The following is a 112,924-nucleotide window of genomic DNA, read 5'->3' as shown; positions in this document are numbered from 1 at the left end:
CGGCCTGATGGACGCTCCTTGGCCGCCGGTCTACCCCAAAATGCCGAACGAGCCGCCCCGGGTGGCTCCGAGCAGGGCGAAGAAGCCCTAGGCCGCAGCGGTGGCCGGGGTGGGCGTGTTTGCCGCTCGCGCGCGTGCGTTGGCGGGCCCCGTGGGCGTGTTGGCCGCCCCTGCGGGCGTGTTGGCTCGTGGCGTCGGTGTGTTGGCTGCCGGGGTGTGTTTGTTGGCTGGTGCGGGGGAACGCGGGCCACGGTCGGCAATGGAGCGGTGGCCGGGGTAGGCCAACATGCCAGCGGTAGGGGCCAATACATGGCCGGGAGGGGCGAACACGCCGCCGGGAGGGGCAAACACGGCGGTGGCCGAGGCGAACATGGTGGCGTGAAGGCCCAAGACGGTGGCGGGGTGGGCGAACACGTCGCCTGGGATGGGCCAGCATGGCGGCTGGAGGGGCCAACACATGGCCGGGAGGCGCCAATATGGCGGCAGCGGGGCTGGGGCGAGTTAATTCCGTTGACACTGGCCCCGTGAGTCGGTGAGACTCGGGGGCATGAACGCGACACGAGCCCGCCACCAGGCGCGACGGCATTCCGCCGTGGCGCGGTGGCAGCGTGCCCGCCGCGACTTCCGCTGATTTCTCAGCGTTTTCCTTTTGCCGTAACACTTTGCCCCGGTAGCTCAGTGGGACAGAGCGCCGCGCTACGAACGCGGAGGTCCGAGGTTCGAGTCCTCGCCGGGGTGCGCCCCGGCCCCCTGCGCGCGCAGGGGGCCGGCTCCAAAGCCCCTGTGGTCCAACGGATACGACACCGGTTTCCGAAGCCGGCGATCCAGGTTCGATTCCTGGCGGGGGCACACGTTCCGAAAAGGCGGCTACCGGCCGCCCACCGGCGAACGACGCCACAGCAGCCAAGCCAGATAGACGCCGCCGATGGCCGCGGTCGCCACCCCGACCGGCAGCGTCGTCGAGCCGGCCGCGCGCTGAGCGAGGTAATCCGCTGTCAGCACAAGCAAACCACCCATCCACGCGGCGGGCAGCTCACCCGCGCCGGGCGCGCCGGTGAGCCGTTTCGCGAGCTGCGGTGAGCGCGACGAACGCGATGGGCCCGGCGGTCGCTGTCGCGATGGCGCACGCGGCCGTGCCGACAACGATCAGGTACAGCTGGCTCGGCTCCACCCGCACGCCAGCGGATTCCGGGGCAGGCTCTGGAAAATCGCCCCGCTCATGCCCAGCGCGGCGCCGACCAGCACGCCAAGTCACGGTTCGTGCCGTGACTGGGCCCATGCGGACCACAACTCCGCGTAACGGCCGCCGCTCGCGACCAGTTCTTCGTGGCTGCCGGATTCGACGATCCGCCCGTCCTCCAGCACGACGACGCGATCGGCGGCCGCGGCCTGCGTCAGCCGGTGCGCGATGACCAACGCGGTCCGCCCGGCCAGCGCCGCGTCGGCCGCCGCTTCCAGCGTTTTCGCCCCCGCGCTGCCGGCCTCGGCCGTGGCCTCGTCCAGGATCGCGACCGCCGGATCGGCCAGCACGAGCCTCGCCAGCGCCAGCTGCTGTGACTGGGCCGCCGTCAGCCGATGCCCGCCGTCTCCGACCACAGTGGACAGTCCGTTCGGCAGTTTCTCCACCCACGGCAGGGCGTTCACCGTGGCCAGCGCGGCGTTGAGTTCCTCGTCGGTGGCTTCGGGCGCGGCCAGCCGGAGGTCGTCGGACAGGCGCCCGGCGAACACGTGGACCTCCTGGCTGACCAGCGCGACCGAGCGCCGATCCAGCTCCGCCAGCGGCAGCCCGCCGACCAGGATCGTGCCCATCGATGGCCGGTGCACCCCGGCGAGCAGCTTCGCCAGCGTGGTCTTCCCGGCACCGCTCGCGCCGACCAGCGCCACCCGCTCGCCGGGCGCGATGCTCAGTTCGATGTCGCGCAGCACGGGAGTGCCGACGACGTAGGCGTGGTGCACCCCGGCGATCTTGATCGACCCGTCCAGTGGCACCGTGCTGCCGCCTTCGGGCGGGCGAAGTTCGGCGACGCCGACAAGGCGGCCGAGGCTCGCCGTCGCCTGCTGCGCGTCGTCGATCAGCGCGAGCGCGCTGTTGATCGGCGTGAACAGGCTGTGGAAGTAGAGCGCCGCGGCCGTCGCCGTGCCCAGCGAGACGCTGCCGTTCCGCACGAGGAGGAAACCGGTGGCCAGCACGGCGGCCAGCCCGATGAACTCGGCGAGGTTCAGCCGGGCGAAGAACCGGGTGATCAGCCGGATCCCGCGCAGGGTAAGGGAAACCGCGGCGAGTGAGCGTTCGGTGACCTGCCGCAGCTGCCGGTCGCCGAGGCCGAATGCCCGCACCGTCCGCGCGCCGCCGATGGTGTCGAGGAGTTGTTGTTGCTGCGCCCCGATCGCGACGCGCTGCTCCGCGTAGACGGGCACAGCGCGCCGCCCGTACCAGCGCACCGTGTACAGCTGGATCGGCACCGCCAGCAGCGTCGCGATGAGGAATCGCCAGTCCAGCACGGCCAGCCCGCCGAAGGTGAGCACGATGGTCAGCGCCGAACCGCCCAGCTCCGGCAGCCCTTCGCGCACTGCCTTGGCGATCACGGAGACGTCGCCGGTGACGCGCGCGGTGAGGTCGCCGGCGCCCGCCTTCTCCACTGTGGACAGTGGAAGACTCATCGCGCGTGAGACGAACCGCTCACGAAGCGTCGCCAGCATGCTTTCGCCGACGCGCGCGACGAGCGCTTGTCCCGCGGCCTGAAACGCCCCGCGCGCTACGGCCACGATCACCAGTAGCACCACGGGCACGGCGACGGAACCGTGCGCCATGACGAGATCGACGATGTGGCCGAGCAGGGGAGCGGTGGCGAGTCCGATGCCCGTCGCGGCCAGCAGCACGGCGAAGGCGCCGCCCGCGAGGAAGCGGTGTGGGCGGACCAGCTCGGCCACAGCGCCGCGCAGCCGCGTTGCCGTCGGGAGGAGTTCGCTCACGAGAGCACCGTCTCGCGGTAGGAGTCGCTGTCCCGCAACAGTTCGGTGTGAGTGGCGGCGGAGCCGGCGAACAGTACGCGGTCGGTCACGGCCAGCAGCGCCGGGCTCGTGGTGACCAGGATCGTGCTCCGGCCGCGCCGGTGCTCGGCGATCCCGGCCGCGATCCGCGCCTCGGTGACCGGGTCGACCGCCGTCGTCGGCTCGTGCAGGACGAGTACCGGCGCCTCCGCCGCGAGGGCCCGTGCCAGCGCGACCCGCTGGCGTTGCCCGCCGGACAGGGACTTGCCGCCCTCTGCCAGCACTTCGTCGGCCGGGACGTCCACCGCGGCGGCGGCCATCGCCCGTTCGACGTCGCCGCCGATGTTCTCCGCCACGGTGCCGGTGAACAGGTCGGCGTCGTGCGGGGCGACGAGCACGTCCGGGCGATGCGCCAGCCCGGCGAGCAGTTCGTCGGCGTCGGTGGCCGCGATCCCGAGCAACTCGCCGGGCACGACGTCCATTGTGGATGGTTCGGCCAGGCTGGCCGAGGGCTCGGAGAGCACGTCGCCGATCCGCGCCGCGGACGCGCGTGCCTGGGCGAGCTGGCTGTTCACCCAGCCGAAGATCTGGAACGGGGTGACGAGGAACTGCGCCAGCCCGACCGCGGCGACCAGCTCGCCGATGGTGAGCTGCCCATCCGCCGCGAGCCCGGCCCCGACCAGCGCCACCACCGCGATGAACGCCCCGGTCAGCGCCAGGATCGCGCCGTCGTGACCGGCTTCCGCGCGCGCCGCGCGCAACGTGGCGGCCAGGCTCGCCTGGCTCGTCCGCCGATACCGCGCCACCGCCGCCGCCTCGGCGCCGAGGCCCTTCAGCACCCGCAACCCGCTGACCAGATCCGCCGCGAGACCGGACGCCTGCGCCGCCCTGTCCTGCTCGACTTCGCTGCGGCGTTCCAGCGGTTTGCCGATCAGGTGCGCGAGCCACAGCAAGGGCGGCGTGCCGAGCAACACCAGCAGCCCCAGGGGAATCGACATCCGCAGCAGGGCCACGGCCGAAACGATCAGCCCGGCCAGTCCGGCGATCCCGAACGGCAACGCGACGTTGAGCGCGCCGACCCGTTGCGCGTCACTGGTCGCGACGTTCACCAGCTCGCCCGGCAGCCGCGGACTGCCGTCGGCGCCGATCGCCCTGCCGGTGATCTTGAGACGCAGATCGTGGGCGGACATCTCCGACGCGCGCTCGGCGATCCGCGCGCCGAAGCGGTAGCAAGTGGACAGGACCGCGAAGAGCACCGCCAGCGCCCCGAGCCACCACAGCAACCGCGCGACCGAACCGGCCGAGACCGCCTGATCGATCACGACGCCGATGACGACCGGGACGAGCGCTTCGCCGCCCTGGTGACCGATCGCGAGTAGCGCGGCCAGCGCGATCTTCCGGCGCTGGACGGCTTCGCGCAGTACGCGTTCCGCCACGGCGCCCGTCCTCTTTCCTTGCCACTGGAGTGTTTCCGGTCATGGGGCCCGCGTGCGCGGCACCTAGGTAAGGCTAGTCTAAGTCCGTGACCGTGCGGACCCGGCAGCCAGCAGCGCGACGCTCGTCACGGGCGTTGGGCCTGGTCGTCGCCCTGGGCGCGCTCGTGTTCATGTGCCTGCTCAGCCTGTGGGTCGGCGCCAAGGGTATCCCGTTCACGGCGACCTGGGACCTGCTCTGGCACAACGACGGCTCGAGCGAAGCCGTGATCATCCACGACCTCCGCATCCCGCGCACGTTGCTCGGGGTGCTCGCCGGCGCGGCGCTCGGCGTGGGCGGCGCGCTGATGCAGGCGCTGACCCGCAACCCGCTCGCCGACCCCGGCCTGCTCGGCATCAACATGGGTTCGTCGTCGGCCGTCGTCGTGGCCATCTCGTTCCTCGGCATCCACTCGCTCACCGGCTACCTCTGGTTCGCGCTCGCCGGGGCGGGTATCGCTTCGTTCCTCGTGTACAGCCTCGGCACCGCGGGCCGCGGCAGCGCGACGCCGGAACGACTGGTGCTCGCAGGCGCCGCTGTCACCGCCGTGCTCTACGCCTTCATCCAGGGCGTGCTGCTGCTCAACCCCGACACCTTCGACGAATTCCGGTTCTGGGACGTCGGTTCGCTCGCTTCCCGCCGGATGGACGTGGTCGTCCAGGTCGCGCCGTTCATCGTCCTCGGGCTGCTGCTCGCGCTGTCCCAGGCGCGGGCGCTCAACGCGCTTTCGCTGGGCGACCAAGCCGGGCAGGCGCTCGGCGCGCACGTCGGGCGGACGCGCGCGCTCGTCGCCGTCGCTGTCGCGCTGCTGTGCGGTTCGGCGACCGCGGCCGCTGGGCCGATCGCATTCGTCGGGCTCGCTGTTCCTTATGCGGCACGGATTTTCACCGGTCCAGACCAACGCTGGGTGCTGCCGTATTCGCTCATGCTGGCGCCGATCCTGTTGCTGGCCGCCGACATCCTCGGCCGTGTACTCGGCGGCGTGCAGGAGATCGAGGTCGGGATCGTCACCGCGTTCCTCGGCGCGCCGCTGTTCGTGCTGCTGTGCCGGCGGCGGAAGTTGGCGCGCCTGTGACCGCCGTACTGCGCAGCCCACAGGGCCGGGTCTCGGTGCGCTTCCGGCAGCGCACGCTCTTCGTCGCGCTCGCCGTTCTGGCCGCGATCCTCGTGCTCGGCGTGATCGCGCTGACTACCGGCGACTACCCGCTCTCGGTCGGTGACGTGCTCGCGACGTTCGCCGGGCAAGGCCCGCCCGGCGCCGACTTCATCATCACCGGGCTGCGGCTGCCGCGGGTGCTGACCGCGCTGTTCGTGGGCATGGCGCTCGGGGTGAGCGGCGGGATCCTGCAGAGCGTGTCCGGCAACGCGCTCGGCAGCCCGGACGTCGTCGGGTTCACCCAGGGCTCGGCGGTGGGCGCGTTCTTCGTGATCCTGGTGCTGGACGGCTCGATGTTCGGGGTGTCGGTCGGCGCGCTCGTCGGCGGTATCGGCACGGCGGTGCTGCTTTACCTGTTGTCGTATCGGGGCGGGGTGCAGGGGCTGCGGCTGATCCTGATGGGCATCGGGATCGGCGCGATGCTGATCGCGCTCAACTCGTACCTGATCACCCGCGCCTCGCTGCTGGACGCGCTGACCGCGCAGGCCTGGCGCATCGGCGGGCTCAACGACCGGGAATGGCCGCACGTGGCGGTTTCCGGGATCGCGGTCGCCGTGCTCGTGCCGATCGCCCTGTACCAGTCGCGCCGGCTGGCGCTGCTGGAACTCGGCGACGACAAGGCGCAAGCGCTGGGCGTGCGCACCGAGCGCACCCGGCTGATCCTGCTGGCCGTCAGCGTCGGGTTGTCGTCCTTCGCCACGGCCGTGGCCGGGCCCATTTCGTTCCTCGCCCTGGCGTCCCCGCAGATCGCCCGCCGCCTCACCGGAGCCTCCGCGCCGCCGCTGGTCACGTCCGCGCTGACCGGCGCTTTCCTTTTGCTGGCAAGCGATTTCCTCGTGCAGCGGGTGTTCTCGTCGCAGCTCCCGGTCGGCGTGGTCACGGGCGCTGTCGGCGGGCTGTACCTCGCGTACCTGCTGGCGCGGGAGTGGCGCCGCAAGGTGTCCTGACCCGGACAGCGAAGCGGGGCCCTGTGCGAACACAAGGCCCCGCTCCGGTTTCCGTCAGGCAGCCGTGGCGACCGGCGTGGCCGCCGGCGTCAACGCCAGCTCCAGCACGTCGCGCACGTTGGACACCGGGTGCACGTCCAGCTCGGCCAGCACGTCCGCGGGGACGTCGTCGAGGTCGGGCTCGTTGCGCTGCGGGATGATGATCGTCTTCATCCCGGCCCGGTGCGCGGCCAGCAGCTTCTGCTTGACCCCGCCGATCGGCAGCACCCGCCCGGTCAGCGACACCTCACCGGTCATCGCCACGTCGGACTTCACGACCCGGCCGGACAGCAGCGACGCCAGCGCGGTGGTCATCGTGATCCCGGCCGACGGCCCGTCCTTCGGCACCGCGCCCGCGGGCACGTGCACGTGGATGCCGCGCTGCTTCAGGTCGCCCACCGGCAGCTCCAGCTCCGCGCCGTGCGAACGCAGGTACGACAACGCGATCTGCGCCGACTCCTTCATCACGTCGCCAAGCTGACCGGTCAGGGTGAGCCCGGTGGCACCGGACTCCGCGTCCGCCAGCGAAGCCTCGATGTAGAGGACATCGCCGCCGGCGCCCGTCACCGCCAGCCCGGTCGCCACCCCGGGGATGGCCGTGCGCTGGGTCGAAGCGGGCAACGAGGACTCCGGCAGATGCCGCGGCCGCCCGAGGTAACCCTCGAGATCGCCCGCGTCCACGGTGAGCGGCAGGGCGGTTTCGTCCAGCGCCACCTTGGTCGCGATCTTGCGCAGCACCTTCGCGAGAGTCCGGTTCGCGTTCCGGACACCGGCCTCGTGCGTGTACTCCGCGGCGATCCGGCTCAGCGCCGCATCGGTGAAGGTCACGTCGCCCTCGGCGAGACCGGCCCGCTCCAGCTCACGCGGCAGCAGGTGGTCGCGGCCGATGATCACCTTCTCGTGCTCGGTGTACCCGTCGAGCGTGACCAGCTCCATCCGGTCCAGCAACGGGCCGGGGATGGTCTCCAGCGCGTTCGCCGTCGCCAGGAACACCACGTCGGACAGGTCCAGCTCGACCTCCAGGTAGTGGTCCCGGAAGGTGTGGTTCTGCTCCGGGTCCAGCACCTCGAGCAGCGCCGCCGTCGGGTCGCCGCGGTAGTCGGCGCCCACCTTGTCCACCTCGTCGAGCAGGACGACCGGGTTCATCGAGCCTGCTTCCTTGATGGCGCGGACGATCCGGCCGGGCAGCGCGCCGACGTAGGTGCGCCGGTGCCCGCGGATCTCCGCCTCGTCACGGATACCGCCGAGCGCGACGCGGACGAACTTGCGGCCCATCGCCTTCGCGACCGACTCACCGAGCGACGTCTTGCCGACACCCGGAGGACCGACCAGCGCCAGCACCGCGCCGGAACGCCGCCCGCCGATCTGGCCCAGCCCCGCCTCGGCACGCCGGTTGCGCACCGCCAGGTACTCGATGATCCGTTCCTTCACGTCGTCAAGGCCCGCGTGGTCGGCGTCCAGCACCGCACGCGCACCCGCGATGTCGTGCACGTCCTCGGTGCGGGTCTGCCACGGCAGCTCCAGCACCGTGTCCAGCCAGGTGCGGATCCAGCCGCCCTCGGGGGACTGGTCCGAGGTCCGCTCCAGTTTGTCCACTTCGGACAGTGCGGCCTTGCGGACGTACTCGGGCAGGTCGGCCTTCTCGACGCGGGCGCGGTAGTCGTCCTCGTCCGGGTCGGTGCCGTCCAGCTCGCCCAGCTCCTTGCGGATCGCCTCGAGCTGGCGGCGCAGCAGGAACTCCTTCTGCTGCTTTTCCATGCCCTCGGCCACGTCCTTGCGGATCGTGTCGGTGACCTCCAGCTCGGCCAGGTACTCGCGGCTCCATTCCAGCGCGCGCTCCAGCCGGGCCGAAACGTCGAGCGTACGCAGCAGCTCGAGCTTCTGCTCGGTGTTCAGGTACGGCGCGTTGCCCGCGAGGTCCGCGATCGCGGACGGGTCGTCGAGCTGCTGCACCGCGTCGATCATCTGCCAGCCGCCACGCTGCTGGAGGATCGAGATCACCAGGGTCTTGTATTCACCGGCGAGCGTCTGTGCGCGCTCGTCGGAAACTTCGGGGGCTTCCTCCGCGTGGACCCAGCGCGCCGCGCCCGGGCCTTCGCCCGTCTCGCCGAGGCGCGCCCGGCGCGTGCCGCGAAGCAGGACGGCGGACTTGCCGCCCGGGATCCGGCCGACCCGCTCGACCGTGGCGACCGTGCCCAGCTCGGCGTACTCGCCGTGGACGCGCGGCACGATCAGCACCTCGGCCTTGGCGGCGGGCGTCGAGCGGATGCCCGGGAACGAGCCGGTATTCGGCGCTTTCGCCTGCGCGGACTCCACCGCGGCACGGGTCTCGGCGTCCTCGAGCTCCAGGGGAACGATCATGCCGGGCAGCACGACGTCGTCGTCCAGCGGCAGCAGGGGCAGGAGCCTCGTCTCTGTCATCGGTGTGCTCCTCACTAAGTTGAGTCTGCTCAGCTCAACCTTTTCCGGAGCGAGTTTGTTTCCGCTGCTCGTTCGCTGTGAGCGAGCACCGCCGGGCGCCGATGCCAGTAGGTCCACAGCGGCCGGTAGCCCTGCCCGTACCAGAACGGAGTGGAGGTCGGGTTCGCCAGCGCGTGGTGCAGCAGCACCGCGTCGACGCCCGCCTCGTCGAAGAGCTGGTGCGCGTGCGCCGCCAGCGCGGTGCCGACGCCGGAGGACCGGGCGGCCTCCGCGACGTGCAGAGAAGAGAGGTAGCCGACCCGCTCGGCCGAGACATACGGCGAGATCCAGCCGGTGTCCGCCGGGTGCTGGATCTGCAGCAGGCCGAGCGGCCTGCCGTACAGCTCGGCGATCCACACCGTCGGCTCGTGCTCGTGTTTACCCAGCTCGCGGGCCATGTCCGCGGTGAGCAGCTCGGTCGCGTTCTCGCGCAGCGTGACACTGCCGAATTCGGCGTCGTAGCGCTGCAATTCGGCGTACAGACTCACTGCGGTACGGAGGTCGGACGGCTCGGCCGGGCGGATTCGCACACCCGGCTCGCCGGGCGGGCCCGCGGCGGCGAGCCTGTCGGCCGGGCGCACCGCGAGCACGCGCAGCGGGGCGAAGCCGTGGCGCAGCAGTTCGGCCGATCCCACGGTGTCCCGGCTCGGCCGCGGCACCACGGCAGCGACGTCCCAGTCGCCTGGCGGAGCCGTGTCAGTGAGATATTCGTCCCATTGACTGAGAATTCTCGTCAAACATTCACCGGGGTCTGGCCCCGTGAACTGCAGGGAAAGCCGGTGTTCCACCAGCGCCCGCCACAGAGAGTCACTCGAGGACGGATCGATCTCCGAGCGCAGCGCGAACCCCAGCGCGCCGGAATCCCCGATTATGACGCGAAAGGCCTCCGACGCCCGTTCCGGCTCCGCAAGCGGGTCGAATCGGGGGAGTAAAGGGTCGACGCTGCTCAACCTGGTGGCGTGCTCCGTGGCGATCGCCTCCGTATTCATGCGCGTATTGAAGACCAATCACGGTGACCGGGACATAGAGGGGTCGATTACCGCCAGCGACCAGGCAAAACGCGAAAAGGGCTCTAGTTTCACCCGGTCGCCACGGAAGCTCTCCGTAGTTGGCGCATTGTTAACTATCAGCTGATCCCATGGCACACGGAAAGAGGCCGAAGTACGCCCACCGGGGTACAGTGACACCCCATTCGGCCAGGAGATCAAGGTCACCGGACCGGATGGCAGTTCCGGGCCGCACGCACTGGGGGCGAGTGGGGGAAGGAGGTCGCATGCCGGGCACCAAGGATACGTCGGAAACGCCGGTTCCGGTGGCAGCCGAGCTGGTCGACGACACCTCGAAGCCGTCAGAACGGCGCGGGGACGAACGGCGGTTCCGCCGCTACACCGTCGTGGTGCTCACCTTCGGGCTGCTGACAGCGGCCGCCGTCTCCGCCTGGCTGCCCTTCGAGGGCGACGCCAGCCAGTGGTGGATCGGCCCGGTGCTCGCGCTGTCCTTCCTGCTCGCCGAACAGCTCGGGATCAACGTCGACGTCCGCAGCGGGATCTCCTGGACCATCTCCTTCACCGAGATCCCACTGGTGATCGGCTTCTTCGTCGCCCCGTTCGAAGTCGTGCTCGCCGCACACCTCGTCGCCGGGATCAGCACGCTGGTCGTGCGCCGCGTCTCCGGCCGCGTCCTCTACAACGCCGGCGCTTTCCTGCTGGAGATCACCAGCGCGTTCGCGGTCGCCGGCGCGGTGCAGCGCATCATGGGCGCCACCGAAATGACGTGGCCCGCCGCGCTCGCCGGCACGCTGACGGCGCCGCTGGCCAGCACGCTGCTGGCGCTGGCCGCCGTCCGGGTGCTGCGCCGCCGGATGCGGATCGGCACCGCGTTGCGGCTCACCGTGCGGATCCTGGTCGTCGGTTTCGTGAACGCCTCGGTCGGCCTCAGTGGCTACCTCGTGATCGCGGGCAGCACGCACGCCTGGCCGCTCGTGGTCGCCGTCTTCCTCGGACTTTCCGCGCTGTACTGGGCTTATTCCGATCTGCTCCGCGAGCAGCGGGACATGGAAGCGCTTTCCGACGTGAGCCTGATGGTCGCCCGCTCCGGGCAGCAGGCCGCCGCCCGCCCGGCCAGCCGCGTCGACGATCTCGTCGGCGGCGTCGACGTGAGCGAATGGGCCACCATCGCCGAACGCATCAAGGACCAGCTGGCCGCCGCCAGGGTCGTGCTGCGCCTGCGCCTGGAGGCCACGGCGCCGATGCGCACGGTCGTCGCGGGCGAGCCGCTGCCGGGCGTCGACCGCAACGGGGACGACGCGCTGGTCCGCCTGCCCGGCGCGCACGTCCGGCACTTCCGCATCACCGAGGCGAACCCCGACGTGGCCGCCGCGCTGCTCGACAGGGGAGTGCAGGAAGCGCTCGTCGTCCCGCTGCGCAGCGCCAACCAGCTGCTCGGCGTCGTCGAAGCGCACGACAGGCTGTCCCGCTGGCGCGGTTTCGGCAAGTACGACGTCCAGCTGCTCGGCACGATGGCCAGCCACCTCGCCACTTCGCTGGACAACCGCCGTCTGCTCGCCACGCTCCGCCACGACGCGTACCACGACCCGCTGACCGGCCTGCTCAACCGGCCCGGCTTCCGGCAGGTGGCCCGCGAACCGCTGAGCAACCGGATGGACGCCGCGGTGGTCCGGGTGGATCTCGACGTGTTCTCCACGGTCAGCGACGCACTCGGCTACACGTGGGCGGACCGCATGGTGATCGCCGCCGGCCGCCGCATCCGGGACGCGCTCGGCCCCGACGTCCCGCTGGCCCGGCTCGAAGGCGCGTCCTTCGCGGCCTTGGTCGTCGGCTGCCAGGAGACCGAGATCCACGACGTCGCCGAGCGCCTCCGCGCCCAGCTTTCCGCGCCGTACCCGGTCGACAGGCTGACGGTCGAGGCGAACGCGATGGTCGGCTACGCCACCCCGGCCGCCGAAGGTGGCGGCGAGGAACTGGACGTCGACGGGCTGCTGCAGCGAGCCGACGTGGCCGTACGCGCCACGCGCGGCGGTGAAGAGGTCCGCGGCTACGTGCCCAGCATGGGGCAGATCTTCCTGCGCCGGTTCCAGATGGTCACCCAGTTCCGGCAGGCGCTGGAAGAGGGCCAGATCAGCGTGCACTACCAGCCCAAGGTCTCGCTGCCGAGCAAACAGGTGCTCGGCGTGGAGGCGCTGGTCCGCTGGCAGCACCCGGAGTTCGGCAGGCTCGACCCGGACGAGTTCGTGCCCGCCGTCGAGGCGGCCGGGCTGATCGGCGTGCTCACCGGGTTCGTGCTCGAGCAGTCGCTGATCCGGGTCCGCAAGTGGATGGACGAGGGGCTGCGCATCGCCGCGGCGGTGAACCTGTCCGTCCGGAACCTCGCCGACACCGACTTCCCCGCGAAGGTGGTCGAGGCGCTGCGCAAGTTCGACGTCCCGCCCGAGCTGCTCACCTTCGAGCTCACCGAGTCCGGGGTGATGGCGGATCCGCAGAAGGCACTGCCCATCCTGCGTGAGCTGCACGCGCTGGGCATCGTGCTCGCGGTCGACGACTTCGGCACCGGGTACTCCTCGCTGGCGTACCTGCGCCAGCTGCCGGTGGACGAGGTGAAGATCGACAAGAGCTTCGTCCTCGGCATGGGCACCGATCTCGGCGACCTCGCCGTGGTCCGCTCCATCGTCGAGCTGGGCCATTCGCTCGGCCTGACGGTGGTCGCCGAGGGCGTGGAGGAGGACATCGCGCGGGACCAGCTGGAAGCGATGGGCTGCGACGTGGCCCAGGGCTACCTCATCTCCCGTCCGCTGCCGGAAGATCGACTGGAGGCCTGGCTGCAGGCCCGTACGGCGAGGTCGGTGAGCCGGCAGACCGAGGCAGTGCTGACATTGCTGACGTAACCGACCCCCGTGCACAGACCCGAGCGGTCATTGTGTAATCTCTTCGAGGCTTCAACGTTGAGGCGTTGACCCGCCCCTTTAGCTCAGTCGGCAGAGCGTCTCCATGGTAAGGAGAAGGTCTACGGTTCGATTCCGTAAAGGGGCTCGCGAGTAGGTGCAGTCTGCCCGCAGCCAAGCTGCGAGGCTGACTCGCTTCGCAGGTGTCCTCTGGGGGCCAAGCCCCCAGGCCCCCGCCAGGGGGCGAGCCCCCTGGACCCCCAACGGTGGTCCGGTAGGATCAGGGCGTACAGGGCGGTGTAGCTCAGTTGGCAGAGCAAGCGGCTCATAATCGCTGTGTCGCCGGTTCAAGTCCGGCCACCGCTACCGGGATTCGAGTTTTGTAGAGAAAGGCGTAGCCGTGGCTGCCACCGACGTGCGACCGAAGATCACGCTGGCGTGCGAGGAGTGCAAGCACCGCAACTACATCACCAGGAAGAACCGGCGCAACGACCCGGACCGCCTGGAGATGAAGAAGTTCTGCCCGAACTGCGGTACGCACCGGACGCACAAGGAAACCCGCTAAGCCACACAGCTTTGCGCGAACCGCCCCGGGGTCGCCCCGGGGCGGTTCCTCATGTGTGCACCTGAATCCTCAGGCTCCGGAACCCTCGCACGGTGTGGTTCAGGTGCCGCTCGCTCTCCAGCACTTCGACCGCCTGCACCCGAGTCACGAAGGCCCGGAGCACGGCCTCGATCTCCAGCTGTGCCAAGGGCGCCCCGGTGCACCTGTGCAGGCCGTAGCCGAAGCTCAGCATGTCCCGCGCATTGCGCCGGATGTCGAACCGGTCCGGGGCCGGGAAGCGCCGCTCGTCCCGGTTCGCCGCGCCGAACAGGAGCGCGACGCGCGAGTCGGCGGGCACGACCGAATCACCGAAGGCGAAGTCCTTGCGGCAGTACCGGCCCCAGATCTGGATCGGTGCGTCGTAGCGCAGTCCTTCGTCCACCGCGGCGGGCACCAGCGACGGGTTTTCGTGCAGCAGCGCCAGTTGTCCCGGATTGTCCGCCAGCGCCCTGATCAGGTTGCTGATCGCGTGGATCGTGGTGTCGAACGCCGGGCCGGCGTAGTTCCACAGCAGCTTCACCACGTGGTCCGGCGGGATCTCCCCGCGCGCGGCCGCCTCGTAGAGATCCGCGCCCATACTGCCCGGCACGAGATCGTCCGCGGACAGCCCGGCGATCGTCTCGAGCACTTCGCCCACGATCGACAGGCCCCGCCGCGTCAGGTCGTTCATCGGCCCCATCGCGGCGAACACCGCGTCGCTGCCGACCACGAACTTCTCGGTCATCTCCGGCTTCAACCCGATCAGCTCGCCGACCACCGAAGCCGGGAACGGCCGGGACAGTTCGGTCGCGACGTCGAAACTGCCGAGCTGCACCAGCGGATCGACGAACTCGTCCGCGCGCTCCTGTACCCAGTCACCGAGCTCGCGCACCGTACTGAGGCGGAGCCGGTCCATCAGCGCCGCTCGCAGCGCGCCGTGTTCCGGCGGTTCGGCGGTGAGGATCACGCCCTGGACGTTCTCGTTCATCGCCGGGTTGAACGCGGTGCCTTCGGCGGAACCGAAGGTGTGCCAGTCTTTCAGCGCCGCACGGACATCTTCGTAGCGGCTGAGTGCGTAGGCGTCCAGGTTTTCCAGGTATACGACCGGACCGGCGTCGCGAAGCTTTCGGTAGTACCCGTAAGGCTCCTCGGCCACCTCCGGTGAAAATAGGTCCATTGCGGACCGCGCGGTGCTGTGCATGGTTCAATATTGACCGAGTTGCAGTCTGTGGTACAGGCGTTTCATTCACATGGCCCTGAACCTTCCGGTGGGTAGGAAACCCCGATCACGCGCGGTGGCCGGCCTCCCACGGTCAGCCCAGTCGCGTCACCCGTCCACCAGCGGCGCCCGGGCTGCTGGGTAGTCTCGACGCGTGGCACTTGACCAGTCGTTCATCGGGCGGACGTACCCGCCCACCAGCACGTACGAAGTCGGGCGCGAGAAGATCAGGGAGTTCGCCGACGCGATCGGCGACGAGAACCCGGTCTACCGGGATCCGGAAGCGGCCCGCGCGGCCGGTCATCCCGACGTGATCGCGCCGCCCACGTTCCTCACGGTGATCAACCTGGCGGCGATCAACACGATCGTCGCCGACCCGGAGCTGGGCCTTGACTATTCGCGGATGGTGCACGGCGACCAGAGCTTCCGCCACACGCGCGCGGTCCGCGCCGGCGACAGGCTGCGGCTGACCACTCAGGTCGAGGACATCATGACCCGTGCGGGCAACGACTTCCTGACCGTCCGCGCCGACATCGCCGACGAGAACGGTGAGCCGGTGTGCACCACGCGCGCGCAGCTCGTGGTCCGAGGGGAAGGTGCCTGATGAGCTACACGACCGGCACGGAGCTGCCGCCGCTGAGCGTCCACGTCACCCGGGACAGGCTGGTCCGGTACGCGGGCGCGTCTTTGGACTTCAACCCGATCCACTGGAACGAGCGCTTCGCCAAGGAGGTCGGCCTGCCCGACGTGATCGCGCACGGGATGCTGACGATGGCGTTGGGCGGCAGGCTGATCACCGACTGGCTCGGCGACCCGAGCAAGCTCGTCGAATACGGCGTTCGGTTCACGCGGCCCGTCGTGGTGCCGGACAACGAAGAAGGCGCGCTCGTCGAGTTCACCGGCAAGGTCGGTGAGGTGCGCGAAGACGGCCTCGCGCGCGTCGACATCACGGCGAAGTTCGACGGGAAAACGGTGCTGGGCAAGGCAACCGCGCTCGTCCGTTAGCGGTCACGGGTGCAAAACGATCCCGCTCGGCGCCCGGATAGCGTACTTACGCTCGGTGTATGCGCGGGGTTGTTTCAGTAGTCGTCGTTCTGGTGTGCCTGCTGCTTCCCGTCCCGGCCCGCGCTGATCCGGATGAGCTCCAGGTGGTGTCGCAACGGCAGGTGAACGCGCGGCTGCTGGAGCTGACCGCCACCACGCCCGCGATCGACGGCGAAACCGGCTTCCGCGTCCTCCTGCCGGACGGTTACGACGAGCATCCCCAGCAGCGGTACCGCGTGCTGTATCTGTTGCACGGCGGCACTTCCGACTATCGGTGGTGGACGGACGAAGGCGACGCGCAGGCGATCACCGCAGGCGTGCCGGTGATCGTGGTGATGCCCGACGGCGGGCAGGGCGGCTGGTACTCGGACTGGCTCAACTTCGGTTTCGGCGGCCCGCCGGAGTGGGAGACCTACCATCTCGATCAGCTCGTCCCGTGGGTGGACGGGCACTTCCGGACCGACTCGGTGCGGGTGATCGCGGGCCTGTCGATGGGCGGTTTCGGCGCGATGAGCTACGCGGCAAGGCATCCCGGGCTCTTCGCGGCGGCCGCGAGCTTCTCCGGCGCGGTCGATCTCGACAGCATCCCGGCCACGTTCACCGTCGAGGTCTCGCCGCTCGCCGATCTTCGCGTGCCGACGGCGGTCTGGGGGCTGCGGCTGCTGGACAACCGGCTCTGGGAGGCCCACAACCCTTGGGCCATCGCGGAAAACCTGCGCGGCCTGCACCTGGCCGTCTACACCGGGAACGGGCAGCCGGGCCCCTATGACGGAGCCGCGCTGCCGGATCTGACGGAGTACTGGATCCACGCGGCGTCGGTGTCCTTCGACGAGCGGCTGACCGCTCTCGGCATCCCCCACACCTTCGACGACTACGGTCCCGGCACGCACACCGCGCCCTACTGGCAACGCGACCTACGCGAGGAACTGCCAGCCCTGATGGCCGCCTAGCTTGCCGCGCTGGTGACGGCGTCGGCCATGGCGCGTTCGCCGTTTGCGTTGGGGTGCAGGGAAAGCGCGGGGGAGGACGGCACCAGGTCCTCGACCCATTTGGTCGCCGCCTTCTGGCACATGTCGTGCCCCTTGCTGGGCGTCGCCGTGTCCGCGTAGTGCGCGCCGTGCGCTTTCGCTTGCGCGGCAAGCATGTCGTTGAACTTCGCGGCCGCGTCGCGCAGGTACGCGACGTCGGCCGTGCCCAGCGGCAGGAACGGCCAGCAGCCGCCGCCGTCGGGCAGCGCGGACGGGTAGCCGACGACCACGATCTTCGCTTTCGGTGCCCGCTCGTGGATTTCGGTCAGCACCCGGTCGATCTTGGGCGTGGTCGCGGTGATCCGGGCGGCCAGCTCGTCGCGCCCGCCGGAGGCCATTTTGGCCTTGCACGGCGAAACCGCGGGGTCCTGGGTCAGGCAGTCGTGCGCCAGCCCGATGAAGCCGACGTCGTTGCCGCCGATGCCGAGCGTCACGAGCGTGGTGGCGTCGTCGAGCGAGTCGAGCTGCGGCTGGTTCGTGCCGTTCGCGGTCTGCTGCGTGCCGGTGATGTTCGCGGTGGTGGCGCCGCTGCAGCTGACGTCGGTGAACTCGGCGACCCGGAGCTGGGCGGCCACCAGCCGCGGGTAGTTGTTGTCCGAACGGTCGCAGCCCGGTGGCGTGCCGACGAGGGCGCCGGTGCGCGGAGAAGAGGTGTACGAATCGCCCAGCGCCACGTACTTCCCGCTCGCCGGCGGCAAGGCGACCGGCGACGGCGCGGGGGACGCCGAATCCTGTTGCGCGCGGTACACGCCGAACCCGATCCCCCCGGCGACGAGCACCAGGAGGACCAGGCCGGCGAAAACCTTCCGGATCGCTACTTGGCCTCGGCGAGGAGGTTCGCGACCCGGTTCACGCCCTCGACGAGGTCGGACTCGGCCAGCGCGTAGGAGAACCGGAAGTAGCCCGGGGTCCCGAACGCTTCACCCGGCACCGCGGCGACCTCGGCCTCACGCAGCAGCAGGTCGGCCAGCTCGAGGGTGTCCTGCGGCTTCTCGCCGCGGATCTCCTTGCCCAGCACGCCCTTGAAGGACGGGTACGCGTAGAACGCGCCCTTCGGCGTCGGGCACTCGACACCGGGGATGGCCGACAGCAGCTCGACGATCTTCTTGCGGCGCACGTCGAACGCGGCGCGCATCTCGGCCACGATGTCGAGCGGGCCGGCGACCGCGGCGAGCGCGGCACGCTGCGCGACGTTCGAGACGTTGCCGCACAGGTGGGTCTGGTAGCTCGAGGCCGCCTTGATCACGTCCTGCGGGCCGAGGATCCAGCCGACCCGCCAGCCCGTCATCGAGTACGTCTTGGCCACGCCGTTGAGCACCAGCGTCTGGTCGGCCATCTCGGGCACCACGACCGGCAGCGAGTGGTTCACGGCCTCGTCGTAGACAAGGTGCTCGTAGATCTCGTCGGTGACGACCCAGACGCCGTGCTCGTGCGCCCACTTGCCGATCGCTTCGATCTCGTCGCGGGTGTACACCGCGCCGGTCGGGTTCGACGGGGAGTTGAACAGCAGCACCTTGGTGCGTCCGGTGCGGGCGGCCTCGAGCTGGTCGACGGTCACCTTGTAACCGGTGGACTCGTCCGCGGTGACCTGCACCGGGACGCCGCCGGCGAGCTTGATCGACTCCGGGTACGTGGTCCAGTACGGGGCCAGCAGCAGCACCTCGTCGCCCGGGTCGAGCAGCGTGGCGAAGGCGGAGTAGACGGCCTGCTTGCCACCGTTGGTCACGAGCACCTGGGACGACTGCACCTCGAAGCCGGAGTCGCGCTTCGTCTTCTCCACGAGTGCTTCGCGCAGTTCCGGCAGGCCGGCCGCGGCGGTGTAACCGTGGTTGGCCCTGTCGCGCACGGCGGCGGCCGCGGCTTCGACGACGTAGTCGGGGGTCGGGAAGTCGGGCTGTCCCGCGCCGAAGCCGATCACCGGACGGCCCTCGGCCTTGAGCGCCTTGACCTTCGCGTCCACCGCGAGAGTCGCGGACGGCGTGATGCCGGCGATGCGGGCGGAGATGCGCGGACGGGTCACGGTTGCGGGTGAGGTCATGGCTTCCATGGTGGCACGCGCGGCTGGTGATCAAGCATGCAGGGGAGGGCTCGGTTGCGGGCCCCGAGAGGCCTTGCCGTAGAGTGTCGAACTTGGAACGTCCGGAACCCCGCCCCGCACCCGGCACGGGGTTGGTGAAGGATGTCCGGTGAGCGGTAGGTGTGCTCAAAGGGGTGTAGCTCAAATGGCAGAGCAGCGGTCTCCAAAACCGCAGGTTGCAGGTTCAAGTCCTGTCACCCCTGCGTCGACATAGGTGGTCCAACCCGAGGAGTGGTCGTGAGCGACAGCGACGCCGGCGGCGAACAGGAACAGGAGTCCAAGCGGGCTTCTCGTCCGGTCACCGCCGCGGCTCGGCGCGAGCGCCGCGCCTCCGCGCGCCCGGCCGGGAAGGCCACGGCCAAGGAGTCCGACAAGGACAAGGCCCGGCCGGCCACCAAAGCCGGTTCCGCCACGGAATCGGGTAAGGCGGCCGAGACCAAGAAGGGCCGGGCGACCCCCAAGCGGGATCGCAAGCAGAAGAAGCCCTCGCTCTTCGCGAGGCTGGTGCGGTTCATCCGCGAGGTGTGGGCCGAGCTGCGCAAGGTCATCTGGCCCACGCGCAAGCAGATGATCACCTACACCACCGTGGTGCTGGTCTTCGTGGCTTTCATGGTCGCGTTGGTCTATGTGCTGGACTTCGCGTTCCGCAAGGGCGTGTTCTGGCTGTTCGGCTGAGCGCCACGAGCGCGGGCCCACCGGGACACGATTAGCGATCAAGTGAGAGGACGGAACGTGACCTCCGAGAACGGCGTTGCCGCTGGCGACGAGTTTGACGAGTCGGTCGAGCCGGTGAGCGAGGCAGCCGAGGACACCGCCGAGGCGGAGGCCGACCTCGAACCGACCGCTGACGACGATAGCGAGCCCGCGGCCGGAGAAGCCGACGAGGCCGTGGCCGAAGATGCGGAAGAGGAAGACCCGGTCGAGAAGCTGCGCGCGGAGCTGAAATCGCTCCCCGGCGACTGGTACGTGGTGCACTCCTACGCCGGCTACGAGAACAAGGTGAAGAACAACCTCGAGACCCGGACGACCACCCTGGACGTCGAGGACTACATCTTCCAGATCGAGGTGCCGACCGAAGAGGTCACCCAGATCAAGAACGGCCAGCGCAAGGTCGTGCAGCAGAAGGTGCTGCCCGGCTACATCCTGGTCCGGATGGAGCTGAACGACGCCTCGTGGAGCGCGGTGCGCAACACCCCGGGTGTCACCGGCTTCGTCGGCGCGACGTCCAAGCCGTCCCCGCTGACCATCGACGACGTGCTGAAGTTCCTGGCGCCGAAGGTGGAGAAGCCCGCACCGGCGAAGGCCAAGGGCGAGGCGGCATCGGCCGAGACCTCACTGGGCGCCGCCCCGGTCGAGGTGGACTTCGAGGTGGGCGAGTCGGTCACCGTCATGGACGGCCCGTTCGCCACGCTCCCGGCGACGATCAGCGAGGTCAACGCCGACAACCAGAAGCTGAAGGTGCTGGTGTCGATCTTCGGCCGCGAGACGCCGGTCGAACTTTCGTTCAACCAGGTCTCCAAGATCTGACGATCCGTACACTGGATCGTTGGCCCCTGTGTGCAGGCAGGCGCACGGGGGAGCCAGTAGTGAATAGGAACAGGTAATGCCACCCAAGAAGAAGAAGCTTGCAGCGATCATCAAGCTGCAGATTCAGGCGGGTGCCGCGAACCCGGCTCCGCCGGTCGGCCCCGCGCTGGGTCAGCACGGTGTCAACATCATGGAGTTCTGCAAGGCCTACAACGCCGCGACCGAGTCGCAGCGTGGCAATGTGGTGCCGGTCGAGATCTCCGTGTACGAAGACCGCTCGTTCGACTTCAAGCTCAAGACCCCGCCGGCGGCGAAGCTGCTGCTGAAGGCCGCCGGTGTCGAAAAGGGCTCCGGCGAGCCGCACAAGACCAAGGTCGCCAAGGTGACCTGGGACCAGGTGCGGGAGATCGCCGAGACGAAGAAGAGCGACCTGAACGCGCACGACATCGACCAGGCCGCCAAGATCATCGCCGGCACGGCGCGGTCGATGGGCATCACGGTCGAATAGTCGGCGCCGAGTCCACGGCGGCCGCTCGATGGGCGTCGTGGTCGCGCGAGAGCGCCACACGTGGGAGGGCCAGGCGCTGGCCCGGGACCACACTGATCCACTTTTCGAAGTAGTTAAGGACAGAGCATGACCAAGCGCAGCAAGGCCTACCGTCAGGCCGCCGAGCTGATCGACCGCGAGCGGCTCTACGCCCCGCTCGACGCGGCGAAGCTCGCGAAAGAGACCTCCAAGGTGAAGATGGACGCCACGGTCGAGGTGGCCGTGCGTCTCGGGGTCGACCCCCGCAAGGCCGACCAGATGGTCCGCGGCACCGTGAACCTGCCGCACGGTACCGGCAAGACGGCCCGCGTCATCGTGTTCGCGGTCGGCGACAAGGCCGCCGAGGCCGAGAGCGCCGGCGCGGACGCGGTCGGCAGCGACGAGCTGATCGAGCGGATCCAGGGTGGCTGGCTCGACTTCGACGCCGCCATCGCGACCCCGGACCAGATGGCCAAGGTCGGGCGCATCGCCCGGATCCTCGGCCCGCGTGGCCTGATGCCGAACCCGAAGACGGGCACCGTGACCCCCGCGGTCGCGAAGGCCGTCGCCGACATCAAGGGCGGCAAGATCTCCTTCCGGGTGGACAAGCAGGCCAACCTGCACCTGGTGATCGGCAAGGCGTCGTTCGAGCCGGAGAAGCTCGTGGAGAACTACGCCGCCGCGCTGGACGAGATCCTGCGTGCGAAGCCGTCCGCCGCGAAGGGGCGTTACCTGCAGAAGGTCACCTTCTCCACCACGATGGGCCCGGGTATCCCGGTCGACCCGGCGCGCACCCGCAACCTGCTCGCCGCGGACGCCTGAGTCCTTCGAGCACACCGATGGCCGGTCTCCCTCCGGGGAGGCCGGCCATCGGCTTTTTCTAGCTCGTCGGCGTCGCCGCGGAGGTGGCCGGGGCGCAGGTCTTCGGGCCGGGCTCGTGCCCGGTGATGAGCCACTGGCCCTTCTCGACCTTGGTCACTGTGAACACGCCCAGCGCGGGCCCACCAGAAATCGTGAACCGGCACGAGTCGACTACGACGGTGTCGCCGTAGTTCTCGGTTACATGGCTCGGAATCGACTCCAGGTAGTCGTTGACGTTCGTGACCTGGGCGTGGATGGCGAGGACGGCTTGCCTGCAGTCCGCGTAACCGAGGTCCTGCCCGAACTTCTGCTGGATGTCTTCGCGGAACCGGCCGCAGGCCCGGACGGCCATGTCCTCCGGATTCGGGTCCTTCTGCGCGATGGCGTCGTAGACCGACCGGACGGCCTCGTACGGCTGCGTCGAGAGGATCTTGTTCGTGTGGTAGGTCCCGCCGCCGGTTTCGGACGCCGGCCGATCGTCGTCCTGGCTGGGGAAGAAGTAGTTGTACGCGAACTTGCCCGCGATCAGCAGTACCAGCAGGAACAGCAACGCTGAAAGGACTTTCCCGGCGAGGCGCTTCGCCCAGCGAGGGGCGCGGATCTTGGGGCGCGGGCGTTCCGGGGGAGGACTGACCTGGATCTGACCGCCGTACGGTGGCGGGGGTACCGGCGGGACGCCCTGCTGGGTCTGAGCCACTTGACCGGGCTGTGCCGGCGGCTGCACCAGCTGACCGCCTTGCCCTGCCTGACGCTGCGCCTCGGTGAAGCGCAGGTAGTCCTGAAACTGTTGGAACTGCTGGAATTGACGCAGCTGCTCGGGGTCGAGCTGCGGCGCCGACTGCACTTGCGGCGGCTCCCCCGCGGGCTGCGGCTGCCCGGCCGACCGTTGCGCGGGCAACCCGGTGGGTGGCGTCGGCTCGCCGTCCGCGGGCGTGGGTGGCCCGGCGGTTCCCGAGGTGTTGTCCGGCTCGTGGTGTTCAGGTCGCTCCGCCACCTGCCCATGATGACAGGCCCCACGTGAAGAGCACCGGTGATACCCGGGTATGCTGGCCAACGGTTCTACCGAAGACCGCTGGTTTTCCACGCGTCCCGTGGCGTGTGGAACGAAGGCCCCGCAGTGGCGGGCGGCCCGCGCAGGAGGAACGAAGGATATCCGGGCCGTCTCAGTACGCGCCCGTGACGCCCCGCGTTTCTGTTGCGCAGGGGCGTTTCGTCGTTTCGAGGCCTTCCGGGCTGGCGGTCACCCAGCCAAGAGAGGAGGCGAGGAATGGTGAAGCCCGACAAGGTGGCGGCAGTCGCCGAGATCGCGGACCGGTTCCGCAACAGCTCGGCCACCGTGGTCACCGAGTACACCGGCCTCTCCGTGTCCCAGCTGAGCCAGCTGCGCCGCGCTCTCGGCACCACTGCCAAGTACCGGGTCGCGAAGAACACCCTCGTCAAGCGTGCCGCCGAGGACGCAGGGATCGAGGGTCTCGAGGAGCTTTTCCTCGGCCCGACCGCCATCGCCTTCGTCGAAGGTGAGGCTGTCGACGCCGCGAAGGCTCTGCGTGACTTCGCGAAGGAAAACAACGCGCTTGTCATCAAGGGCGGCTACATGGATGGCCGCGCCCTCACCGTCGAAGAGATCAACCAGCTCGCCGATCTCGACAGCCGTGAGGTCCTGCTGTCCAAGGCCGCGGGTGCGTTCAAGGCGAAGCTTTCCCAGGCCGCCGCGCTGTTCCAGGCGCCGGCGTCCCAGGTTGCCCGTCTTGCCGCCGCGCTCGAGGAAAAGCGCAAGGACGAGGCACCAGCCGAGAGCTGACCGAACCCCCATCACCACCCCCTGAACAGAAAGGACCGCCATCATGGCGAAGCTGAGCACTGACGACCTGCTCGACGCTTTCAAGGAGCTCACCCTGCTCGAGCTCTCGGACTTCGTGAAGAAGTTCGAGGAGACCTTCGACGTCACCGCGGCCGCCCCGGCTGCCGTCGTGGCCGCCGCCCCGGGTGCCGCCGCTGCCCCGGCCGAGGAGGAGAAGGACGAGTTCGACGTCATCCTCGAGGGTGCCGGCGACAAGAAGATCCAGGTCATCAAGGTCGTCCGCGAGGTCGTCTCCGGCCTGGGCCTCAAGGAGGCCAAGGAGCTCGTCGAGGGCGCCCCGAAGCCGCTCCTGGAGAAGGTCGACAAGGAAGCCGCCGACGCCGCCAAGGAGAAGCTCGAGGCTGCCGGCGCCAAGGTCAGCGTGAAGTAACTTCCGTAACCCGGAAGATTCGGGCGGGCACCCCACAGTGGGTGCCCGCCCTTTTTTGCTGTCCACTGTTCACCTGGTTTGTGGATTGCGAAACTCGTGAGTAACCTCCACGGCGCTCAACTCGTTGCACCCAGATGATGCGGGCGTGCTCACCGTGCGCGACCTGTCTAGGGTGTGTGAGCCGTCACCGTAGGAGCTCCGGGAGGTGCGATGGGTGCCGAGGTGGTCATCGAAGGTCTGACGAAGTCGTTCGGCAGGCAGACCATCTGGCGGGACGTGACACTGACACTGCCCCCGGGTGAGGTGTCGGTGATGCTGGGTCCGTCGGGGACCGGGAAATCGGTGTTCCTGAAGTCCATGATCGGTTTGCTGAAGCCGGATCGCGGCAAGTGCATGATCAATGGCGTGGACATCGTCCGGTGCAGTGAGCACAAGCTGTACGAGACGCGGAAGCTGTTCGGGGTGCTGTTCCAGGACGGCGCGCTGTTCGGCTCGATGAACCTCTACGACAACGTGGCGTTTCCGTTGCGGGAGCACACGAAGAAGTCCGAGACCGAGATCCGGCGGATCGTGTTCGAGAAGCTGGAGATGACCGGTCTCGCGGGGGCGGAGAAGAAGCTCCCGGGTGAGATTTCCGGTGGTATGCGTAAGCGTGCGGGGTTGGCTCGTGCGTTGGTGCTGGATCCGGAGATCATCCTGGTGGATGAGCCGGACTCGGGTCTGGACCCGGTCCGCACCACCTACATCAGCCAGCTTTTCCTCGACGTGAACGCCCAGAGTGACGCGACGTTCCTGATCGTCACGCACAACATCAACCTGGCGCGCACGGTGCCGGACAACCTGGGCATGCTCTTCCGCAAGGAGCTGGTGATGTTCGGGCCGCGCGAGGTGCTGCTCACCAGTGAGGAGCCGGTGGTCAAGCAGTTCCTCAACGGCCGGATGGACGGCCCGATCGGCATGTCCGAGGAGAAGGACTCCGCGACCATCGCCGCCGAGCGCGCGATGTTCGAGGCCGGGCACCACGCGGGTGGTGTCGAGGAGGTCACCGGGATTCCGGAGCAGATGCAGCCGGCGCCCGGGATGCCCGAACGCATGGGCGCGCGCCGCCGCAAGGACCGGGTCATGAAGATCCTGCACAACCTGCCGCCCGAGGCGCAGGAAGGGATCATCGACTCGCTCACGCCCGAGGAGCAGGCGCACTACGGGGTCCACCCGCGGCACGCCGCGCCGCCGCGCAACCAGACCGTCCAAACAGGACCGGTCGCGCAGCGCCACCGCGGTCAGCTGCCCAGTGACCAGGTCGCTCAGATCCCCGACGGCAGCTGGCCGAGAACAGAGGGTTCCACCGAGCGCCTGCGCAATCCGGGGCCAGGTGGCGCATGAGCTCGACGGCCTCCTCGGCCAAGATTCCCGGGATGGGGATGCTGCGGGAGACCGGGAAACTGTTCGCCCTCGGGCTGGACATCATTCGCGGGATCTTTCAGCGACCGTTCCAGATGCGGGAATTCATCCAGCAGGCCTGGTTCATCGCCAGTGTGACCATCCTGCCCACCGCGCTGGTCGCGATCCCGTTCGGCGCGGTCATTTCGCTGCAGTTCGGCTCGCTGGCCCGCCAGCTCGGCGCGCAGTCGTACACCGGCGCGGGCAGCGTGCTGGCCACCGTGCAGCAGGCGAGCCCGCTGGTGACCGCGCTGCTGGTGGCCGGCGCCGGTGGTAGCGCGATCTGCGCGGACATCGGCGCGCGGACCATCCGCGAGGAGATCGACGCGATGGAGGTGCTCGGCGTCTCGGCGGTGCAGCGGCTGATCGTGCCGCGCGTGCTCGCCTCGATGCTGGTCGCGTTGCTGCTCAACGGAATGGTCAGCGTCATCGGCGTGCTCGGTGGCTACTTCTTCAACGTGGTTCTCCAGGGCGGCACCCCCGGTGCCTACCTGGCGAGCTTCTCGGCGCTGGCCCAGCTGCCCGACCTGTGGGTGGGCGAGCTGAAAGCGCTGATCTTCGGGTTCATCGCGGCCGTCGTCGCGGCCTACCGGGGGCTGCACCCCTCCGGTGGGCCGAAGGGCGTCGGCGACGCGGTGAACCAGTCGGTGGTCATCACGTTCCTGATGTTGTTCGTGGTGAACTTCGTGATCACTCTGGTCTACCTGCAGATCGTGCCCGGAAAGTTGAGCTAGTCATGACGTTCGGCCAGAGTGCGAAACGCATCGCGAACCGGCCTCTCGAAGTTCTCGACAACTTCGGGGACCAGATGTCGTTCTACGCCAGGGCGCTGGCGTGGACCCCGCGCACGATCCGGCGCTACACCAAGGAAGTGCTGCGGCTGCTGGCCGAGGTGAGCTTCGGTTCCGGCTCGCTGGCGGTGATCGGCGGCACGGTCGGCGTGATGGTCGGGCTGACCCTGTTCACCGGTGTGCTGGTGGGCCTGCAGGGCTATTCGGCGCTGAACTCCATCGGCACCTCGGCGTTCACCGGTTTCCTCACGGCCTTCTTCAACACCCGTGAGATCGCGCCGCTGGTCGCCGGGCTCGCGTTGTCCGCGACGGTCGGCGCCGGGTTCACCGCGCAGCTGGGCGCGATGCGGATCTCCGAGGAGATCGACGCGCTCGAGGTGATGGGCGTGCCGAGCCTGCCGTACCTGGTGACCACACGGATCATCGCCGGGTTCGTCGCGGTCATCCCGCTCTACATCATCGGGCTGCTTTCGTCCTATTTGGCCTCACGACTGGTGGTCATCTATATCTACGGCCAGTCGGCCGGGACCTATGACCATTACTTCGATCTGTTCCTGCCCCCGCAGGACGTTTTCTATTCATTCATCAAAGTCCTGATATTCAGCGTCGTGATCATCCTGACGCACTGCTACTTCGGCTACCGTGCTTCCGGTGGCCCGGCCGGCGTCGGCGTGGCCGTGGGCCGCGCGGTCCGGCTGAGCATCGTGACGGTGGCGATCATCAACTTCTTCATCGGGTTCGCCATCTGGGGCACCACCACGACGGTGAGGATCGCGGGATGAGGACGTTGCGACGCAGGCTGCTGGGCCTGTTGCTCATCGCGATCCTCGTCGGCGGGGTCACGCTGAGCATTGCGATGTACAACCGGGCGTTCACGTCGTTCGTCGACGTGAAGCTGGAAGCCTCCGACATCGGCAACCAGCTGCTCGAGCAGTCCGACGTGAAGGTGCGCGGGCTGATCGTGGGGTCCGTGAAGTCCATTTCGGCCACTTCGGACGGTGCGGAGCTCACGCTGGCGCTGGACCCGGAGTCGGCGAAACTCATTCCCAGCAACGTTTCCGCGCGGTTCCTGCCGAAGACGTTGTTCGGCGAGCGTTACGTCTCACTGGAGATCCCGCCGAACCCGTCGGCGGGCACGCTGCAGAACGGCGACGTGATCCCGGAGGACCGCTCGTCCTCCGCCGTCCAGCTGTCGAAGGCGCTGGACGACCTGCTGCCGGTGCTGCAGGCGGTGCAGCCGCAGAAGCTGTCCACCACGCTCACCGCGATTTCGACCGCGCTGCAGGGCCGCGGCGACGAGCTGGGCCAGACGCTGTCCGAGCTCGGCAACTACCTCGACGGGCTCAACCCGCACCTGGACGAGCTGCAGCACAACCTGAAGTCGCTGGCGAAGTTCTCCGACAACCTCGCAGGCTCCGCGCCGGACCTGGTGCAGACCCTGGACAACCTGTCCACCACCAGTAAGACCATTGTGGACGAACAGCAGAACCTGCAGTCCTTGTACGCCAACGTGACCACCACGTCGCAGACCCTGGAATCCTTCCTGAAGGCCAACGCGAGCAACCTGATCAGCCTGTCCGAGAGCGCCCGGCCCACCGCCGAGCTGCTCGCCAGGTACTCCCCGGAGTACCCGTGCTTCCTCGGCCAGATGTCCCAGCTGGTGCCGTTGATCGACCAGGCGATGGGCAAGGGCACCAGCCAGCCCGGCCTGCACGCGACGATCGAGATCGTCGACAGCCGCGGCGCCTACAAGGCGGGCCAGGACGAGCCGCGCTTCGCGGACGATCGCGGCCCGCGCTGCTACAACATCAAGGACTACCCGGACCCGTTCCCGCAGTACCCGCCGGACGGCCCGATCCAGGACGGCAGCAAGCCGGGCCCCGGCTCCCGTTCGGTCAGCGACGGGCTCGTCCCGGCGAACACCTCGGCGGACGCCGGCGGCTACAACGGCAGCGGCACCACCGCGGGTGACCCGGTGAACTCGGCCGCCGAGACGGACTTCCTCGCGCAGCTGGTCGGCCCGCAGATCGGGGTGGACCCGAGCCAGATGCCGGGCTGGAGCGGGCTGCTCGTCGGGCCGCTGTACCGCGGGGCGGAGGTGACCGTGAAATGAGGGGCATCGCCGCACCGCTGATCAAGCTGATCGTGTTCATCGTGGTGACCGTGCTGTTCACCGCGATACTCGGGATCAGCATCGCGAACATCAACACCAGCAGCACCAACACCTACAGCGCCCGGTTCACCGACGCGACGCTGGTGCTGGCAGGCGACGACGTGCGCATCGCCGGGGTGAAGGTGGGCCAGGTCAAGGACGTCAAGATCGTCGACAGGCGGCAGGCGCAGATCGACTTCGAGGTCGACACCGGCCGCACGCTGCCGTCCAACGTGCAGGCGACGATCAAGTACCGGAACCTGGTCGGCCAGCGCTACCTCGCGCTGACCCAGGGCACGGACGGGAGCACCGCGCCGCTCAAGCCGGGCGCGACGATCCCGCTCGACCACACCACCCCGGCGCTCGATCTCGACGAGCTGTTCAACGGGTTCAAACCGCTGTTCACCGCGCTGAACCCGGACGACGTGAACAAGCTGTCCTACGAGATCATCCAGGTGCTGCAAGGCGAAGGCGGCACGATCGACAGCCTGCTCTCGCACACCGCGTCGCTGACGAGCACGATCGCGCAGAAGGACCAGGTCATCGGCGAGGTGATCGACAACCTCAACAGCGTCCTGGACACCGTCAACGCGCACACCCCGCAGCTGAACACCCTGATCACGAACCTGCAGCAGCTCGTGTCCGGGCTGGCCGCCGACCGCAAGCCGATCGGTGACGCGATCGACGCGCTCGGCGGGCTCGCCGACACCACTTCCGGTCTGCTGCAACAGGTTCGCGATCCGCTGAAGAACGACATCGCGGCGCTGGGCGTGCTGAGCAACAACCTCAACGACAACCAGTCGATCGTGGAGCACTTCATCCAGTACCTGCCGCAGAAGGTGACGACGCTGACCGGTACGGCGGACTACGGCTCTTGGTTCAACTTCTTCCTGTGCTCGGCCAACGGCAGCATCGCGCTCCCGCCGTTGATCAACGAGCCGGTGAACCTGCCGATCGCGCCGGTGACGAGGGATCGGTGCGGATCGTGAAAAGCTTCCAGTCCCGCAACCCCGTGCCCATCGCCGTCGTCGGCCTGGTGCTGATGGTGCTCGGGCTCGTCGTCGCGCTGAACGCCGACGACCTGCCGATCATCGGTGCCGGCACCACGTACTCCGCCGACTTCACCGAGGCCGCCGGGCTCAAGTCCGACGACGAGGTCCGGGTCGCCGGGGTCAAGGTCGGCAAGGTGACCGACGTCGAGCTGGACGGCGCGCAGGTGAAGGTGTCGTTCAAGGTCAAGGACGCCTGGCTCGGCGACCAGACCAGCGCGGCGATCAAGATCAAGACGCTGCTCGGGCAGAAGTACCTGGCGCTGGACCCGGTCGGCACCAAGACGCTCAACCCGGGCACGACGATCCCGAAGGAACGCACGCTGGCGCCGTACGACGTGCTCGACGCGTTCCGGGACCTGTCGAACACCGTGGACCAGGTCAACACCCAGCAGCTGGCGCAGAGTTTCGACACCCTGTCGCAGACGCTGTCGGGCACGCCGACCGAGGTGAAGGGCGCGCTGTCCGGTCTGCAGCAGCTGTCCGACACGATCGCCAAACGCGACGGCCAGCTTTCCCAGCTGCTGGCCAACACCAAGCAGGTCAGCCAGACACTGGCCGACCGCGACCAGGAGCTGACCCAGATCCTCGCCGACGGCAACAAACTGCTCGACGAGATCACCCAGCGGGAGCAGGCGATCTCGACCCTGCTGACCGGGGCGCAAACGCTTTCCCAGCAGCTGCAGGGGCTGGTCAACGACAACGACGCGCAGCTGGGCCCGGTGCTGAACTCGCTGGACCAGCTCACCACGATGCTGCAGAACAACCAGGACGCGCTGGCACAGGGGATCGCGAAGTTCGCGCCCTACATCCGGGTGTTCACCAACACCGTCGGCAACGGGCACTGGTTCGACAACTACATCTGCGGTCTGGTCCTGCCCTCGGTAGGCCCGCTGAACGAAGAGGGGTGTAACCAGAAATGACCAGCACCCGCTTCGGTCAGTCACTCGCCCGCGGCATCGCCGTCGCCTGCGTGCTCGGCCTCCTCGTCGCCGGCGGGCTTTGGTGGGTCCTCAAGGACGCCAACAAGAAGACCGTCACCGCGTACTTCCCGAGCGCGATCGGGTTGTACGTCGGCAACAGCGTGCGCGTGCTCGGCGTCGAGATGGGCACGGTCACCAACGTGCAGCCGATGGGCAACCAGGTCCGCGTCGAGATGGAGTACGACAAGTCGGTGGCGCTGCCGGCCGACGTGCAGGCCGCGATCGTCGCGCCGTCACTGGTTTCCGACCGGTACGTGCAGTTCGCCCCGGCGTACACCGGCGGCAAGGTGATCGACGACGGCGCCTCCATCCCGGTCTCGCGCACCGCGGTGCCCACCGAGGTCGACGACCTGTACTCCAGCCTGGACAAGATCAGCCAGTCGCTCGGCCCGAACGGGGTGAACGCGAACGGCTCGCTGTCGGACCTGCTGACCACGCTGGCGAAGAACATGGACGGCAACGGGCAGTCGCTGCACGACACGATCACCAAGCTGAGCCAGCTCTCGACCACGTTGTCCGGCAACAAGGACGACCTGTTCGCCACCATCCAGAACCTGGCGCAGTTCTCCACCACGCTGGCGCAGAGCGACAGCCAGGTCCGCCAGTTCGAGTCGCAGCTGGCCGACGTCAGCGGCTACCTCGACGGCGAGAAGCAGAACCTCGCCGCGACGGTGCAGCAGCTGGGCACCACGCTCACCATGGTGCAGGACTTCATCAACTCGCACCACGACAAGCTCCGGTCCAATGTGGACAAGCTAGCGAGCGTCACCAAGGTGCTGGTGGACCAGCGCAGCGCGCTGGCCGAGATCCTGGACGTCGCGCCCGTCGGGCTCAGCAACGTCGTCAACGCCTACAACGGTTCCTCGGGCACGCTGGACGCGCGGGCGAACATCAACGAGCTGACCCAGCCGCCGATCGTGCTGGTCTGCTCCCTGCTGAAACAGGCGGGGAAGCTCGGCGAGGTCGGCAACCTGTGCGACTCCGTCGCCGGGATCGTCGACGGGGCGGTGAAGTTGCCTTCGGTGGCGCAGACGGTGAACGCGCTGCAGAACGGCCAGGCGCCGCCGCTGCCACTGCCGCTCGTCGACCTCTACGGGACGGGGGCGTCGCAGTGAAGAAGCTCGCCATCGCCGCTGTCGGTGTCGCGGCCGCGCTGACGCTCAGCAGCTGTGGTTTCGGCGGTATCTACTCGGTTCCGCTGCCCGGCGGTGCCGACCTCGGCGACCACCCGTACACGGTCAAGGCGCAGTTCCAGGACGTGCTCGACCTGGTGCCGAAGTCCGGGGTGAAGGTCAACGAGGTCGCGGTCGGCAGGGTCGAGTCGATCGGGCTCACCCCGGACGGCTGGCACGCCGAGGTCACCATGGAGATCAACGGTGACGTGAAGCTGCCGGCGAACGCGCTGGCGAACATCCGCCAGTCGAGTCTGCTGGGCGAGAAGTACGTCGAGCTCGCTTCGCCGGGACAGGACCTCGCGCAGGGCTCGCTGGCGAACAACGCGGAGATCCCGCTCGCGCGGACGAACCGCAGCGTGGACGTGGAGGAGGTGCTCGGCGCGCTGTCCATGCTCCTCAACGGCGGCGGCGTCGACCAGATCAACACGATCACCAAGGAGCTCAACAACGCCACCTCCGGCCGCGAGCCCGACATCCGCAACCTGCTGGACAGCGCGAACCAGCTGGTGTCCACTTTGGACGCCCAGTCCGCGGACATCACGCGCGCCCTTGACGGGCTGAACCGGTTGTCCAGCACGCTGAACAACCAGAAGGACCAGCTCGCCGGAGCCATCGACAACCTCGGCCCCGGACTGGCGGTGCTGGAACAGCAGCGCGGTCAGTTCGTCCGGATGCTGCAGGCACTGCAGAACCTGTCGGGGGTCACCGTCGACACGATCAACAAGAGCCAGGAGGACCTGGTCGCCGATCTGCGCGCGTTGCAGCCCACGCTGCAGAAGCTGGGTGAGGCGGGCTCGGATCTGCCCAAGTCGCTGGAGTTGTTGCTGACGTACCCCTTCACCGACTCCGCGCTGCAGGGCGCGAAGGGCGACTACTTCAACCTCTACGCGAACATCGACCTGAACCTGAAGGACATCCTGGACAACTTCGGCCGCAGCCGGGACAACCCGCTCGCGGGTGCCCTGCCCGACAGCCTCGCGGGCCTGTCCGGTGGCACGTCGTCGAACGACTCGAACACCACACCGCCGCTGCCGCTGAACTCGGGGCAGAGCTCGCCGAGCACGACCGGCACCGGGCAGTCGCAGCAACAGCAGACCGGCGCCGCCGGCATCTTCGGACTCTTGGCGGGAGGTGCCTGATGCTGGTGCGCAGGACGAAGATCCAGCTGCTCGCGTTCCTGGTGATCTCCGTGGTCGCGATCGTGTACGCGCTGATCCGGTTCGCCGGCCTCGGTCAGGTTTTCGGGCAGGAGGGCTACACGGTGAAGCTGGAGCTGACCCAGTCGGGCGGCATCTTCACCGGGGCCGAGGTGACCTACCGCGGCTACAACATCGGCAAGGTCGGGCAGCTGCGGCTGACCGCGCAGGGCCTCGAAGCCGAGCTGAACATCGACCCGAAGGCCCCGAACGTCCCCGCCGATCTGCAGGCCGTGATCGCGGACCGTTCGGCGGTCGGGGAACAGTTCGTGGACCTGCGGCCCGCGAGCGACAGCGGGCCGTACCTGAAGGCGGGTTCGGTGATCGGCGCCGACAAGGCGAAGACCCCGATCTCCACCGAGCAGGTCGTCAGCGATCTCGACGGGCTGGCGCAGTCGGTGCCCACCGACGCGCTGCGCACCGTCGTCGACGAGTCGTACAACGCCTTCAACGGCACCGGGACCGATCTCCAGGTGCTGATGGACACCGTGCGGGACTTCACCAAGTCCGCGCAGGACAACCTGCCCCAGACCGTGCAGCTGCTCGACGAAGGCGGCAAGGTGCTGGACACGCAGAACGCCGAGGCGTCGAACCTGTCCGAGTTCAGCAAGAACCTGAACTCGCTGTCCGCGACGCTGAAGAACTCGGACGGCGACCTGCGGAGACTGATCGAGGTCACCCCGCAGGCTTCGTCGGTGCTCAACCAGTTGATCACCGACACCGGGCCGGGGCTCGGCGAGCTGGTCGCCAACCTGCTCACCACGTCGAACCTGCTGGTGACGCGGCAGAACAACATCTCGCAGGTGATGGTGAGCTACCCGGTGCTGGCTTCTGGCGCGCGCAGCGTCGTGCCCGGCGACGGCACCGCGCACCTCGGGCTGGTGCTCAACCTGTTCAACCCGCCGGCCTGCACCAAGGGCTACATGAGCTCGGACCAGTACCGCACCGGCACGGACACCTCCGCGCGGGAGCCGGACACCAACGCCTACTGCGCCGAGCCGACGGGCAGTCCGATCGACGTCCGCGGCGCGCAGAACGCGCCGTACAACGGCGTGCCGGTGGAGCCGAGCCAGGAGCAGCTGAACAGCAGCGCGGACCGGCCCCAGCAGGAGCTGGCGGAGATGGCCGCGGGCACTCCTGGCGTCGCGGGTTCGCCCGCGGTGTCGATCAACAGCCTTACTTCGTTGCTGGGCCTGCCCGGCTGACGGAGACGAAACACTGTCTCTCTACTCTGGAGTGTTATGAGTTCGGACGAGGCCTCGGAGAAACCGGCCGAGGAGCCCACGCCGGGCGGAGAGCCCGGGCGTGACGGCGAAGAGACCGTCACCGGGGCGCACGCGGCCGACGAAACCGACGCTGTCGGTGAGGCCGGCACCGCCGACGACGCCGCGGCGGCCGACGCCGACGCCGACGTCGCTGAGGAACAGGGTGGCCCCAAGCGGGACAACAGCCGGTACCTGGTGCTCGGCACGGCCACGCTGGCGCTCGCCGCGCTGATCGTGGCGGCGATCTTCGGGATCCAGTGGTGGTCCGCATCCGGGGACGACAACCTCGCGCTGGCTCAGGCGCGCGACGCGGTGGTCCAACAGGGCACCGTCGCCGTGAAGGCCTACACCGAATTGGACTACACCAATCCGGACGCCTACTTCCAGAAGCAGATCGACGTCTCCACCGCCGATCTGCAGACCCAGCTGAAGAACTCCGAGCAGACCTACCGCCAGGCGATGACCGACGCGAAGACGAAGGTCACCACCACGGTGCAGGACATCGGGGTCGAGGAGCTCGACGACCACCAGGGCAAGGCCAGCTTCCTGGCGGCGATCAGCACGCTGGTGACCAAGGAGGGTCAGCAGCCGGTGGTGAAGCCGTTGCGGCTGGAGGTCCAGATGACCCGGGTCGGAGCGGACTGGAAGGTCTCCTCGATCGGGTCCGTCCCGCTCGTGAGCAGCGGGCAGTAAGCGCGCGTCGTAGCAAAGGGAGTTTCGTCTTGCCATCCAGCTCTCCCCGCCGGCCTCAGCAGCCGGGCCGCCGGCCGAAGGTCGCCGGGCTGCGCCGTCCGTCGCCGAGCCCGCGTCCGAAGCCGGACCAGGAAGCCCCGGCCGACGTCGTCGAGTCCCCGTCCGCGCCCGAGGTCGAAGACACCGCGGCCGCCTCGGAAACCACCGTCGAAGAAACCCCGGCCGAGGCCGTCGAGGCCCCCGAGGTCTCCGAGGACACCGTCGAGGAACTGACCCGCCCGAGCCCTCGGCCGAAGAGCCGTGACACCGGTGCGCCGAAGCCGGACGACTTCTACGAGGCCGAAGCCGCCGTCGCGGAGCCGGATCCCGAGCTTTCAGTGGCGGAGCCCGAAAAGCGCGAGCGCAGCCCGCGCAGCCGGTTCGTACTCGCCGGCGCGCTGTTCGGCGCCGCGCTCGTGCTCGCCGGGTTCGCGGTGTGGTTCAAGATCGAGGGCAACCAGCTCGACGCGGCCACCTCGAACACCGCGCTGCTGGACGTAGCCCGCACCTCGCAGGTGAACCAGGCGGCCACCAACGCCGCCGAGACGCTGTTCTCCTACGACTTCAACAACATCGCCAAGACCCAGAACGCGGCGAAGGACCTGCTGCTCAACGACGAGGTCAAGGCGAAGTACGACAGCCTGATGGGCGAGGTCGAGCGGCTCGCGCCGCAGCAGAAGATCGTCGTCACGGTGAAGGCCAGCCGCAGCGCGGTGGTCCGGCTGGAGGGCGATCTGGCGAGGGTGATGGTGTTCGTCGACCAGACGGCCACCCGCACCGACCAGAACCAGACCTCCAGCGGCAGCGCCCAGCTGTACATGAACATGCAGTACGTGGACGGCAAGTGGAAGGTCTCGAACCTCAACACCTACAGCGCCGAGACCCCGACCTCGACCCCGTCCGCGAGCGGTTCGCCCGCGCCGACGACCAGCGCCCCGCCGGCGTCCCCGAGCCGCTGAGCCGCTTCGGCTCGCATCGATGGGGGACCCGTACCGCGGCGCGGTGAGCTGGGACAGCCGGGGTGAGGACAAGATCGGCGTCTTCCACCCGGGGCACATCGGGCTGCTCCGGGTGCACGTGAACGGCCTGCGCAAGCTCGCGCTCGACAGGCTGGCCGAGTACGACGCCGGTCCGCCGGGCGTGCTGGACAAGCGTCTGGACGCCGTTCTGTGGACGCGCAGGCTCGGCGAGAACACGCCCGCGGCGCCGGAGCTGGACATGCTGATCCCGGTGGCGAACCGGCTCGGCGAGCTGCTGGAGCTGCTGCCGTCGGAGGGTGGGGTCGTGGTGCTGCGCGGCTGGCCCGAGCGCTACCTCATGGGCACCGTCGCGCTGGACGTGAAGGTGGCCATCGAAGCCTGGCTGCGCTCGTGGCGGCTCGGCGAATCCGTGGACGGAATGCCCTGCCCGGACGAGGCTTCCCAGCGCCTCTGGGAGAAGCAGTGCTCGTGGCTGCAACAGCAGATCGTCACACCCCTGCAGCCCGAACCGCAGCCGCTTTAGCACTCCCACCCCCTCGGTGCGAGCTGGGATGATCATCGAAAAGCCCTGTTCAGCGGGGGTGCCTTACGGCCCGTACACCGTCCACGCACATTGCGCCAACCGGCGGGTTTGAGGGCGTGGCATCTTGACTCTGGGCCGCCGGAGGGTCACGCTTACTGGCAACGGCAACGCCCTGCGGGAGGGCGAAGCTGGAGGCATACCTGAAGACGTCGTGATCGAGGTCTGGGCCCCGTCGGGAGCGCCCCCTCGACAGAACGCGTCGTTCGGGCTAGACTGCTTCTTTGCGCTGCCCTCTTTCAGGCTGCCCGGGCACGGCAGTTAGGATAGTGGGCACCACGGCACCCTTGACAGTCGCTTTAGTAGTTGCTAACGCGGCTGCTCACCGCTCATTGTCCCCGGAAGGACGCATCTTGGCAGTCTCTCCCGCGAACCAGGCCACTGCTGCGACCACCTCGGCTGAATCGAACTCCACGGGAATCCCCGGAGCCCCCAAGCGGGTCTCCTTCGCGAAGATCCGCGAACCGCTGACCACCCCGAATCTGCTGGACGTGCAGATCAGGTCCTTCGAATGGTTCACCGGTGACGAGAAGTGGTTCGAGCGCCGCGTCGAAGAAGGAGAAGAGAACCCGACCGGCGGTCTCGAAGAGGTCCTGAACGAGATCTCCCCGATCGAAGACTTTCAGGGCACCATGTCGCTGTCCTTCTCGGACCCGCGCTTCGACGAGGTCAAGGCCTCGGTGGAGGAGTGCAAGGACAAGGACATGACGTACGCGGCCCCGCTGTTCGTCACCGCGGAGTTCGTGAACAACAACACCGGCGAGATCAAGAGCCAGACGGTCTTCATGGGTGACTTCCCCGTGATGACCGACAAGGGCACCTTCATCATCAACGGCACCGAGCGTGTCGTGGTGTCCCAGCTGGTCCGTTCCCCCGGCGTCTACTTCGACCAGGCGATCGACAAGACGACCGACAAGGACGTCTTCAGCGTCAAGATCATCCCGAGCCGCGGCGCGTGGCTCGAGTTCGACGTGGACAAGCGCGACACCGTCGGTGTGCGCATCGACCGCAAGCGCCGCCAGCCGGTCACCGTGCTGCTGAAGGCGCTGGGCTGGACCACCGAGCAGATCCGCGAGCGCTTCTCCTTCTCGGAGACCCTGCTGGCCACGCTCGAGAAGGACCACACCGCCGGCACCGACGAGGCGCTGCTGGACATCTACCGCAAGCTGCGCCCGGGTGAGCCGCCGACGAAGGAGAGCGCGCAGACCCTCCTGGAGAACCTGTTCTTCAAGGACAAGCGCTACGACCTCGCCAAGGTGGGCCGCTACAAGGTCAACAAGAAGCTCGGCCTCGACCTGCCGTACGAGACCGGCACGCTGACCGAGGAAGACATCGTCACCACCATCGAGTACCTGGTCCGGCTGCACGCCGGCGAGGAGAAGATGGGCCCGGAGGACAACCTCATCCCGGTCGAGGTCGACGACATCGACCACTTCGGCAACCGCCGCCTGCGCACCGTCGGCGAGCTGATCCAGAACCAGATCCGGGTCGGCCTGTCCCGGATGGAGCGCGTGGTCAAGGAGCGGATGACCACACAGGACGTCGAGGCGATCACGCCGCAGACCCTGATCAACATCCGCCCCGTCGTGGCCGCGATCAAGGAGTTCTTCGGGACTTCGCAGCTGTCGCAGTTCATGGACCAGAACAACCCGCTGTCCGGTCTGACCCACAAGCGCCGCCTCTCGGCGCTGGGCCCCGGTGGTCTGTCCCGTGAGCGCGCCGGCATGGAGGTCCGCGACGTCCACCCGTCGCACTACGGCCGGATGTGCCCGATCGAGACGCCGGAAGGCCCGAACATCGGCCTGATCGGCTCGCTCTGCTCCTACGCGCGGGTCAACCCGTTCGGCTTCATCGAGACGCCGTACCGGAAGGTCGTCGAGGGCCGGGTCACCGACCAGGTCGACTACCTCACCGCGGACGAGGAGGACCGCTTCGTCAAGGCGCAGGCCAACGCGCCGCTGACGGACGACGGCCACTTCGCCGAGGACCGCGTGCTGGTCCGCCGGAAGGGCGGCGAGGTCGAGCTGATCGACCCGATGGACGTGGACTACATGGACGTGTCGCCGCGCCAGATGGTGTCGGTCGCCACGGCGATGATCCCGTTCCTCGAGCACGACGACGCGAACCGCGCGCTGATGGGCGCCAACATGCAGCGCCAGGCGGTGCCGCTGCTGCGCAACCAGTCGCCGCTGGTCGGCACCGGTGTGGAGCTGCGCGCCGCGGTCGACGCCGGTGACGTGCTGGTCGCCGAGCAGGCCGGTGTGGTGGAGGAGCTCTCCGCCGACCTGGTCACGATCATGCACGACGACGGCACGCGGAAGAGCTACGGACTGTACAAGTTCCGCCGCACCAACCACGGCACCTGCTTCAACCACCGGCCGATCGTGAACGAGGGCGACCGGGTCGAAGCGGGTCAGGTGATCGCGGACGGGCCGTCCACCGAGAACGGCGAGATGGCGCTGGGCAAGAACCTGCTCGTCGCGGTCATGCCGTGGGAGGGCCACAACTACGAGGACGCGATCATCCTCTCCGAGCGTCTCGTGCAGGACGACGTGCTCACCTCGATCCACATCGAGGAGCACGAGATCGACGCGCGGGACACCAAGCTCGGTGCCGAGGAGATCACCAGGGACATCCCGAACGTCTCCGAAGAGGTGCTGGCCGACCTCGACGAGCGCGGCATCATCCGCATCGGCGCCGAGGTCCGTGACGGCGACATCCTGGTCGGCAAGGTCACGCCCAAGGGCGAGACGGAGCTGACCCCGGAGGAGCGCCTGCTCCGCGCGATCTTCGGCGAGAAGGCCCGCGAAGTCCGCGACACCTCGCTGAAGGTGCCGCACGGCGAGACCGGCAAGGTCATCGGCATCCGGGTGTTCTCCCGCGAGGACGACGACGAGCTGCCCCCGGGCGTCAACGAGCTGGTCCGCGTGTACGTGGCCCAGAAGCGGAAGATCCAGCCGGGTGACAAGCTCGCCGGCCGTCACGGCAACAAGGGCGTCATCGGCAAGATCCTGCCCGCCGAGGACATGCCGTTCATGGAGGACGGGCAGCCGGTCGACATCGTGCTGAACACCCACGGTGTGCCGCGACGGATGAACATCGGCCAGATCCTCGAGCTGCACCTCGGCTGGCTCGCGTCGCAGGGCTGGAAGGTGGAGGGCTCGCCCGAGTGGGCGGCCAACCTCCCCGAAGAGCTCTACGACGTCGACCCCGGCACGAACACCGCCACCCCGGTGTTCGACGGTGCGAAGGAGGAGGAGCTCACCGGTCTGCTGGCCTCGACCAAGCCGAACCGTGACGGCGAGCGCCTGGTCCAGCCGGACGGCAAGGCGGTGCTGCTGGACGGTCGTTCCGGCGAGCCGTTCCCGTACCCGGTGGCGGTCGGCTACATGTACATCCTCAAGCTGCACCACCTGGTCGACGACAAGATCCACGCCCGCTCCACCGGCCCGTACTCGATGATCACCCAGCAGCCGCTGGGTGGTAAGGCGCAGTTCGGTGGCCAGCGCTTCGGTGAGATGGAGTGCTGGGCGATGCAGGCCTACGGCGCGGCTTACACGCTGCAGGAGCTGTTGACGATCAAGTCGGACGACGTGGTCGGCCGCGTGAAGGTGTACGAGGCCATCGTCAAGGGCGAGAACATCCCGGACCCGGGTATCCCCGAGTCGTTCAAGGTGCTGTTGAAGGAGCTGCAGTCGCTCTGCCTCAACGTGGAGGTCCTTTCCTCCGACGGTGCGGCGATCGAGATGCGCGACTCCGACGACGAGGACCTCGAACGCGCCGCCGCGAACCTCGGCATCAACCTGTCCCGCAACGAGTCGCCCTCGGTGGACGACGTCGTGCAGTGACCTCGCCGCCTGGCCGGGCCCACACCTCCCGCGTGGGCCCGGCCGGGCAGCCGGCCCCGTTAGCCACCTCTATTTCCAAGGGGATGCAACCGCGTGTTGGACGTCAATTACTTCGATGAGCTCCGGATCGGCCTCGCGACCGCCGACGACATCCGTCAGTGGTCCTTCGGCGAGGTGAAGAAGCCGGAGACCATCAACTACCGCACGCTCAAGCCCGAGAAGGACGGCCTCTTCTGCGAGAAGATCTTCGGCCCCACCCGGGACTGGGAGTGCTACTGCGGTAAGTACAAGCGGGTTCGCTTCAAGGGCATCATCTGCGAGCGCTGTGGTGTCGAGGTGACCCGTGCCAAGGTGCGGCGTGAGCGGATGGGCCACATCGAGCTGGCCGCTCCGGTCACCCACATCTGGTACTTCAAGGGTGTGCCCTCGCGGCTGGGTTACCTGCTGGACCTGGCCCCGAAGGACCTCGAGAAGATCATCTACTTCGCGGCCTACGTGATCACGGGCGTGAACTCCGAGCTGCGGCACAACGACCTGCCGACGCTCGAGAACGAGATCGGCGTCGAGCGCAAGAACATCGAGCTCAAGCGCGACTCCGACATCGAGGCCCGCGCGCAGAAGCTCGAGGCCGACCTGGCCCAGCTGGAGGCCGAGGGCGCCAAGTCCGACGCCCGCCGCAAGGTCAAGGAGGGCGGCGAGCGCGAGATGCGCCAGCTCCGCGACCGGGCCCAGCGTGAGCTGGACCGGCTCGAGGAGATCTGGACCACCTTCACCAAGCTCGACTCCCGGCAGCTGATCGCGGACGAGCAGCTCTACCGCGAGCTGTTCGACCGCTACGGCGAGTACTTCACCGGCGGCATGGGCGCGGAGGCCATCCAGAAGCTGGCCACCGAGTTCGACGTGGCCGCCGAGGCGGAGAACCTGCGCGACACCATCCGCAACGGCAAGGGGCAGAAGAAGCTCCGCGCGCTGAAGCGGCTCAAGGTCGTGGCGGCCTTCCAGGCCACCGGCAACGACCCGCGCGGCATGGTGCTCGACGCCGTCCCGGTCATCCCGCCGGACCTGCGCCCGATGGTGCAGCTCGACGGTGGCCGGTTCGCCACCTCCGACCTGAACGACCTGTACCGCCGGGTCATCAACCGGAACAACCGCCTCAAGCGGCTGATCGACCTCGGCGCGCCCGAGATCATCGTCAACAACGAGAAGCGGATGCTGCAGGAGGCCGTCGACGCGCTGTTCGACAACGGCCGCCGCGGGCGTCCGGTCACCGGCCCGGGCAACCGGCCGCTGAAGTCGCTGTCCGACCTGCTCAAGGGCAAGCAGGGCCGGTTCCGCCAGAACCTGCTCGGCAAGCGCGTCGACTACTCGGGCCGTTCGGTCATCATCGTCGGCCCGCAGCTGAAGCTGCACCAGTGCGGTCTGCCCAAGGACATGGCGCTCGAGCTGTTCAAGCCGTTCGTCATGAAGCGGCTGGTCGACCTGAACCACGCGCAGAACATCAAGTCCGCCAAGCGGATGGTGGAGCGCGCGCGGCCCGCGGTGTGGGACGTGCTGGAAGAGGTCATCACCGGGCACCCGGTGCTGCTCAACCGTGCGCCGACCCTGCACCGCCTCGGCATCCAGGCCTTCGAGCCGCAGCTGGTGGAAGGCAAGGCCATCCAGCTGCACCCGCTGGTCTGCGAGGCGTTCAACGCGGACTTCGACGGTGACCAGATGGCGGTGCACCTGCCGCTGTCGGCCGAGGCACAGGCCGAGGCCCGGATCCTGATGCTCTCGGCGAACAACATCCTGTCGCCGGCGTCGGGCCGTCCGCTCGCCATGCCGCGACTGGACATGGTCACGGGGCTGTTCCACCTGACCCGTCTCGACGAGACCGCGACCGGCGCCGGGCAGGCCTACTCCTCGCCGGCCGAGGCCATCATGGCCTTCGACCGCAAGGCGCTGAGCCTGCACGCCCCGATCAAGATCCGGATCAACGACCGGCAGCCGAGCAAGGCCGACGAGGCCCGCCTCACCGAAGCCGGCTGGGAGCCGGGTCAGACGTGGCTGGCCGAGACCAGCCTCGGCCGGGTGCTGTTCAACGAGCTGCTGCCGCCGGACTACCCGTTCGTGAACGAGCCGATGCCGAAGAAGCGGCAGGCCGCGATCGTGAACGACCTGGCCGAGCGGTACTCGATGACGCAGGTCGCGCAGACCCTGGACCGGCTCAAGGACGCCGGCTTCTACTGGGCCACCCGCTCCGGCGTGACGGTGTCGATCACCGACGTGGTCGTGCCGCCGGAGAAGAAGGAGATCCTGGACCAGTACGAGGCCAAGGCCGACCAGGTCGAGAAGCGCTACCAGCGTGGTCAGCTCTCGCACGCCGAGCGCAACAACGAGCTGGTCAAGGTCTGGAGCCAGGCGACGGACGACGTCGCCAAGGTCATGGAGGACCACTTCCCTGAGACCAACCCGATCTCCGTGATCGTGAAGTCCGGGGCGGCGGGCAACATGACCCAGGTCCGTTCGCTCGCCGGGATGCGTGGGCTGGTGTCGAACCCGAAGGGTGAGTACATCCCGCGCCCGATCAAGGCGAACTTCCGCGAGGGCCTGTCGGTGGCCGAGTACTTCATCGCCACCCACGGTGCCCGGAAGGGTCTGGCCGACACCGCGCTGCGTACCGCCGACTCGGGTTACCTGACCCGTCGTCTGGTGGACGTGTCGCAGGACGTCATCGTCCGCGAGGTCGACTGTGGCACCAGCCGTGGCATCAACATGGTCATCGGTGAGGACCTCGGCGACGGCCGGATCGTGCGCACGCAGCACGTCGAGACCGCCGCGTACGCCCGCACCCTGGCCACCGACGCCACGGACGCGCAGGGCAACGTGGTGCTCAACGCCACGGATGACCTCGGTGACCCGGCGATCGAGAAGCTGATCACCAGCGGGATCCTCAAGGTCAAGGTCCGCAGCGTGCTCACCTGTGAGTCCGCGGTCGGTGTGTGTGCCACTTGCTACGGCCGCTCGATGGCCACCGGCAAGCTGGTGGACGTCGGCGAGGCCGTGGGTATCGTCGCCGCCCAGTCGATCGGTGAGCCCGGTACCCAGCTGACGATGCGTACCTTCCACCAGGGTGGTGTCGCCGGTGACGACATCACCACGGGTCTGCCGCGTGTCACGGAGCTGTTCGAGGCCCGTGTCCCGAAGGGCAAGGCGCCGATCGCCGACGTCGATGGCCGCGTGCGCATCGAGGAGAGCGAGCGGTTCTGGAAGATCACGCTGATCCCGGACGACGGTGGCGAGGAGATCGTCTTCGACAAGCTGTCGAAGCGTCAGCGCCTGGCCAACACCCCGACCGGCCCGCTGGCCGACGGCGACCACGTGTCCGTCGGGCAGCTGCTGCTCGAAGGCACGCCGGACCCGCACGAGGTGCTGCGTGTGATGGGGCCGCGCGAGGCGCAGATGCACCTGGTGGACGAGGTCCAGAAGGTGTACCGGGCGCAGGGTGTGTCGATCCACGACAAGCACATCGAGGTGATCGTCCGGCAGATGCTGCGCCGGGTCACGATCATCGACTCCGGTTCGACCGACTTCCTGCCTGGTGAGCTCCCCGAGCGCACCAAGTTCGAAGCGACGAACCGGGCCTCGGTGGCCGAGGGCGGCGAGCCCGCCTCCGGTCGCCCGGTGCTGATGGGGATCACGAAGGCCTCGCTGACCACGGACTCGTGGCTGTCGGCGGCGTCGTTCCAGGAGACCACGCGTGTCCTGACCGACGCGGCGATCAACGGCCGCAGCGACAAGCTCGTCGGCCTCAAGGAGAACGTGATCATCGGTAAGCTGATCCCGGCCGGCACCGGCATCAACCGGTACCGCAACATCCAGGTGCAGCCGACCGAGGAGGCCAGGGTGGCGGCGTACGCCATCCCGTCCTACGACGACGGCTACTACACCCCGGACGTGTTCGGCACGGGTACCGGCGCCGCCGTTCCGCTCGACGACTACGACTTCGGTCGCGACTTCCGCTGATCTGTTCGTAGTGCCGCAAGGCCCCGGGATGCCTCCCGCATCCCGGGGCCTTCGCTTTTGGGCGGTAGCGTGTCGCGCGGGAGGTTCACGCGTACGCGAGAAAACGAGGAGGGCGTTGTGAACACCGAGGAAGAGAACGAACGCCAGGAGGAGAGTCCGAAGTCCGGCAGGCACGCCGCGCCGGAAGGGGCGCCGCGGCACCCCGCGATCGACCTTTCCCGTGACCCCAACCCGGGTAAACCGGACCACGCGAAGGCCGACGAGGACTAGGCACGCTCCACGAACGGGGCCCGGGCTTTCCCGGGCCCCGTTTCGCGCCGTCAGCCCGCCGTCAGCTCGTCCAGTACGCGCAGCAGCCGCTTGCGGTTCAGATTGCCGCGCCAGCTCACTGAGCGCAGGCCCGAGCCTTCGTTGTGCACGTCGTCTTTCGTCTCGGGCTTGCGGTTGCGGGCCCAGTCCGCGAAATCCTGGTACAGCGCCATCGGGTCCCCGTTGACGGCGACACCGCGGTTCCGGTCGTGAAAACCGTCGAAGGGCCGGTCGGACAGCGCCGTACTCACCACCGAGTAGGTCTTGACGTTGGCCGAGTACTGGTCATGGAGCGCGTCATAGGAAACACCCTTGCGCACGGAGATCTGCACCCCGTGCACCGGCCGTCCCCGGTAGCGACCGAGGAATTCGACGTCGGTTTCCGGGAGCGGAACCTCCCAGCCCTGCCCACCGTCGCCGGGCAGATCGCGGGGAGCGCCTCGCTGCCGTTTCCTCAGCCGCCAGCCGTGTTCTCGTGCCAGTCGCGGTAGCTGGACCCGCCGGAACACGACCGGAGAAGACAAGGACCAGACCAGCCAGACCACGAACGCGAGCACCGCGATCGAGACGAGCACGCTACCGGCGTTGATGCTCATCGCGCCGATTCTCCTTGCCTGGTCAGAAGTTCAGCTCGTCGCTGGTTTCTTCGGGCGTCTCGTCTTCGCCGGTTTGGCCGTAGCCCGCGGCCTTTTCGCCATCGGAGCCGTATTTCGCGGCCTTTCCCGCGGCATCGACGCCCAATTGCGTACGGCCCTTCGCCGTCCCTGGGATTTCGATCTCGCCTTTGCCGTTCACCAGACCGCCGAGGCCGACTGTGCCGAGGCCCGCCTTCTTCGTTTCCTTACCGAAGCTCTTGCCCGCGCCCAGGTATGCCCGCTCGCCGACCATGCCACCCTCAGCGCTCTGCAGCTTTGTTCCCACGCTCGCGCTTCGGCCTGCTTCCTTGGCGCTCTGCGCCTCCAGCTTCGCGAGGCCGCTCTGCATCGCCTTGGTGTCCATGACCTCCTTGAAGTTGCCCTTCCACTTCCCGAAGAAGTCCTTGAGCTTCACCAAGAAGTTCTTGATGGTGTCGAGCAGCTCCTTGAGTTTCTGGACGTACTTGCTGACCTTCGATCCCGTCTGCACGGTGCGCACGCCGGTCGCGGTGCCCGCGGCGGCCGTCGAACCGCCACACGTCGGCACCGCGGCGGCCAGCGCCGGGATCCAGATCATGATCAGCCAGGTGATCAGCTCGGTGAGGATGGCCTTGATGAACTCCTCGATCACCGTCATGACCATGCTGGAGATCTGCAGCAGCTGCGCGATGTCCCCGGACTGCCCGGCGATGCCGTTGATGCCCTGGGAGAACCGCGCCAGCTTCGCCGCGGCGGCGTCGGCCGCGTCGCCGTCCCAGTTGGCGAGCGAAGCCTGCGCCTCCTGAATGAATTTTTGGCTGTACTGCTGCAATCCCGTCGCGATCGAGCCGAAGTTCTCGGCCGCCTTCGACAGCGCGGGGCCGTCGCCGCTGACGAAGTGGATCGCGTCCTGCAGCGGCTGCACCACCGACATCAGGAAGTTCAGCCCCTGCCCGACGAGCCAGCCGATCGGATCCGTCGCGATGCTCGACACGCTCATGCAGGAGCTGACGAAACCCGCCGCGCTGCCGGCGATTCCGGCGACCTCGCCGCCGGTGACCTTGCCGTCGCCCGCCGCGTCTTTGATGCTCTTGAACGTGCTGTAGCCGCTGCTGACGGGGCCGGGCAGCGCCCCGATGAGCGAGTCGGCGTCGGTCTTGATGAACCCGGGGTCGTCCTGCTTCTTGATCTTGATGCCGGTCTGCTGCCCGGTGACCTCGTCCTCGCTCATGGGTCAGTTCCCCTCGGGCGCGGGGCCCATCGTCGGCGTACGGTTCGGGGCCGGTGCCTGCAGCACGTTGAGGATTTCACCGAGCAGCTGCTTGCTGTCGTCCTCGTGCTGCTCGTAGGCGTTCGCGGCCGAGCCGAACTTCTGGCTCGCGGCCTGCAGCCCGGCGCCCATCTCCGTCAGCAGGTCCTTGAGGTCGCCGAGCATGTCCGTGTACTTCTCCTTCACGAACAGGCCGACGACACCCCAGGACTTGTCCCCGACATCGGACTGGTCGACCAGCCCGGAGACCTCCTTGGGCACGGCGACGTCCCCGTCGAGCTTCCCGGAGTACTCGCGCAGCGCCGCCACGACCACGGCGTGTCCCGTACCCATCAGCGGTCCTCCTCGTCGTAGAGATTGAGGAAACGGCTTCCCGAGCTGTCGTTCCCACCGGTGGGAGGTGCGGGACGGCGTTGTGGTTCCTCCCGGTGCAGGAACGTCTGCTCGGACATGTCCTCGTCGCGCACCGGCGGCCGGCTCTCCTCCTCGAGGGAGGCGCGCAGCTGTTCGGGGGAGGTGCCGAACAGCTCGGCCTGCGTCTCCAGGACCTGGTCCAGCAGGTTCATCCCGGTGCCGAGGTGGGCCTCCACCGTCTTCGCCTGTTTGCGCGCGACCTCCGCGACCGCCTGCTGGAGGGTGGACATCACCGAGGCCGACAGCGCCTGCGTCGACTGGCGCAGCGCGTTGTCGGCGAAGCGGATGTCCTGGATCGCGCCGCCGGGCCCGGCCACGACGGTGACCGCGCCGTCCGGCGATTTCGCCGTCGCCGTGAGCCCGGTGATCTCCTGCTGCATCTGGCCAACGTCGGTGAGCTGCTCGTCGACCCGGTGGAGCTTCGACTGGAACTGCTCGAACTGCGCGACAAGCTGGTCGAACTCGGCCGACACGACGCCTCCCGTTGCTTGGCTGCCAGGGCGAGTTCATGATGGCCGACCGGTTCGCGATCCGGGGCAAGTCCGGACAAATCACCTGATTGTGATCACCCGTACGGGTTGGGAATGAACTCCCGGCGCCATCCGTTGCACAGGCCGACGGGGGAACCGCCCGGGGCATGAGAATGCTCCGTTCCGGCCGGAGATTCCGCTAAGCTGGAAAGCCGAGCCACCCGTCCCTGCCCATGTGCGGGCTTTAGCCGACCCCGCTGTCGGAGGGCCCGAAACGGGCGGGTATCTTTGACGACTGTGCCCGGCACGCGCTGGGCCGCTCTGCGTGCCATTCGGCTCGCCGGGTGTTCGAAGACCTAGGTGTCGAGGGCATCCCGGTAGCCGCGGCGGCGAAGCGGAGCTCCGCGGAAATCCGAGGGAACGTTACCGGCCGTGAGGCCCAGACGCGGGCCGACACGCCCGACCTCGGGGGCCGGGGAACCCGAACACGAACAAGCAGTACGCGACAGAAAGCTGGTCCATTGCCCACGATCCAGCAGCTGGTCCGCAAGGGCCGCCAGGACAAGGCTGCCAAGCAGAAGACCGCGGCGCTCAAGGGGAGCCCGCAGCGGCGCGGCGTGTGCACCCGCGTGTACACCACCACGCCCAAGAAGCCGAACTCGGCGCTGCGCAAGGTCGCGCGTGTGAAGCTGACCAGCGGCATCGAGGTCACCGCCTACATCCCGGGCGAGGGCCACAACCTGCAGGAGCACTCGATGGTGCTCGTGCGCGGTGGTCGTGTGAAGGACCTCCCCGGCGTCCGCTACAAGATCATTCGCGGTTCCCTCGACACCCAGGGTGTCAAGAACCGCAAGCAGGCGCGTAGCCGGTACGGCGCGAAGAAGGAGAAGAGCTAATGCCTCGCAAGGGTCCCGCGCCGAAGCGGCCGCTGATCTCGGACCCCGTCTACGCCTCGCCGCTGGTCACCCAGCTGGTGAACAAGGTGCTGAAGGACGGCAAGCGGTCCCTCGCCGAGCGCATCGTCTACGGCGCGCTCGAGGGTGCCAGGGAGAAGACCGGCACCGACCCGGTCGTCACGCTCAAGCGTGCGCTCGACAACGTGAAGCCCGCCATCGAGGTGAAGAGCCGCCGCGTCGGTGGCGCCACCTACCAGGTGCCGATCGAGGTCAAGCCCGGCCGCTCGACCACCCTCGCGCTGCGCTGGCTGGTCTCCTTCTCGCAGGCTCGCCGCGAGAAGACCATGATCGAGCGTCTGCAGAACGAGCTGCTCGACGCGAGCAACGGCCTCGGGGCAAGCGTGAAGCGCCGCGAGGACACGCACAAGATGGCCGAATCGAACAAGGCTTTCGCCCACTACCGTTGGTGATCGCCGCCCGGCTGCCGGATGAAGCCAGGCCGGGCCCCACGCTTCCAGACAGGGGAACATTGCAGTGGCACGCGACGTGCTGACAGACCTCAACAAGGTCCGCAACATCGGCATCATGGCCCACATCGACGCCGGTAAGACCACGACGACCGAGCGGATCCTGTTCTACACCGGGATCAACTACAAGATCGGCGAGGTGCACGACGGCGCCGCGACGATGGACTGGATGGAGGAGGAGCAGAAGCGGGGTATCACCATCACCTCGGCTGCCACCACCACCTTCTGGGGCGACTACCAGATCAACCTGATCGACACGCCGGGTCACGTCGACTTCACCGTCGAGGTGGAGCGCAACCTGCGCGTGCTCGACGGTGCCGTCGCGGTGTTCGACGGCAAGGAAGGTGTCGAACCGCAGTCCGAGCAGGTCTGGCGCCAGGCCGACAAGTACGAAGTCCCGCGCATCTGCTTCGTCAACAAGATGGACAAGCTGGGTGCGGACTTCTACTTCACCCTGAAGACCATCACCGACCGCCTCGGCGTGAAGCCGGTGGCGATCCAGCTGCCGATCGGCGCCGAGAACGAGTTCGAAGGCGTCGTCGACCTGGTCCGCATGAAGGCGCTCGTCTGGCGCGGTGAGGTCAAGAAGGGCGAGGACTACGCCGTCGAGGACATCCCGGCCGACATGGCCGAGCTGGCCGCGGAGTACCGCGAGAAGCTCATCGAGGCCGTCGCCGAGACCGACGACTCGCTGATGGAGAAGTTCCTCGAGGGCGAGGAGCTGACCGAGGACGAGATCAAGTCCGGGATCCGGAAGCTCGTCGTCACCCGCGAGGCGTTCCCCGTGCTGGCCGGTTCCGCGTTCAAGAACAAGGGCGTGCAGCCCATGCTTGACGCGGTCATCGACTACCTGCCGTCGCCGCTGGACGTGCCCGCCGTCGAGGGCTTCCTGCCCGACGGCGAGACCCCGGCTTCGCGCAAGGCGTCCACCGAAGAGCCGTTCTCCGCGCTGGCGTTCAAGATCGCCGCGCACCCGTTCTTCGGCAAGCTGACCTACATCCGGGTCTACTCGGGCAAGGTCGCGGGCGGTGCACAGGTCGTGAACTCGACCAAGGACCGCAAGGAGCGCATCGGGAAGATCTTCCAGATGCACTCCAACAAGGAGAACCCGGTCGACGACGCCCAGGCTGGCCACATCTACGCGGTCATCGGGCTGAAGGACACCACGACCGGTGACACCCTGTGCGACCCGCAGAAGCCCATCGTCCTGGAGTCGATGACCTTCCCGGAGCCCGTCATCCGGGTGGCCATCGAGCCGAAGACGAAGGCGGACCAGGAGAAGCTGTCCACCGCGATCCAGAAGCTGGCCGAGGAGGACCCCACCTTCCAGGTCCAGCTGGACGAGGAGACCGGGCAGACGATCATCGCCGGCATGGGTGAGCTGCACCTCGAGGTGCTGGTGAACCGGATGAAGTCCGACTACAAGGTCGAGGCGAACATCGGCAAGCCCCAGGTCGCCTACCGGGAGACCATCCGCAAGACGGTCGACAAGCTCGACTACGTGCACAAGAAGCAGACCGGTGGCTCCGGTCAGTTCGCCAAGGTGATCATCAAGCTGGAGCCGCTGGCCACCACTGACGGTGCGCTCTACGAGTTCGACAACAAGGTCACCGGTGGCCGCATCCCCCGGGAGTACATCCCCTCGGTGGACGCGGGCGCGCAGGACGCCATGCAGTACGGCGTGCTGGCCGGCTACCCGCTCGTCGGGTTGAAGATGACCCTGTTGGACGGTGCCTACCACGAGGTCGACTCTTCGGAGATGGCGTTCAAGATCGCCGGTTCGATGGCGCTCAAGGAAGCCGCGAAGAAGGCCAGCCCGGCACTGCTGGAGCCGATGATGGCGGTCGAGGTGACCACGCCCGAGGACTACATGGGTGACGTCATCGGTGACCTCAACTCCCGCCGTGGCCAGATCCAGGCCATGGAGGAGCGGGCGGGCACCCGCGTCGTCAAGGCGCTGGTTCCGCTGTCGGAGATGTTCGGGTACGTGGGCGACCTGCGGTCTCGCACCCAGGGTCGTGCGAACTACTCCATGCAGTTCGACTCCTACGCCGAGGTTCCCTCGAACGTCGCGAAGGAGATCATCGCGAAGGCGACGGGGGAGTAATCCCGTAGCACCCAACGCGGGCGCGAAAGGGGCCTCCCCTAAGGTCCGCACAACTGACCAGATCGAGTCGCTGTCCGACTGCCACGTCGGCCGGTGAGCAAGCAACAGTCCAGGAGGACATTCCAGTGGCGAAGGCGAAGTTCGAGCGGAGCAAGCCGCACGTCAACATCGGAACCATCGGTCACGTCGACCACGGGAAGACCACTCTGACCGCGGCGATCACCAAGGTTCTGCACGACAAGTGGCCGGAGCTGAACGAATCCCGGGCGTTCGACCAGATCGACAACGCGCCGGAAGAGAAGCAGCGCGGTATCACGATCAACATCTCGCACGTCGAGTACCAGACCGAGAAGCGTCACTACGCGCACGTCGACGCCCCCGGTCACGCGGACTACATCAAGAACATGATCACCGGTGCCGCCCAGATGGACGGCGCGATCCTGGTGGTCGCCGCGACCGACGGCCCGATGCCGCAGACCCGTGAGCACGTGCTGCTCGCCCGTCAGGTCGGTGTGCCCTACATCGTCGTGGCGCTGAACAAGGCCGACATGGTCGACGACGAGGAGATCCTGGAGCTCGTCGAGCTCGAGGTCCGCGAGCTGCTGTCCTCGCAGGAGTTCCCCGGCGACGACGCCCCGGTGGTCAAGGTCTCGGGCCTCAAGGCTCTCGAGGGCGACGCCAAGTGGGCCGAGTCCGTGCTCGAGCTCATGCAGGCCGTCGACGACAACGTGCCGGACCCGGTGCGTGACCTCGACCGTCCGTTCCTGATGCCGATCGAGGACGTCTTCACCATCACCGGCCGCGGCACCGTCGTGACCGGTCGTGTGGAGCGCGGCCAGATCAACGTCAACGAAGAGGTCGAGATCGTGGGTATCCGCGAGAAGTCGACCAAGACCACCGTCACCGGTGTCGAGATGTTCCGCAAGCTGCTGGACTCCGGCCAGGCCGGTGACAACGTCGGTCTGCTCCTGCGCGGTATCAAGCGTGAGGACGTGGAGCGCGGCCAGGTTGTCGTGAAGCCGGGGACCACCACCCCGCACACCGACTTCGAGGGCTCGGTCTACATCCTTGCCAAGGACGAAGGCGGCCGCCACACGCCGTTCTTCAACAACTACCGCCCGCAGTTCTACTTCCGCACCACGGACGTGACCGGCGTCGTGACCCTCCCCGAGGGCACCGAGATGGTCATGCCGGGCGACAACACCGAGATCTCGGTGGCGCTGATCCAGCCGGTCGCCATGGACGAGGGTCTGCGGTTCGCCATCCGCGAGGGTGGCCGGACCGTCGGCGCGGGCCAGGTAACCAAGATCGTCAAGTGATTTCCACCCAGCCCCGGGGCCTATACCACCCCGGGGCTGGGTTGTGAAAGCACGTATGCGACACTAATTGGGTTGCTCGTTGCGGGGCGGCCGATTCTGATTGCAGATTCGGCCGCCTCGGCACGAGTGGCCTGGGTGCCGGCCCTTCTTTCTCAGATGAGCGGGGCTCCGGCAGTAACAGGACCAACCGGCACGACAATGATCCCCTGCGGATCAGTCTGCGTTTCGCGGCCGACACGCCCGACCGCGTGGACCGGTTAGCAAGACGCTGACGTGCCGAAATAGCGGCACAAGACGGTAAGGACGAGCTGCAACCATGGCGGGACAGAAGATCCGCATCAGGCTCAAGGCCTACGACCACGAGGCGATCGACGCCAGCGCGCGCAAGATCGTGGAGACGGTGACGCGCACCGGAGCCTCGGTCGTCGGACCTGTGCCGCTGCCCACCGAGAAGAACGTTTACTGCGTCATCCGCTCGCCGCACAAGTACAAGGACTCGCGCGAGCACTTCGAGATGCGCACACACAAGCGTCTGATCGACATCCTCGACCCGACGCCGAAGACGGTCGACGCGCTGATGCGCATCGATCTGCCGGCGAGCGTCGACGTCAACATCCAGTAAGCGTTGGGCGAGCGGCGGAGATAAGAGACTCATGTCTGACAGGGAAGTGAAGGGCATCCTGGGCACCAAGCTCGGCATGACCCAGGTCTTCGGCGAGGACAACCGGATCATTCCGGTGACCGTCGTGCAGGCCGGGCCGAATGTCGTCACCCAGGTGCGCACCAAGGACAACGACGGCTACGAGGCCGTCCAGCTGGCGTTCGGCGCCATCGACCCGCGCAAGGTCAACAAGCCGCGCACCGGGCACTTCGACAAGGCCGGCGTCACCCCGCGCCGCCACGTCGTGGAGCTGCGGACCACCGACGCCGGTGGCTACGAGGTCGGCCAGGAGATCACCGCCGAGGTGTTCCCCGCCGGCTCGCGCGTCGACGTCACCGGGCAGAGCAAGGGCAAGGGCTACGCCGGTGTCATGAAGCGGCACGGGTTCAAGGGCCAGGGCGCCAGCCACGGTAACCAGGCCAAGCACCGCGCCCCCGGCTCGATCGGTGGCTGCGCCACCCCGGGCCGCGTCTTCAAGGGCCTGCGGATGGCAGGCCGGATGGGCAACGTCAGGGTCACCACGCAGGGCCTGACCGTGCACGACGTCCGCGCCGAAGACGGCCTGCTGCTGATCAAGGGTGCCGTCCCCGGCCCCACCGGCGGCCTCGTGTTCGTCAAGACCGCCTCGAAGGGTGGTGCGACCGCATGACCAGCGTCGAGCTGAAGACCCCGGCCGGTAGCGCCGAGGGCACCGTCGAGCTCCCCGCGGAGATCTTCGACGTGCAGGCCAACGTGCCGCTGATGCACCAGGTGGTCGTCGCCCAGCAGGCCGCGGCCCGCCAGGGCACGCACGACACCAAGACCCGCGGTGAGGTCTCCGGTGGCGGTAAGAAGCCGTACCGGCAGAAGGGCACCGGCCGCGCCCGCCAGGGTTCGACCCGTGCGCCGCAGTTCGCCGGTGGTGGCACCGTGCACGGCCCCACGCCGCGCGACTACACCCAGCGCGTCCCGAAGAAGATGAAGGCCGCCGCGCTGCGCGGTGCCCTCTCCGACCGGGCGCGTGCGGGCCAGGTGCACGTCGTGACCGAGCTGGTCACCGACGACAAGCCGTCGACGAAGGCCGCCATCAAGACGCTGGCCGCGGTCACCGAGGCCACTCGCGTGCTGCTGGTGCTGCACCGCGGTGACGAGCTGGCCTGGCTGTCGGCGCGCAACCTGCCGAACGTGCACCTGCTCTGGTTCGACCAGCTCAACACGTACGACGTGCTGGTCAACGACGACGTCGTGTTCACGAAGGCGGCGTACGACGCGTTCGTCGAGGGCCCGGCGAAGGGGAAGGCCGTCAAGGCTTCCGCGACGTCGAGCGAGCTGGAAGGGAGTGACCAGTGAGCAGCGTTGCCGTTCCCAACCCGCGTGACATCTTGCTCGCGCCGGTGATCTCCGAGAAGTCCTACGGGCTGCTCGAGGACCACAAGTACACGTTCGTCGTCCGGCCGGACGCCAACAAGACGCAGATCAAGATCGCCGTCGAGCAGGTCTTCGGCGTCAAGGTCGTCAGCGTCAACACGCTGAACCGGCAGGGCAAGCGCAAGCGGACCCGCACGGGCTTTGGCAAGCGCAAGGACACCAAGCGCGCCATCGTGACGCTGTCCGCCGAGAGCAAGCCGATCGAGATCTTCGGCGGACCCGCCGCGTAAGGGACTGAACAGACAATGGGTATTCGCAAGTACAAGCCGACGACGCCGGGCCGTCGTGGCTCGAGCGTTTCGGACTTCGCCGAGATCACCCGGTCGACGCCGGAGAAGTCGCTGCTGCGCCCGCTGAGCAAGAGCGGCGGCCGCAACTCGTCCGGCAAGATCACCACCCGGCACAAGGGTGGCGGCCACAAGCGGGCCTACCGGGTCATCGACTTCCGGCGCAACGACAAGGACGGCATCCCGGCCAAGGTCGCGCACATCGAGTACGACCCGAACCGCTCGGCCCGGATCGCGCTGCTGCACTACGCCGACGGCGAGAAGCGCTACATCATCGCGCCGGCGCGGCTCCAGCAGGGCGACACGGTGGAGAGCGGCCCGCGTGCCGACATCAAGCCGGGTAACAACTTGCCGCTGCGCAACATCCCGGTCGGCACCGTGGTGCACGCGATCGAGCTCCGCCCCGGTGGCGGCGCGAAGATCGCCCGCTCCGCCGGTGCCCGGGTGCAGCTCGTCGCGAAGGACGGCCCGTACGCCCAGCTGCGGATGCCCTCGGGTGAAATCCGCAACGTGGACGTGCGCAACCGCGCCACCGTCGGCGAGGTCGGGAACTCCGAGCACTCGAACATCAACTGGGGCAAGGCGGGCCGCAACCGCTGGCGCGGCAAGCGCCCCACCGTCCGTGGTGTCGTGATGAACCCGGTCGACCACCCGCACGGTGGTGGTGAGGGCAAGACGTCCGGTGGTCGCCACCCCGTCAACCCGAACGGCAAGCCGGAGGGCCGCACCCGCCGTCGCAAGCCGTCCGACCAACTGATCGTCCGCCGCCGGCGTACCGGCAAGAAGCGCTGAGCAGGGAGGTAGAAGAACATGCCGCGCAGTCTGAAAAAAGGCCCGTTCGTGGATGACCACCTGCTCAAGAAGGTGGACGCGCTGAACGAGTCGGGCAAGAAGACGGTGATCAAGACGTGGTCCCGCCGGTCCACGATCACCCCCGACATGCTCGGGCACACGATCGCCGTGCACGACGGCCGCAAGCACGTCCCGGTGTTCGTCACCGAGGCGATGGTGGGTCACAAGCTGGGCGAGTTCGCCCCGACGCGGACCTTCAAGGGCCACATCAAGGACGACCGCAAGTCGCGCCGTCGCTGACGGGCGCACCGAGAAGAGGAACTAACGAATGAGTGCCCAGACAGACGCTAAGGCCGAGGAGCTTCCCACGGCCTACGCGCGGGCTCGCTTCGTCCGGGACTCGCCGATGAAGGTGCGCCGGGTGATCGAGCTGATCAAGGGTCGTAACGCCCAGGAGGCGCTGGCGATCCTGCGGTTCGCGCCGCAGGCCGCCAGCCAGCCGGTCGCGAAGGTGCTCGCCAGCGCCATCGCGAACGCGGAGAACAACCTGGACCTCGACCCCGACTCGCTGTGGGTGAAGAACGCCTACGCCGACGAAGGCCCGACGCTGAAGCGCATCCGGCCGCGCGCCCAGGGGCGTGCGTACCGCATCCGCAAGCGGACGAGCCACATCACGGTCGAGGTGGAATCGCGGCCGGAGAAGAAGAGCGGCAAGAAGAAGGGTGGCCGGTAGTGGGCCAGAAGATCAACCCGCACGGCTTCCGGCTCGGGATCACCACGGACTGGAAGTCCCGCTGGTACGCCGACAAGCAGTACGCGGAGTACGTGGCCGAGGACGTCAAGATCCGCAAGCTGCTCTCCACCGGCATGGAACGCGCCGGTATCTCCAAGGTCGAGATCGAGCGCACCCGTGACCGGGTCCGCGTCGACATCCACACCGCCCGGCCGGGCATCGTCATCGGCCGCCGCGGCGCGGAGGCCGACCGGATCCGCGGCGCGCTGGAGAAGCTGACCAAGAAGCAGGTGCAGCTGAACATCCTCGAGGTGAAGAACCCCGAGGCCGACGCCCAGCTCGTCGCGCAGGGTGTCGCGGAGCAGCTGTCCAACCGCGTGGCGTTCCGTCGCGCGATGCGCAAGGCGATCCAGACCTCGATGCGCTCGCCGCAGGTCAAGGGCATCCGCGTGCAGTGCGGTGGCCGCCTCGGTGGCGCCGAGATGTCGCGGTCGGAGCACTACCGCGACGGCCGGGTCCCGCTGCACACGCTGCGCGCCGACATCGACTACGGCTTCTTCGAGGCCCGCACCACGTTCGGCCGGATCGGCGTGAAGGTGTGGATCTACAAGGGCGACATCGTCGGTGGCCTGAAGGCGAAGAACGAGCGTGACGCCGCCGCGGCCGCCGAGCGCGCGCCGCGTCGCGACCGCCCGTCCCGCCCGCGCCGCTCCGGCTCTTCGGGCACCACGCCGACCTCGACCGAGGCCGGCCGGGCCGCGGCCCAGGAGCGCAGCGGTGGCGCCAAGACTGACAGCGACGTCGCGACCAGCGAGGCTCCCGCGCAGGGCTCGCCGGCCGCGGCCGAGAAGACGGAGGGCTGAGGCGTGCTCGTCCCACGCAAGGTCAAGCACCGCAAGCAGCACCACCCGAAGCGCACCGGCATGGCCAAGGGCGGCACCAAGGTGACCTTCGGTGAGTACGGCATTCAGGCGCTTGAACACGCTTACGTGACCAACCGGCAGATCGAGTCCGCTCGTATCGCCATGACCCGGCACATCAAGCGTGGCGGCAAGATCTGGATCAACATCTTCCCGGATCGCCCACTGACCAAGAAGCCCGCCGAAACCCGCATGGGTTCCGGTAAGGGTTCGCCGGAGTGGTGGATCGCCAACGTCAAGCCGGGCCGCGTGATGTTCGAGATGAGCTTCCCGAACGAGCAGACCGCCCGCGAGGCGCTGCGTCGCGCGATCCACAAGCTGCCCATGAAGTGCCGAATCGTGACCCGCGAAGGTGGTGAGTTCTGATGGCGAAAGCCGGAGTCGCTCCGTCGGAGCTGCGTGAGCTCACCAACGAGGAGCTCGTGCTGCGGCTGAAGGAAGCCAAGGAGGAGCTGTTCAACCTCCGCTTCCAGATGGCCACCGGACAGCTGGACAACAACCGTCGGCTGCGCACCGTGCGCTCCGACATCGCGCGGATCTACACGATCATGCGCGAGCGGGAGCTGGGCCTGTCCGTTTCCCCTGACGGCGAAGATGAAGAAGGTGCTGCCTGATGAGTGAGCAGACCGAAGAGCTCGCGAAGCAGCCGGCGCAGAAGGCCGACTCGGGCCGGGCTTACCGCAAGGTCCGTGAGGGCTACGTGGTTTCGGACAAGATGAACAAGACGATCGTGGTCGAGCTGGAGGACCGCAAGAAGCACCGCCGCTACGGCAAGGTGCTCCGCTCCACCAGCAAGGTGAAGGCCCACGACGAGGAGAACTCCGCAGGCAAGGGTGACCGCGTGGTTCTCATGGAGACCCGCCCGACCTCGGCCACCAAGCGGTGGCGGCTCGTGCGGATCGTGGAGAAGGCCAAGTAAGTAGGGGGTTCGTCCCCTATCCGTTCCGCCAGGCTCGCACTGTGACACTTCGAAAACAGGCGAGAACCGGCGAGACATACAGGAGTTGACGTGATCCAGCAGGAGTCGCGGCTGCGAGTCGCCGACAACACGGGTGCCAAGGAGATTCTCTGCATCCGCGTGCTCGGCGGATCGGGGCGGCGCTACGCGGGAATCGGCGACATCATCGTCGCCACCGTTAAGGACGCCATCCCGGCTGCCGGGGTGAAGAAGGGCGACGTGGTCAAGGCCGTCATCGTCCGCACGGTGAAGGAGCGGCGTCGCCCGGACGGCTCCTACATCCGGTTCGACGAGAACGCCGCGGTGCTCATCAAGAACGACAACGAGCCGCGTGGGACCCGCATCTTCGGGCCGGTCGGCCGTGAACTGCGCGACCGGAAGTTCATGAAGATCATCTCGCTGGCTCCGGAGGTGCTCTGAACATGAAGGTCAAAAAGGGTGACACCGTGGTCGTCATCTCGGGCAAGGACAAGGGCGCCAAGGGCAAGGTCATCCAGGCCTACCCGGAGCGCCAGCGGGTGCTCGTCGAGGGCGTGAACCGGATCAAGAAGCACACCCGGATCACCCAGACGCAGCGCGGCGCGCAGTCCGGCGGCATCGTGACGCAGGAGGCGCCCATCCACGTGTCGAACGTGATGGTCGTGGACTCCGACGGCAAGCCCGCCCGCGTCGGCTACCGCATCGGCGAGGACGGCAAGAAGGTTCGCATCTCGCGCCGGACCGGTAAGGACATCTGATGACGACCGCAGAGAAAATCGTGCCGCGGTTGAAGACCCGGTACCGCGAAGAGATCAAGGGTCAGCTCCAGGAGGAGTTCACCTACGCCAACGTGCACCAGATCCCCGGTGTCGTGAAGGTCGTCGTCAACATGGGTGTCGGCGACGCGGCGCGGGACAGCAAGCTGATCGAGGGCGCGGTGCGCGACCTGTCGACCATCACCGGGCAGAAGCCCGAGGTGCGGCGGGCCCGTAAGTCGATCGCTCAGTTCAAGTTGCGTGAAGGCCAGCCGATCGGTGCGCGGGTGACCCTGCGCGGCGACCGGATGTGGGAGTTCCTTGACCGGCTGCTGACCATCGCGCTGCCGCGTATCCGCGACTTCCGCGGGCTCTCGCCGAAGCAGTTCGACGGGAACGGCAACTACACGTTCGGTCTCAACGAGCAGTCGATGTTCCACGAGATCAACCCGGACTCCATCGACCGCCCGCGCGGCATGGACGTCACGGTCGTCACCACCGCTACCACCGATGACGAGGGTCGCGCGCTGCTTCGCAAGCTCGGCTTCCCGTTCAAGGAGAACTGATGGCCAAGAAGGCTCTGATCGCCAAGGCCGCCCGTAAGCCGAAGTTCAAGGTGCGCGCCTACACCCGTTGCAACCGCTGCGGCCGGCCGCACTCGGTGTTCCGCAAGTTCGGGCTTTGCCGTGTGTGCCTTCGCGAGATGGCGCACGCTGGCGAGCTGCCGGGCGTGTCCAAGTCCAGCTGGTAATCCGAACTTCCAGGCTCCCACTTCGCCACAGGCCCGCGTCGGTTCGCGGGAACCAGGCGAGAAAGGTTGACAGGTCACCATGACGATGACCGACCCGATCGCAGACTTCCTCACGCGTCTGCGCAACGCCAACTCGGCGTACCACGACGAGGTCGTGCTGCCCCACTCGAAGCTCAAGGCGAACATCGCGGACATCCTCAAGCGCGAGGGTTACATCGCGAGCTTCCGCTCCGAGCCGGGTGAGAAGCACAAGAACCTCGTCGTCGAACTGAAGTACGGCCGCAACCGCGAGCGCAGCATCGCCGGTCTGCGCCGGGTGTCCAAGCCCGGCCTGCGGGTGTACGCGAAGTCCACCGAGCTCCCCAGCGTCCTGGGCGGCCTGGGCATCGCGATCATCTCGACGTCCGGCGGTCTGCAGACCGACCGGCAGGCCAAGCGCAACGGAGTGGGCGGGGAAGTCCTCGCCTACGTCTGGTAACGGAAGGGAGTCCAGGCATGTCACGTATCGGAAAGCTGCCGATCGCCGTCCCTTCCGGGGTCGAGGTGAAGATCGACGGCCAGGAGATTTCGGTCAAGGGGCCCAAAGGCACCCTGTCCCACACGATCGCCGAGCCGATCACCGTCGAGCGCGACGAGACCGGCACGCTGCAGGTCAAGCGCCCGGACGACGAGCGCGAGAGCAAGGCGCTGCACGGGCTCACCCGTACCCTGGTGAACAACCTGGTCGTCGGCGTGACCGACGGGTACGAGAAGAAGCTCGAGATCCACGGCGTCGGCTACCGCGTGCAGGCCAAGGGCAGCAACCTCGAGTTCGCCCTCGGCTACAGCCACCCGGTGCTGATCGAGGCCCCGGAGGGCATCACCTTCAAGGTGGAGTCGCCCACCCGGTTCTCGGTGTCCGGTATCGACAAGCAGAAGGTCGGCCAGACGGCAGCGGTGATCCGCAAGCTGCGCCGCCCCGACCCCTACAAGGGCAAGGGACTGCGCTACGAGGGTGAGCGCATCCGTCGCAAGGTCGGAAAGACGGGTAAGTGATCATGAGCGAAGCTGCCACGAAGCGGAAGCCGATCGGCAAGGACGCGTCGACCCGTCGCCGCGTCGCGAAGACGCGCCGTCACTTCCGCCTGCGCAAGAAGATCAACGGCACCGCGCAGCGTCCGCGGCTGTCGGTGAAGCGGTCCTCCCGGCACATCTACGTCCAGGTGATCGACGACCTGACCGGCCACACGCTGGCCGCCGCGTCGACGATGGAAGCCGACGTGCGTGCCGCCGAGGGCGACAAGAAGGCCAAGGCTGCCAAGGTCGGCGAGCTCGTGGCCGCCCGCGCGAAGAACGCGGGGATCTCCGGTGTGGTGTTCGACCACGGTGGCAACGGCTACCACGGTCGCATCGCCGCGCTGGCCGACGCCGCACGCGAGGCGGGGTTGGAGTTCTGACGATGCAGCACACTCTCGAGAACGGAAGGAACGCCTGATGCCGGGACGTACGCGGCAATTCGGCGGCGGTCAGGGTGGTCCGGGCGGCCAGGGCGGCAACGACCGCAACGACCGCCGGGATCGCAGGGACCGTCGCGACGGTGGCCGTGGCGGGGCCGGCCAGGACAAGACCCCGCACCTCGAGCGCGTCGTGGCGATCAACCGCGTCGCCAAGGTGGTCAAGGGTGGCCGCCGGTTCAGCTTCACCGCTCTGGTGGTCGTCGGTGACGGCGACGGCCAGGTCGGCGTCGGCTACGGCAAGGCAAAGGAAGTGCCCGCGGCCATCGCCAAGGGTGTCGAGGAAGCGAAGAAGAACTTCTTCCGCGTGCCTCGCATCGCCGGCACCATCCCGCACCCGATCCAGGGTGAGGACGCCGCCGGTGTGGTCCTGCTCCGTCCGGCCAGCGCCGGTACCGGTGTGATCGCCGGTGGCCCGGTGCGTGCCGTGCTGGAGTGCGCGGGTGTGCACGACGTGCTGTCGAAGTCGCTCGGCTCCGACAACGCGATCAACATCGTGCACGCGACCGTGGCGGCCCTCAAGGGCCTGCAGCGTCCCGAAGAGGTGGCGGCCCGCCGTGGCCTGCCGCTCGAGGACGTGGCCCCGGCCCGCATGCTCCGCCAGCGCGCTGGACAGGGGGTCTGACCATGGCTCAGCTCAAGGTGACCCAGCTCAAGAGCAAGATCGGCACCAAGCAGAACCACCGGGACTCGCTGCGGACCCTCGGTCTGCACAAGATCCGGCAGTCGGTCGTGCGGGAGGACACTCCCGAGGTCCGCGGTCTGATCCACACGGTGCGCCACCTCGTTTCGGTTGAGGAGGTCAAGGCATGACCGCCATCAAGATCCACCACCTGCGGCCTGCCCCCGGCGCCAAGCGCGACAAGATCCGCGTCGGCCGTGGTGAGGGCTCCAAGGGCAAGACCGCCGGTCGCGGTACGAAGGGCACCAAGGCCCGGAAGAACGTGCCCGCCGGCTTCGAGGGTGGGCAGATGCCCATCCACATGCGGCTGCCGAAGCTGCGTGGTTTCAAGAACCGGTTCCGCACCGAGTACCAGCCGGTGAACGTGGGCGACATCGCCCGCGTGTTCGCCGACGGTGGCGACGTGTCCAAGGAAGACCTGGCCGCCCGCGGCCTGGTCCGCAAGGGGCAGCTCGTCAAGGTGCTCGGCAATGGCGACCTCAACGGCGTCAAGCTGAACGTCACCGCCGACAAGTTCTCCGCGTCCGCCAAGGAGAAGCTCGCGGCGGCGGGTGGCACGGCCAACGAGGCCTGACACCGAACGTCCAGTAACGGCCCGCCGGGTTCTCCCGGCGGGCCGTTCCGGCTTTCCGGCCCTTCCCCGTCCGCGTCCCGGCTGCCTAAGGCAACCTGCGGTGCGGGGGCGTTCCGGGTGGCTGTTAGAGTCGGCAACACGCTTCGGGACAACTCTGTCCTGATGCGTTCCTGGCTTGCCGCCAGTGAGGTTGTGTTCCCGCCGGCCACCGTGGCCGGCCAAGCCGATCGTCGGCGAACCCGCCGGCGACGCCGAGGAGGTCCCCCGCGTGCTCAGCGCCTTCCGCTCGGCTCTCGCGACGCCGGACCTGCGCAAGAAGATCCTGTTCACGCTGTTGATCGTGGCCGTGTACCGGATCGGTGCGGTCACGCCGGCGCCCGGGGTCTCGTATCCGAACGTGCAGACGTGCGGATCGCAGGCCGACTCGTCGGGCATCTACTCGCTGCTGAACCTCTTCAGCGGTGGTGCGCTCCTGCAGCTGTCGATCTTCTCGACCGGCATCATGCCGTACATCACGGCCAGCATCATCATCCAGCTGCTCACCGTCGTCATCCCGCGGTTCGAGGAGCTGAAGAAGGAAGGCCAGTCCGGCCAGAACAAGCTGACCCAGTACACCCGGTACCTGACGATCGCGCTGGCGATCCTGCAGGCCACCGGCGTGGTCGCGTTGGCGGACCGTGGCCAGTTGTTCCCGAACTGCACCGCGTCGATCATCCCGGACAACAGCATCTGGTCGCTGGCGATCATCGTCATCTGCATGACGGCCGGTACCGCCGTGATGATGTGGCTGGGTGAGCTCATCACCGAGCGCGGTGTCGGCAACGGCATGTCGGTGCTGATCTTCCTGAACATCGCGGCCCGGATCCCCGCCGAAGGGGTCAACATCCTCAACAGCCAGGGCGGTCTGGTCTTCGCCCTCGTCTGCGTCTTCGGGCTGGTGATCATCGCCAGCGTCATCTTCGTCGAGCAGGGGCAGCGCCGGATCCCGGTGCAGTACGCCAAGCGCATGATCGGCCGCCGGATGTACGGCGGCACCTCGACCTACCTGCCGATCAAGGTGAACCAGGCCGGTGTCATCCCGGTCATCTTCGCGTCTTCGCTGCTGTACCTGCCGGATCTGATCAGCAGGCTGGTCGGCAATCCCACCAGCTCCTCCGGCTGGCAGGTCTGGCTGCAGAACTACGTGGTCAACCAGGGCAACTACGTACACATCCTGCTGTACTTCGCCCTCATCATCTTCTTCACGTACTTCTACATCACGATCACGTTCAACGTGGACGAGCGTGCGGAGGAGATGAAGAAGTTCGGCGGCTTCATCCCCGGCATTCGCCCCGGCCGCCCGACCGCGGAATATCTGAGCTTCGTGCTGGGCCGGATCACGCTTCCCGGGTCCATCTACCTGGGCATCATCGCGATCCTCCCCAACTTCTTCCTGTCCATGACCCAGCAGGGCAACAACCAGAGCTTCCCGTTCGGCGGGACTGCTGTGCTGATCATGGTCGGTGTCGGCCTCGACACGGTGAAGCAGATCGAAAGCCAGCTGATGCAGCGAAACTACGAAGGGTTCTTGCGATGACTCGCCTGGTTCTTGTCGGCCCGCCGGGAGCGGGAAAGGGTACCCAGGCGGTTGCTCTGTCGCAGAAGCTCTCCGTACCCCACATCTCCACCGGTGACCTCTTCCGCGCGCACGTCGCCGAGCGCACGCCGCTCGGCGAGGAGGCGAAGCGCTACCTGGACTCCGGCGAACTGGTGCCGGACACGGTGACCAACGAGATGGTGCGCGAGCGGCTCGCCGAGGACGACACCAAGGTCGGCTTCCTGCTGGACGGTTTCCCCCGCAACACCAAGCAGGCCGAGGTGCTCGGTCACCTGCTCGCGGAGACCGACCAGAAGCTCGACGCGGTGATCCAGCTCGAGGTGCCCGAGGACGTCGTCGTGGGTCGGCTGCTTTCGCGCGGCCGTGACGACGACACCGAAGAGGTCATCCGGCGCCGGCAGCAGGTCTACGTGTCGGACACGGCGCCGCTGCTGGACTACTACCAGGACATCCTGATCACGGTCGACGGTGTCGGCGACGTGGACGAGGTGTCTTCGCGGGTGCTGGACGCGCTCCGCGCCCGCCAGTAGAGCTGAAAGAGTTTCATATTTTGCGGCTCCTGCGACGTCGGAACCCGATCGAGATCAAGACTCCGGGCGAGCTGGACGCGATGCGTGCCGCCGGGCTGGTCGTGGCCAAGACGCTGACACTGCTCAGCGAGGCCGCGAAGCCCGGCGTCAGCACCGCTGACCTGGACGAACTCGCCGAGCAGACGATCCGGGACGCCGACGCGGTGCCCTCCTTCCTCGGCTACCACGGCTTCCCGGCCTCGATCTGCGCGTCGGTGAACGACCAGATCGTGCACGGCATCCCGGCGAAGACCACGGTGCTCGCCGAGGGTGACTTGATCTCGATCGACTGCGGCGCGATCCTCGACGGCTGGCACGGCGATTCCGCCGTCACGCTGGCCGTCGGCGAGATCTCCGAGGCCGACGAGGCGCTGTCCGAGGCGACGAAGGCCGCCATGTGGGCCGGGGTGAAGGCCGCCGTCGCGGGTGCCAAGCTGACCGACATCTCGTTCGCCGTGCAGTCCTCGGCCGACCGTTCTTCGGCGGCCGACGGCGTGGAATACGGCCAGATCGTGGAGTACGGCGGGCACGGCATCGGCCGCGAAATGCACATGGACCCGTTCCTGCCCAACGTCGGCAAGCCCGGCAAGGGCCCGCGGCTCGAGGTCGGCATGGCGCTGGCCATCGAGCCCATGCTCACCGGCGGCTCGAACGAAACCATCGAGCTGGAAGACGGCTGGACCGTGATCACCGCGGACGGCTCGCGCGCCGCGCACTGGGAGCACACCGTCGCCATCACGGCGGACGGCCCGCGCGTGCTCACTCTCGCCGAGAGCTCCTGAATGACGGCCCGGTGGCGGGCCGCGTAGCACATCAACCCCCGCCTCGCAGGGTGCGACACGGAGTGCGTACACTGTCTAGTCGGCGTACTCATCACGCCGGTTCCAGCGCGCTCGTGAACCCTCACGGGATTGGAGTCGGGGTGGCGGCTGCGTCGGCACCACCATGGCAGGCATTTTTTCGGTGCTCAACCAATATCACGAAACGCGGAGGACATGGCTAAGAAAGACGGGGCCATCGAGGTCGAGGGTCGCGTGGTCGAGCCACTCCCCAACGCGATGTTTCGAGTCGAGTTGGAGAACGGCCACAAGGTCCTGGCGCACATCAGCGGCAAGATGCGGCAGCACTACATCCGCATCCTTCCGGAGGACCGGGTCGTCGTGGAGCTTTCGCCCTACGACCTGTCCCGCGGTCGCATCGTCTACCGCTACAAGTGATCACGGTGAGCACGGCATAAGGAAGCAGGAGACGTGAAGGTTCAGCCGAGCGTCAAGAAGATCTGCGACAAGTGCAAGGTGATCCGCCGCCACGGCCGGATCATGGTGATCTGCGAGAACCTGCGTCACAAGCAGCGTCAGGGCTGATCGCGAGCACTCCGCGCAGAGCGGATTGACAGCGAAGACAACCCTCCCCGTACCTGCCGGACCGTCTTGACGGTCCGGAGCACCCCCGGACTCCAGGCCGGGGCCGGGACACCGCCCGCGAAAGCGGTCGGCACGACAGCGAGTCGGTCCCGGGACCGGACGGGGAGCACACCTGGAGAGACGAAACCAAGAAGGAGCATCAGCGCCAATGGCACGACTCGCCGGCGTCGACCTCCCCCGCGAAAAGCGGTTGGAGATCGCGCTGACCTACATCTACGGCATCGGCCGTACCCGCTCCAAGCAGCTCGTCGCTGCCACGGAACTGAACCCGGACACCCGGGTGCGGGACCTGAGCGACGACGACCTCGTCAAGCTGCGGGACTTCATCGAAGAGAACTTCAAGGTCGAGGGTGACCTTCGCCGCGAGGTGAACGCCGACATCCGGCGGAAGATCGAGATCGGCTGCTACGAGGGTCTCCGCTGGCGTCGTGGGCTGCCGGTCCGCGGTCAGCGCACGAAGACCAACGCCCGTACCCGCAAGGGGCCGAAGAAGACGGTCGCCGGCAAGAAGAAGGCCGGCAAGAAGTGAGCGTCCAGGGCAGGAAGAGCGTGCGCGTGGGCGGTCAGCGCCTCACCCGCACGTCGTGCGTATCGCCGAAGGCTCTCTACGCCCGTCCGATGGCCCTGCGCCAGCTGTACACCGACGCCGGTTCCGTGATCCGGCGCGGGCAGCAGGAAGCGCGCATCGCCGCCGCCGAGCAGACCGACAACTCGCGCTAACGAGGAGAATCACCCCCACATGCCACCCAAGTCTCGTACCTCTGGGGCCAAGAAGGTCCGGAGGAAGGAAAAGAAGAACGTGGCCCACGGCCACGCTCACATCAAGAGCACGTTCAACAACACGATCGTGTCGATCACCGACCCCACCGGTGCGGTGATCTCGTGGGCGTCCTCGGGCCACGTCGGCTTCAAGGGCTCGCGTAAGTCCACCCCGTTCGCCGCCCAGATGGCCGCGGAGAACGCCGCCCGCAAGGCCGCGGAGCACGGCATGAAGAAGGTCGACGTCTTCGTGAAGGGCCCGGGCTCGGGCCGCGAGACGGCGATCCGCTCGCTGCAGGCCGCCGGCCTCGAGGTCGGCACGATCCAGGACGTGACCCCGCAGCCGCACAACGGTTGCCGCCCGCCCAAGCGGCGCCGGGTCTGAGGAACGGGGAGGAGTAACAGAAAATGGCTCGCTACACCGGCCCCGCGACTCGTATCTCGCGGCGTCTCAAGGTTGACCTCATCGGCGGCGACCAGGCGTTCGAACGTCGCCCCTACCCGCCCGGCCAGCACGGCCGCGGCCGGGTCAAGGAGTCCGAGTACCTGCTGCAGCTGCAGGAGAAGCAGAAGGCCCGCCACACCTACGGCATCCTGGAGCGGCAGTTCAGCCGCTACTACAAGGAAGCCGCGCGGCGTCAGGGCAAGACGGGTGAGAACCTGCTGCAGATCCTGGAGTCCCGGCTGGACAACGTGATCTACCGCGCCGGCATCGCCCGCACCCGCAGGCAGGCCCGGCAGCTGGTCAGCCACGGCCACTTCACGGTCAACGGCGTCAACGTGAACATCCCCAGCTACCAGGTCGAGAAGTGGGACATCATCGACGTGCGGCCCAAGTCGCTGCAGATGCTGCCCTTCGTCGCCGCCAAGGAAGCCTTCGGCGAGCGGCCGATCCCGGCCTGGCTGCAGGTCGTGCCCTCGAACCTCCGCGTGCTGGTGCACCAGCTCCCCGAGCGTGCCCAGATCGAGGTTCCGGTGCAGGAACAGCTGATCGTCGAGTTCTACTCGAAGTGATCGACAGCGGAGGCGCGCATCGGGCGCGTCTCCGCTTCGCCATCCCTTTCGGCGTCATATGGCGGGCGCCGGCAGGAAAGGAAACAGGAAAGTGCTGATTTCACAGCGACCGGCCCTCGGCGAGGAGCCGATCAACGAGACGCGGTCCCGGTTCACCATCGAACCGCTGGAGCCCGGCTTCGGTTACACCCTCGGCAACTCGCTGCGGCGCACGCTGCTGTCGTCCATTCCGGGCGCGGCGGTCACCAGCATCCGCATCGACGGGGTGCTGCACGAGTTCACCACCGTCCCGGGGGTGAAGGAGGATGTCACCGACATCATCCTGAACCTCAAGGAGCTGGTCGTCTCCTCCGAGGAGGACGAGCCGGTCACCATGTACCTGCGCAAGCAGGGCCCGGGCGAGGTCACCGCGGCGGACATCGTGCCGCCTGCCGGTGTCACCGTGCACAACCCGGATCTGCACATCGCCTCGCTGAACGGCAAGGGCAAGCTGGAGATCGAGCTGGTCGTCGAGCGCGGCCGCGGCTACGTGCCCGCCCTGCAGAACAAGCAGGCCGGCGCGGAGATCGGCCGGATCCCGGTCGACTCGATCTACTCGCCGGTGCTCAAGGTGACCTACAAGGTCGAGGCCACCCGTGTCGAGCAGCGCACCGACTTCGACAAACTGATCCTGGACGTCGAGACCAAGCCGTCGATCACGCCGCGGGACGCGGTCGCGTCGGCCGGTAAGACGCTGGTGGAGCTGTTCGGTCTCGCCCGCGAGCTGAACGTCGACGCCGAGGGCATCGAGATCGGCCCGTCGCCGCAGGAGGCGGACACCATCGCCGCCTACGCGATGCCGATCGAGGACCTGGACCTCACCGTCCGGTCGTACAACTGCCTCAAGCGCGAGGGCATCCACACGGTGGGCGAACTGGTTTCGCGCAGCGAGGCGGACCTGCTCGACATCCGCAACTTCGGTGCCAAGTCGATCGACGAGGTCAAGCTGAAGCTGGTCGGTCTCGGTCTGTCGCTCAAGGACAGCCCGCCCGGATTCGACCCCACGGCCGCCGCCGCCAGCTACGACGGCGAGGGCTGGTCCGAGGGTGTCGAAGGTATTTCCGACGCTGGCCACGACGACGGCCAGGACTACGCAGAGACGGAGCAGCTGTAGGCCGCTGACAGCCTGCCCGCCGCGGACGCACGCGGTGGGCGGGCACGGCCTCCAGCCGCAAAGCTGAACGAGGAGAAGTAATGCCCACCCCCACGAAGGGCCCCCGTCTCGGCGGATCGCCGGCCCACGAGCGGCTGATCCTGGCCAACCTGGCCTCGTCGCTGTTCGAGCACGGCAAGATCACGACCACCGAGGCCAAGGCCCGCCGCGTGCGCCCGCTCGCCGAGAAGCTGATCACCAAGGCCAAGCGCGGTGACCTGCACAACCGGCGGCAGATCCAGCGTGTCATCCGCGACAAGGACGTGGTGCACAAGCTGATCGCCGAGATCGGTCCGTTCTTCGAGGACCGTCAGGGCGGCTACATCCGGATCACCAAGACGATGCCGCGCAAGGGCGACAACGCCCCGATGGCGGTCATCGAGCTGGTGTCCACCAAGACGGTCGCGGGCAGCGTCGACCGTGCGCGCAAGAACACCGCCGCCAAGGCGGAGGCCCCTGCCGAGGCTCCCGCCGAGGAGACCAAGGCTGAGGACACGGCGACCGAGGAGGCCTCCGCCGAGGAGACCACCGAGGCTGCTGAGGCCACCGAGGCCGACGCCGAGGCCGAGGCCACCGACGAGGCCGCCGCGGACGAGTCCAAGAAGGACGAGTCCTGACGGCTGCGCCCGAGTCGCACGACGAGCCCGCTTCTCCCGCCAGGGAGGGCGGGCTCGTTCGTCTGCGCCTGGACGTCAGCTACGACGGCACGGATTTCTCCGGTTGGGCGCGGCAGCCCGGCCGCCGCACGGTGCAGGGCCTGCTGGAGGACGCGCTCGCGAAGCAGCCTCCGGGCGCCTCAGTTCCCCGCTCCGTCGTGGTCGCGGGCCGGACGGATGCCGGAGTGCACGCGACGGGCCAGGTCGTCCACGTGGACGTGGTGCCGCTGGAAGCGGGCGCGGCCGGGCGGCTGGCCGTGGACGAGCACGGCGTGCCTGACCTGGAGCGGATGACGCACCGGTGGAACAGGTACCTGCCGGGCGATGTCCGGGTGCTCGGCGCGCGCGTGGCGCCGCCGGGGTTCGACGCCCGGTTTTCCGCCGTGCGCAGGCATTACCGCTATCGGGTGGCGGACGCGCCCTGGGGCGCGGACCCGCTTCGCCGCCACGACACGCTGCCGTGGGGGCGGCCCCTGTCCGTGCCGGCGATGAACGAAGCGGCCGCGGAACTGTTGGGGCTCAAGGATTTCGCGGCCTTCTGCAAACAGCGCGCCGGCAGCACGACGATTCGTGAACTGCAGCGCTTCACCTGGCACCGCCTGGACGAAAACCTTGTGGAGGCCCGGGTTTCCGCCGACGCGTTCTGTCATTCGATGGTGCGCAGCCTCGTCGGCGCCCTGCTGATGGTGGGGGACGGCCGGCGTGCCGTCGGCTGGCCCGCGGAGGTGCTCCGCAGCCGCAAGCGGGACAGCGCTGTGGCGCCGCCACACGGGCTCACGCTGATCGGGGTGGACTACCCGCCGGACGACGAGCTGGCGGCGCGCGCCGAGCAGACTCGCAACGTCCGGCAGGAGTCGGAAACCCGTTAGAGGGAAAGAAAACCGCCGGGCGGACGCGAGCCCACCCGGCGGGGAGTTCAGTCGCCCCGGCGGACCGGGCCGAGCAGCTGTTGTTCCTTCTGCGTGGTGACCAGGCGCATCGGCCGCCACAGGTTCGCGCCCAGCGCCACCACCTGGTCGTCCTTGAGGGTGGTGAGCTGGCGCATCATCTGCGGCGGCAGCCGCCAGATCCGCGCGGCCAGTTCGGACTGGCCGACCGGAAGCCGTTGCATCAGCACGACATCCGCCGCGTTCGCGATCGTGGTGGCCTGCGGGTGCAGGTACGGCAGCACGTAAACCGTTGTCTGCCAAGGGGATCGCGGGGGGAAGAGGTCCTGCGGGGTCGGCCCGCCGTCGGTGACCACCAGCAGCGGGGCGTCCTCGGACGGCCGCGGCAGCTCCACGGGGGAGAGCCGGCGGATCTGCACGAGCGGGGACGGCCTGCCGTTCGGCCCGTTCCCGGCGGCCTTCGGCAGCATCTGCCACGCCGCCGGGCGTCCGGTCGCGATGACCACCCACGCGCCCACCGCCATCGCCCGCAGCGCCACCTGGCGAGCCAGGTAGAGGCCGCCGACAAGGACGATCCTGGTCGGGGTGGACCGCAGCGCCGAGATGGTCAGCGGTTCGCCCTTGAGCCCCGATCCGACGACGATCCCGCCGCGGTCCCCGGAGGGGCTGATCGCGTCGAGCAGCACCGGGTCCACAGTGAACTCCGGCGCCACCCCGTTGTTCCGGCCCGGATCCCGTAGCCGCAGGCTCATGCGGTGCCTCCCATCGGCAACGTGGCCGCGAAGCCGTCGACTTGCAGGCCCCGCAACGGGGTCAGCGAAACGCCCACCTTGCCGGCGAGGTTGGACAGCCTGTCATCCGCCTGATCGAGCTCGCGCGGGTTGCGCGCGCTCATCCGCACCACGCCGCGAAGGCCGACCTGGCCCTCGTCGTCGGCGGGGGAGATGGCGAGCGCGACCGTCGACGACAGCGTCCGCACACTCGTGAGGGCGTTGAGGGTGTTCGTGATCTTGCCCTTGGGCCAGCTGGTGATCGCGTAGCTGGCGTGCCCGATCCCGGCCGCCGTCACGCTCGTCCAGTGTTCCCGCATGTTCACCCGCGCCTCGGAGCCCGACACCGCGGTGAGCTCGGAGGCCGAAATCCCGGCCCGCAGCAGCTCGTCCGGGTCCAGCGGGCGAGTGGGGATTCCCTTCGACTCCAACGCGTTCCGCACGCGGGAGAGCGCACCGATCAGCGCCCGGTGCGCGCCGACGACGCCGCCGCCGCGTTCCCGCACCGCCGCCGGGCAGCGCCGCGGGTCGAGCCGGACCGCCACCCAGGTGGTGCGGCGCGCCGCCGCGGGCAGCGGGCCGAGCACCTCCAGGTACGAGTTGAGCGCCGGGGAATCCGAAGGCAGCGCGGCCGAACCGGGGTAGCAGTGCCAGATGATCTGGATGGAGTCCAGCACCACGCCGCGGTCTTCGAGGCACGGCGCCAGCGCCGACAGCGGCAGGCTCGGCGCTCCACCGGCCTGGGTGATCAGCGCCGGGGTGGGCTCGACGAGCAGCACCGCCGTCCACGTGCCGTCGTGCCAGGCCAGGCCGACCTGCTCGCGTTCGTGGTCGATTCCGTGCGCCACAACGAGATCCGGCACCACGAGGCGCAGCAGGGAGACCCGCGCGTCCTCCGGCCCGGTGACCGACTCGTCCTTCGCCGGCTCACCGGTGGGCGGCGGCGGGGTGGCGACCCGGTCGTGGCTGCGGAACCGGTAGCGCATCGTGAGGCCGAACCACTGGGTGAACCACTTGCCGCGCCAGCGGATGATCGCGATGAGGAACGTCACCGCCAGCACACCGGCGCCGATGTACAACAGGGACTTGTTGATGGCGACCAGGATCAGCCCGATCGCGAGGCCGATCTCGAGCACCACCAGGTTCACTACCGGCAGCGGGCCGAGGCTCGCGCCGAGCGTGCGACGCCGCGCGGGAGGCGCGATCGGAGCCGGGCTGCCTCCCGCAGGTGGCTGGGACGGACCGGGACCGCCGGGGCCTCCCGGACCGCCAGGACCACCCCCGCCGGGCCCTCCGCCACCGGGACCGCCAGGACCCCCAGGGCCTCCCGGACCACCAGGGCCTCCCGGGCCGCCGGGACCCGGCCGGCGTGGCGGCGGACCGCCGGGGCCGCCCGGCCCGCCTTGGCGTGGTGGCGGACCCGCCGGGCGCCTTGGCGGCGGCGAGCCAGGCGGCCCGCCCGGTCGTGGAGGCGTGGTGACGGACATCCGCGCTTTCTTCCCCTCGTAGTGCTGCCTTGCCGAAAGCCGGCTCCGAGTACCCGGCACTGGGCTGAGTTCGGCGAAACCCACACCAGTACGGTTCTCGTACGGTTATCCTGCGGAACCGTACCGCGACTCGGGGAGCTGTAGGTCGAGAATGCCATCAACACCGACAACTAAGTCTCAGGTTCAGGCGTACCGGTTCGTACTGCGCCGGATGCAGTCGGCGCTGGTCCGCCGCGATTCGGTGATGTTGCACGACCCCATGCGCACCCATGGCAGGGCCACGATGGTGGGGGTCATCATCGCCGCGCTCGGCCTTGTGGGATTCGTCATCTTCGGGCTGATCAGCCCTTCGCCGAGCGTCCCTTCGGCTCCCGGGATCGTGATCGGCAAGCAGTCCGGCACCATCTACGTCGTCTCGGGCAATCCGGTTTCGCTCACCCCGACCTTCAACCTCGCCTCGGCCAGGCTGCTGCTGATGTCGCAGTCGCAGGGCGGCGCGTCGGCCCCCGCGGACGCGGAGGTGGTCCCGGACGACTCGCTCAAGGACATCCCGCACAACCGGCGCACGGGCATCGTGGACGGGCCGCAGCTCCTGCCATCGGCGGATCAGCGGATCGACGACAACTGGGCGGTCTGCGACCAGGTGATCGTCAACAAGAACCTGCCCCAGTCGATCCAGCTCCAACAGTCCACTTCGGAGACCACGGTCCTCGCCGGAGTTTCCGGTCTGGGTACGGCTTTGTCGGAGGACCAGGCGATCCTGGCCGCGGCGGACAACGGCAAGTACTACCTGATCTACAAGACCGCGGCGAGCGACGATCCGAACAACCCGACGCCGAACACGGTGCGGGCGGAAGTGGACCCGACCCAGCAGGCGGTGGTCTCGACCTTCCACCTGAACGGTGCGCCGAGGCGGCACATCTCCACCGGGCTGCTCAACGCGATCCCCCAGGTGAGTCCGCTCGTGCCGCCGACGATCCCGGACATCGGTGGTACCAGCGGATTCGCCCAACTGCAGGCCGAGGGACTCAAGAACGGCAACGTCTTCGCGGTGAACAGCGTCAGCGGTTCGCGTGACGTGTACGTACTGCTGCCCACCGGGATCCAGAAGGTGTCGGACGCGGTCGGTGACCTGATCCGCGCCGCGCAGTCGGGGTCGACGAACATCCCGCAGGTCAGCCCGAACGAGATCAACAACGTCCGGATCATCCAGCCGAACGACGCGGACGCGCTTCCGGTGGGGTCCATGCCGGCGCAGGTGCCCACCATCCTCGACCCGACGGTGTCCACGTCGGCCTGCCTCGGCTGGACGGTCCAGGACAACAAGCCGCAGACCACTGTGTACGTCGGTTCGGCGACGCCGGTCCCGTCGGGTGTGAAGCCGGTCGACGTGAACCAGCCGGGGCCGAACGGGCTGAAGGTCGACAAGTTCTACATGCCGCCGGGGCGCGGCGCGGTCGTGCAGTCGGCCACTTCGGCGGACACGTTCGGCAAGGGGCCGATGAGCCTCGTCACCGACAACGGGCTGCGCTATGGAATCCCGGACGCGAACACGCTCAAGGGGCTAGGGCTGGACAACCCGGCGCCGCGGCCGGCACCGGAGTCGATCATTTCGCTGTTGCCGACCGGCACATCGCTGAACACCGTCGACGCCGCGAAGAGCTACGACGACATCCCGGTGGCCGCGAACGCCGGGACGTACCCGTCGGTGCAGCCGAGCCAGTCGTCTTCAGCGGGAACAACCGGATCCTCGGGTAACTGACGGTCCACTTCGGACAGCACGGTAACGGGAAGGCCTGGCAGGCGATCGGCTGCCAGGCCTTCTTCGTGCGCGGAGCGACACGGGTCCGCTCAGATCCCTTCTCCCGCAAGCAAAAGGTCCGGCAGCCCTTCTTCGGGGGGCTACCGGACCATTTCGGTGTCCGTACGGCTCGCTCAGGTGGTGCGGTTGCGGCGGATGGTGTGCATCACGAACAGTGTGATCAGCAGGACCAGCAACCCGCCACCGGTGCCGGCGAGCGCGACGATGATCGGCGTCCAGTTCTTGTTCGCCGCGGGCGGCAGGCCCAAGGCCGGCTGCTTTGCCTGCGCCACAGGGATTCCGTCCTCCTGCGGTACGACCGAGGTCAGCGCCGCCACCGGGTTCACGACGCCGTAGCCGATGTAGTTGTCGTGCCCGCCGGGCGCGCCAGGGTGCTGGGCCGTGGCCTCGATCCGCTGCATCACCTGACGCGCGTCGAGCGTCGGGAACTGCGCGCGCACCAGTGCGACGAGCCCGGCGACGTACGGCGCCGCGAAGCTGGTGCCCTGGATGTCCTGCTGCTTGTCGTTTTCCACGACCTGGTTGGCCAGCTGGTCGGTGCCCTTCGACGGGTCCAGCGACGTGATCTTCGTGCCCGGCGCGGCCACGCTCACCCACGGGCCGTTCATGCTGAAGCTCGCGACGCTCCCGGTGTCGTCGATCGCCGCGACCGAGAGCACGTCGTCGGAGAACCACGGCGGGCTGACGATCGACTGTGGCTTGTTCGGGTCCGGCTGGTTGTTCTGCTTGCAGGTGTCGGAGGTGTTGCCCGCCGCGGCGACGACCACGACGTTCTGCGATACGGCGTAGTGGATCGCCGCCTGCAGTTCCCGCTCGCCGCTGTTGATCGTGCCGTCGGCGGTGCGGCAGTTGTCCACCGACATGTTGATCACGCCGACGTGCAGGTTCGCCGCGCGGACGACCGCTTGCGCGAGCGTATGCGTGTTGCCCGCGCCCTGGCCCTGCTCGCGACTTCCCGTGTCGTCCCCGGTCTGCTGGCCGGAGGTTTCGCCGCCGCCACCGGCGGGCGGGTTCGCCGAAGACGACGCCGGCGGCGCCTGCGCGCTGGAAGTCTGGCTCTTGAGCTCGTAGTTCTGGCTCGACTGCCGGATGGACACGATCTGCGCATCCGGGGCGACGCCCTTGAAGCCGATCGAGGCCGGGGTGTTCGCCGCGATGATCCCGGCGACCTCGGTGCCGTGCCCGTCGCAGTCGAGGAGTCCGCCGTCCGCGGGATCCACGTAGTCGCCGCCGGACACGATGGGGTACTTGAAATACGGATGCTGCGTCACGCCGGTGTCGATGACCGCGACCTTCTGGCCGCCACCCGCGCTGCCGGTCTTGGCGATGGCGAGCTGCTGTGCCTCTTCGATCTGCAGGTACTGCTGGCCCCAGGGCTTCTCGCGCAACACGATGTTGTTGTTGAGATCCCGGCTGACGCAGTCTTTCGTCTTCGTGTACGGGATGCCGGAATGCCCGCCGCCGTCATCGGGCTGGGCGCCCTGGACCGCGGGCGGCGGCGTGGCCCAGTACCCGCCGTCCGACGAGGTCTGGGCCAGTGCCGGGACGAGCGGGACCAGGACCCCGATGGTCCCGGCCAGCAGGACGGCGGCCGACCGGCCGGGCACCCCCAGCGTGCGCACGCGCTTTTCCCCTCTCCTGTCGGTGGTGGGCCGGCCTCAGCCGAACGAGTGCCGCAGCGTCGTGTACAGGTCCATCACGGCCAGCGCGAGCGGCAGCACGGTGGCGATGCAGATCGCTTCGAAGATCTCCACCGAACGGCGCAGCGGCGGCGAGAAACGGTGGTTCGGGAAGATCACGCCGACCACGAGCGAGCCCGCGGCCACGATCACCAGCGCGCCGAAGACCCACAGCAGCCTGCCGAGTGTGTTCTGGGAGAACAGCCAGCTGATCAGGATGCCCGCCGCGGCGACCATGCCGGTGGTCAGCAGCGCCACGGCCTGCGAGCCGTTCGCGTAGGACCGGGCGCGCAGCAGCAGCACGAGGGTGGCGACGACAGCGGTGATGATCCCGAACACGCCGGGCGCGCTCGCGGTGATGATCGCCGCGATGGCGGTGGCGCTCCCGCAGCCGATCAGCAGGCCGGTCATGTAGTTGTGCGCCACGGAGGTGCGGCGCTCGATCGCCGTGTAGTCCGGGTACGCGTCGTCTTCCTTGAGCTCCTCGGCGGTGCCGGGCACGTGCGGCAGCGGCAGCTTCGCGAGCCAGATCGTCGCCCGCGGCAGCATCGAGATGGCGGCGAGGGAGACCGCGGCGGTGCCGGCCGCGATACCTGCCGCCGGGTGCGCGACGAGCGTGGCCACGGTGAACGCGATCACGCCGATCACGCCGGCCGTGGCGGCCGCGATGAACGTGGTGATGCCGGCGCCCATGATCACGATCGAGACCGCGGCGACGATCACCACGAGCCCGCTGCCGAGCAGCAGGCTCGGCCGGACCGCGAGCCCGGGCACGGCGCAGAACCCGGCGACGAAGGCGAACGGCAGCCCGCCCGCGGCGGCGATCACGACGCCGGTGGCCTCGGCCTGGTACCCCTTCGACAGCGTGGCGCCCACGGCGACGCAGGCGATCGCGCCGACGCCGGCGGCCAGCGCCGCGGCGAGGCCGTTGCCGCCGAACAGCGGGCCGGACATGAACAGCGCGAAGGCGGCGACGAACAGCCCCAGTCCGCCCGCGATGTGGCCGATCCGGTTCGCGGTCTCCTTGGTCCACGGCCGGAAGCTGTCCGGGTCCGCGTCGGCGATCGCGTCCACGACGTCGTCGTACAGCGGCGGCGGCGGGTTTTCGTTGCGGCGGCGCAGTTGCAGCAGCTCACCGTCGATCACGCCCAGCGACGCGAGCGTGCGGCTCGGGTCCAACGGGGAGTCCCCGAGCTTGGCCAGCGACCAGCCGCCGTGGCGGGCGCCGCCGTCCGGCGAGGTCTCTCTGGCCATCTCGAGCAGCATCGGCAGCAGATCCGCGACCGCAACGTCGGCCGGCAGCGCGACGTCGATCCGGGTGCGCGGCGCGACCACCGTGACCCTGCTGAATACCGTCGTGCCCGTTGCCACCTTGCTGCCCCCTAAAGACGAAAACGCTGCGGGCTACTTATACCCGGCGAGCACCTCCGTGGCGTCGCCCGGCCGTACCTCGCCCGTACCTCTGGTGCCCACGACCTGCCCGGAAACGCCCCGGACTGTCGGTGGGCCGTCCTAGTATTAACGAACCTGGGGTCGACTTGGGGTGGTTTCGCCGAGAACGCTCCCGCTTCGACGGTCTTGCCCCGCGCGGGCGGTGTGGTTCGCTACCGTGTGGGTCGTCCCTGGCCAGGCAGTCCGGGCGTCGAGTTGAAGAGGGGTCCTTCGGTGAGCACGCTGCAGTTCAAGAAAACGCCACGCCTGGCGGCACCGCGCCCGCCCGGCGGTGAGGTGCATCTCGAACCGCCGCCCGAGGTCCCGAGGACCATCCCCGGCAACGTCGTGCAGAAGCTCATGCCGGTCGTGATGGTCGTCGCCACGCTCGGCATGGTCGTGGTCCTGTTCACCTCCGGCGGGTCCGCCGCGAAGAGCCCCACCACGCTGATCTTCCCGCTGATGATGCTCATGTCGATGGGCGGGATGATGGCGGGCGGCGGCAAAGGCGGCGGGGCCAAGAAGGCCGAGATGAACGAGGACCGCAAGGACTACCTGCGTTACCTCGGCCAGATGCGGGAGCGCGCCAGGGAGGCGATGGCCGAACAACGGGCCGCGCTGGAGTGGGTGCACCCGGATCCGCAGGCGCTGTGGTCGCTGGCCGCGAGCCGCCGGATGTGGGAGCGCCGGCAGAACGACCAGGACTTCCTCCACCTGCGCGTCGGCCGCAGTTCGCACCGGCTCGCCACCCGGCTCGTGCCGCCGCAGACCGGCCCGGTCGACGAGCTGGAGCCGATCGCCACGCTGGCGCTGCGCCGGTTCGTGCGCGCGCATTCGATCGTGCCGGACCTGCCGACCCAGATCACGCTGCGCGGGTTCGCCGCGGTGAGCCTGCAGGGCGAGCGGGAGCTCACCCGTGGCCTCACTCGCGCGATGCTGGCCCAGCTGGTCACGTTCCACAGCTGTGACGACGTGCTGATCGCGGTGGCCACCGCGGGCCGGGCGAAGGCCGAGTGGGAGTGGGCGAAGTGGCTGCCGCACGCGCAGCACCCGGAGCTCGCCGACGGCATCGGCCAGCTGCGCATGATGGCCGGCTCGCTGGCGCAGATCGAGCAGTGGCTCGACGTCGAGCTGCGTGAGCGGCCGCGGTTCTCGCGCAACGCCACGCCGAACGGGGACCAGCCGCACATCGTGATCGTCATCGACGACGCCGAGGTCACCCGCGAGGAGCAGATCATCCTCGAGGAGGGGCTCGTCGGGGTCACCCTGATCGACCTGTCCGACTCGCTCGGCAACCTGGCCGCCCGCCGCGGCCTGCGCCTGGTGGTCGAGGAGACGCGGGTCGGCGCGCGCAGCGCGGGCGGGATCGAGTGGTTCGGCAAGCCGGACTTCCTGAGCGCCATCGAGGCGGAAGCGTTGTCCCGCAAGCTTTCCCCGTATCGGGTCGGCAGCGCGGCGGAGGAGGCCACCTCCGACGAACCGCTGCTGTCCAACCCCACGCTGCTGGAGCTGCTCGGCATCCCGGGCGACCCGATGACGTTCGACGTGCAGCAGGCCTGGCGCCCGCGCCCGATCCGGGACCGCTACCGGGTTCCCTTCGGTGTCGGCGAGTACGGGCAGCCGGTGGAGCTGGACATCAAGGAGGCGGCGGCCGAGGGCATGGGCCCGCACGGGCTGTGCATCGGGGCGACCGGTTCCGGTAAGTCGGAGTTCCTGCGCACGCTGGTGCTGGGGCTGCTGGCCACGCACTCGTCCACCGCGCTGAACATGATCCTGGTGGACTTCAAGGGTGGTGCGACGTTCCTCGGCCTGGACAAGGCCCCGCACGTCGCGGCCACGATCACCAACCTCGCGGGTGACCTGACCCTGGTCGACCGGATGAAGGACGCCATCGCCGGTGAGGTCGCCCGCCGCCAGGAGGTCTTGGCGAAGGGCAACTACAAGAACGTCTGGGACTACGAGAAGGCGCGCGAGAACGGCGCCGACCTCGACCCGCTGCCCGCGTTGTTCATCTGCATCGACGAGTTCTCCGAGATGCTGACGGCGAAGCCGGACTTCATCGACATCTTCCTCCAGATCGGCCGTGTCGGCCGGTCGCTGCAGATGCACATGCTGCTCGCCTCGCAGCGGCTGGAGGAGGGCAAGCTGCGTGGTCTGGACACGTTCCTGTCGTACCGGATCGGCCTGAAGACCTTCTCCGCGGCGGAGTCCCGCGCGGCGATCGGCGTGCCCGACGCGTTCGAGCTGCCGTCCATCCCGGGTTCGGGCTACCTCAAGTACGACACGTCGACGATGGTGCGGTTCAAGGCTTCCTACGTCTCCGGCCCGTACCGCCCGGCGGGCATCAAGGCGGCGGGCCCGGTGTCCAATGTGGTCCGCGCGGACAAGCGGCCGCAGCTGTTCGTGCCCGACTTCGTGGAGCTGCCACCTGAACCGGAGCCGGAGCCCGAGCCCGTCGAAGAGGTGAAGAAGGCCGAGTCCGACGAAGCCACCGAGCCCACCGAGCTCGAGGTGATCGTGGACAGGCTGATCGGCCAGGGCCCGCCGGCGCACGAGGTCTGGCTGCCGCCCTTGGACGAGCCGAACTCGCTGGACACCCTGCTGCCCAACCTGAACCCGACCGAGGACCGCGGTCTTTCGCCGGTGGGCTTCTTCGGCAACGGCAAACTGCAGGTGCCGCTCGGCATCGTGGACCGCCCGTTCGAGCAGCGGCGTGACCCGCTGTGGGCGGACTTCTCCGGCGCGGCAGGGCACGGCGTGGTGGTCGGCGGACCGCAGTCGGGCAAGTCCACTTTGCTCCGCACCCTGATGATGTCGATGGCGTTGTCGAACACCCCCGAGGAGTTCCAGTTCTACGCCGTCGACCTCGGTGGTGGCACCCTGGCCGGGCTCGCCGGCCTGCCGCACTGCGGCGGGGTCGCGGTGGCCCGGCGCGAGCCGGACAAGGCCCGCCGGATCATCGCCGAGCTGAACACGCTCGCGAACGAGCGGGAAGGCCGGTTCGGCGCGCTGGGCATCGACTCGATGGGCGACTTCCGCAACCGCAAGCGCCGTGGCGAGATCAGCGCGGAGCAGGACCCGTTCGGTGACGCGTTCCTCGTCGTCGACGGCTGGCGCGCGATCCGGGACGACTTCGAGGAGCTGGAGCCGCAGATCACCGCGCTGGCCCAGCGTGGACTGGCGTACGGCGTGCACGTGATCATCTCGGCCAGCCGGTGGGCGGACATCCGCCCGGCGATCAAGGACATGCTGGGCACCCGGTTCGAGCTCCGTCTCGGTGACCCGAGCGAGTCCGAGGTCGATCGCAGGGTCGCGGTGAACGTGCCCGAAGGCAGGCCCGGCCGTGGCCTGACGAGGGAACGGCTGCACATGCTCGGCGGGCTGCCGCGCATCGACGGCAGCAGCGACACCGAGAACATCGCGGCCGGGGTGGCCGACGCGGTCGGCAAGATCCAGGCCGCGTGGCAGGGCAGGCCGGCCCCGCAGGTCCGGCTGCTCCCGGAGTCGATCACCTACGAAGACGTCCTGTCGATGGACAAGCACCGCGACAGCAAGCTCATCCCGATCGGCATCAACGAGGACGAGCTCGCCCCGGTGTACCTCGACTTCGACTCGGACTCGCACTTCCTGGCCTTCGCCGACGGCGAGTCCGGCAAGACGAACCTGCTCCGCCAGATCGCGCGCGGGATCACCGAGCGGTACACGGCCAAGGAAGCCGTCATCGTGCTCGTCGACTACCGGCGCACGATGCTCGGCTTCGTCGAGGGCGCGCACCTGCTCGGGTACGCCGTCTCGTCGAACCAGCTGGACGGGATGATCAAGGACATCGCCGGGTCGATGACGCGGCGGCTGCCCGGCCCGGACGTCACCCAGGAACAGCTGCGCAACCGGTCCTGGTGGAAGGGTCCGGAGCTGTTCGTCCTCGTCGACGACTACGACCTGGTGGTCACCCAGTCCTCCAACCCGCTCAAGCCGCTGTCGGAGTTCCTCGCGCAGGCCAAGGACGTCGGCCTGCACGTGGTCGTGGCCCGGCGTACCGGTGGTGCGTCGCGCGCGTCGTACGACCCGATCATCGGCAAGCTGAAGGAGATCGCGGCGCCGGGCATCGTGATGAACGGCAGCAAGGACGAAGGCACCTTGCTGGGCACCGTGAAGCCGAGCCTGATGCCGCCGGGACGGGGCACGCTGGTGAGTCGCAAGGTCGGCAAGCAGTTGATGCAGGTGTCGTGGATCCAGCCGGACTGAACCGCGCCCACCGGCGCCTCGTGTCTGTCCAGATGACGGGTGTGCGCGTCAGGCGGCGAGAAGAGGTGCGCCGGTGACGGTGCGGGTCGCTGTCGACTTCGGCACGTCGAGCACCTGCGTGGTGGCGTCCATCAACGGGCGCGAGCCGCAGGTGGCGGTGATCGACGGCCAGCCGCTGATGTCGTCCGCCGTCTATGCGGCGGCGGACGGCACGCTGTTCGTCGGCCAGGAGGCCGAGCGGCAGGCGGCGGTGGACCCGTCCCGCTACGAGCCGAACCCGAAGCGCCGGATCGACGAGGGCGAGCTGCTGCTCGGCGACAACGTGCTGCGGGTGACCGATGTCGTGCACGCCGTGCTGGCGCGCGCGGTTTCGGAGGCGCGCCGGCTCGCCGGTGGCGCCGACGTGGATCTGCTTGTACTGACCCATCCGGCCGACTGGGGCGCGGTGCGCACGAGGCTGCTTCGCCAGGCGGCCGGCGGTTTCGCCCGCGATGTCACGCTGGTGCCGGAGCCGGTGGCGGCCGCGGTGTTCCACGCCGCCACGTTCGCCCCGGCGGAGGTGAACCGGGACCGCACAGTCGAGGTGAGCAACCGGCCGGGGGAGAACCTGGCGGTGCTGGACCTCGGCGGCGGCACGGTCGACGTCAGCGTCGTGACCCGCCCGCCGGCGCCGCGGGGCAAACCGGGGCGTGGCGGGTTCGAGGTGCTGGCCACCAGGGGCGACCCGAGTTTCGGTGGCGCGGACGTGGATCAGGTGCTGCTGGAGCACGTCGGCGAGCTGGTGTCCTCGGCGGATCCGGAGGCATGGCGGGAGCTCGTCGAGGGCCGGGAGCTGGCGGACCGCCGCCGTCGCCGGGTGCTGCGGCAGGACGTCCGCGGCGCGAAGGAAACGCTCTCCCGGCACGCGTACACCGATGTGCCGATGCCGCCGCCGTTCGCAGACGCGCACGTGACGCGGGAGGACCTGGAGAAGCTCATCGCCGCGCAGCTCGGCCGCGCGGTGGAGCTGACGTGCGCGGCGATCGAAGAGGCCGGGCTGCGCCCGAAACAGCTCAGCGCGATCTTCCTGGTCGGCGGTTCGAGCCGGATCCCGATGATCTCGCGGCTCGTGCACGAGCGCACCGGGGTCGTACCGACCACTTTGGACCAACCGGAAACGGTGGTGGCGCGCGGAGCCCTGCTCGCGGTGCGCGCGGAGCCGGAACGCGCCGCCCCGCGGCCGCCCGTCGGCATGCCCCGGGGCGAGCAGCGCACGGAGATCGTGCGCACCCCCTCGCGGCCGTCCTTCGCGCCGCGCCCGCCGGGCCGTCCGGGATCGGGGTTCACCGCGCCTGGTCCGAACCAGCCGCCGCGCCCCGGCGCGCAAGGGCGCCCGCCGGTCCCGCCCGGTTCACCGCCGCGCGGTATGCCCGCGCTCGCCGCCCAGCCGGTCCCGCCTCCGCCACAGCCGGAACCCAAGCCACGCAAGAAAAAACTCATCTGGCTGATCCTCGGTGCGGTGGTGCTCGTCGCCGCGGTGGTGGCCGGTCTGCTGATCCTGCTGAACAGCGGGGGCGACGATCCGCCACCGGGCAAGGTCGTGGCGCAGTACGACTACCAGTTCACCGCGCCGTCGGACTGGGTCCAGACGGGCGGGGACCCGCAGTACCGGATGACGCTGATCAAACCGGCGAACGCGCCGCAGGGCAACGACGCGATCGGGGTCCAGGAGTACCAGCTCACCTACGACGCCACGGCGGATCCGAAGCAGCTGGCCAACGTACTGCGCGACAAGGCGCAGCAGGCCGGGTCGGCGTACTCGGGATTCGACGACAACGCGACGTTCGCCGACCGCAAGGTCATCTACTACCGGCAGGCGGGCCCCAACGGCCCGATCGACTGGTACGTCCTCGCCCAGGGCCACGTGGAGGTCAACATCGCGTGCCAGTACGCCACCCAGCAGGCGCACGACAGTGTCGCGGCCGCCTGCGATCAGGTGGTGCGGGGGCTGAAGATCACGGGCTGAAGTCCCCGAACATCTTTCGCATTAATCGCCCCTTCCCGCCCGCGCCTTTCGCATTAGTAAATCCGCGAATCCGCCGAGGTCGCGGGGTGTTTCCCGGTCCGGTTCCGCGGCCGGGCATTTACTCTCGCAACCACTTCCCGGCAAAGGAGGACAGCGGGGAACCGGTCATGGCAAGGTCTTCGTCGTAGGTCCGTACGAACAAACGCGGTACGGATAACACCACTCACGAAGGGGGCAACCTCATGGCAGGCGGCTTTACCGGAGACCCGGCACAGTTTGCGGACGCGCACCAGAAGGTGAACGAGACCAAGCTGTCGATGGACCAGAACCTTCAGCAGCTGGCGTCGAACATCGAGGCGACGCAGGCGGGCTGGTCGGGTCCGGCGGCCAAGGTCTTCCAGGAGGTCATGGACGCCTTCGGGCAGAAGTCCAAGAAGCTGAACGACGCGCTCGAGCACATCTCCGACATGCTGAAGTCCTCCGGTGTCCAGTACGACACCCAGGACCAGGACGTCCAGTCCCAGATCAGCTCGCTGCAGCAGGCGCTCGAAGGCCTGTAAAGAGTCACCGGAAATTCACCGAAACTTTTTAGCTCACTCGGAGGGATCACATGTCTGACGGCGCAATGAAGGTCGATTACGCCACCATTCAGCAGGCGGCGGACGACTGCAAGAAGTCCGGCGGCGAGATCGAGTCGCTGTTCGACCAGCTCAAGTCGCAGATCGCACCGCTGACCGAGAGCTGGACCGGTGACGCGCAGGAGGCGTGGCAGCAGCGTCAGCAGGAGTGGAACCAGTCCCTGGAGGACATGAAGAGCCTGCTCGCCCGCATCGCCACCGCGCTGCCGCAGATCGCCGACGGCTACCAGTCGACCGACTCCGGCATCACCAAGATGTTCGGCGGCTGAGTCCGCTTCGGACTTTCGCGAGAGGGCCCCGGCGGGAAGCCGGGGCCTTTTCCGTGCGCTATTTCGGGGCGCCTACCTCGTACTGGGCCTGGTCGTTGAGCACACGCACGGAAATCTTCTTCGGCTTGCCCGCGACGGTGGCCGAGCATTCGAAAGTGGTGCCCGTCTTCACGGGCTGGTCGGCCGGGCAGCTCACGTCCTTCACGTCGCCCTCGCCGAAATCCTCGCGCAGTACTTTCTGTACCCCGGCCTGTACCGCGTCCTTGTCGAGCACCGGACCGCTGAACAGCCCGGACAGCCAGCCTCCGACACCGGCGGCCGCGAACACGACCACCACGACGCCCCCGATGAGCCACGGTTTCTTGCCGCGCTTGGGTTTTCGCGGTTCCGCCCCGAACGCGCCGAAACCGCCATAGCCGCCGGACTGCTGCCCGTAGCCGGGCGCGAAGCCGGGGTAGGAGCCCGGATGCTGTTGCGGCGCGGGCTGTTGCGTTCCCGGCTGGCCGGGATGTTGGTGCGGCGCGGGCTGTTGGGCTCCCGGGTGGCCCGGATGTTGGTGCGGCGCGGGCTGTTGCGTTCCCGGCTGGCCGGGATGTTGTTGCGGCGCAACGGGTTGCTGCTGCTGTGGGTACGGCGGCCCCCATTGTGGGACGGGGCCGCTCTGCGGACCCCACTGGCCGGGCTGCTGCGGGTATGGCGGCTGGGTCACGGGATCACCGGTCCTGGATCTCGCCCATGCGGGCGTAGAAGTCGTCGACCGCGGTGCGGTCGGGCAGCACGGTCACGTCCGCCGGGTCGGGCACCTTCGGCAGGTCGTTCTCGGTCGGCGTCCCGTCGAGCCGGTAGTGCTCGTTGATCTCCATTTCGTGCCCGTCGCCGGTCGCGGTCCCGGCGATCGTGAGGTCGGTGAGCTTGCCCTGCGCGTCGAGGGTCAGCGTGGCCGAGAAGCTCTTGGTCTTCATCTCCGGGCCGATCTGCTCGAGGATCGAGTCCGGGAAGGTGATCACGCTGTTGTCGAGGAACGCGGTCATCGTCACGTCGGCGGTCAGCTGGATGCTGCCGTCCGGTTTGCTGTTCGCGCTGCGGGCACCCTTGCTCTTGGTCACCGAGTCGTCGATCGCGCCGAGCACCTTGCAGATGTCGTGCGCGCCGGCCCAGTAGCACTCGTTGTAGTCGCCGGCGGTGTAGGGCATGGAGACCCAGTGCGTCGGCGCCAGGCTCGCGTATACCGGGCCGAGCAGGAGGTACTCGACCGGGCTGTTGGCGGGGTGGAAGTCGTCGAGGTACTCGTTGGAGTCCTGGTTCGAGTGGTTCTTCGACAGCCGGGCCGGCGGATGGCCGAGCTGGACGGCCGAGATGGTGCTGTTGATCTTCTTCTGGTCGAACCGCGCGAAGGTGTCCTGGACGCTCTTGCGGGTGTCGTTCTCACCGAGGGAGTCGGACAGCTTCTGCAGCGTGTCGGAGAACTTGGCCGACAGGTACGCCGCCACCTCGTCCCCGTTGGGCACGGCGGTGCCTGCCGTGGCGCCGCAGCCGGTGGCGACCAATGTCACACCGCACAGCAGCGCGGCGAGTCTCGTCCTCGATCGGATCGTGGTGCGCGCGGTCACCGTGGTGCCCCCTGTAGGACCGTTCAGCGTGTGGTCGACTGCGCGTCAGACTAGTATGGGTCACGCCCGGTACCCCCGCTTCACACTTCCCCGGAGTGTGGGGGTATCTTCATATGTCGTTGTGCGCTGCGGCGCGTAAGGCGCTAGGCCCGCACTCGACCCCACACGCAAGTTTGACGACGAGGTAGACCCTTGCCCACGTACAGCCCTAAGCCTGGCGATGTGACCCGTGCCTGGCACGTGATCGACGCCGAGGATGTCGTGCTCGGCCGGCTCGCGACCGAGGTCGCCACGCTGCTGCGCGGCAAGCACAAGCCGACCTACGCTCCGCACGTGGACACTGGTGACTTCGTCATCATCGTCAACGCGGAGAAGGTCGCGCTCACCGGTAACAAGCGTGACCAGAAGTTCGCGTACCGCCACAGCGGTTACCCGGGCGGTCTGCGCAAGCGCTCCTTCGGCGAGCTGCTGGACACCCGTCCGGAGCGGCTGCTGGAGAAGGTCGTGCGCGGCATGCTGCCGAAGAACAAGCTCGGCCGCGCGCAGGCCAAGAAGCTCAAGGTCTACGCAGGCCCGGAGCACCCGCACAGCGCGCAGCAGCCGCAGCCGCACGAGATCAGCAAGATCGCGCAGGTCGCCAAATGAGTGAGGAACAGTCTGTGACCAGCACCGAGACCGAGGCTCCCGAGGCCGCTCCGGTCGCCGACGCCACCCCGGTCGCTGAGGCCGCCGAGGCCGTCCCGGCCGCCGAGGGCACCGAGGCTGTCGCCACCAGCGAGTCCCCGGCCGCCCCGCGGCCGTCGCGTGCCGCCGGCGGGTCCGCCCAGACGGTCGGCCGCCGCAAGGAGGCCGTCGTCCGCGTGCGGCTCGTCCCCGGCACCGGCGAGTTCAAGCTCAACGGCAAGAGCCTTGAGCAGTACTTCCCGAACAAGGTGCACCAGCAGCTCATCCGTGAGCCGCTGGTCACCGTCGAGAAGCCCGAGTCGTTCGACATCTTCGGCAACCTCAAGGGCGGCGGCATCTCCGGCCAGGCCGGTGCGCTGCGCCTGGCGATCGCCCGCGCGCTCGTCGAGGTCGACGCCGACGACCGTCCCGCGCTCAAGAAGGCAGGCTTCCTCACCCGGGACGCCCGCTCCACCGAGCGCAAGAAGTACGGTCTGAAGAAGGCCCGCAAGGCTCCGCAGTACAGCAAGCGCTGATCAGCGGCCCAGACACGAAGGCGCCCATCCGCCTGGATGGGCGCCTTCGTGTTTTTCACATCCGGTGCTCGTTACGCCTGCTTTCGGCCGCTTCGGTAACGCGCGGCGGTCCGGCTGCGTTCTGCAGGCAGAAGGCACACCCGGGGACCGGGCCGGGGCACGGGTTACGGTCGGGTGTGGAGGGGCTAAGTTGGCCGCGCCCAGAGTGGTTCGAGGAGAGGAACAGATGGCTCGCCTGTTCGGCACCGACGGGGTCCGTGGCCTCGCCAACGGGGACCTGACACCGGAGCTCGCGCTCGCCGTCGCGGCCAGCGCGGCACGGGTACTCGCCGCCCACGATCGCTCCCACCGGCCGGTCGCCGTCGTCGGCCGTGACCCGCGCGCGAGCGGCGAGATGCTGGAGGCCGCGGTCGTCGCGGGCCTCGCGTCCGCCGGAGCCGACGTGCTGCGCGTCGGGGTGCAGCCCACCCCCGCCGTCGCGCACCTGGTCGGCGCGCTCGAAGCCGATCTCGGCGTGATGATCTCCGCCTCGCACAACCCGATGCCCGACAACGGGATCAAGCTCTTCGCCGCGGGCGGGCACAAGCTCCCCGACGGCATCGAGGACGAGATCGAGGCGGGCCTGGAGTCGGCGGGCACCCGGCCCACCGGCGCCGAGATCGGCCGGGTGTCCGATGTGGAGGATGCCGCCGACCGCTACGCCCAGCACCTGCTCGACTCGACCCCGCATCCGCTCGCCGGGCTGCGCGTGGTCGTCGACTGCGCGAACGGCGCGGCCTCCTTCGTGGCGCCCGGCGTGTACCGGAAGGCCGGAGCCGAGGTGATCGCGATCCACGCGGAGCCGGACGGCATCAACATCAACGAGAACTGCGGTTCCACGCACATGGAGCAGCTCCAGGCCGCGGTCCGCGAGCACGGGGCCGACCTCGGGATCGCGCACGACGGTGACGCCGACCGCTGCCTGGCGGTGGACGCTTCCGGTGAGTTCGTGGACGGCGACCAGATCATGGCGATCCTGGCGCTGCAGCTCGCGGAGACCGGTGAGCTCACCCACAACACGCTGGTCGCCACCGTGATGAGCAACCTGGGCCTGCACCTGGCGATGCGCGACCACGAGGTGAACCTGCGCACCACGGCGGTCGGTGACAGGTACGTGCTGGAGGAGCTGCGGGCAGGCGGCTACGCGCTCGGCGGCGAGCAGTCGGGGCATGTGGTGTTCCCGGCGCTGGCCACGACGGGCGACGGGTTGTTGACGGCGCTGCGCGTGATGAGCCGCGTGGCGAGCACGGGCCGCTCGCTGGCCGAGCTGGCCGGGGTGATGCGCCGGCTGCCGCAGGTGCTGATCAACGTGCGGGTGGCGGACAAGGCCGCGGTCGTGGCGTCCGAGACGGTGCGGGACGCGGTGCGTTCCGTCGAAGCCGAGCTGGGCGAGGAGGGCCGCGTACTGCTGCGGCAGTCCGGCACCGAGCAGCTCGTGCGGGTGATGGTCGAGGCCCCGTCGCAGGAAGTGGCGCAGGCCGCCGCCGACAGGCTGGCCGGGGTCGTCTCCGCAGTCTCCTGATTTCGGCTGTGCCCGGCCTGCCCGGTCGGTACATTCTGTGCATATGCGACGGCACCGGTCCGCGACCGGGCACGTCGTAGGTTTCGCAGAGTGCACCGAGACCGGTAGGGGGAGACACCCATGTCAGGTGGGGGCTATCAGGCGGACACCGGCCAGCTGAGCGCGGGCGCGAAGTCCTACTCGCAGGAGGGCGACGCGCTCGGCCAGGCGGCGGGCAAGCTCACGCCCACTGTCTCCACCGGACAGGTCGGCAAGGCCTGGTCCGACGTCGCGGGCAAGTACGGGGAAGCGTTCGGCAAGTTCAAGGACGGCGTGGCCAAGTACGGCAGCACGGTCACCGACTTCGGCGGTTCGCTCGGTTCGGCTTCGCAGAGCTACTCGGCGAACGAGCAGTCTCAGCAGAAGTCCATCCCGGGACAGGACTGACGCATGAGCGCCAACTGGATGAAGGAAATCGCCAAGGAACAAGGCGACAAGCAGTTCAGCGCGGACGACGTCAAGCAGATGCGGGCGATGCTCGACGACCCGTACGTCTCGGACGACAACAAGCAGAACCTGCTGTACGCGCTGTCCGACATGGGCGCGATCAGCGATTCGGAGATCGACAAGTACGCCGGGCAGCTGCACGCGAACGCGGACGACATCAAGTCCGGCGGCCAGAACCCGATGGAGAACATCTCCAACGCGATGGTCTCGCTGCCGGTCGCGAAGGAGCAGCAGCGCCAGGGGAAGGCGAAGAAGGAGCTCGACGACAGCCAGAAGCGGCTCGACGAGGGCAACTTCTCCAACTCCGACGAGATCATCGATCAGGGCGACGTCGGGCTGAAGATCTTCGACGACTTCTACCCCCGGTTCACCAAGGCGGGCGGCCAGGCCACGTCGGGCACCTCGGACGCGCCGGGCGCGGCGCTCGACCCGCAGAGCCTGCGCGCCGCCACGGCGGAATTCCGCGGTATCGACTTCACGGCTTTCAAGACGGACGCGCAGGCACTCACCGACGCGGGCAAGGCCGTCACCGACTCCACCCAGCACCTGGCCACCGCCTGGTCCAGCAACATGGCCGATTGGAAGGGGTCCGGCGCCACTTCGGCGGCGCAGCGCAAGGCGAAGATCGACGCGGGCGCCGCCACGCTGTCGCAGGCGCTGGGCAACGCGCCCGGCACGATCACGCAGGGCAGCAACACCATCCAGCAGCAGGTCGTCGACTTCGCGAAGCAGGTGCACAACCTGGGTGTCGGCGGGAAAATGGCCCAGCTGACGCCGGGGGACGTCGACAACCTGCTGGCCGCCAAGGACCAGTTGCCCGGCGTGATCTCCGAGCTCGAACAGAAGATGCAGGAGCTCAACAACCGCAGCACGCTGGACAAGATCGTCGGCGGGGTGATCGGGTTCTTCTACGGCGGGCCGATCGGGGCGATCGCCGGCGTGATCGGGATGTCGTTCGCGGACAAGATCACCGAGGACAACATCCAGGAGGAGACCCAGAAGTACAAGCAGGCGCTCAGCGACACCCAGACCAAGCTGCAGCAGTTCACCCAGGACTACTCGACCAAGGCGAACTCCGTGCACCAGCAGGCGGAAACCGCCAAGCAGGGTGTGCAGCAGTCCTATGACGCGATGCTGCAGGGCCTTGGCAAGGGCATGGAGCAGGACCCGTTCGCCGGGGTCGGCCAAGGACAGCAGGGCACCGGGAACGGCAGCGGCAACGGCTCCGGCAACGGGTCGGGCAGTGGTTCGGGGTCCGGGTCGGGCAGCGGGTCCGGGTCGGGCAGTGGGGCCGGCGCGGGCGCCGGGTCGGGCAGCACCGCGCCGGAGTCGACCACGCCGAGCGACCCGGCACAGGTGGCCGAGGCCGCGAAGAAGGAGGCGGCGGAGGGGACCAACCCGATCACCGGGAAGCCGCTGGAGATCGACCCGGACACCGGCCAGCCGTACCCGATCGACCCCAAGACCGGCGAAGCGATCAAGGACGCGGGCCAGCCCGAGACCGTCTCGGTCCAGAAGGGCGACAACAAGATCGAAATGTCCGAGCCGGACCAGGACGGCAAGATGGGCATCGAGGTCGACGACGGTTCGGGCCAGCCGAAGGACTACCAGCTCGACTGGGGTGACGGCGACCAGGCCCAGCCGGGGACCGGGGCTGACGCGGCGCAGAACGCCGGCGCGGACGGCGCCCAGGGCGCCGATGCGGCCGGCGCGCAGGGGCAGGCGGCCGGTGACAAGACGTACACGCCCGGCGCCGATGGCAAGATCCACATCGAGGACGGCAACCTCAAGATCACCGCGGAGCGTCCCGAAGGCGCGGACGGCCCCACGGTCGTGACGGTGGACGACGGTTCCGGGCAGCCCACCACGTACACCCTGGGCGAGGACAAGGAAAACGGCACGGACACCCCAGCGGCCAACGCGGACACCCCAGCGGCCAACACGCCGACCGGAGGGGCCAACACGGACGCGGGGGCGGCCAACACGCCGACGGGAGAGGCCAACACGGCGACCGCAGCGGGCGGGGTGCAGGTGGATCAGTCCGCTGTGGACGGTGGCGGCGATTCCCCGGCCGCCGCAACGGATTCCGGCAACGTGGACACTGCGGCCGGTAGCACTGACACGGCCGCCGCGGACGGTGGCGCCAGTTCGGATTTCCAGTCCACGGCTCCGGCGTCGGCGTCCGATGGGCTCGGGGTCGTCGGGGGCGAGGCGGAGGCGGTCGCGGCGCCGGCCGGTTCGGTCAGCGGTTCGCTGGGCGATGCGGGCGGGCTAGACACGGGCGGGCACACCGGTTCGGCGATGCAGCAGTCCGGCGGTGGCCTCGGAGCGGTGCCCGGCGGGGAGCTCGCCGACCCGGGAACGGCCGTGCAGCAACAATCCCAGGGCGGCGGGATGGGCAGCCTCGGGATGATGGGTGGCATGGGCGGCGGTGCCGCCGGTGGCGGCGGTGAAGATCAGGAACGCCGCTCCAACGTGTACCGCGTGGACGGTGGCATCTTCAACACCAGTGGTTCGGGCGGCCGGATCAGCGGTTCGCTCGACGACGAGGGCGACCGGTCCGTCCGGTACGAAGGGCAGCGGTGATGACCAGCGTCGATCCGGCGGTGGAACAGAAGTTCGCCGAAATCCTGGCCGGCAGCCGCGCGAAGGCGGCGGCCATCAAGGAGACCGTCGAGGCGAAGCAGCGGGAGATCGCCGACCAGTCGAAGCAGCTGCGCGACGGGAACGAGCAGCTGTGCAAGCAGCTGGACGAGCGCAGTCAGGCCAAGGCCGCGGCGAAGGAGGATCCGGCGGCCCGGAACGAGTGGCTGAAGCGGAACACCCCGCAGGACACCACTTTCAAGTTCGGCGACGGCGACGAGCCGGCTCCTCCGCCCGCGCCTGCGCCGCCCCCGGCGCCTGTCCCGGAGACGACGGATCGCGTACCGGCCCCCGGCCGCAGCAGGCACGCCCGTCGCGAGGAGTTCGACGAGGACGACTTCTCGAACAACAGCTGGCTGGACTGAGCGTCAGGCCGCGGCGAGGCTCGGGTCGAACTCGATCGCCGCGCGCTTGACGTCCGCTTCGAGCAGCGGCCGGTACTTCCCGGTGCCCGTCAGGTGCGTCAGGAAGAACGCCGTGAACAGCGCCTTCACCAGTCGTTGCGTGGCGTGCTGGGGCTTGCCCTGCAGGAGCCGCTGGCTCCAGTGGCTGCCCTCGGTCACCGCCAGGTGCGAAGACTTGTCGAGGAGGCGCAGCTGGACCGGGCCGGCCCACGCCTTGGCGATCGCCTCCGCGTTGCCGACGGCGGGGGCGACCAGGTCACCCTCCGCGGCCAGGTGCAGGCCCGGCGCCTTCACCCGCTGCGCTGCCTCGGTGGCGGGCGGCAACGTCTGCGCCGCGGCGAAAGTGGCCACGCCCTTGATGTTCTCGGCGTCCGCGGCGGCCAGCACGGCCGCGCCGCCGCCCACGGAATGCCCGGCCAGCCCGAGCTTCGCCGGGTCGATGCTGATGTTGCCGGGGCCGAGCCGGACGCCGGAGATGATGTCCAGCGTGCCGCGCAGGTCCGCGGCGAACAGCCTGTGCGACGGCAGCGGGCCGCGCTGCGTGGCCGGCGCGGCCGCGACGATGCCCCAGCTCGCGAGGTGGCTCAGCAGGCCGTGGTAGCGCCCGGGCGGCTGCAGCCAGCCGTGCCCGAAAGCGATCGCGGGCAGGCCCAGCCCGGAGCGCGGGGTGAAGACCACCCCGGGCAGCCCGGCGAGCGCGAGGTTCCCGCGCAGCACTTCGTGGCTGCCCCGGTGGGACAGCTCGTCAAGCAGTTCCTTGGGCTTGCTGGCCATGCGCGCAGCCTAGCCGACCCCGCCGCAGGTCACCCGCCGCGATCTTCCCCGGGCGCGGGAAGGCCGGATCCGCCGCAGTAGTCTCGCTGCCGTGTGCGGAATTGTGGGATATGTCGGCCATCGGCGTGCGCTGGACGTCGTGCTCGGCGGACTCCGGCGAATGGAGTACCGCGGGTACGACTCGGCGGGTGTCGCGGTGCTGGACGGGGCCGGTGAGCTGACCGTCGAGCGGAAAGCGGGCCGGCTGGCGAACCTGGAACACCAGCTCGACGCCACGGGACGCGAGCGGTTCAGCGGCACCGCGGGCATGGGGCACACCCGCTGGGCGACGCACGGCGCGCCGGTCGACCGGAACTCGCACCCGCACCGGGACACCACGCGGCGTGTCGCCGTGGTGCACAACGGGATCATCGAGAACTTCGCCGCGCTGCGCGCCGAGCTGGAGGCCGAGGGCGTCGAGCTCGAGAGCGACACCGACACGGAGACGGCGGCGCACCTCGTCGCCAAGGCGTACACCGAGGGCCCGACCGCAGGTGACCTGCCGGCCAGCGTCGGCGCGGTCTGCCGTCGCCTCGACGGCGCCTTCACGCTCGTGGTGACGCACGCCGACCAGCCGGATCTGGTCGTCGCCGCGCGCCGGTCCTCGCCGCTGGTGGTCGGGGTCGGCGAGGGTGAGACGTTCGTCGCGTCCGACGTCGCCGCGTTCATCGAGCACACCCGCGAAGCCGTGGAGCTGGGCCAGGACCAGCTGGTGGTGATCACCCGCGACGGGTACGACGTCACCGACTTCGACGGCGAGCCGGCGCAGGCGAAGCCGTTCACCGTGGCCTGGGACCTCTCGGCCGCGGAAAAGGGCGGCCACGACTACTTCATGCTCAAGGAGATCGAGGAGCAGCCGGAGGCGCTGGCGAACACGCTGCGCGGGCATTTCGACGGCGGCCGGATCGTCCTCGACGAGCAGCGGATGGCCGATCAGGACCTGCGCGACGTGGACAAGGTCTTCGTCGTCGCCTGCGGCACCGCCTATCACTCCGGGCTGATCGCCAAGTACGCCATCGAGCACTGGACCCGGCTGCCCGTCGAGGTCGAGCTGGCCAGCGAGTTCCGGTACCGGGACCCGGTGCTGGACCGCGACACCCTCGTCGTCGCCATCTCGCAGTCCGGCGAGACGGCGGACACGCTGGAGGCGGTGCGGCACGCGCGCGAGCAGAAGGCCCGCGTGCTGGCCATCTGCAACACCAACGGCGCGCAGATCCCGCGAGAGTCCGACGCGGTGCTGTACACGCACGCCGGGCCGGAGGTCGGCGTCGCCGCGACGAAGACGTTCCTGGCCCAGATCGCGGCGAACTTCCTGGTGGGCCTCGCGCTCGCGCAGGCCCGCGGCACTAAGTACCCAGACGAGGTGGCCCGCGAGTTCGCGGAGCTGGAGGCGACGCCCGCCGCCGTCCAAAAAGTACTGTCCACTGTGGAGCACATGCGGACACTGGCGCGGGACGTCGCCGACTCGAAGGCGGTGCTGTTCCTCGGCAGGCACGTCGGTTTCCCGGTGGCGCTGGAGGGTGCGCTCAAGCTCAAGGAGCTGGCGTACATGCACGCCGAGGGCTTCGCGGCCGGCGAGCTGAAGCACGGCCCGATCGCGCTGATCGAGAGCGGGCTGCCGGTGGTCGTCGTGATGCCTTCGCCGAAGGGGCGCGCGGTGCTGCACGCGAAGCTGGTGTCGAACATCAGCGAGATCCAGGCGCGCGGCGCCCGCACGATCGTGATCGCCGAGGAGGGCGACGACACGGTGCGCCCCTTCGCCGACGAACTGGTCGAAGTTCCCGCAGTGCCAACGCTTTTGCAGCCGCTGGTGTCGAGCGTGCCGCTGCAGGTGCTGGCCGCGGAGATCGCCCGCACGCGTGGTTATGACGTGGACAAGCCGCGGAACCTGGCGAAGTCCGTGACCGTGGAGTAAGCAGGCGCCATGCAGGGCATCTGGACCACAGTGCACATCCGTACCGCCGAGGAACGGCTTCTCGCGGCCACGCCGGAGGGCGCGCTCATGCAGCGCGCGTCGTTCGGGCTGGCCGTGCAGGCGGCCGATCTGCTGGCGCAGCACACGGGCCGGGTCGCGGCGGGCCGCGTCGTCCTGCTCGTGGGCGCGGGCAACAACGGCGGAGACGCGTTGTGGGCGGGGAGTTTCCTGCGCAAGCGTGGCGTCGGAGTCACGGCCGTGCTGCTGAATCCCGAGCGCGCGCACGCCGAAGGCCTTGCCGCGCTTCGCCGTGCGGGCGGGCGTGTGGCCGCGGATCCTCAGCGGGCGCTCGAAAACGCGGACCTGGTGATCGACGGCATCGTCGGCCTGTCCGCGCACGGGCCCTTGCGCGACAACGCCGCCGAGCTGCTGCCGTACCTCAGCGCCCCCGTGCTGGCGGTGGATCTGCCGAGCGGTGTGGACCCCGACAACGGCACCGTGCCCGGTGCCGCGATCACGGCCACGCGCACGGTGACCTTCGGCGCGCGCAAGCCGGTGCACGTGCTGAACCCGGAACGCTGCGGCGAAGTGGTGCTGGTCGACATCGGCCTCGGGCCGGAGCTGGGCGAGCCGGACCTGCGGCAGCTCGACGCGGTCGACGTCGGGGTGGCCTGGCCGGTGCCGGGTCCGGACGACGACAAGTACAGCCAGGGTGTCGCCGGGATCGCGGCCGGTTCCGCCACCTACCCCGGCGCCGCGGTGCTGGCGACGGGGTCGGCGGTGCTGGCGACTTCCGGGATGGTCCGGTACGCGGGCCCGGCCGCGGACGTGGTGCGTTCGCGGTGGCCCGAGGTGGTGGCGACGGGTTCGGTCACCGACGCCGGGCGTGTGCAGGCGTGGGTCGTCGGGCCAGGGATCGGCACCGGCCAGGAAGGCCGGAGCGTGCTGCGGCACGTGCTCGCCGAGGGCGTGCCGGTCTGCGCGGACGCCGACGCCACCACGTTGATGGCGCGCTATCCGGACGTGCTCGACGCGCGTGACCCGGGCACGCCGCTGGTGCTCACGCCGCACGCGGGTGAGTTCGAGCGCCTCATGGGCGCCGCGCCGGGCGAGGACAGGGTGAGCGCGGTGCGCGAGGCCGCGCGAAAGTACGACGCCGTGGTGCTGCTGAAGGGAAACACGACGCTGGTCGCCGCGCCGGACGGGCGGGTGCTGGCGAACGTGGCCCGCGGTTCCTGGCTGGCGACGGCCGGTTCCGGCGACGTGCTTTCCGGTCTGGTCGGCGCGTTGCTCGCGAGCGGGATGGAGCCGTGGCTCGCCGCCGGAGCCGCGGCGTACGTGCATTCACTGGCCGCGGATCTGGGCGCGCGCGGGGTCCCGGTTTCCGCTTCGGGCGTGCAGGGCGCGATCCCGGAGGCGATCCGGCGGCTGCGCTCGCTCGAGCAGTAGTTACCGGATTTTGTGTTAACAATCCGCTCCTCGTTTGGTAGGAAGGAGCGGTGAGCGACGGCATGAAGGTCTCGGTGTTGTACGGCGTGCACGACGTGCGCACGGAGACGAGGCCGGTGCCGGAGCCAGGGCCGGACGAGGTGCTCGTCCGCGTCACCGCGGTCGGCGCCTGCGGCTCCGACGTGCACTACTACGAGCACGGCCGCATCGGTGACTTCGTCGTGAAGCAGCCGCTGGTGCTCGGGCACGAGCCGAGCGGCGTCGTCGTCGCGAACGGCAGCCGGGCACGGCTGCACGAGGCCGGGCAGCGGGTGGCGCTGGAGCCGGGAGTGTCGTGTTCGCGGTGCGCGCAGTGCAAGGCCGGCCGCTACAACCTGTGCCCGGAGATGCGCTTCTTCGGCACTCCGCCGATCGACGGGGCTTTCTGCGAGTACGTCGCGCTGCGTGAGGATTTCGCGCACCCGATCCCGGACGCCTTGAGCGACGAGGCCGCGGGACTGCTCGAACCACTGTCCGTGGGCGTGTGGGCGAACCGGAAGGCGCGGGTGGCCCCGGGCAGCCGGGTGCTGATCACCGGCGCCGGGCCGATCGGCCTCGTCGCCACGCAGACGGCGCGCGCGTTCGGCGCGAGCGAAGTGCTGGTGACCGACGTCAATGCCCGTCGGCTCGCCGTCGCGCGGGAGCTGGGCGCGACCGGAACCCTCGACGTGTCAAGGGAAAGCCTGTCGGAAAGCGCTTTCGAGCCCGATGTGCTGCTGGAGTGCTCCGGCGTGCCCGCGGTCGCCTCCGGCGCGATTCGCAAGCTCGGCCGCGCGGGCCGGGCGGTACTCGTCGGCATGGGCGGGGACGAGATCCCGCTGCCGCTGGCGCACGTGCAGAACTCCGAAATCGAGGTGACCGGCACCTTCCGCTACGCCAACATCTGGCCCACCGCCATCGCGCTCGCCGCCGGCGGCGAGGTGGATCTGGACCGGCTGGTGACGCACCGGTTCGGCCTCGACGAGGTGGAGCAGGCGCTGACCATCGCGTCCCGCGACGACTCGGTGATCAAGGCCGTGGTGGTCCCGCGGCATGGCTAGACCCTCCGACGCCGAGGTGGAGCAGCGCCGGCAGAACGTGCTGCGGCACGTGATCGACCACGGCGAGGTGCGGATCGACCGGCTCACCGAGACCTTCGGCGTCAGCCTCATGACGATGCACCGCGATCTCGACGACCTGGCCGAGCGGCGGCTGCTGCGCAAGTTCCGCGGCCGTGTCGCGGCCTATCCGGCGTTGACCATCGAGACGGCCAAACGGTTCCGCGAAACGCTGAACGTCGCCTGCAAGGAGGCGCTCGGCGCGGCCGCGGCGAAGCAGGTGCGGCAGGGGCAGACGGTGTTCCTTGACGATTCGACCACCCTGTTTCCCTTGGCGCGCTTGATGCCCGACGTCGTCGCGGTCACGAACTCGCTGGAGGTCGCCCGCATCCTCGGTGCCCGCGAGGGCGCGGAGATCCACCTGCTCGGCGGCCGGTACACCGAGTTCGACTCGTGCATCGGCCCGGACACCCTCGCAGCGCTCCGCCGGACGCGGGCCGAGGTCGGGTTCGTCTCGGCCACCGCGATCGCCGCGGGCTGCCTCTACCACCCGGTCCGCGAGTACGCGGAGTTGAAGCTCGCCGCGCTGGCCGTGGCCGAGCGCAACGTACTCGTCGTGGACCACTCGAAGTTCGGCAAGACGGCCACGCACGCCTACGGCGACGCCGGCGTGTACGACCTGGTGATCACCGACGACGGCATCCCGGCGGACGAACTCGCCGCACTGCGCGAGACCGGCACCGAGGTGGAAGTCGTGGACACGAAAGCGGAGGAACTATGACAGCGCCGTTGGTCGCGGGTGTGGACTCGTCCACCCAGTCGACGAAGATCGTGGTCTGCGACGCGGAAACCGGGGCGGTGGTGCGCACCGGGCGGGCCGCGCACCCCGACACCACCGAGGTCGACCCGGACGTCTGGTGGTCGGCGTTCACCGAAGCGTCGGACGGGCTGCTGGAGGGCGTGCGCGCGATCGGCATCGGCGGCCAGCAGCACGGCATGATCACCCTCGACGAAGCCGGGGAAGTCGTGCGCCCGGCGTTGCTGTGGAACGACACCCGGTCCGGGCGCGCGGCCGAGGAGCTGATCGAGGAGCTGGGCGGGCCTGCCGCGTGGGCGAAGGCCGTCGGCTCGGTGCCGGTGGCGAGCCTGACGGTGACCAAGCTGCGCTGGATGGCCGAGCACGAGCCGGAGTTGGCGAAGCGGGTGACGCGCGTGCTGCTCCCGCACGACTGGCTGACGTGGCGGCTGCTGGGCGGCGAGCCGGTCACCGACCGCGGTGACGCCTCCGGCACCGGTTACTTCTCCCCGGCGGAAAACAAGTACCGCGAAGACATCCTCTCCCGCGCTTTCGGTCGTACGCCTGAACTTCCGCGCGTGCTCGGCCCGGCGGAGGCGGCAGGGCAGACGTCCGGCGGGATGCTCGTCTCGGCGGGCACCGGCGACAACATGGCCGCGGCGCTGGCATTGGGACTGTCCAAAGGGGACGTCGTGGTGTCACTCGGCACGAGCGGCACGGTCTTCGGCGTGTCGGAGACGGCGCCGAACGACCCGACGGGCACGGTCGCCGGGTTCGCCGACGCCACCGGACGCTTCCTGCCGCTGGCCTGCACGCTGAACGCCGCACGGGTGCTCACCGCGACGGCGGCCATGCTCGGCGTCGATCTCGCGGGGCTGGATTCCCTTGCACGGCAAGCGAAAGCGGGCGCGGGTGGGCTGACGTTCCTGCCCTACCTCGATGGCGAGCGCACACCGAACCTGCCGGACGCGGCGGGCTCGCTGCACGGGATGCGGCGCGCGAACATGACCCCGGAGAACATGGCCCGCGCGGCTGTCGAGGGGATGCTCTGCGGGCTCGCCGCGGGACTGGATGCCGTGCAGGCGCAGGGAATCACGGCGCGGCGGGTGTTGCTCATCGGCGGGGCGGCGCAGTCCGAGGCCGTCCGCGAAGCGGCGTCGACGGTGTTCGGCTTGCCCGTGGTGGTGCCTGAGCCCGCCGAGCACGTCGCGCTCGGCGCGGCCCGGCAGGCCGCGTGGGCGCTGGCCGGAACTCCGGAGCCGCCGGTGTGGTCCGCGAACGGTAGCCTCGAGCTTCCGGAGGGTGACAGCGCGGCCGGGAACGAGCTGCGACAGCGGCATCTCGACGTGCGTGCGCTGCTGCACGGCGTGCCGGGCGGGAACGGCTGAACCCCGCTGTGGGAAAATCGGGGTCGATGAACCCCGATTCCGCCCGCGCCGAGATCGTCATCGACCTCGCCGCCATCAGGCACAACCTGCGGTTGCTCGCGTCGCGGGCAGCCGCGTCCGGTGCTGCGACGATGGCCGTGGTCAAGGCCGACGGCTACGGCCACGGCGCCCTCCCGGTGGCCAAGGCCGCGGTCGAAGCGGGGGCGACCTGGCTCGGCGCGTGCTCGCTCGCCGAGGCGCTGGCCCTTCGTGAGGCCGGGGTCACCGCGCGTTTGTTCAGCTGGCTCGATCTGCCCGATGTGGACTTCGCGCCCGGGATCGAGGCGGGCGTGGATGTCTCGGCGAGTTCCGCCAGGGAGCTGGGGCGGATCGCCGAGGCAGCGCAGCGGGCCGGCGCCACGGCGCGGGTGCACCTGAAGATCGACACCGGGCTGTCCCGCAACGGGTGCCCGGCATACGCGTGGCCCGCGCTGGTCAAGGCGGCCGCCGCCGAGCCGGGAGTCGAGGTGGTCGCGGTCTGGTCGCATTTGGCCTGCGCGGACGAGCCGGGGCATCCGTCGATCGACGCGCAGGCGAAGCGTTTCCAAGCTGCGTACGAGATAGCGCGCGAAGCCGGGCTGAACCCGTTGCGGCACCTCGCGAACTCCGCCGCCACGCTCACCAGGCCCGATCTGCACTTCGACGTCGTCCGGCCGGGTATCGCGATGTACGGGCTCAATCCCGTGCAACAGCAGGAAGATCTGCGCCCGGCGATGACCTTCCGGTCCTCCGTCGTGCTGACCAAACGGATCGACGCCGGCGAGTCTGTCTCTTATGGACACACGTGGACGGCGGAGCGCCCCACGAACCTGGCGCTCGTGCCCGCGGGTTACGCCGATGGCGTGCCGCGCACGCTGTCCGGACGGATGGACGTGTGGCTGGGCGGACAGCGGCGGCCGATCGCGGGCCGGGTGTGCATGGACCAGCTGGTGGTCGACTGCGGGGACGACGAACCGGCGGTCGGCGACGAGGTGATCCTCTTCGGCGCGGGTCGCCAAGGGGAGCCGACGGCCCGGGAGTGGGCGGACACCATAGGAACCATCGACTACGAGATCGTCACCGGTATGTACCGGCCGCGGGTGCGGCGCCGGTATGTGGGGGAGGCGTGATGATGGCGTCGCGGCGGCTGCTCACCGTTGTCGGTGGTGCGGCGGCGCTCATCACCGGCACGGCCGCCGCCACCATCGCGGTCACCGCGCAGCAGCGCAAGCTCAGCGAGAGCCTCGCCGACGAGCACCTGGGCGAGCTGGACGCGGACCGCACCTTCACGGTCGCGGCCGACGACGGCACCCCGCTCGCGGTGTCGGAAATCGAGCCGGAGGAGGGCAAGGCCGAGCTGACCGTGGTCGGGGTACACGGCTTCGCGCTTTCCCAGCGCAGCTGGTACTTCCAGCGCGGAGCGCTGTCCTCGCTGACGCTGCCACGGGTCCGGCAGGTGTACTACGACCATCGCGGCCACGGGCTTTCCGGTGCGGCGAAAGAGAAAACCAGCACCATCGAGCAGCTCGCCCGCGACCTGGACGCGGTACTGCGCGCGGTCGCCCCGCAGGGCCCGATCGTCCTCATCGGACACTCGATGGGCGGCATGGTGATCATGGAGCTGGCCCAGCAGAACCCGGAGCTGTTCGCCGAACGCATCGCCGGGGTGGCGCTCATCGCCACGGCCGCGGGCGAGGTCGGCGCCAAGGGTTTGCCGCGCGGGCTCCTGTCGAAGTACAACCCGCTCACGCGTGGCGTCGGCGGCCTGGCCGGCTGGCAGCCCGGGCTGGTGGAGTTCGTGCGTGCCACGGGCGGTCAGCTCACCCGGCCTGCCGTGCGGCGCCTGGCTTTCGGCTCGCGCGACGTGCCGCCGAAGGTGGTCGACTTCCTGCTGGAGATGCTCGCGGTCACGCCGGTGCGCGGCCTCGTCGACTTCATCGACACGCTGGGCAGCCACAACAGGTATGCCGCGCTGGCCGGGTTGAAGCACGCGCATGTGCTGGTGATCGGCGGTGACGCGGACAGGCTGACCCCGTACACCCACACCGAGCGGATCGCCGCGGAGCTGCCGGACGCCGAGCTGGCGCGGGTGCGCGGCGCGGGGCACATGGTGCAGCTGGAACAGCCCGAACTGGTGAACGGCCACCTGATCGACCTGGTGCAGCGATGTGCTGGAGTGGACACCATGAGTTCATCCCGACGGATCTGGCGGTGGCTGAACCGGTGAGCTGGGAACTGACCACGGCCGAGGACACGGTGCGGTTCGGCGAGTCGCTGGGCGCGGTGCTGCGCGCCGGGGACCTGGTGCTGCTCGCGGGCCCGCTCGGTGCCGGAAAGACGGTGTTGACCAGGGGAATCGCGGCAGGGCTCGGCGTGCTGGGCCGGGTCTCGTCGCCCACGTTCGTGCTCGCGCGGGTGCACCCGGCAGGCGATCGGGGCGTGCCGCTGGTGCACGTGGACGCGTACCGGCTCGGCGGTGACCTGGCGCAGCTGGACGACCTCGACCTGGACACCGACCTCGAGGCGTCGGCCGTGGTCGTGGAGTGGGGCGAGGGCTCGGCGGAACGGCTGTCCGAGGACTACCTCGTCGTCCGCCTCGACCGCAGGCCCGACGACGTGCGCGTGGCCGAGCTGGAGCCGCACGGAGCCTGGGAGTCCCGGCTGGCGGAGCTGTCCCTCGCCCACTGACCCGGTCTAGGGTTTCGGACAGGTGCCGAAATCTCGGACAGGGAGGCGCGATGAGCCGCGCGGTGTCGATCGACCAGCCCGAGTCGCTGCGCGTGGTTCCGGCGCAGCCGCAGCTGCCGGCGCACGGCGAAGCGGTGGTGCGCGTGGCGTGGTCCGGGATCTGCGGGTCGGATCGCGAACTGTTCGCGGGTACCCGCGCCGAGGGGTATGTGCGGTATCCGGTCGTGCCCGGGCACGAATGGTCGGGCACGGTGGTCGAGCTGGGCCCTGGCACCGATCCCGAGTTGCTGGGGAAAAAGGTTGTGGGGGAAGGGTTCCGCAACTGCGGCCGGTGCGTGGCGTGTCGGCGCGGGGACACGAATCTGTGCGAAGCCGCTTACGACGAAACGGGTTTCACCCAGCCCGGCGCGTGGGCGGACGAGCTGCGGCTACCCGCACGGCTGCTGCATGAACTGCCCGACAGCGCGGATCTGAAAGCCGCCGCGCTCCTCGAACCGGCGGCGTGCATGGCCGCGGCGGTGCTGAAGGCGAACGTGGTGCCGGGGGAGCGTGTGGCGGTGGTCGGCGGGGGCACGCTGGGCATGCTCGCCGTGCAGCTGCTGGCCGCGAGCAGCCCGGGTGAGCTGGCGGTGGTCGACCCGCGCACGGACCGAGCGGAGCTGGCGCGGCGGTTCGGCGCGGAGACACACTCGCCGGACGAAAAGCTGGAGCCATTCGACGTGGTCGTCGAGGCGGCGGGCGCGCCAGGCTCGGGGAGCAGCGCGATCCGCCTGACCAAGCGCGGCGGGCGGACTGTGCTTACCGGGCTCGCCGGCACGGAGACCGACCCGATCGCGCCCGCGGACCTCGTCGCTTCGGCCGTCACCGTGCACACCGTTTTCGGGGCGCCGTCTCGTGCCTGGTCGCATGCCGTGCGCGCCTTCACCAACGGCCTGCTGGACCCGCTTCCCCTTGTCACACACGAATTCCCACTCGACGAGGCGGCGCAAGCACTAACCACCCCGGCCGACCCGACCGTGCCGACGGGCAAGATCCTCTTGCACCCTTAGGCTCTGCTGCGCCCCTAGACGATCGCCCGTGCGATGCCGAGTTCGATCAAGTCCTGCGGGCGTAGCCGCAGCTGGTTCGCGGTGGCTGGGATGTCTCCGGCCGGGCGTTTGAGGATCGCGGCCGCCGCTTCCGGGGACGTGACGGAGAAGTAGCTGTCGGGCGTAACCCAGGTCCGCCCGGGAGCGGCGAAGGCGAGCGCGCCGCCTGAGCCGCCCTCGCCGATTACCAGCGTCGTCACGGGCACCGACGCGCTCGCGACGGCGGCGAACACCTCCGAGATCGACGTGCCCACCCCGGAACGTTCCGCCGCCGCGTCGTTCGCCGCGCCGGGGGTGTCGACCAACGTCAGCACCGGGATGCCGAGCCGGTCCGCGAGCCGGACAAGCCTTGCGGCCGTACGGAATCCCGATGGCAGCGTCGCCGTGCCGCACTGCGCCGCGTAGGCCACCGTGACACCGCCGCGAAGCCCGAAGCCGCATTTCACGCCCTCGTCCACGCCCCCGCAACGATCGCCGCTGATGTCCTCGCGCCAGTCGAAGTACGCGTCGAGATACGCCTCCGCGTGCGGCCGCCCCGGCGCCCGCGCAGCCTGGACCGCGTCCCATCCCGTTTCGGGCAAAGCCTGAGCGCCCAAGGAAGACGGCGGCTCCGCGGGCTGACCGTCCGCGCTGGTCAAGAGGATGAGCCACCGAGCCAGTTGGACGTCCAACGTCTCACGACCGATGACCGCATCGACCTGTCCGCTCGCGAACTGCGACTCCGCGGTGTAAGCCGAGGCGTCGCCCTCCGGCCGCACCCGCGACCCCGCGAAACCCACCTGCGCGCCGGGCAGCGCGAGCGTGACGTCCGCGCCCGCGCCGAGCGTCGCCCATCCGCCGCCGGTGGTCGGGTTCCGCAGCACCGAGATCAGCGGAATCCCGGCTGCCCTCGTCGCCGCGGCCGCAGCGGCGATGCGCTGCAACTGGGTCAGCGCCGCCATGCCCTCCTGCATCCGGCTGCCACCGGTCGCGATCAGCGACACCACCGGCGTGCCCGATTCGCGAGCACGGGTGAACGCCGCTTCCAGCCGGTCGCCGGTGCGCCTGCCCAGCGAACCGCCGAGGAAACCGAACTCGAACGCGATCAGCGTGGCCTCGACGTCGCCGACCTTGCCGACGCCGCACAGCACGGATTCCTCTTCCCCGGTGCGCTTTCCGGCCCGCTCACGGGCGTCGTCGTAACCGGGCCAGCCGATCGGTCCGTCCACAGTGGACGACGACGGTGGCGCGGGGAACTCGCTGAAACCGGAACAGAGCGAGCCGATCAGCTCACGCGCCGACTCACCCATCCAGCGCCCGTTTCATCACCTTGCCCATGTCGTTGCGCGGCAAGGCAGCCAGGAACCGCACCACGCGCGGGCGCTTGTGCGGAGTGAGCAGCCGCGCCACGTGGTCGACCAGATCCTGCTCGGCAGGGCGCTCACCGGCGGGCACGATCCACGCCACGATCCGCTCGCCGAGGTCCTCGTCCGGCTCGCCGGTGACCGCCGCTTCGGCCACGCCGGGGTGCTCCAGCAGGGCGTTCTCGATCTCGCCGGCGCCGATCTTGTACCCGCCGCTCTTGATCAGGTCGGTCGCCTTGCGGCCGACGATCCGGTAGTAGCCGTCCGGCTCGCGCACCGCCATGTCGCCGGTGCGGAACCAGCCGTCGACGAAGACCTCCGCGGTCGCGTCCGGCCGGTTCAGGTACTCGGTGAACAGGTTCCGCCCGCGCACCTGGATCTCCCCGACGGTCTCCCCGTCGCTGCCCTCGATCTCCGCACCGGCCTCGTCGACCAACCGCGCCTCGACCCCGCGCAGCGGAACGCCGACCGTGCCCGGCCGGCGCTCGCCATCCGCGCGGACGCTCGTGTTCATCAGCGTCTCGGACATCCCGTACCGCTCGACGACCTCCTGCCCGGTGGCCGCGGTGATCCGCTGATGGTCGTGCACCGGCAGCGCGGCCGAACCCGAGACGAGCAGCCGCGCGCTGCCGAAAGCCTTGGCCAGCGCGGGATTCTCGCTCACCTCACCGGCGATGCGGTGGTACATCGTCGGCACGCCGAACATCATCGTGGCCCCGCCCGCGAGCTCCTTCGCGGCGGCTTCGACGGAGAACTTCCCGAGGTGGCGGACGCTGCCGCCGCGGCGGAGCGGGCCGAGGATGCCGAGGATCAGCCCATGCACGTGGAACAGCGGCAGCCCGTGCACCAGCACGTCGTCCGCGGTCCACTGCCAGGCGTCCTCCAGCGCGTCGAGCGTGGACGAGATCGCGCGGCGGGGGAGCACGACGCCCTTGGGCGGGCCGGTGGTCCCGGAGGTGTAGACGATCAGCGCCGGGGCTTCTTCGTCCGGCTCTTCGGGCAGTTCGCCGGGCACGCCGGTGAGCTCGACTTCCTTACGTGGCAAGGCGGCCAGCGCATCCGGCAGCTTCGCGCCCGGCTCGGTGAGCACCAGTGCGGGCTCACTGTCGGAGACGATGTGGCCGAGTTCCCGCTCGCCGATCTTCGGGTTGACCGGCACGGCCGGCACGCCCGCGATGAGCGCGGCCACCACCGCGACGCTGGTGTGGATCGACGGCGTGGCCCACAGCGCGACGCGCCCTGGGGCGGCCGCCTTCAGCTCCCGGGCGAGCGCGCCCGCCGCGGCAGCCAGTTCCGTGTAGTCGAGGGCATGCTCGGGGAAGGAAATGGCGTTCTTCGCCGGTGCGGCTGCCAGAGCCGGGAACAACCGTTCGGCCACGCTGGTCTCCCTCGCTGGAATTGGCTAAGTGGCTCATCCAATTCCAGCGGGGTTGCGCCGCGCTGTCAAGCGCTCCGTCGGGGTACTGAGGTGGGTCGGTAGGCTGGGTAGCCGTGCTGGTCCTCGCCATCGATACCTCGACGCCCGCGGTCACGGCCGGGCTCGCGACCCTGGAGCGTGCCGACGTCTCCGTGCTCGCCGAGCGCGTCACGGTGAACGCGCGCGCACACGGTGAACTCATCACGCCCCACGTGGTGGAGGTGCTCGAAGAAGCGGGTCACACGCTCGCCGACCTGGACGCAATCGTTTGCGGCGTTGGTCCTGGCCCGTTCACCGGACTGCGCGCCGGCATGGCGACGGCGGGAGCCTTCGGCCACGCGCTCGGCATCCCGGTGTATCCGGTCTGCGGCCATGACGCGATAGCCGCCGTGGCGCTGCCCGGCGAGCAGTTCCTCGTCGTCACCGACGCCCGTCGCCGCGAGGTGTACTGGGCCTCTTACGACGCGAACGGCAAACGCCTCGACGGGCCCAAGGTCCGCGAGCCGGGAGATCTGGGCTTCGCCGTGGCAGCGGGGGACGGGGCGCGGCAGTACGCCGAGAAGCTCGGAGTCCGCGTCGTCGAGCCGTACTACCCGTCGACCGGCGGCCTCGTAACAGTCGCGAAGCGCGAGCTCGTGGCCGGGACGCCGCCGGAGCCGCTCACGCCGCTGTACCTTCGCCGCCCCGACGCGGTCGAGCCCGCGGCACGGAAGCGGGTCACGGCATGAAGCTCACGCCGCTGCGCCGCAAGGACATCGCCCGCTGCGTCGAGATCGAGAAACTGCTCTTCGCCGGGGACGACCCGTGGAGCTCCCGCGCGTTCCACTCCGAACTGGACGCGGGCGGCTACTACCTCGGCGCGTACACGGACGAAGACGTGCTGGTCGGCTACGCGGGCCTGGCCACTGTCGGTCGTCCCGGTGACTTCGAATCCAGCGTGCACACCATCGGCGTCGACCCGGAGTACCAGGGGATGGGCGTCGGCACGGGCCTGCTGCGGGCGCTGCTCGCCCGCGCGGACGAGCTGAACGCCCCGGTGTTCCTGGAGGTGCGCACCGACAACGACCGGGCCATCGAGCTGTACAACCGCCACGGCTTCACGCGGCTCGGCGTGCGCAAGCGCTACTACCAGCCGTCCGGGGCCGACGCCTACACGATGAAACGCCCGGCCCGTGCCGAACAGGGGGTGAGCTGATGTCCCGGATCATCATGGGCATCGAAAGCTCGTGCGACGAGACCGGAGTGGGCCTCGTCCGGCTGCACGACGACGGCCGGGTCGAGCTGCTCGCCGACCAGGTCGCCTCCAGCGTCGAGCAGCATGCGCGCTTCGGTGGCGTCGTGCCCGAGGTCGCCAGCCGTGCCCACTTGGAAGCGATGGTGCCCACGGCGAACCGCGCGTTCGCCACCGCGGGGCTCGCACTGTCCGATGTGGACGCCATCGCGGTCACCGCAGGGCCGGGGCTGGCCGGCGCGCTGCTGGTCGGGGTGTCCGCGGCCAAGGCGTACGCCGCCGCGCTGGACGTGCCGCTGTACGGGGTGAACCACCTCGCCGGGCACATCGCGGTCGACACCCTCGAGCACGGGCCGCTGCCCACGCCTTGCCTCGCGCTGCTCGTCTCCGGTGGGCATTCCCAGCTGCTGCGGGTGGACGACATTTCCGGCGCGATCACCGAGCTCGGGTCCACTGTGGACGACGCGGCCGGTGAGGCCTACGACAAGGTCGCCCGCGTGCTCGGCCTGCCGTACCCTGGCGGTCCGCCGATCGACAAGGCCGCCAAGCAGGGCAACCCGTCGGCCATCGCCTTCCCGCGCGGGATGACCGGCCCCCGGGACGCGAAGTACGATTTTTCCTTCTCCGGCTTGAAAACCGCGGTCGCGCGCTGGGTCGAAGGCGCCGAGCGCCGGGGCGAGGAGGTCCCGGTGAACGACGTCGCCGCTTCGTTCCAGGAGGCCGTCGCCGACGTGCTGACCGCGAAGGCCGTGCGGGCCGCCACGGAGTCGGGCATCGGCACCCTCGTCATCTCCGGTGGCGTGGCGGCGAACTCGCGGCTGTCCGAGCTGGCCCGCGAACGCTGCGAGGCGGCCGGGATCGAGCTGCGCGTTCCCCGGCCGCGGCTGTGCACCGACAACGGCGCGATGATCGCCGCGCTCGGCGCACACGTGGTGGCCGCCGGGGCCAAGCCGTCCTCTTTGGACATCTCGGCGAACCCGGCGCTCCCGGTCGAAGTCGTTTCCCTCTAAGGCTTTTCGAGGGACACGTCGTCGAGCTTCACGTACGCGACGCGGTGCCCGAACTGGATCTGCACGTACTTCGTTTCGCCACGCACCACCACGTGTGAGGCGGGGTCGAAGGTGGTCGCCGAGAAGTACTCCGCGTCCAGCACCGGGCCTGCGGCGTAGCGCTGCCCGGCGGAAAACGTGTACTGCAACGGCGTGATGTCCTGCGGCGGAATGCCGGACGGGTACGCCGAAGCCTCCGGATACGCCCTGCCGTACACCGGAACCGTTGCCAGGTCCTGCTTCGGCGTGACCACCAGGCCCAGTGCGGGTTGCGTGCTCGCGCTGCGGAGCCAGCCCTTCTGGCCGAGGAACCAGATCGCCGTCCAGTCGCCGCGCACCTCGGCAACCGCGTACTGCTGCCCGGTCGAGACCCTGCTGCCGACGTCGGAAACATCCATTGTGGACGGCGAGCCGTCCGGGTGCAGGCCGGGGTCGGCCAGCAGCGGCGCGTCGTCGCTCGGCTCGGTGCGCAGGACGACCGCCGACGAGCCGCGCACCGGGCAGACCGAGCCCGCGCCGTCGCAGCCGGTGAACGCCGGGTGGTTGCTTGCGTAGTCGGGCTTGATCGTCACCAGCCCCGTCTGCTGCTTGGGCCACGCCGCGAAGGGCGCGCCGAGCAGGTCGAAGTAGTGCGCCCAGTCCCAGTAGGGGCCCGGGTCCCAGTGCATGCCCGCGACCGTGGACGGCGTGGTGCCCGGCACGTTGTCGTGGCCGAGGATGTGCTGGCGGTCGAGCGGGATCCCGTACTTGCCCGCGAGGTAGCGGACGAGCTTGGCCGAGCTGCGGTACATCGCCTCCGTGTACCAGGTGGCCTGCGCGCCGTAGCCCTCGTGCTCGACGCCGATGGATTTCGCGTTCACGTACCAGTTCCCGGCGTGCCAGCCGACGTCCTTGGTCTGGATGTGCTGGGCGATGTGGCCGTCGGTGGAGCGCAGCGTGTAGTGCCATCCGAGGTACGTCGGATCCTGCACGAGTGCCAGCGCGGCGTCGTAGCCGCATTCCGTGTCGTGGATGACGATGTGCGTGATGCGCTGGCTCTGCGGGCGTTCGGCCTTGTCGTAGTTGCCGTAGCCGCCGCCCTCGAGTTCCTGGTACGGGGCCGGGATCCACTCGGCGGAGACACCCGAGGGCGCTTCCACCGCACCCGGCGCGGCGGCGGGCAGCGCCAGCGAACGCAGTTGCGTGCGGGCCGGAGTGACGGACACCGCGTCCAGCCGCACGGATTGGCCGTCGTCGGTCACCCGGCTCATGCCGCCGGTGATCACGCTGTAGACCTCGTCGGCGAAGGAGGCCGCGGCCGTCGAGTCGGTGGCGCCGCTGTACTTCGCGACGGCGCCGTACCAGTCGGCCGGGTTCGCGCTGGTGACCCCGAGTTCTCGTTGGTACTGAGCCAAAACGGCGGCCCCGCCGCGGATGTTCTGCGTCGGGTCGGTGCGCAGCGTGGCCGGGTCCGCGCCAGTCAGGCTCGATGCGAGATCGACCGTCTGCAGCGCCGGGGTGGGCGCCGCGGCCTCCGGCGCGCGAGGCGCGAGCGCGGGCCGGGCCGTGTCACCGCGCGGGTCCTCCGAGCCCTTGTCGTGGTGGCTCCCGCCTGACGCGACCGTGCGCAGGTCGGTGAGGTGCATGGGCCCGAACCCGGCGCCGGTGCTCGGTGTGCCCGCGTTGTGGTCCCAGCGGGATTTCAGGTACGACACCCCGAGCAGGACCGGCTCCGGCACGCCGAACTCCTCGGCCGCCGCGGCGAAAGCCTGTTGCCTCCCCGACACGCTCGCCTGCGCGGTACCGGGTGCGGCGACCGCTATCCCGGCCGCGCCGGCGGCGGCGACTCGAAGGGCGTTGCGACGGCTGAACGGGTCCATGGAGTCTCCTCGCGGGCCGGGTGATGATCGAAAAATACACACTGCCCGCGGGGTTCGGTACCGGATTGACCATGGTTTCAGCGGATCGGTTGCGGCTCCGGTCGCTCGTCGAAGGCGCGGCGGGCCGCCATGATCTCGTCGACGTGCGCCTCCGCCCAGTTGCCGAGGGTGTTGAAGAGCGCGCCGACCTCGGCGCCCAGGTCCGTGACGGCGTACTCGACGCGCGGCGGCACTGTCGGGTACACGGCCCGGCTGACCAGCCCGTCGCGTTCCAGCGCGCGCAAGGTCTGGGTGAGCATCTTCTGCGTGACGCCTTCGAGGCGGCGGCGCAGTTCGTTGAACCGCAACGGTTTTTCCTGCTTGCGCAACAGGCTCAAGACGAGCAGCGCCCATTTGTTGGCCAGCGTCTCCAGCACTGTGCGGGCCGGGCAGGCGTGCAGGTATGACTGGACGGTATCCACAAGGTACCTGGATATCAAAAAGGTGCCTTCTTCACAACGGATACCGTTCGCGCGCAGGATCGATGCCATGCAAGCGATCAACCAACAGGCCCTTGGTGGCCCGGAAGTGCTGGAGCCGGTTGACGTCGCCGTGCCGGAGCCGGGCCCGGGCGAAGTGCTGGTGCGGGTTCGCGCGGCGGGCGTGAATCCGGCGGACTGGAAGGTGCGGTCGGGCGAGGTCGAAACACCGTGGCCGCCGCCGTTCCGGCTCGGTTACGAGTTCTCCGGCGAGGCCGAGGGGCGTGACGTGTACGGGCTTTGGCTGACGCGTTGGGGCGCGTACGCCGAGTACGTCATCGTGCCGCGCGAAGTGCTCGCGCCGAAGCCCGCGTCGCTCGACCACGTGCACGCGGCGGCGCTGCCGACGGCGGCTTTGACGGCGTGGCAAGGATTGCTCGGTGTGGCAGGGCTTTCGGCGGGGCAGCGGGTGTTGATCCACGCCGCCGCTGGCGGGGTCGGACACCTGGCCGTGCAGATCGCGAAGTCCGTGGGCGCTCACGTGATAGGTACGGCGCGCGCGGAGAACCACGACTTCCTGCGCGCGCTGGGGGCGGCTGAGCTGATCGACTACACGGCCGAGGACTTCACGAAGCGCGTCTCGGGGGTCGACGTCGTCTACGACCTCGTCGGCGGCTCGTACGGTTCGCGATCGCTCGAGGTGCTGGCGGACGACGGGATTCTCCTTGACGCACAAGGAAACGACGCGTCGGGCGACGCGCGTTACCGGCGGGTCTACGTCCAGTCGTCGGCTGTGGACCTGGCGAAGATCAGTGAACTGGTGGAAGCCGGACGGCTGCGCGTCGAGGTGGCCGAGGTCCTGCCGCTGGCGGACGCCGCGAAGGCCCACGCGCTCAGCGAAGCGGGGCACGTCCGCGGGAAACTCGTGCTGGTGCCGTGAGGATGGCCCTGGTCCTCCGGCGGGGGACCAGGGCCTCGCGCGTCAGGTCAGCATTTGCCGCAGCAGCCGCATCCGGAACCAGTGCAGGAACTGCAGCAGTTGCACCCAGCCATGTGAAAACACCATCCCTTCAGACAGGCTCACCCGGGCCGCGTTCCAAGGTAGGCAAGCCTTCCCCAGGTCAACACCGCCCGAAGGGTGAGATGGCGATATCACTCAGTGACTATGTGTCAGAGCACTCGGCCTGTGATCGCGTTCGCGCGTAGAGGAGCATGTCGACCCTGCGGCCGGCGATCTCGTGATGGCTACGCATGAGCCCCTCGCGCTCGTAACCGGCGAATTCGGCCGTCCGCACGGAGCCGGTGTTCCATGGCTCGATGTACAACTCGATGCGATGGACGTCGGGCAAGGTCCAGGCGAAGCCCGTCACGGCGATGAGCGCCTCGCCCGCGCCGTGCCTGCCGCGGCTGCGAGGCGCGATCGAGTACCCGGCGCTGATCCTGCCCATGATCATCGACCCGACGTTCAGGCCGACCGTCCCGAGCGCCTCGTCGGTGTCGGCATCGGCGATGCAGAACCCGTAGCCCGCGCCGGTCGCCAGCCGCTCGTGCTGCCGCGCGATCCACGCGAGCGCCTGAGCCCGGTCGGCCTGCGCGGGCAACGTGCCGATGTCGGGCACGTACCGATCGGTGGCGAGATCCATCACCATGCCCGCGTCGCGCTCCTCGAAGGCGCGCAGCAGCACCCCACCGTAAGCAGGCGCGACCCGAGGCAGGACGAGCGGCAGCATGCACGGATCTTCCGCCTTTCCCGGGAAGCAGCGCGACCGAATATCGCCAGGCAGCCACGCCCACCACCCGGCGGCGCCCCCCGGC

At 69.0% G+C, this 112,924-nt stretch carries 117 protein-coding genes and 5 tRNA genes (1 of these 122 cut by a window edge); 95 read left to right on the top strand and 27 right to left on the bottom strand.

What is annotated here, in order from left to right:
• The 3 genes from ligD to FPZ12_RS10640 all read left to right on the top strand — a co-directional run.
• Positions 1–91, top strand: the final stretch of a protein-coding gene (gene ligD, locus FPZ12_RS10650) for a non-homologous end-joining DNA ligase (protein ID WP_144751832.1). 887 nt of this gene lie to the left of the window's left edge; only the last 91 of its 978 coding nucleotides appear in the window; its start codon lies beyond the left edge, outside the window; the stop codon is at positions 89–91.
• 573 nt (positions 92–664) lie between these two features.
• Positions 665–738: transfer RNA gene (locus FPZ12_RS10645), tRNA-Arg, on the top strand.
• A gap of 39 nt (positions 739–777) precedes the next feature.
• Positions 778–849 (top strand) — tRNA-Arg (locus FPZ12_RS10640).
• Between the two features lie 18 nt (positions 850–867).
• Here the strand turns inward: FPZ12_RS10640 and FPZ12_RS46370 are convergent.
• The 5 genes from FPZ12_RS46370 to FPZ12_RS10625 are packed head-to-tail and all read right to left on the bottom strand — an operon-like array spanning position 868 to position 4,427.
• Positions 868–1,017: an iron chelate uptake ABC transporter family permease subunit gene (locus FPZ12_RS46370; RefSeq protein ID WP_243769781.1), complete on the bottom strand. Its 150-nt coding sequence runs from the start codon at positions 1,015–1,017 to the stop codon at positions 868–870.
• A 16-nt stretch (positions 1,018–1,033) separates the two neighbouring features.
• Positions 1,034–1,177, bottom strand: a complete 144-nt coding sequence (locus tag FPZ12_RS46365) for a hypothetical protein (RefSeq protein WP_243769780.1) — start codon at positions 1,175–1,177, stop codon at positions 1,034–1,036.
• Entirely contained in the window at positions 1,147–1,221 is a 75-nt protein-coding gene (locus tag FPZ12_RS47075; RefSeq protein WP_424923590.1) for a hypothetical protein, read from the bottom strand. Before FPZ12_RS47075 ends, FPZ12_RS46365 begins: the two co-directional genes overlap by 31 nt.
• A gap of 30 nt (positions 1,222–1,251) precedes the next feature.
• A complete protein-coding gene (locus tag FPZ12_RS10630) occupies positions 1,252–2,973 on the bottom strand; it encodes an ABC transporter ATP-binding protein (RefSeq protein ID WP_144760054.1) in 1,722 nt (573 codons plus the stop codon).
• Entirely contained in the window at positions 2,970–4,427 is a 1,458-nt protein-coding gene (locus FPZ12_RS10625; protein WP_144760057.1) for an ABC transporter transmembrane domain-containing protein, read from the bottom strand. The genes FPZ12_RS10630 and FPZ12_RS10625 overlap by 4 nt, the downstream gene beginning before the upstream one ends.
• A gap of 86 nt (positions 4,428–4,513) precedes the next feature.
• Here FPZ12_RS10625 and FPZ12_RS10620 point away from each other — a divergent pair, with 86 nt between their 5' ends.
• Together FPZ12_RS10620 and FPZ12_RS10615 are read left to right on the top strand one after the other, a co-directional pair.
• Entirely contained in the window at positions 4,514–5,539 is a 1,026-nt protein-coding gene (locus tag FPZ12_RS10620; RefSeq protein ID WP_424923587.1) for a FecCD family ABC transporter permease, read from the top strand.
• Positions 5,536–6,567 carry a FecCD family ABC transporter permease gene (locus tag FPZ12_RS10615; protein WP_243769779.1) on the top strand — a complete coding sequence of 344 codons (1,032 nt, stop codon included), beginning with the start codon at positions 5,536–5,538 and terminating at the stop codon, positions 6,565–6,567. The genes FPZ12_RS10620 and FPZ12_RS10615 overlap by 4 nt, the downstream gene beginning before the upstream one ends.
• Before the next feature lie 54 nt (positions 6,568–6,621).
• Here FPZ12_RS10615 and lon read toward each other — a convergent pair whose 3' ends face one another.
• Both lon and FPZ12_RS10605 read right to left on the bottom strand, forming a co-directional pair.
• Complete coding sequence (lon, locus tag FPZ12_RS10610; protein WP_144760065.1) at positions 6,622–9,027, bottom strand: endopeptidase La; 2,406 nt, start codon at positions 9,025–9,027, stop codon at positions 6,622–6,624.
• A 29-nt stretch (positions 9,028–9,056) separates the two neighbouring features.
• Positions 9,057–10,055 carry a GNAT family N-acetyltransferase gene (locus tag FPZ12_RS10605; RefSeq protein ID WP_144760068.1) on the bottom strand — a complete coding sequence of 333 codons (999 nt, stop codon included), beginning with the start codon at positions 10,053–10,055 and terminating at the stop codon, positions 9,057–9,059.
• Positions 10,056–10,339: 284 nt separating this feature from the next.
• Here FPZ12_RS10605 and FPZ12_RS10600 point away from each other — a divergent pair, with 284 nt between their 5' ends.
• From FPZ12_RS10600 to rpmG, 4 genes are all read left to right on the top strand, one after another.
• Entirely contained in the window at positions 10,340–12,967 is a 2,628-nt protein-coding gene (locus FPZ12_RS10600; RefSeq protein ID WP_144760071.1) for a putative bifunctional diguanylate cyclase/phosphodiesterase, read from the top strand.
• A 72-nt stretch (positions 12,968–13,039) separates the two neighbouring features.
• Positions 13,040–13,112: transfer RNA gene (locus FPZ12_RS10595), tRNA-Thr, on the top strand.
• 145 nt (positions 13,113–13,257) lie between these two features.
• A tRNA-Met gene (locus tag FPZ12_RS10590) sits at positions 13,258–13,330 on the top strand.
• Between the two features lie 34 nt (positions 13,331–13,364).
• Positions 13,365–13,529 carry a 50S ribosomal protein L33 gene (rpmG, locus tag FPZ12_RS10585; protein ID WP_144747596.1) on the top strand — a complete coding sequence of 55 codons (165 nt, stop codon included), beginning with the start codon at positions 13,365–13,367 and terminating at the stop codon, positions 13,527–13,529.
• 49 nt (positions 13,530–13,578) lie between these two features.
• Here the strand turns inward: rpmG and FPZ12_RS10580 are convergent, their stop codons facing one another.
• On the bottom strand, positions 13,579–14,703 hold the full coding sequence (locus FPZ12_RS10580) for a cytochrome P450 (protein WP_166462680.1): 1,125 nt from the start codon (positions 14,701–14,703) through the stop codon (positions 13,579–13,581).
• 217 nt (positions 14,704–14,920) lie between these two features.
• On the opposite strand from FPZ12_RS10580, the gene FPZ12_RS10575 reads away from it, so the two are divergent.
• The 3 genes from FPZ12_RS10575 to FPZ12_RS10565 are packed head-to-tail and all read left to right on the top strand — an operon-like array spanning position 14,921 to position 16,760.
• Positions 14,921–15,370, top strand: a complete 450-nt coding sequence (locus FPZ12_RS10575; RefSeq protein WP_144747598.1) for a MaoC family dehydratase N-terminal domain-containing protein — start codon at positions 14,921–14,923, stop codon at positions 15,368–15,370.
• Entirely contained in the window at positions 15,370–15,771 is a 402-nt protein-coding gene (locus FPZ12_RS10570; RefSeq protein WP_144747599.1) for a MaoC family dehydratase, read from the top strand. The genes FPZ12_RS10575 and FPZ12_RS10570 overlap by 1 nt, the downstream gene beginning before the upstream one ends.
• Positions 15,772–15,830: 59 nt before the next feature.
• On the top strand, positions 15,831–16,760 hold the full coding sequence (locus FPZ12_RS10565; RefSeq protein ID WP_144747600.1) for an alpha/beta hydrolase: 930 nt from the start codon (positions 15,831–15,833) through the stop codon (positions 16,758–16,760).
• Here FPZ12_RS10565 and FPZ12_RS10560 read toward each other — a convergent pair.
• Positions 16,757–17,617: an SGNH/GDSL hydrolase family protein gene (locus FPZ12_RS10560; RefSeq protein WP_243769778.1), complete on the bottom strand. Its 861-nt coding sequence runs from the start codon at positions 17,615–17,617 to the stop codon at positions 16,757–16,759. The genes FPZ12_RS10565 and FPZ12_RS10560 overlap by 4 nt on opposite strands.
• Before the next feature lie 35 nt (positions 17,618–17,652).
• The gene (locus tag FPZ12_RS10555; RefSeq protein ID WP_144747602.1) at positions 17,653–18,876 is read right to left on the bottom strand and encodes a pyridoxal phosphate-dependent aminotransferase; all 1,224 of its coding nucleotides are present in this window, start codon (positions 18,874–18,876) and stop codon (positions 17,653–17,655) included.
• Between the two features lie 169 nt (positions 18,877–19,045).
• On the opposite strand from FPZ12_RS10555, the gene FPZ12_RS10550 reads away from it, so the two are divergent.
• The 5 genes from FPZ12_RS10550 (at position 19,046) to rplA (ending at position 21,790) form a co-directional block, all read left to right on the top strand.
• A tRNA-Trp gene (locus FPZ12_RS10550) sits at positions 19,046–19,118 on the top strand.
• Positions 19,119–19,146: 28 nt separating this feature from the next.
• A complete protein-coding gene (gene secE / locus FPZ12_RS10545) occupies positions 19,147–19,590 on the top strand; it encodes a preprotein translocase subunit SecE (RefSeq protein ID WP_144747603.1) in 444 nt (147 codons plus the stop codon).
• Positions 19,591–19,647: 57 nt separating this feature from the next.
• Positions 19,648–20,442: a transcription termination/antitermination protein NusG gene (nusG, locus tag FPZ12_RS10540; protein ID WP_144747604.1), complete on the top strand. Its 795-nt coding sequence runs from the start codon at positions 19,648–19,650 to the stop codon at positions 20,440–20,442.
• Between the two features lie 76 nt (positions 20,443–20,518).
• On the top strand, positions 20,519–20,950 hold the full coding sequence (gene rplK / locus FPZ12_RS10535; protein WP_139095431.1) for a 50S ribosomal protein L11: 432 nt from the start codon (positions 20,519–20,521) through the stop codon (positions 20,948–20,950).
• A 126-nt stretch (positions 20,951–21,076) separates the two neighbouring features.
• Positions 21,077–21,790, top strand: coding sequence for a 50S ribosomal protein L1 (gene rplA, locus FPZ12_RS10530; protein WP_144747605.1), 714 nt, complete (start codon positions 21,077–21,079; stop codon positions 21,788–21,790).
• A 58-nt stretch (positions 21,791–21,848) separates the two neighbouring features.
• Here rplA and FPZ12_RS10525 read toward each other — a convergent pair whose 3' ends face one another.
• Positions 21,849–22,823 (bottom strand): hypothetical protein, encoded by a 975-nt coding sequence (locus FPZ12_RS10525; protein WP_166462679.1) that lies wholly within the window; start codon positions 22,821–22,823, stop codon positions 21,849–21,851.
• Between the two features lie 273 nt (positions 22,824–23,096).
• Between FPZ12_RS10525 and rplJ the strand changes: the two genes are divergently transcribed.
• The 17 genes from rplJ (at position 23,097) to FPZ12_RS45525 (ending at position 44,526) form a co-directional block, all read left to right on the top strand.
• Entirely contained in the window at positions 23,097–23,630 is a 534-nt protein-coding gene (gene rplJ, locus FPZ12_RS10520; protein WP_144747606.1) for a 50S ribosomal protein L10, read from the top strand.
• 43 nt (positions 23,631–23,673) lie between these two features.
• Positions 23,674–24,060, top strand: a complete 387-nt coding sequence (rplL, locus tag FPZ12_RS10515) for a 50S ribosomal protein L7/L12 (RefSeq protein WP_144747607.1) — start codon at positions 23,674–23,676, stop codon at positions 24,058–24,060.
• A 210-nt stretch (positions 24,061–24,270) separates the two neighbouring features.
• Entirely contained in the window at positions 24,271–25,443 is a 1,173-nt protein-coding gene (locus tag FPZ12_RS10510) for an ABC transporter ATP-binding protein (RefSeq protein WP_144747608.1), read from the top strand.
• Positions 25,440–26,234: an MlaE family ABC transporter permease gene (locus FPZ12_RS10505; RefSeq protein ID WP_166462678.1), complete on the top strand. Its 795-nt coding sequence runs from the start codon at positions 25,440–25,442 to the stop codon at positions 26,232–26,234. The genes FPZ12_RS10510 and FPZ12_RS10505 overlap by 4 nt, the downstream gene beginning before the upstream one ends.
• A 2-nt stretch (positions 26,235–26,236) precedes the next feature.
• Positions 26,237–27,073, top strand: coding sequence for an MlaE family ABC transporter permease (locus FPZ12_RS10500; RefSeq protein WP_144747609.1), 837 nt, complete (start codon positions 26,237–26,239; stop codon positions 27,071–27,073).
• Positions 27,070–28,404: an MCE family protein gene (locus FPZ12_RS10495; RefSeq protein WP_144747610.1), complete on the top strand. Its 1,335-nt coding sequence runs from the start codon at positions 27,070–27,072 to the stop codon at positions 28,402–28,404. The genes FPZ12_RS10500 and FPZ12_RS10495 overlap by 4 nt, the downstream gene beginning before the upstream one ends.
• A complete protein-coding gene (locus FPZ12_RS10490; RefSeq protein WP_144747611.1) occupies positions 28,401–29,432 on the top strand; it encodes an MCE family protein in 1,032 nt (343 codons plus the stop codon). The genes FPZ12_RS10495 and FPZ12_RS10490 overlap by 4 nt, the downstream gene beginning before the upstream one ends.
• Positions 29,429–30,415, top strand: coding sequence for an MCE family protein (locus FPZ12_RS10485; RefSeq protein WP_144747684.1), 987 nt, complete (start codon positions 29,429–29,431; stop codon positions 30,413–30,415). Before FPZ12_RS10490 ends, FPZ12_RS10485 begins: the two co-directional genes overlap by 4 nt.
• Entirely contained in the window at positions 30,412–31,590 is a 1,179-nt protein-coding gene (locus FPZ12_RS10480; protein ID WP_144747612.1) for an MCE family protein, read from the top strand. Before FPZ12_RS10485 ends, FPZ12_RS10480 begins: the two co-directional genes overlap by 4 nt.
• Positions 31,587–32,789, top strand: a complete 1,203-nt coding sequence (locus tag FPZ12_RS10475; RefSeq protein ID WP_144747613.1) for an MCE family protein — start codon at positions 31,587–31,589, stop codon at positions 32,787–32,789. The genes FPZ12_RS10480 and FPZ12_RS10475 overlap by 4 nt, the downstream gene beginning before the upstream one ends.
• Complete coding sequence (locus FPZ12_RS10470; RefSeq protein ID WP_144747614.1) at positions 32,789–34,051, top strand: MlaD family protein; 1,263 nt, start codon at positions 32,789–32,791, stop codon at positions 34,049–34,051. Before FPZ12_RS10475 ends, FPZ12_RS10470 begins: the two co-directional genes overlap by 1 nt.
• Before the next feature lie 36 nt (positions 34,052–34,087).
• Positions 34,088–34,804, top strand: coding sequence for a hypothetical protein (locus FPZ12_RS10465; protein ID WP_481726101.1), 717 nt, complete (start codon positions 34,088–34,090; stop codon positions 34,802–34,804).
• Positions 34,805–34,833: 29 nt separating this feature from the next.
• Complete coding sequence (locus tag FPZ12_RS10460) at positions 34,834–35,802, top strand: hypothetical protein (RefSeq protein WP_144747615.1); 969 nt, start codon at positions 34,834–34,836, stop codon at positions 35,800–35,802.
• A 19-nt stretch (positions 35,803–35,821) separates the two neighbouring features.
• Positions 35,822–36,346 carry a hypothetical protein gene (locus tag FPZ12_RS10455; RefSeq protein ID WP_144747616.1) on the top strand — a complete coding sequence of 175 codons (525 nt, stop codon included), beginning with the start codon at positions 35,822–35,824 and terminating at the stop codon, positions 36,344–36,346.
• Between the two features lie 410 nt (positions 36,347–36,756).
• Positions 36,757–40,251, top strand: coding sequence for a DNA-directed RNA polymerase subunit beta (rpoB, locus tag FPZ12_RS10450; protein ID WP_144747617.1), 3,495 nt, complete (start codon positions 36,757–36,759; stop codon positions 40,249–40,251).
• A gap of 93 nt (positions 40,252–40,344) precedes the next feature.
• Complete coding sequence (locus tag FPZ12_RS10445; RefSeq protein ID WP_144747618.1) at positions 40,345–44,256, top strand: DNA-directed RNA polymerase subunit beta'; 3,912 nt, start codon at positions 40,345–40,347, stop codon at positions 44,254–44,256.
• A 117-nt stretch (positions 44,257–44,373) separates the two neighbouring features.
• Positions 44,374–44,526, top strand: coding sequence for a hypothetical protein (locus tag FPZ12_RS45525; RefSeq protein WP_166462677.1), 153 nt, complete (start codon positions 44,374–44,376; stop codon positions 44,524–44,526).
• Positions 44,527–44,576: 50 nt separating this feature from the next.
• On the opposite strand, the gene FPZ12_RS10440 is transcribed toward FPZ12_RS45525, so the two are convergent.
• Genes FPZ12_RS10440 through FPZ12_RS10425 form a run of 4 tightly spaced genes read right to left on the bottom strand, consistent with a single transcriptional unit; the run spans position 44,577 to position 47,336 of the window.
• Positions 44,577–45,161, bottom strand: a complete 585-nt coding sequence (locus FPZ12_RS10440) for a hypothetical protein (RefSeq protein WP_144747619.1) — start codon at positions 45,159–45,161, stop codon at positions 44,577–44,579.
• A gap of 22 nt (positions 45,162–45,183) precedes the next feature.
• Complete coding sequence (locus FPZ12_RS10435; RefSeq protein ID WP_243769777.1) at positions 45,184–46,410, bottom strand: WXG100 family type VII secretion target; 1,227 nt, start codon at positions 46,408–46,410, stop codon at positions 45,184–45,186.
• Positions 46,411–46,413: 3 nt separating this feature from the next.
• The gene (locus FPZ12_RS10430; protein ID WP_144747620.1) at positions 46,414–46,782 is read right to left on the bottom strand and encodes a WXG100 family type VII secretion target; all 369 of its coding nucleotides are present in this window, start codon (positions 46,780–46,782) and stop codon (positions 46,414–46,416) included.
• Positions 46,782–47,336 (bottom strand): YbaB/EbfC family nucleoid-associated protein, encoded by a 555-nt coding sequence (locus tag FPZ12_RS10425; protein ID WP_144747622.1) that lies wholly within the window; start codon positions 47,334–47,336, stop codon positions 46,782–46,784. Before FPZ12_RS10425 ends, FPZ12_RS10430 begins: the two co-directional genes overlap by 1 nt.
• A 518-nt stretch (positions 47,337–47,854) precedes the next feature.
• Between FPZ12_RS10425 and rpsL the strand changes: the two genes are divergently transcribed.
• The 37 genes from rpsL to truA all read left to right on the top strand — a co-directional run bounded on the left by rpsL (position 47,855) and on the right by truA (position 70,254).
• The gene (gene rpsL / locus FPZ12_RS10420; protein WP_003102113.1) at positions 47,855–48,229 is read left to right on the top strand and encodes a 30S ribosomal protein S12; all 375 of its coding nucleotides are present in this window, start codon (positions 47,855–47,857) and stop codon (positions 48,227–48,229) included.
• A complete protein-coding gene (gene rpsG, locus FPZ12_RS10415) occupies positions 48,229–48,699 on the top strand; it encodes a 30S ribosomal protein S7 (RefSeq protein WP_144643238.1) in 471 nt (156 codons plus the stop codon). Before rpsL ends, rpsG begins: the two co-directional genes overlap by 1 nt.
• 64 nt (positions 48,700–48,763) lie before the next feature.
• Entirely contained in the window at positions 48,764–50,863 is a 2,100-nt protein-coding gene (gene fusA, locus FPZ12_RS10410) for an elongation factor G (protein WP_144747623.1), read from the top strand.
• Positions 50,864–50,988: 125 nt separating this feature from the next.
• Positions 50,989–52,182 carry an elongation factor Tu gene (gene tuf / locus FPZ12_RS10405; RefSeq protein WP_144747624.1) on the top strand — a complete coding sequence of 398 codons (1,194 nt, stop codon included), beginning with the start codon at positions 50,989–50,991 and terminating at the stop codon, positions 52,180–52,182.
• Between the two features lie 316 nt (positions 52,183–52,498).
• Entirely contained in the window at positions 52,499–52,804 is a 306-nt protein-coding gene (rpsJ, locus tag FPZ12_RS10400) for a 30S ribosomal protein S10 (protein ID WP_003883485.1), read from the top strand.
• 31 nt (positions 52,805–52,835) lie between these two features.
• Positions 52,836–53,492, top strand: coding sequence for a 50S ribosomal protein L3 (gene rplC / locus FPZ12_RS10395; RefSeq protein WP_144747625.1), 657 nt, complete (start codon positions 52,836–52,838; stop codon positions 53,490–53,492).
• A complete protein-coding gene (gene rplD, locus FPZ12_RS10390; protein ID WP_144747626.1) occupies positions 53,489–54,172 on the top strand; it encodes a 50S ribosomal protein L4 in 684 nt (227 codons plus the stop codon). The genes rplC and rplD overlap by 4 nt, the downstream gene beginning before the upstream one ends.
• Positions 54,169–54,480 (top strand): 50S ribosomal protein L23, encoded by a 312-nt coding sequence (rplW, locus tag FPZ12_RS10385; RefSeq protein WP_144747627.1) that lies wholly within the window; start codon positions 54,169–54,171, stop codon positions 54,478–54,480. The genes rplD and rplW overlap by 4 nt, the downstream gene beginning before the upstream one ends.
• A 15-nt stretch (positions 54,481–54,495) precedes the next feature.
• Positions 54,496–55,329, top strand: a complete 834-nt coding sequence (gene rplB / locus FPZ12_RS10380) for a 50S ribosomal protein L2 (protein ID WP_144747628.1) — start codon at positions 54,496–54,498, stop codon at positions 55,327–55,329.
• Positions 55,330–55,347: 18 nt separating this feature from the next.
• On the top strand, positions 55,348–55,629 hold the full coding sequence (rpsS, locus tag FPZ12_RS10375; protein ID WP_144747629.1) for a 30S ribosomal protein S19: 282 nt from the start codon (positions 55,348–55,350) through the stop codon (positions 55,627–55,629).
• A gap of 28 nt (positions 55,630–55,657) precedes the next feature.
• Positions 55,658–56,062 carry a 50S ribosomal protein L22 gene (gene rplV / locus FPZ12_RS10370; RefSeq protein ID WP_144747631.1) on the top strand — a complete coding sequence of 135 codons (405 nt, stop codon included), beginning with the start codon at positions 55,658–55,660 and terminating at the stop codon, positions 56,060–56,062.
• Positions 56,062–56,925 (top strand): 30S ribosomal protein S3, encoded by an 864-nt coding sequence (gene rpsC, locus FPZ12_RS10365; protein WP_144747633.1) that lies wholly within the window; start codon positions 56,062–56,064, stop codon positions 56,923–56,925. The genes rplV and rpsC overlap by 1 nt, the downstream gene beginning before the upstream one ends.
• A gap of 3 nt (positions 56,926–56,928) precedes the next feature.
• Entirely contained in the window at positions 56,929–57,348 is a 420-nt protein-coding gene (gene rplP / locus FPZ12_RS10360) for a 50S ribosomal protein L16 (RefSeq protein WP_144747635.1), read from the top strand.
• Positions 57,348–57,596, top strand: a complete 249-nt coding sequence (gene rpmC, locus FPZ12_RS10355) for a 50S ribosomal protein L29 (protein WP_144747637.1) — start codon at positions 57,348–57,350, stop codon at positions 57,594–57,596. The genes rplP and rpmC overlap by 1 nt, the downstream gene beginning before the upstream one ends.
• Entirely contained in the window at positions 57,596–57,901 is a 306-nt protein-coding gene (gene rpsQ / locus FPZ12_RS10350) for a 30S ribosomal protein S17 (protein ID WP_144747639.1), read from the top strand. Before rpmC ends, rpsQ begins: the two co-directional genes overlap by 1 nt.
• A gap of 90 nt (positions 57,902–57,991) precedes the next feature.
• On the top strand, positions 57,992–58,360 hold the full coding sequence (rplN, locus tag FPZ12_RS10345; protein WP_004558867.1) for a 50S ribosomal protein L14: 369 nt from the start codon (positions 57,992–57,994) through the stop codon (positions 58,358–58,360).
• Between the two features lie 2 nt (positions 58,361–58,362).
• On the top strand, positions 58,363–58,677 hold the full coding sequence (gene rplX, locus FPZ12_RS10340) for a 50S ribosomal protein L24 (protein ID WP_144747641.1): 315 nt from the start codon (positions 58,363–58,365) through the stop codon (positions 58,675–58,677).
• On the top strand, positions 58,677–59,240 hold the full coding sequence (gene rplE / locus FPZ12_RS10335) for a 50S ribosomal protein L5 (RefSeq protein ID WP_144747642.1): 564 nt from the start codon (positions 58,677–58,679) through the stop codon (positions 59,238–59,240). The genes rplX and rplE overlap by 1 nt, the downstream gene beginning before the upstream one ends.
• A complete protein-coding gene (locus FPZ12_RS10330; RefSeq protein ID WP_091505019.1) occupies positions 59,240–59,425 on the top strand; it encodes a type Z 30S ribosomal protein S14 in 186 nt (61 codons plus the stop codon). The genes rplE and FPZ12_RS10330 overlap by 1 nt, the downstream gene beginning before the upstream one ends.
• Before the next feature lie 79 nt (positions 59,426–59,504).
• Positions 59,505–59,903, top strand: coding sequence for a 30S ribosomal protein S8 (gene rpsH / locus FPZ12_RS10325; RefSeq protein ID WP_144747644.1), 399 nt, complete (start codon positions 59,505–59,507; stop codon positions 59,901–59,903).
• Between the two features lie 17 nt (positions 59,904–59,920).
• Complete coding sequence (gene rplF / locus FPZ12_RS10320) at positions 59,921–60,460, top strand: 50S ribosomal protein L6 (RefSeq protein WP_144747646.1); 540 nt, start codon at positions 59,921–59,923, stop codon at positions 60,458–60,460.
• A gap of 2 nt (positions 60,461–60,462) precedes the next feature.
• Positions 60,463–60,861, top strand: coding sequence for a 50S ribosomal protein L18 (rplR, locus tag FPZ12_RS10315; RefSeq protein ID WP_144747648.1), 399 nt, complete (start codon positions 60,463–60,465; stop codon positions 60,859–60,861).
• 37 nt (positions 60,862–60,898) lie between these two features.
• Positions 60,899–61,543, top strand: coding sequence for a 30S ribosomal protein S5 (gene rpsE / locus FPZ12_RS10310; protein ID WP_144747650.1), 645 nt, complete (start codon positions 60,899–60,901; stop codon positions 61,541–61,543).
• Positions 61,544–61,545: 2 nt separating this feature from the next.
• On the top strand, positions 61,546–61,731 hold the full coding sequence (rpmD, locus tag FPZ12_RS10305) for a 50S ribosomal protein L30 (protein ID WP_144747652.1): 186 nt from the start codon (positions 61,546–61,548) through the stop codon (positions 61,729–61,731).
• Positions 61,728–62,174 (top strand): 50S ribosomal protein L15, encoded by a 447-nt coding sequence (gene rplO, locus FPZ12_RS10300; protein ID WP_144747653.1) that lies wholly within the window; start codon positions 61,728–61,730, stop codon positions 62,172–62,174. The genes rpmD and rplO overlap by 4 nt, the downstream gene beginning before the upstream one ends.
• 268 nt (positions 62,175–62,442) lie before the next feature.
• On the top strand, positions 62,443–63,750 hold the full coding sequence (secY, locus tag FPZ12_RS10295) for a preprotein translocase subunit SecY (RefSeq protein WP_144747655.1): 1,308 nt from the start codon (positions 62,443–62,445) through the stop codon (positions 63,748–63,750).
• Complete coding sequence (locus FPZ12_RS10290) at positions 63,747–64,301, top strand: adenylate kinase (RefSeq protein ID WP_144747657.1); 555 nt, start codon at positions 63,747–63,749, stop codon at positions 64,299–64,301. The genes secY and FPZ12_RS10290 overlap by 4 nt, the downstream gene beginning before the upstream one ends.
• Positions 64,302–64,321: 20 nt before the next feature.
• Complete coding sequence (gene map / locus FPZ12_RS10285) at positions 64,322–65,122, top strand: type I methionyl aminopeptidase (RefSeq protein WP_279537781.1); 801 nt, start codon at positions 64,322–64,324, stop codon at positions 65,120–65,122.
• 213 nt (positions 65,123–65,335) lie between these two features.
• The gene (infA, locus tag FPZ12_RS10280; RefSeq protein ID WP_004558881.1) at positions 65,336–65,557 is read left to right on the top strand and encodes a translation initiation factor IF-1; all 222 of its coding nucleotides are present in this window, start codon (positions 65,336–65,338) and stop codon (positions 65,555–65,557) included.
• A gap of 33 nt (positions 65,558–65,590) precedes the next feature.
• The gene (gene rpmJ, locus FPZ12_RS10275; protein ID WP_004558882.1) at positions 65,591–65,704 is read left to right on the top strand and encodes a 50S ribosomal protein L36; all 114 of its coding nucleotides are present in this window, start codon (positions 65,591–65,593) and stop codon (positions 65,702–65,704) included.
• A gap of 208 nt (positions 65,705–65,912) precedes the next feature.
• A complete protein-coding gene (gene rpsM, locus FPZ12_RS10270) occupies positions 65,913–66,293 on the top strand; it encodes a 30S ribosomal protein S13 (RefSeq protein WP_144747662.1) in 381 nt (126 codons plus the stop codon).
• Positions 66,290–66,484, top strand: coding sequence for a hypothetical protein (locus tag FPZ12_RS10265; RefSeq protein ID WP_144747663.1), 195 nt, complete (start codon positions 66,290–66,292; stop codon positions 66,482–66,484). Before rpsM ends, FPZ12_RS10265 begins: the two co-directional genes overlap by 4 nt.
• A gap of 19 nt (positions 66,485–66,503) precedes the next feature.
• A complete protein-coding gene (gene rpsK, locus FPZ12_RS10260) occupies positions 66,504–66,908 on the top strand; it encodes a 30S ribosomal protein S11 (protein WP_144747664.1) in 405 nt (134 codons plus the stop codon).
• Between the two features lie 23 nt (positions 66,909–66,931).
• Positions 66,932–67,537 (top strand): 30S ribosomal protein S4, encoded by a 606-nt coding sequence (rpsD, locus tag FPZ12_RS10255; RefSeq protein ID WP_144747665.1) that lies wholly within the window; start codon positions 66,932–66,934, stop codon positions 67,535–67,537.
• Between the two features lie 91 nt (positions 67,538–67,628).
• Complete coding sequence (locus tag FPZ12_RS10250) at positions 67,629–68,690, top strand: DNA-directed RNA polymerase subunit alpha (protein WP_144747666.1); 1,062 nt, start codon at positions 67,629–67,631, stop codon at positions 68,688–68,690.
• Positions 68,691–68,770: 80 nt separating this feature from the next.
• Positions 68,771–69,346 (top strand): 50S ribosomal protein L17, encoded by a 576-nt coding sequence (rplQ, locus tag FPZ12_RS10245; protein ID WP_144747667.1) that lies wholly within the window; start codon positions 68,771–68,773, stop codon positions 69,344–69,346.
• Between the two features lie 68 nt (positions 69,347–69,414).
• Complete coding sequence (truA, locus tag FPZ12_RS10240; RefSeq protein ID WP_208025823.1) at positions 69,415–70,254, top strand: tRNA pseudouridine(38-40) synthase TruA; 840 nt, start codon at positions 69,415–69,417, stop codon at positions 70,252–70,254.
• Positions 70,255–70,301: 47 nt separating this feature from the next.
• On the opposite strand, the gene FPZ12_RS10235 is transcribed toward truA, so the two are convergent.
• Both FPZ12_RS10235 and eccE read right to left on the bottom strand, forming a co-directional pair.
• Positions 70,302–71,024, bottom strand: a complete 723-nt coding sequence (locus FPZ12_RS10235; RefSeq protein ID WP_144747669.1) for a hypothetical protein — start codon at positions 71,022–71,024, stop codon at positions 70,302–70,304.
• A complete protein-coding gene (gene eccE / locus FPZ12_RS10230) occupies positions 71,021–72,247 on the bottom strand; it encodes a type VII secretion protein EccE (RefSeq protein WP_144747687.1) in 1,227 nt (408 codons plus the stop codon). Before eccE ends, FPZ12_RS10235 begins: the two co-directional genes overlap by 4 nt.
• A 433-nt stretch (positions 72,248–72,680) precedes the next feature.
• On the opposite strand from eccE, the gene eccB reads away from it, so the two are divergent.
• On the top strand, positions 72,681–74,291 hold the full coding sequence (gene eccB / locus FPZ12_RS10225; RefSeq protein ID WP_144747670.1) for a type VII secretion protein EccB: 1,611 nt from the start codon (positions 72,681–72,683) through the stop codon (positions 74,289–74,291).
• 173 nt (positions 74,292–74,464) lie between these two features.
• On the opposite strand, the gene mycP is transcribed toward eccB, so the two are convergent.
• Positions 74,465–75,973, bottom strand: coding sequence for a type VII secretion-associated serine protease mycosin (mycP, locus tag FPZ12_RS10220; protein WP_144747671.1), 1,509 nt, complete (start codon positions 75,971–75,973; stop codon positions 74,465–74,467).
• A gap of 36 nt (positions 75,974–76,009) precedes the next feature.
• Complete coding sequence (gene eccD / locus FPZ12_RS10215) at positions 76,010–77,401, bottom strand: type VII secretion integral membrane protein EccD (RefSeq protein ID WP_144747672.1); 1,392 nt, start codon at positions 77,399–77,401, stop codon at positions 76,010–76,012.
• A 294-nt stretch (positions 77,402–77,695) separates the two neighbouring features.
• Between eccD and eccCa the strand changes: the two genes are divergently transcribed.
• The 4 genes from eccCa (at position 77,696) to FPZ12_RS10195 (ending at position 84,618) form a co-directional block, all read left to right on the top strand.
• Complete coding sequence (eccCa, locus tag FPZ12_RS10210; protein ID WP_144747673.1) at positions 77,696–81,706, top strand: type VII secretion protein EccCa; 4,011 nt, start codon at positions 77,696–77,698, stop codon at positions 81,704–81,706.
• A 73-nt stretch (positions 81,707–81,779) separates the two neighbouring features.
• A complete protein-coding gene (locus tag FPZ12_RS10205; protein WP_144747674.1) occupies positions 81,780–83,711 on the top strand; it encodes a type VII secretion-associated protein in 1,932 nt (643 codons plus the stop codon).
• Positions 83,712–83,953: 242 nt separating this feature from the next.
• Positions 83,954–84,271 carry a WXG100 family type VII secretion target gene (locus tag FPZ12_RS10200; RefSeq protein ID WP_144747675.1) on the top strand — a complete coding sequence of 106 codons (318 nt, stop codon included), beginning with the start codon at positions 83,954–83,956 and terminating at the stop codon, positions 84,269–84,271.
• Positions 84,272–84,321: 50 nt separating this feature from the next.
• A complete protein-coding gene (locus tag FPZ12_RS10195; protein ID WP_144747676.1) occupies positions 84,322–84,618 on the top strand; it encodes a WXG100 family type VII secretion target in 297 nt (98 codons plus the stop codon).
• Positions 84,619–84,676: 58 nt separating this feature from the next.
• Here the strand turns inward: FPZ12_RS10195 and FPZ12_RS10190 are convergent, their stop codons facing one another.
• Both FPZ12_RS10190 and FPZ12_RS10185 read right to left on the bottom strand, forming a co-directional pair.
• On the bottom strand, positions 84,677–85,327 hold the full coding sequence (locus FPZ12_RS10190) for a DUF4333 domain-containing protein (protein WP_144747677.1): 651 nt from the start codon (positions 85,325–85,327) through the stop codon (positions 84,677–84,679).
• A gap of 4 nt (positions 85,328–85,331) precedes the next feature.
• Positions 85,332–86,228: a hypothetical protein gene (locus tag FPZ12_RS10185; RefSeq protein WP_243769775.1), complete on the bottom strand. Its 897-nt coding sequence runs from the start codon at positions 86,226–86,228 to the stop codon at positions 85,332–85,334.
• A 192-nt stretch (positions 86,229–86,420) separates the two neighbouring features.
• On the opposite strand from FPZ12_RS10185, the gene rplM reads away from it, so the two are divergent.
• The 6 genes from rplM (at position 86,421) to FPZ12_RS10155 (ending at position 92,482) form a co-directional block, all read left to right on the top strand.
• Positions 86,421–86,873, top strand: coding sequence for a 50S ribosomal protein L13 (rplM, locus tag FPZ12_RS10180; RefSeq protein WP_144747678.1), 453 nt, complete (start codon positions 86,421–86,423; stop codon positions 86,871–86,873).
• Positions 86,874–86,887: 14 nt separating this feature from the next.
• Positions 86,888–87,427, top strand: a complete 540-nt coding sequence (rpsI, locus tag FPZ12_RS46360; RefSeq protein WP_243769774.1) for a 30S ribosomal protein S9 — start codon at positions 86,888–86,890, stop codon at positions 87,425–87,427.
• 226 nt (positions 87,428–87,653) lie between these two features.
• Complete coding sequence (gene glmM / locus FPZ12_RS10170) at positions 87,654–88,988, top strand: phosphoglucosamine mutase (protein ID WP_144747679.1); 1,335 nt, start codon at positions 87,654–87,656, stop codon at positions 88,986–88,988.
• Positions 88,989–89,108: 120 nt separating this feature from the next.
• The gene (locus FPZ12_RS10165) at positions 89,109–89,414 is read left to right on the top strand and encodes a hypothetical protein (RefSeq protein ID WP_144747680.1); all 306 of its coding nucleotides are present in this window, start codon (positions 89,109–89,111) and stop codon (positions 89,412–89,414) included.
• A gap of 3 nt (positions 89,415–89,417) precedes the next feature.
• A complete protein-coding gene (locus FPZ12_RS10160) occupies positions 89,418–92,060 on the top strand; it encodes a TrbL/VirB6 family protein (protein WP_150980271.1) in 2,643 nt (880 codons plus the stop codon).
• Positions 92,060–92,482, top strand: coding sequence for a hypothetical protein (locus tag FPZ12_RS10155; protein ID WP_144758143.1), 423 nt, complete (start codon positions 92,060–92,062; stop codon positions 92,480–92,482). Before FPZ12_RS10160 ends, FPZ12_RS10155 begins: the two co-directional genes overlap by 1 nt.
• Before the next feature lie 3 nt (positions 92,483–92,485).
• Here FPZ12_RS10155 and FPZ12_RS10150 read toward each other — a convergent pair whose 3' ends face one another.
• On the bottom strand, positions 92,486–93,295 hold the full coding sequence (locus FPZ12_RS10150; protein WP_144758144.1) for a dienelactone hydrolase family protein: 810 nt from the start codon (positions 93,293–93,295) through the stop codon (positions 92,486–92,488).
• Positions 93,296–93,386: 91 nt separating this feature from the next.
• Between FPZ12_RS10150 and glmS the strand changes: the two genes are divergently transcribed.
• The 9 genes from glmS to FPZ12_RS10105 all read left to right on the top strand — a co-directional run bounded on the left by glmS (position 93,387) and on the right by FPZ12_RS10105 (position 103,713).
• Complete coding sequence (gene glmS / locus FPZ12_RS10145; RefSeq protein WP_144758145.1) at positions 93,387–95,249, top strand: glutamine--fructose-6-phosphate transaminase (isomerizing); 1,863 nt, start codon at positions 93,387–93,389, stop codon at positions 95,247–95,249.
• Positions 95,250–95,258: 9 nt separating this feature from the next.
• A complete protein-coding gene (locus tag FPZ12_RS10140) occupies positions 95,259–96,698 on the top strand; it encodes an NAD(P)H-hydrate dehydratase (protein ID WP_144758146.1) in 1,440 nt (479 codons plus the stop codon).
• Between the two features lie 62 nt (positions 96,699–96,760).
• Positions 96,761–97,777 (top strand): NAD(P)-dependent alcohol dehydrogenase, encoded by a 1,017-nt coding sequence (locus FPZ12_RS10135; protein ID WP_208025822.1) that lies wholly within the window; start codon positions 96,761–96,763, stop codon positions 97,775–97,777.
• The gene (locus FPZ12_RS10130) at positions 97,770–98,555 is read left to right on the top strand and encodes a DeoR/GlpR family DNA-binding transcription regulator (RefSeq protein WP_144758148.1); all 786 of its coding nucleotides are present in this window, start codon (positions 97,770–97,772) and stop codon (positions 98,553–98,555) included. Before FPZ12_RS10135 ends, FPZ12_RS10130 begins: the two co-directional genes overlap by 8 nt.
• Positions 98,552–99,958, top strand: a complete 1,407-nt coding sequence (gene xylB, locus FPZ12_RS10125; RefSeq protein ID WP_144758149.1) for a xylulokinase — start codon at positions 98,552–98,554, stop codon at positions 99,956–99,958. The genes FPZ12_RS10130 and xylB overlap by 4 nt, the downstream gene beginning before the upstream one ends.
• Positions 99,959–99,984: 26 nt before the next feature.
• On the top strand, positions 99,985–101,106 hold the full coding sequence (gene alr / locus FPZ12_RS10120) for an alanine racemase (RefSeq protein WP_144758150.1): 1,122 nt from the start codon (positions 99,985–99,987) through the stop codon (positions 101,104–101,106).
• Entirely contained in the window at positions 101,106–102,203 is a 1,098-nt protein-coding gene (locus FPZ12_RS10115; protein ID WP_166462676.1) for an alpha/beta fold hydrolase, read from the top strand. Before alr ends, FPZ12_RS10115 begins: the two co-directional genes overlap by 1 nt.
• On the top strand, positions 102,200–102,664 hold the full coding sequence (gene tsaE, locus FPZ12_RS10110; RefSeq protein WP_424923589.1) for a tRNA (adenosine(37)-N6)-threonylcarbamoyltransferase complex ATPase subunit type 1 TsaE: 465 nt from the start codon (positions 102,200–102,202) through the stop codon (positions 102,662–102,664). The genes FPZ12_RS10115 and tsaE overlap by 4 nt, the downstream gene beginning before the upstream one ends.
• A gap of 50 nt (positions 102,665–102,714) precedes the next feature.
• A complete protein-coding gene (locus FPZ12_RS10105) occupies positions 102,715–103,713 on the top strand; it encodes a zinc-dependent alcohol dehydrogenase (RefSeq protein ID WP_144758152.1) in 999 nt (332 codons plus the stop codon).
• Between the two features lie 14 nt (positions 103,714–103,727).
• Here the strand turns inward: FPZ12_RS10105 and FPZ12_RS10100 are convergent, their stop codons facing one another.
• Positions 103,728–105,041 (bottom strand): carboxyl transferase domain-containing protein, encoded by a 1,314-nt coding sequence (locus FPZ12_RS10100; protein ID WP_144758153.1) that lies wholly within the window; start codon positions 105,039–105,041, stop codon positions 103,728–103,730.
• Entirely contained in the window at positions 105,034–106,473 is a 1,440-nt protein-coding gene (locus FPZ12_RS10095; RefSeq protein ID WP_144758154.1) for an acyl-CoA synthetase, read from the bottom strand. The genes FPZ12_RS10100 and FPZ12_RS10095 overlap by 8 nt, the downstream gene beginning before the upstream one ends.
• 113 nt (positions 106,474–106,586) lie before the next feature.
• On the opposite strand from FPZ12_RS10095, the gene tsaB reads away from it, so the two are divergent.
• Genes tsaB through tsaD form a run of 3 tightly spaced genes read left to right on the top strand, consistent with a single transcriptional unit; the run spans position 106,587 to position 108,753 of the window.
• Complete coding sequence (gene tsaB / locus FPZ12_RS10090; protein ID WP_144758155.1) at positions 106,587–107,240, top strand: tRNA (adenosine(37)-N6)-threonylcarbamoyltransferase complex dimerization subunit type 1 TsaB; 654 nt, start codon at positions 106,587–106,589, stop codon at positions 107,238–107,240.
• Positions 107,237–107,707, top strand: coding sequence for a ribosomal protein S18-alanine N-acetyltransferase (gene rimI, locus FPZ12_RS10085; protein WP_144758156.1), 471 nt, complete (start codon positions 107,237–107,239; stop codon positions 107,705–107,707). The genes tsaB and rimI overlap by 4 nt, the downstream gene beginning before the upstream one ends.
• Positions 107,707–108,753 (top strand): tRNA (adenosine(37)-N6)-threonylcarbamoyltransferase complex transferase subunit TsaD, encoded by a 1,047-nt coding sequence (gene tsaD, locus FPZ12_RS10080; protein ID WP_144758157.1) that lies wholly within the window; start codon positions 107,707–107,709, stop codon positions 108,751–108,753. Before rimI ends, tsaD begins: the two co-directional genes overlap by 1 nt.
• On the opposite strand, the gene FPZ12_RS10075 is transcribed toward tsaD, so the two are convergent.
• The gene (locus FPZ12_RS10075) at positions 108,750–110,651 is read right to left on the bottom strand and encodes an N-acetylmuramoyl-L-alanine amidase (RefSeq protein WP_150980268.1); all 1,902 of its coding nucleotides are present in this window, start codon (positions 110,649–110,651) and stop codon (positions 108,750–108,752) included. The two genes, tsaD and FPZ12_RS10075, sit on opposite strands and share 4 nt — an antisense overlap.
• Before the next feature lie 77 nt (positions 110,652–110,728).
• On the bottom strand, positions 110,729–111,112 hold the full coding sequence (locus FPZ12_RS10070) for a winged helix-turn-helix transcriptional regulator (protein WP_144762528.1): 384 nt from the start codon (positions 111,110–111,112) through the stop codon (positions 110,729–110,731).
• Positions 111,113–111,179: 67 nt separating this feature from the next.
• Here FPZ12_RS10070 and FPZ12_RS10065 point away from each other — a divergent pair, with 67 nt between their 5' ends.
• On the top strand, positions 111,180–112,049 hold the full coding sequence (locus FPZ12_RS10065) for an NADP-dependent oxidoreductase (RefSeq protein ID WP_144762530.1): 870 nt from the start codon (positions 111,180–111,182) through the stop codon (positions 112,047–112,049).
• A 223-nt stretch (positions 112,050–112,272) separates the two neighbouring features.
• Here FPZ12_RS10065 and FPZ12_RS10060 read toward each other — a convergent pair whose 3' ends face one another.
• The gene (locus FPZ12_RS10060) at positions 112,273–112,839 is read right to left on the bottom strand and encodes a GNAT family N-acetyltransferase (protein WP_144762532.1); all 567 of its coding nucleotides are present in this window, start codon (positions 112,837–112,839) and stop codon (positions 112,273–112,275) included.
• Positions 112,840–112,924: the final 85 nt, after the last annotated feature.

Origin of the sequence: Amycolatopsis acidicola (assembly GCF_007713735.2) — a bacterium.
Taxonomy (GTDB): Bacteria; Actinomycetota; Actinomycetes; order Mycobacteriales; family Pseudonocardiaceae; genus Amycolatopsis_E; species Amycolatopsis_E acidicola.
The sequence above is the reverse complement of the archived record's forward strand: the minus strand, read 5'-3'. Positions and strand labels throughout refer to the sequence as shown.

Coding starts and splice junctions, on each gene's coding strand:
- FPZ12_RS10480 (WP_144747612.1), top strand. CDS start 30,412: ATGACCAGCACCCGCTTCGGTCAGTCACTCGCCCGCGGCATCGCCGTC.
- rplE (WP_144747642.1), top strand. CDS start 58,677: ATGACGACCGCAGAGAAAATCGTGCCGCGGTTGAAGACCCGGTACCGC.
- rplX (WP_144747641.1), top strand. CDS start 58,363: ATGAAGGTCAAAAAGGGTGACACCGTGGTCGTCATCTCGGGCAAGGAC.
- rplA (WP_144747605.1), top strand. CDS start 21,077: ATGACCAAGCGCAGCAAGGCCTACCGTCAGGCCGCCGAGCTGATCGAC.
- FPZ12_RS10510 (WP_144747608.1), top strand. CDS start 24,271: ATGGGTGCCGAGGTGGTCATCGAAGGTCTGACGAAGTCGTTCGGCAGG.
- rpsS (WP_144747629.1), top strand. CDS start 55,348: ATGCCGCGCAGTCTGAAAAAAGGCCCGTTCGTGGATGACCACCTGCTC.
- FPZ12_RS10330 (WP_091505019.1), top strand. CDS start 59,240: ATGGCCAAGAAGGCTCTGATCGCCAAGGCCGCCCGTAAGCCGAAGTTC.
- rpsG (WP_144643238.1), top strand. CDS start 48,229: ATGCCTCGCAAGGGTCCCGCGCCGAAGCGGCCGCTGATCTCGGACCCC.
- FPZ12_RS10075 (WP_150980268.1), bottom strand. CDS start 110,651: ATGGACCCGTTCAGCCGTCGCAACGCCCTTCGAGTCGCCGCCGCCGGC.
- rplL (WP_144747607.1), top strand. CDS start 23,674: ATGGCGAAGCTGAGCACTGACGACCTGCTCGACGCTTTCAAGGAGCTC.
- FPZ12_RS10150 (WP_144758144.1), bottom strand. CDS start 93,295: ATGGCCAGCAAGCCCAAGGAACTGCTTGACGAGCTGTCCCACCGGGGC.
- rplR (WP_144747648.1), top strand. CDS start 60,463: ATGAGCGAAGCTGCCACGAAGCGGAAGCCGATCGGCAAGGACGCGTCG.
- FPZ12_RS10115 (WP_166462676.1), top strand. CDS start 101,106: ATGATGGCGTCGCGGCGGCTGCTCACCGTTGTCGGTGGTGCGGCGGCG.
- FPZ12_RS10065 (WP_144762530.1), top strand. CDS start 111,180: ATGCAAGCGATCAACCAACAGGCCCTTGGTGGCCCGGAAGTGCTGGAG.
- FPZ12_RS10495 (WP_144747610.1), top strand. CDS start 27,070: ATGAGGACGTTGCGACGCAGGCTGCTGGGCCTGTTGCTCATCGCGATC.
- FPZ12_RS10555 (WP_144747602.1), bottom strand. CDS start 18,876: ATGACCTCACCCGCAACCGTGACCCGTCCGCGCATCTCCGCCCGCATC.
- FPZ12_RS10195 (WP_144747676.1), top strand. CDS start 84,322: ATGTCTGACGGCGCAATGAAGGTCGATTACGCCACCATTCAGCAGGCG.
- FPZ12_RS10490 (WP_144747611.1), top strand. CDS start 28,401: ATGAGGGGCATCGCCGCACCGCTGATCAAGCTGATCGTGTTCATCGTG.
- rpmC (WP_144747637.1), top strand. CDS start 57,348: ATGGCGAAAGCCGGAGTCGCTCCGTCGGAGCTGCGTGAGCTCACCAAC.
- FPZ12_RS10290 (WP_144747657.1), top strand. CDS start 63,747: ATGACTCGCCTGGTTCTTGTCGGCCCGCCGGGAGCGGGAAAGGGTACC.
- FPZ12_RS10470 (WP_144747614.1), top strand. CDS start 32,789: ATGCTGGTGCGCAGGACGAAGATCCAGCTGCTCGCGTTCCTGGTGATC.
- rpsM (WP_144747662.1), top strand. CDS start 65,913: ATGGCACGACTCGCCGGCGTCGACCTCCCCCGCGAAAAGCGGTTGGAG.
- rpsH (WP_144747644.1), top strand. CDS start 59,505: ATGACGATGACCGACCCGATCGCAGACTTCCTCACGCGTCTGCGCAAC.
- lon (WP_144760065.1), bottom strand. CDS start 9,027: ATGACAGAGACGAGGCTCCTGCCCCTGCTGCCGCTGGACGACGACGTC.
- FPZ12_RS10100 (WP_144758153.1), bottom strand. CDS start 105,041: ATGGGTGAGTCGGCGCGTGAGCTGATCGGCTCGCTCTGTTCCGGTTTC.
- rpsJ (WP_003883485.1), top strand. CDS start 52,499: ATGGCGGGACAGAAGATCCGCATCAGGCTCAAGGCCTACGACCACGAG.
- FPZ12_RS10435 (WP_243769777.1), bottom strand. CDS start 46,410: ATGAGCGAGGACGAGGTCACCGGGCAGCAGACCGGCATCAAGATCAAG.
- FPZ12_RS10130 (WP_144758148.1), top strand. CDS start 97,770: ATGGCTAGACCCTCCGACGCCGAGGTGGAGCAGCGCCGGCAGAACGTG.
- FPZ12_RS10140 (WP_144758146.1), top strand. CDS start 95,259: ATGCAGGGCATCTGGACCACAGTGCACATCCGTACCGCCGAGGAACGG.
- rplB (WP_144747628.1), top strand. CDS start 54,496: ATGGGTATTCGCAAGTACAAGCCGACGACGCCGGGCCGTCGTGGCTCG.
- rpsQ (WP_144747639.1), top strand. CDS start 57,596: ATGAGTGAGCAGACCGAAGAGCTCGCGAAGCAGCCGGCGCAGAAGGCC.
- rplV (WP_144747631.1), top strand. CDS start 55,658: ATGAGTGCCCAGACAGACGCTAAGGCCGAGGAGCTTCCCACGGCCTAC.
- rplF (WP_144747646.1), top strand. CDS start 59,921: ATGTCACGTATCGGAAAGCTGCCGATCGCCGTCCCTTCCGGGGTCGAG.
- rplK (WP_139095431.1), top strand. CDS start 20,519: ATGCCACCCAAGAAGAAGAAGCTTGCAGCGATCATCAAGCTGCAGATT.
- alr (WP_144758150.1), top strand. CDS start 99,985: ATGAACCCCGATTCCGCCCGCGCCGAGATCGTCATCGACCTCGCCGCC.
- FPZ12_RS10500 (WP_144747609.1), top strand. CDS start 26,237: ATGACGTTCGGCCAGAGTGCGAAACGCATCGCGAACCGGCCTCTCGAA.
- FPZ12_RS10200 (WP_144747675.1), top strand. CDS start 83,954: ATGGCAGGCGGCTTTACCGGAGACCCGGCACAGTTTGCGGACGCGCAC.
- rpsK (WP_144747664.1), top strand. CDS start 66,504: ATGCCACCCAAGTCTCGTACCTCTGGGGCCAAGAAGGTCCGGAGGAAG.
- FPZ12_RS10455 (WP_144747616.1), top strand. CDS start 35,822: ATGGGGGACCCGTACCGCGGCGCGGTGAGCTGGGACAGCCGGGGTGAG.
- FPZ12_RS10440 (WP_144747619.1), bottom strand. CDS start 45,161: ATGAGCATCAACGCCGGTAGCGTGCTCGTCTCGATCGCGGTGCTCGCG.
- FPZ12_RS10600 (WP_144760071.1), top strand. CDS start 10,340: ATGCCGGGCACCAAGGATACGTCGGAAACGCCGGTTCCGGTGGCAGCC.
- glmM (WP_144747679.1), top strand. CDS start 87,654: ATGGCTCGCCTGTTCGGCACCGACGGGGTCCGTGGCCTCGCCAACGGG.
- rpsE (WP_144747650.1), top strand. CDS start 60,899: ATGCCGGGACGTACGCGGCAATTCGGCGGCGGTCAGGGTGGTCCGGGC.
- FPZ12_RS10105 (WP_144758152.1), top strand. CDS start 102,715: ATGAGCCGCGCGGTGTCGATCGACCAGCCCGAGTCGCTGCGCGTGGTT.
- eccB (WP_144747670.1), top strand. CDS start 72,681: ATGCCATCAACACCGACAACTAAGTCTCAGGTTCAGGCGTACCGGTTC.
- FPZ12_RS10570 (WP_144747599.1), top strand. CDS start 15,370: ATGAGCTACACGACCGGCACGGAGCTGCCGCCGCTGAGCGTCCACGTC.
- infA (WP_004558881.1), top strand. CDS start 65,336: ATGGCTAAGAAAGACGGGGCCATCGAGGTCGAGGGTCGCGTGGTCGAG.
- FPZ12_RS10605 (WP_144760068.1), bottom strand. CDS start 10,055: ATGAATACGGAGGCGATCGCCACGGAGCACGCCACCAGGTTGAGCAGC.
- FPZ12_RS10465 (WP_481726101.1), top strand. CDS start 34,088: ATGAGTTCGGACGAGGCCTCGGAGAAACCGGCCGAGGAGCCCACGCCG.
- FPZ12_RS10060 (WP_144762532.1), bottom strand. CDS start 112,839: ATGCTGCCGCTCGTCCTGCCTCGGGTCGCGCCTGCTTACGGTGGGGTG.
- FPZ12_RS46370 (WP_243769781.1), bottom strand. CDS start 1,017: ATGGGTGGTTTGCTTGTGCTGACAGCGGATTACCTCGCTCAGCGCGCG.
- rpsD (WP_144747665.1), top strand. CDS start 66,932: ATGGCTCGCTACACCGGCCCCGCGACTCGTATCTCGCGGCGTCTCAAG.
- xylB (WP_144758149.1), top strand. CDS start 98,552: ATGACAGCGCCGTTGGTCGCGGGTGTGGACTCGTCCACCCAGTCGACG.
- FPZ12_RS10160 (WP_150980271.1), top strand. CDS start 89,418: ATGAGCGCCAACTGGATGAAGGAAATCGCCAAGGAACAAGGCGACAAG.
- FPZ12_RS10135 (WP_208025822.1), top strand. CDS start 96,761: ATGAAGGTCTCGGTGTTGTACGGCGTGCACGACGTGCGCACGGAGACG.
- rplO (WP_144747653.1), top strand. CDS start 61,728: ATGACCGCCATCAAGATCCACCACCTGCGGCCTGCCCCCGGCGCCAAG.
- FPZ12_RS10505 (WP_166462678.1), top strand. CDS start 25,440: ATGAGCTCGACGGCCTCCTCGGCCAAGATTCCCGGGATGGGGATGCTG.
- rplJ (WP_144747606.1), top strand. CDS start 23,097: ATGGTGAAGCCCGACAAGGTGGCGGCAGTCGCCGAGATCGCGGACCGG.
- FPZ12_RS10235 (WP_144747669.1), bottom strand. CDS start 71,024: ATGAGCCTGCGGCTACGGGATCCGGGCCGGAACAACGGGGTGGCGCCG.
- FPZ12_RS10165 (WP_144747680.1), top strand. CDS start 89,109: ATGTCAGGTGGGGGCTATCAGGCGGACACCGGCCAGCTGAGCGCGGGC.
- rplQ (WP_144747667.1), top strand. CDS start 68,771: ATGCCCACCCCCACGAAGGGCCCCCGTCTCGGCGGATCGCCGGCCCAC.
- tsaD (WP_144758157.1), top strand. CDS start 107,707: ATGTCCCGGATCATCATGGGCATCGAAAGCTCGTGCGACGAGACCGGA.
- FPZ12_RS10155 (WP_144758143.1), top strand. CDS start 92,060: ATGACCAGCGTCGATCCGGCGGTGGAACAGAAGTTCGCCGAAATCCTG.
- rpmD (WP_144747652.1), top strand. CDS start 61,546: ATGGCTCAGCTCAAGGTGACCCAGCTCAAGAGCAAGATCGGCACCAAG.
- rplC (WP_144747625.1), top strand. CDS start 52,836: ATGTCTGACAGGGAAGTGAAGGGCATCCTGGGCACCAAGCTCGGCATG.
- FPZ12_RS10565 (WP_144747600.1), top strand. CDS start 15,831: ATGCGCGGGGTTGTTTCAGTAGTCGTCGTTCTGGTGTGCCTGCTGCTT.
- rplD (WP_144747626.1), top strand. CDS start 53,489: ATGACCAGCGTCGAGCTGAAGACCCCGGCCGGTAGCGCCGAGGGCACC.
- rimI (WP_144758156.1), top strand. CDS start 107,237: ATGAAGCTCACGCCGCTGCGCCGCAAGGACATCGCCCGCTGCGTCGAG.
- FPZ12_RS10430 (WP_144747620.1), bottom strand. CDS start 46,782: ATGGGTACGGGACACGCCGTGGTCGTGGCGGCGCTGCGCGAGTACTCC.